Raw genomic sequence first — 111,560 nt, 5'->3', positions numbered from 1 at the left:
ACGAGACGCGACTGGGGGACGTGGAGAAGGCGCGCGTGGACGCCTACGCGCAGCTGCGCATCCAGCTCTCGGGCGTCGCGGACATCTCGGAGGGCCTGCGCGAGCAGACCGGGCGGCTCCTGGGCGCGCTCAGGTCCCCGCAGGTGCGGGGCCAGTGGGGCGAGGTGCAGCTGCGGCGGATCGTGGAGGCCGCGGGGATGGTCGAGCACTGCGACTTCTCCGAGCAGCACACCGGTTCGGTGGACGGGCGCGGCGTGCGCCCCGACCTGGTGGTGCGGCTGTCGGGCGGGCGGACGCTCGTGGTCGACGCGAAGGCCCCGCTCCAGGCGTACCTCCAGGCCCTCGAAGTCGAGGACGAGGCGGCGAGGGACCAGCTGCTGAAGGCGCACGCGAAGCACCTGCGGCGGCACGCGGAGGCGTTGGCGGGCAAGGAGTACTGGCGGGCGTTCGACGACACGCCGGAGCTGGTGGTGCTGTTCGTGCCCGCGGACGCGTTCCTCGACGCGGCCCTGCGCGGGGACCCGCTGCTGCTGGAGGACGCGTTCGCGCGCGGCGTGGTCATCGCGTCCCCGGCGACGCTCATGGCGCTGCTGCGGACGGTGGCGCACACGTGGCGCCAGGAGGCTCTGGCGAGGCACGCGAAGGAGGTCCACAAGCTGGGCCGCGAGCTCCACGAGCGCCTCGGCGCGGTCGCGGGCCACTTCGCGCGGCTCGGCTCGTCCCTGGAGGCCGCGGTCGGGTCGTACAACGCGGCGGTCGCCAGCGTCGAGTCGCGGCTCCTGGTGACGGCGCGGCGCTTCAGCGAACTGGAGGTCGCGGGCGACCCGCCGGAGTCCCCGGCCCCGGTGGTGACGCCGGCCCGGCGCCCGTCCTGGGACGAGTTAGGCGCGCCCGGCGGCGCGGAGGTCGGTGACGAGTTCGCGCGGGAGCTGGAAGGTGATCTTCTCGGTGACCGGCTCGAACTCCTCGACGCTGGTGAACCCGCGCTGGGCGAGGTGCGCGAGGACGTCCTGCACGAGGTTGTCGGGCACCGACGCGCCCGAGGAGAGCCCCACGGTGGAGGCGCCGTCGAGCCAGTCCTCCTGGATCTCGTGCGCGAAGTCGATGAGGTGGCCGGAGCGCGCGCCGTGCTGGACGGCGACCTCGACGAGCCGCACCGAGTTCGAGGAGTTCTTGGAGCCGACGACGAGCATGACGTCGCATTCGGCGGCGATGTCCTTGACGACCTGCTGGCGGTTCTGCGTCGCGTAGCAGATGTCGTCGCTCGGCGGGCTCTGGAGCATCGGCAGGCGCTTCTTCAGCCGGTCGACGGTCTCCATGGTCTCGTCCACCGACAGCGTGGTCTGCGAGAGCCACACCACTTTCTCCGGGTCACGAATCTGGACGCCGTCGACCCCGTCGGGCCCGTCGACGAGCTGGATGTGCTCGGGGGCCTCCCCGGAGGTGCCCACGACCTCCTCGTGGCCCTCGTGGCCGATGAGCAGGATGTCGTAGTCCTCCTCGGCGTACCGGCGGGCCTCCTTGTGGACCTTGGTCACCAGGGGGCAGGTCGCGTCGATCGCCTTGAGGCCGCGCTCGGCGGCCTGGTCGTGGACCTCGGGCGCCACGCCGTGCGCGGAGAACACGACGACGGACCCGTGCGGGACCTCCTCGTTCTCCTCCACGAACACCGCGCCCTTCGCGGCGAGGGTGTCCACGACGTGCCGGTTGTGCACGATCTCCTTGCGCACGTAGACGGGAGCGCCGTAGAGCTCCAGCGCCTTCTCGACGGTCACCACGGCCCGGTCCACGCCCGCGCAGTACCCGCGCGGCTTGGCCAACAACACTCGCTTCGGGTCTGCCACGCCTCGATGGTAACCGGACGCCCGGTTTCGTCACACCCCCCAGTTACTCTGGCCACGTGACCGCCGCAGAGCAGAGCAGCGCAGCCCAGGGCCGGGAGGCACCGGCCGTCGGACCGGGCGCGCCGATGAGCGCCGAGAACCCGTGGCCGCTGCGGGTCGTGTCGAAGAAGATCGGCGACTGGCTGGCGCGGCTCGGGGAGGTGTGGACCGAGGGGCAGATCACCGAGATCAGCCACCGGGGCCGCACGGTGTACCTGACGCTGCGCGACCCGTCCGCCGAGGTCTCGATGCGGGTCGTCGACTTCACCGGCGCGGTCGCCGCGTGCGACCCGCCGCTGCGCGACGGCGCGCAGGTCGTCATCCGGGCGCAGGCGCAGTGGTGGGACAAGAACGGATCGCTGTCGCTGCACGTGCGCGAGATCCGGCAGGTCGGGCTCGGGGAGCTGCTCGCGCGGCTGGAGCGGCTCAAGAAGCTCCTGGCCGCGGAGGGCCTGTTCGCGGCCGACCGGAAGAAGCCGCTGCCGTTCCTGCCGTACCGGATCGGGCTCATCACCGGCCGCGCCTCCGACGCGATGCGCGACGTGCTGAAGAACGCGAAGGCCCGCCTCCCGTCCGCGGACTTCGAAGTCCGCGAGGTCGCCGTGCAGGGGCCGCGCGCGGTCACCGAGGTGTGCGCGGCGCTCGCCGAGCTCGACCGCGATCCCGACGTCGAGGTCATCGTCATCGCCCGCGGCGGCGGCTCGATGGAGGACCTGCTGCCGTTCTCCGACGAGACGCTGTGCCGGGCCGTCGCCGAGGCCGTCACGCCGGTGGTGTCGGCGATCGGGCACGAGCCGGACACGCCGATCCTCGACTACGTCGCCGACTGGCGCGCCTCCACGCCCACCGAGGCCGGGAAGAAAGTGGTCCCGGACCTCGCCGAGGAGCAGCGCGGCCTCAACATCAGCCGCACCCGGCTGCGCCAGGCCCTGAACGCGATGCTCGTGCGCGAATCCGACGCGCTCGCGGCGATGCGCGCGCGGCCGGTGCTCGCAAGGCCCGAGTCGATGCTGGAGGCCCGCTCGGAGGCGGTCGCGAACCTGGTGCACCGCATGCGGTCCCGCGTGGATTCGCGCCTGGAGCGGTCGGCGGACGAGCTGGAGCACCTGCGGGCGCGGCTGCGCACCCTCTCACCGCAGTCCACACTGGACCGCGGTTATGCGATCGTCACGGACACGGCGTCGGGGGCGGTCCTGCGGGACGCGGCCGACGCCGGGGAGGCCGTGGAGGTGCGCCTCGCGGCGGGCTCGCTGCGCGCGGCGGTCGTGGCGACGACGACGGAGACGGCAACGGACACGAGGGAGGACGACGCGTGAGCGACGAGCGGTTGACGTACGAGGAGGCCCGCGCCGAGCTGGTGGCGACGGTGGAGCGGCTGGAGGCGGGCGGGGCGACCCTGGAGGAGTCCCTGAAGCTCTGGGAGCGCGGCGAGGCCCTCGCCGACCGCTGCCAGTCCCACCTGGAAGGCGCCCGCGAGCGCCTCAAGGCCCGCACGGAACCCGAAGCGGGAGAAGACGAGGACTGATCGCGGGCGCTCGCCCGTCCGGGCGACATCCCGGCCCCGGGAGGCCGTTCTTGTCGGACCCGCCCGGCAGGATGGGCGCTACCCGTTCCCCGGGTGGGTGGGGGTTAGGGATGGCAGTACTCCCAGCCCACCCGCCCACGCCCTTCGGGCGGCGCGCGTCTAGGACGCGGCGGCGACGCCCGCCGCGAGGTCGTCGAGGTCGGCCGTGCCGTCGGTCTCGGCCGACAGCACGACCGTGGCGCCGTCGATGACCGCGACCCACGCCTCGCCGGAGTCGAGCTCGTAGGAGGCCCATTCGATCCCGGCGGACTCGACGGGCGTCCCGGCGCCGGTGAGGCCCTCGTCGACCTCGGTCGCGTCGCCGGAGGTCTCGGACATCTGGAGGCCGTTGCCGTCCGGCGAGTACCAGCCGGTGCGCAGCGTCGTCACGGTCCCGTCCGCGGCGAGGTGCGTGGAGATCGGCTTCCAGTCCTCCCCCAGCTCCGGCTCGATCGCGGGCAGGCCCAGGCTCGCGGCCGTCGCGTAGTTCTCGGCGGTGTCGACCACGCTCACCTGCCGGTCCTCGGCGAGCCAGCTCCACGCCCAGTAGAACAGGCCGAGCGGCACCAGCAGGACCGCCATCGACAGCGCCATGTCGCGCATCCGCCGCGGCTTGGGCCGCTTGGCCTTCGCGGACTCGGCGTTCGCCTCCGCGGCCGCCAGGGCCTCGATGTCGACCTCTGCGGCGCCCTTGACCTCTTCGCTGGACATGCCCCCATCCTGGACGACCCCGCCGCGGCGCCGCGAGCCGCCCCGCCGCGGCGTGGCCCACGAGGCTCGACCCCGGCACCGGCCCGGCTCCGCCACGGGCCCGATGCGGCCGAACCGGGACGCACGCCGCCAACGAGGCGCGAATCCGACTTCCGGGCCCGCCAGGCACTGCAATAACCTTTCGGGCAGCGGCATCGCGCCCGACCGGAAGGAGCCCCCGTTGATCCTCGTGGCAGGCGAGAACGTCATCGACCTCGTGCCCGCGCCCGGCGGCGAGCTCCGCCCCACCTGCGGCGGCGGCCCCGCGAACACCGCCGTCGCCCTCGCCAGGCGCGGCATCCCCACCGCACTCGTCGGCTCCGTCGGCGGCGACCACTTCGGCCGCCGCGTGTGGCGCCGCCACATCTCCGCGGGCGTGCGCCGCGACTGGCTCCAGCGCACCGACCTGCCCTCGACGCTCGGCCTCGCCGTCGTCAACGGCGACGGCACCGCCCACTACGACTACTGGACGACCGGCACCGCCGACTTCGCATGGGAGGGCCGGGCCCTGCCCAAGCCCGACCCGGGCGCGGTCGACCTCGTCCACTTCGGGTCCCTCGCCGCGTACCTGGAGCCCTCCGCGCGCGCCATCGAGCACTGGGTCAACCGCGCCCGCGGCGCCGTGCCGATCACCTTCGACCCGAACATCCGCCTCAGCGCCATGGGCGAGGCCGCGAAGGTCCGCGAGCGCACCGAGCGGCTCGTGGGCCTCTCCACGCTCGTACGCGTCTCCGAACGCGACCTCGCCCAGATCTACCCGGGCGCCCCCGTCGACCGGGTCGCCCGCGAATGGCTCGAACTCGGGCCCGTCCTCGTCGTCGTCACCCTCGGCGACGCCGGGTCGGTCGCGTTCCACCGCAACCACACCACCGAGGCCACCGCCCCGCCCGTCGACCTCGTCGACGCGATCGGCGCGGGCGACGCCTACACCTCGGGCCTCATCGGCTGGCTCACCTCCGCGGGCTGGATGCGCCTCGACCGCCTCGCGTCCTGGGGCAACAGCACGGTGGTCGCCGCGGCCCTGCGGTACGCGAGCCAGATCGCCGCCCACGCGTGCACCGTCCCCGGCGCGCCCTGAGCCGCGCCGTCCACACGCCGGAAACCCGGACACGAGCGGCATAAACTGGACTCGTGTCACACCAGGAACTGCGGATCTGCATCGCCGAGGACGACCTCGACGCCGCGCTGCGCCTCGACGTCGGGCACGGCCTGACCTCGCGGCCCAAGCACCTCCCGATGCGCCTGCACTACGACGGCCGCGGCTCCCGCCTCTTCGGCGAGCTGACGCGGCAGCCGGAGTACTACCAGACCCGCAGCGAGCGCGCCGTCCTGCGCGACAACGCCGCCGGCATCGCCGCCTTCGGCACCGGACCGGTCTCCGTCATCGAGCTGGGCGCGGGCCGCGCCGAGAAGATCCGCCCCGTCCTCGACGCGCTCGCCGCGGCCGGGCGCCTGGAGGCGTTCTGGCCCTTCGACGTCGCCGAAGGCGAGGTCCGGGACGTGCTCGCGGAGCTGTCGGCGGCCTACCCCGGCGTGCGGCTCGGCGGGATCGTCGGCGACTTCACCCGCCACCTCTCCCAGCTGCCCGACACCGGGGCCGCGCGCCTCGTCGCGTTCCTCGGCGGCACCTTCGGGAACTTCACCGGCCCCGAGCGCGGCCGGTTCCTCCAGGACCTGCGCGAGGCCCTGCGCCCCGGGGACCGGTTCCTCGTCGGCGCCGACCTGGTCAAGGACCCGGAGGTGATCCTCGCGGCCTACAACGACGCCGCGGGCGTCACCGCCGAGTTCAACCGGAACGTCCTCGACGTCGTCAACCACCGCCTCGGCGCCGACTTCGAGCCCGCGCACTTCGAGCACGTCGCCCTGTGGGACGGCGGGACCGACACGGTCGACATGCGGCTGCGCGCCATGAAGCCGATGCGCGTCGCCGTCGCGGACCTGGACCTGGAGGTGTCGCTCGACGTCGGCGAGGAGATCCGCACCGGCATCTCCGTGAAGTTCCACCGCGGCGAACTGGAGTCGCAGCTGCGCGCCGCCGGGTTCGCGCCCGAGGCGTGCTGGACCGACGAGCGCGGCTGCATGGGCGTGTTCCTCGCCGAGGCGGCCTGAACGCGCATGGCGGCCGCGCCCGGCGGCTAGGGTGGCGGGCATGGGAGAGATCGTGCTCATCCGCCACGGCGAGACGACCTGGTCGGCCTCCGGCCAGCACACGTCCGTGACCGACCTCGACCTCACCGAACGCGGTGCGGCCCAGGCGAAGGCGCTCGCGCCGCTCCTCGCGGGCCGCCGCTTCGCCGCGGTCTGGTCGAGCCCGCGCAAACGCGCCCTGGTCACCGCCGACCTCGCCGGGCTCGACGTCGACGCCGTCATCCCCGACCTCGCCGAATGGGCGTACGGCGACTACGAGGGCCGCACCAGCGACGAGATCGCCGCCGCCGACCCCGACTGGTCGCTGTGGACCGACGGCGGCAAGGGGCCGGAAGGGGAGAGCCCCGCGCAGGTCGCCGAGCGCCTCGACCGGGCGCTCGCCGAAGCCGAACCGCTCCTCGTCCAAGGCGACGTCGCGTTCGTCGCCCACGGCCACAGCCTCCGCGTCGCCGCCGCCCGCTGGCTCGGCCGCCCGCCCCGCGACGGCCGCGACTTCACCATCGACACCGCCTCGATCGGCGCCCTCGGCTACGAGCACGGCGGCCACGCCGTGACCCTCTGGAACCTCACCGCCGAGGCCGTTGCCGCACAGGAATAAGCTGGGCGGTGCACTCGACGAAGGGGCACGCTCATGGATCCGGTTCTCGTCTCGATCGCCACCGCCGCAGCCGGGAAGCTCGCCGAAGAGGCGGCCCGCGGCATCGTCGCCGCCGGACGCTTCGTCAAGGAGCGGTTCGGCAAGGACGACGAGCGGGAAGCGGTCCTCATGCGCGCCGAGACCGGCCGCGTCCCCGTCGAGGACCTCGCCGCCGCCATCGAGGAGACCGCCGCCGCCGACCCCGCCTTCCTCGCGCAGCTCGAATCCCTCGCGGGCCGCAAGATCGAAGTGACGCAGGTGAACCAGGCCGGGCAGCAGGTCACGTTCCAGAACAACTTCTACAACGGCGCCCCGAGCAACGTCGTCCAGGGCGAGACGATCAACATCCAGAACCTCGGCTGACCCGCGGCATCAGGTAGCGTCCCGGTCCATGACCGAACCCCTCGCCCGCATCCCCGCCCGCACCTGGCTCCGGGCCTTCGCCGCAGTCCTCGCCGTGGAGCTCCTCGCCGTCGCCTTCGGCTGGGACGCCGTCAGGTGGGTCAGCAAGAGCGCCTTGACGCTCCTGCTCCTCGGCCACCTGCTCACCGCCGTCGCCCCGGGCCAGACCGCCGCCCGCCTGTTCGCGGCGGGCCTGCTGTTCGCCTGCGCCGCCGACATCGCGCTCCTGGTCGACGGCACGCCCGCGTTCCTCACCGGCATGGGCCTCTTCGCGGTCATGCAGGTCCTCTACATCGCCGCGTTCATCAAGCTCGGCGCCGTCCGCGCGTTCGCCGACCGCCGCGTCGTCCTCATCTGCTACTTCGCGTTCTGGGCCGGGCTCATCACCGCGCTGTGGACGGACCTCGGCCCCCTCGCCGCCCCCGTCGCGGTCTACAGCCTGCTCCTCGTCGGCATGGCCGCCCTCGCCGGAGTGCTCGGATTCTGGAACACCCTGAAGCACCCCCTCGGCTGGGGCGGCCTCCTCTTCGTCGTCTCCGACACCGTCCTCGGCCTCGGCGTCGCGGGCTACGACATCCCCGCCTCCGGCCTCGCCGTCATGTCCACCTACGCCGCGGCCCAGCTCCTCCTGACCCTCGGCGTCATCAGGTTCCTCAAGCGCCGGCGGCCGGCGCAGGCCTAGAGCGGGTCGATCCGCTTGAGGCGCTGCGTGGCCCGGGTGAGGACCACGTAGGCGACGCCCGCGCCGTGGGCGGCGGCGACCGCGTCGAGGTCGACGGCGATCACGGCGTCCCATTCGAGGCCCTTGGACTCCAAGGGGCCCACCAGCGTCACGCGGTCGTCGGTGACGACGGCGGCGAGCTCCGCGTGGCGGGCGTACGGGGCGATGACGCCGACGGTGCCTTCGACGGCGCCGAGGGCTTCGGCGACGGCGCTGGCGAGCTCGGGGAGGAGCGCGTCGGCGTCGACGGACTTGGACTCGACGGGGATGCCGGTCTCGCGCACGGCCTCGGGGAGGTCGATGTTGCGCAGGCGGGGCTTGGCCCACTCGGCGGCGTACTCGAAGACCTCCATGGAGTTCCGGTAGTTCTTCGTGAGGTGGAACTCGTGGATCTTGCCGCGCGGGACGGCGCGGCGGCGGGCGTCGGCCGACTCCTTGGGGCGCGGCCAGCTCGACTGGGCCTCGTCGCCGACGATGGTCCATCCGGCGGCGCGGCCGCGGCGCGACAGCATCCGCCACTGCATCGGCGAGAGGTCCTGGGCCTCGTCGACGATGACGTGCGCGTAGTCCTCGTAGAACGCGTCGCGGGCCTGGCGCTCGGGCCGGTCGTAGAAGCGGTCCTGAGCGGTCGAGACCTCCTGGATGCCGTCCCAGGAGCGGATGCGGTCCCTTCCGCGCGGCTGGGGCTTGACGCCGAGGAGGATGCGCAGCTCGTCGAGGAGCGCCACATCCGGGATGGAGAAGTCGGTCTCGCGCAGCGACGCGGCGACGGCCTCCACGGACTCGTGCTTGAGGTGCCCTTCGGCGGCGGACGCGAGGCGGCGCGGGTCGCCGGCCCAGCCGAGGACCTCGGCGGGGTCGAGGTCGGGCCACCAGTGGTCGAGGAACGTGAGGAACTCGCCGCGCGAGCCCACGTCGCGCGAGAACTTCGCGGGCTCGGCGTCGGGGATCCCCGGCTTGATCTTGCGCCACAGGGCGATGAGGAGCGCCCGGCCCGCCTCGGTCTTGGCGAGGTTGGGGCGCGGCTCCTTCTCGAAGACGCGGGCGCGGGCGGCGGCGAGCTCGGCGGCGTCGAGGCGGAACACGTCGCCGCGGTAGACCATGCGCAGCTCGTCGGGCGCGTCGGGCGGGGTCTGGCGGACCAGGCGGCGCAGGATCGGCAGCATGACGGTGCCGCCCTTGACGGCCGCGACCTGCGGCAGGTCCTGGCGGGTGGCCTCGACCCCGGCGTACAGCTCGCCGAGGGAGTACAGGGCGGCGGTCTCCTCGCCGAGGCTGGGGAGGACGCGGCCGATGTACTTCATGAACACCGCGGAAGGGCCGACGACGAGGATGCCCGCGGCCTCGTAGCGGCTGCGGTCCTGGTACAGCAGGTACGCGGCGCGGTGCAGGGCCACGACGGTCTTGCCGGTGCCGGGCCCGCCGGTGATGATCGTGGCGCCGCGCCCGGGCGCGCGGATCGCGGCGTCCTGCTCGGCCTGGATGGTCGCGACGATGTCGCGCATCCGCCCGGTCCGCTTGCGGCCCAAGGCGGCCATGAGCGCGCCGTCGCCGATCACGGGCAGGCGGTCGGCGGCGTCCTCGTTGAGCAGGTCGTCGCTGATCTCCTCGACCGAGCGGCCGAACGAGCGGATGACGCGCCGCCGGGCCACCTCCTGGCGGTCGACGGCGGTCGCGCGGTAGAACGGGGCGGCGGCGGGGGCGCGCCAGTCGACCAGGAGCGTGCGGTACTCCTCGTCGCGCACGCCGAGGCGTCCGATGTGGCGGACCTTCCCGTCGTCGAAGTCGAGCCGCCCGAACACGAGTCCTTCGTGCTGCGAGTCGAGGTCGGCGATGCGGCGGGCGGCCTGGTACACGAAGACGTCGCGCTCATAGCGCGCGCCGGGCACGGTGGCGGCGAGGTGGGCGTAGCCGGACTCGCGGTTGCCTTCGGCTTCGCCGCGGAGCACGTCGACCCGGCCGTAGACGCGGTCGACGAACGCCTGCTCGATCGCGATCTCCTGCTCGGGCGTGCTGGAAGGGTCGGGATCGGGCACGGCGTGGGACGTGTCGACGTCCTCCGCCGGGCGGGCGTCGGCGGGGCCTGGTTCCTGGGACACGGCGCTCCTCGCTCGAATTCGGGACGCACCAGCCTAGCGCGCCCGTGCGACGCCCGTCCGCCGATCATGGACCGGCGAGTGCTCGGACACCCTGCGAAGGCGTTAAGGCCGCGCGTCCCAGACCCGGTACATCCACGAGTAGTCGTCGCCGATGTCGTCGAACCCGAACTGCCGGTACAGGCCCTGCGCGTCGCCGGTGGCGAGGAGGATCCGCTTGAGGCCCATCTCCTCGGCGTCGGCGACGATCCGCGTCATGAGCAGCTTGCTGATCCCCTGCCCGCGCACGGAGCGGTCCACGAACACGTCGCTGAGCCACGCGAAGTAGGTCCGGTCGGTCACGAGCCGCCCGAACGCGACCTGCCCGCCGGGCCCGTAGACGCCGTACGGGAGCGAGTGGTCGATCGCGCGGTCCATGTCCTCGCGGGTGCGGCCCTTCGCCCAGTACGTGTCCGTGGAGATGACCTGGTGGACCCAGTCGCGGTCGAGCCGGTCGGGGTCGGTGGAGATCTCGTACGCTTCGCTGCCCATGCTGCTCCCTCGTGGTCAGGCCTCGGCGGTGCTCACGACGACGTTGCTCCGGTTCCGCTTGCGCCGCAAGTAGATTTCCATGAATACCACGTTGAGCACGATCGAGGAGACGACCGCCGAGGTGTAGGCGGTGTCGAACAGCGGCTCGAAGTCCCCGCCGTAGTACCCGTCGAGCAGCGGCAGCTGGAGCGCGATGAACAGGCCCAGGTAGACCCGCAAGTTGACCGCGGCGAAGGTCGCCGCGAAGTTCCGCAGCATCCACTCCTGGTGCGACGCGAAGTCCCGCGCGCGCACGGCGCGGTAGGCGCGCAGCGCCGAGTAGAACCACCACACGTCGAGCAGCACGAAGGTCGCCATGGGGATCGGCCCGGCGGTGGTGAGGAGCGCGACGACGATCCCGCTCAGGCTGGCGGGCAGGACCCCCGCGAGGAGGTAGGTGCGGCCGAGGATCCGGTGGACCTTCGGGTGGTTGCCGCGGATCGACGCGAAGAACTGGAACGGGCCGACGAGCAGCGCGATCCCGGCGGTGGCGGCGTGGACGACGAGGAACGGGAGGTGGAACGGCACGTCCTCGCGGATGCCGACGCGGGAGTCGACGTCGGGCACGAGGTAGGCGGGCACGGCGTACAGGACGATCGCGACGCTGAGGATCGCGACGACGAGCACGGCGGCCCGGCCTTTGCGGGCGGCGGGCGGACGCCCGAGGGTGGCGGTCATGGGGGTGTCTCCTGGTGTGAGTTTCACTATCGATAGTGAAACTATCACTTGAGACGAGCCGGAGTCAACGCCGCTTCGGGTAAGAAAGACCCATGCGAATCGGAGAGCTCAGCGCCAGGACCGGGGTCCCTGCGGCCACCATCAAGTACTACGTGCGCGAGGGCCTGCTCTCCGGCGGCGAGCGCCGCGGCCACAACCAGGTCGAGTACGGCGAGGAGCACGTGCGGCGGCTGCGGCTGGTGCGGGCGATGGTCGAGGTCGGGTCGGTCCCGATCGCGAAGGTCCGCGAGGTGCTCACCGAGATCGAGGACCCGCGCCGGGACCTGGACTCCACCCTCGGCGTCGCCAGCCGGGCCCTCTCGCAGCACAAGGTCCCGGCCGAGGAGCCCGCGGCGGTCGACGTCGAGACCGCGAAGGCGATCGTCCGCGGCCGCGGCTGGAACGCGGTTCCACTGGAGCACGGCTACGTCTGGACGCTCGCGGACGCGATCGGACGGCTGCGGGAGCTCGGGCTCGGGGACATGGTCGACATGACCGGCGAGTACGCGCGGGCGGCCGAGATCGTCGCAGAGTTCGACCTCGCGCTGCTCCAGATGCGGAGCGACCGCGACGAGATTCTGGAGGCGATGGTCGTGGGGACCGTGCTCGGAGACGCGATCTTCGAGGCGCTGCGGCGGATAGCGCAGGTCGAGGTGTCGTCACGGGTATACCCACCGGCACAACGGGAATCAGTGCAAGACGAAGAAGATTCGTCCACTGGGGAGTGACTCCGGGACCGCACTCCCCTCTCCACCACCCCGTTCCATGCACGAATGACAATGTCTGCACTTGTCGGGTTTTTGACTTCGCAAGTCGATTGGGTGGTTCTAGGCTTATTCCAACGCCCGGTAATGGCGCGGCGGCGAGCTTCCAAGCCTGCTCGACAAGCGACTTCGCCGCCATCACCAGGAGGCCGTCCGCCGAAGTGGGGTAGACGGGCGGCCCGCGGCGGGGCTCCGATCACCTGGCCCGGAGCCCCGCCGCCTTTTCGTTTTGCGACGGTTGAGCCAGGGCACTCCAATCTCTACGATGGAACCCACCACCTAGCTCTGGAGTGCGATTTCCCGTGGCCCTCAACTCGTCCATGGTCCCGCTCGGCACGGCCGCGCCGGACTTCTCCCTTCCGGACCTCGACGGCGAGGTGCGGTCGCTCGAAGGCTTCGAGGCGCCCGCGCTGCTGATCGCCTTCGTCTGCAACCACTGCCCGTACGTGCGCCACATCGAGCAGGCCTTTGGCGCGTTCACCGCGGGCCAGGCCGACCTCGACACGGTCGCCATCTGCTCCAACGACACCGCCTCGCATTCCGAGGACGGCCCGGCCGGGCTCGCCGAGCAGGTCGCGCGCGCCCAGTGGGCGTTCCCGTACCTGATCGACGAGTCACAGGAGGTCGCCCGCGCCTACCAGGCGGTCTGCACCCCCGACTTCTTCCTGTACGGCCCGGACCGCAAACTCGCCTACCGCGGCGCGTTCGACGGCTCGACCCCCGGCAACGGCGTGCCCGTCACCGGGGAGTACCTGGCGTCGGCAATCGAGCGGGTCCGCAAGGGCGAGCCGGTGCCCGAGCCGCACTACCCGTCGATGGGCTGCGGCATCAAGTGGCGCTAGGGGAAGCGCTAGACGAGTGAACCGTTCCGGGCGACCACGCGGCCGTTCTTGACCACGAGCGTGCGCGGGCGGTGCTCCAGGACCGCCTCGGAAGGCGTGCGGCCGGGCACGGCGACGAGGTCGGCGGTGTCGCCGACCGCGAGGCCGTAGCCGTCGATCTTGAGCAGGCGCGCGCCGCCGAAGGTGGCGGCCTCAAGGGCCAGTTCGATGTCGGAGTCGCGGCTGAACCCGGCGTTGCGGGCGAACCACTGGGTGCGCTGGAGCATGTCGCCGGTGCCGTACGGGCTCCACAGGTCGCGCACGCCGTCGTTGCCGATGCCCATGGTGACGCCCGCGGCGTCGAGCTCGCGCAGCGGCAGGATCTTCTTGGGCGCCACGGAGGTCAGGCCGATCCTGAGTTCGGCGAGGTCGGCGATGAGGCGCTCGCGGGTGGCGTCGTCGGCGTCGCAGAGGGCGAAGGCGTGGCTGATGACCACTTTGCCCGCGTAGCCGAGGGCGCGGGTGCGCTCGATGATGAGGTCGAATTCGCGGATGCCGAGGTCGCCGCCGTCGTGGAGGTGGATGTCGATCTCGGCGCCGTACTGCGCGGCCAGCGCGAACACGAGGTCGAGGTGGGTCTCGGCGTCGAGGTCGAACCCGGCGGGGTCGATGCCGCCGATGGACTTGACGCCGGCTTTGAGGGCCTCTTCGAGGAGTTCGGCGGTGCCGGGGCTGACGAGGATGCCGGTCTGGGGGAAGGCGACGAGTTCGACGTCGATGCGGCCTTCGAGGCGCAGCACGCCTTCGAGGACGGCGTCGACGGCGCCGATGCCGATGCCGGGGTCGATGTCGACGTGCGAGCGCGCGTGGGTGGTGCCGGAGGCGACCATGTTGGTGAGGAGGGCGGTGATGAAGTCGGGGTTGGGGACGCCGAACTCGGCGCGGCGGTCGCGGCCGTACGCGATGGCGGCGGCGAGGCCGGGGCCCGCGGTGCGGGGGACCCAGGGGCCGCCCCAGAGGGTCTTGTCGACGTGGGCGTGGGAGTCGACGAGGCCGGGGACGACGACGGCGCCGTCGAGGTCCTCCACCTGGGCGCCTTCGGCTTCGAGCGAGTCGCCGAGTGCGGCGATGCGGCCGTCCTTGACGAGCACGTCGGTGCGTCCGTCGCGGCCCCAGAGCCGGGCGTCGCGCAGCAGAAGGTCGGTCATGGTGTCGGTCCTTTCCTCACGGTCCCCGCCGTTAACGGTATACCACTATCTTGGACCGTATACCGTTGACGGGCCTCCGTCCACCTCCGAGGAGCACCATGAGCCGAGCCGATCAGGTCTACCAGGCGCTGCGCGAGCGCATCGTCACCGTGGGGCTGCGCCCGGGCGCGCGCCTGATCGAGCGGGACCTCGCCGCCGAGTTCGAGGTCTCCCGCATCCCGCTGCGCGAGGCGCTCCAGCGGCTGGCCGCCGACGGCCTGGTCACGGCCGTGCCGGGCCAGGGCAGCATCGTCACGGTGCCGACGCCGAAGGACATCGCGGACCTGTTCGACGTGCGCGCGGGGCTCGAACCGGTCGCCGCGCGCCTCGCCGCCGCGAACGCGGCGCCCGAGGACCTGCTGAAGCTCCAGGCGTGCGTGCTCCCCCGCGACCGGGCCGACTCGCGCACCGAGGCGAACGCCGCGTTCCACCGCGAACTGGTGGCCGCCGCGCGCAATCCGCTGCTCGCGCAGATCATGGAGCCCCTCGAAGCGCGGATGCGCTGGGTCTTCCACCTCACCGTCGAGCGCGACCCCGAGCGCCAGCGCCAGGAGCACGCCGAGCTGCTGGAAGCACTGGTCGCGCCGGACCCGGACCGGGCCGCTGCGGTCGCTCACGCGCACGTGGAGGACGGCCGGGCGTTCACCCTCGAAGCAGCCCGCAGGTGGCAGCTGGAGGCCGTCGACGCCTACGAGGCGACCCGCACCAGGCGCCGCCGAGTCGACGTGGAGTTACCGCCAGAGCTGGTGGAGCGCGATCTCCAGTTCACCGAGCATGCTGCGCAGCAGCGGCATCGAGAGGCCGATCACGGTACCCGGGTCGCCGTCGATGCGGTCGATGAACGCGGAGCCGTAGCCGTCGAGGGTGAAGGACCCGGCGACGTGCAGCGGTTCGCCCGTGGCGACGTACGCGGCGATCTCCTCGTCGGAGACTTCGGCGAAGTGGACGGCGGTGCCGGAGGCGCGCACGATCTGGCGGTCGGCGGCGGTGTCGATGAGGCAGTGGCCGGTGTAGAGCGTCCCGTTGTTGCCGCGCATGCGCTTCCAGCGCGAGGCGGCCTCTTCGGGGCCGTCGGGCTTGCCGAGGATCTCGTGCCCGAAGTGGAGCACCGAGTCGCAGCCGAGGACGAGTGAGCCGGGGCTGACCTGGTCGAGGACGGCCTGGGCTTTGAGTTCGGCGAGCGCGTTGGCGAGGTCGGCGGGGTCGTGGCCCATGACACGGGACTCGTCGACGCCGGAGACGATGACGAGCGGGTCGATCCCGGCGGCCTCCAGCAGCGCCCGTCGCGCAGGCGACTGGGAGGCCAGGACGAACGGCCGGGTCAACGCTCGGTCCCCCGGCGGGCCGGGACGGCGGTGTCGCGCCAGGAGCGGCGCACGCGCAGCTTCAGGCCGGGGTCGGACCAGGCGGCGCGGCGGGCCGGCGCCTCGGACTCCTCGGCGGGCCGCGGGAGCGCGGTGATGAGGCCGACCAGGGCGGCCAGCTCTTCATCCGTGGGGTTGCCTCGGAGGACCTTGAGCTCCAGTCCCATCGTGCTACTCCTCGTCGTAGTCGAACTCGCGGTGCACCCGCTCCCAGAACCCGTCGCGGACCCAGATCCGCGCTTCGGGGTGGTCGCGTAGAGAGTAGCCGAGTTCCTTCTCGGCTTCCACCAGCAGCTCCTTGTCGATGACGGTGGGGAGCTGCGGGCCCGGCAGGAGATCCGCTATGTTGTCGGCGCCCCTGGTCAGGAGCCACTTGTGGCCCACGTACTCGCCGATGGACCGGACGGTCTCGGGGTCGAGCTTCTCGCCGGTCTGCGTGGTGCGCACGAATTTGGGCCGCGCCGACTCCGCTTGCGCGAGCGCGTCGGCGGCCGTCATCGTCACGGCCACGGACTGGCGGGTGCCGAAGACCATCGCCGGGTTGGGGACGGTGGGCGCGGGCTGCGCCATGGGGGCGCCGACCATGCCGTGGGTGGCCGCGGCGGCGGTGCCGCTCTTGGTGAAGTAGGCCTTCAGCTCCTCGGCCTCGATGGTCTCGACGGTGTCGGACTCCCAGACGAGGCGCTCGGCCTGGTTGGTCCCGTAGGGCGGCTCGACGCCCCAGAGGTGGACGCGCACGCCGTAGGCCTGCGCGACCTCGACGGCCGGGACCATGTCCTCGTCGCCCGCGAGGAGGATCGCCTCGTGGATGGCGCGGTGGCGGGCGAGCAGTTCCAGGTCGGAGCGGATCTGCGCGTCGACGCCCTTCTGCTGGCCGCGCGAGTTGAGGTTCCCGAGGCGGACCTTGACGTAGTCCATGTTGGCGATCACGCGCTGGTCCACGGTGGGGACCCGGTCGCGGGCGGCGTCGAACCAGTAGAGGCGCAGCAGCTCGCCGTCGGAGAGGCGGATCGCGGCGCGCTCGATGAGGGACTTGATGAGCTTCTCGGCGTCGACCCGGTAGTCGCGCCTGGAGGTGGCGTCGAGCAGGAGCTCCGCCGCGGCCGCGTAGAGGTAGCCGACGTCGATGAGGATCGCGTACCGCCGGGACGGCAGTCCTGGAAGCATTCCTCCGATTGGTGTCATCGCCCACACTCCCGATATCCGGCGGGACGTTTCGTCCCGCTTTCCCCAGCTGTATAGACGGTACCCGGATCGGACCCCTGGGTTGGGAGTGGTGCACGCCGCTTCGGCGGGAAATGCGGTTTCCCCCGGTAGCCGGGGTGGGCGCAGGGCGGGACGCGCGGGTCCCTCACCGGATTGAGTGATCCGAGGACGTGAGGGTCCCGCGCGTCCCGCATGGGTCCTAGAGCGGGATGTTCCCGTGCTTCTTCGCGGGGAGCTCGTCGCGCTTGGAGGCGTTCATGCGCAGGCCGCGCACGAGCTGCGCGCGGGTCTCGCGCGGCTGGATGACCGCGTCGATGAGGCCCAGCTCGGCCGCGACGTACGGGTTGTTCAGCTTCTCCTCGTACTCCGACATGAGCTCGGCGCGCTTGGCCTGCTCGTCGTCGGCCTTCGCCAGCTCGCGGCGGTACAGGATGTTGACCGCGCCCTGCGAGCCCATGACCGCGATCTCCGCGGTCGGCCACGCCAGGCACAGGTCGGCGCCCACGCCCTTGGAGCCCATGACGCAGTACGCGCCGCCGTAGTCCTTGCGGCACACGACGGTGAGCTTCGGGACGGTGGCCTCGGCGTACGCGTAGATGAGCTTCGCGCCGCGGCGGATGATCCCGTCGTGCTCCTGCGAGGTGCCCGGGAGGAACCCGGGGACGTCGACGAACGAGATGATCGGGATGTTGAACGCGTCGCAGAACCGGATGAACCGGGCGGCCTTCTCGGAGGCGTCGATGTCGAGGCAGCCCGCGAAGTGCATGGGCTGGTTCGCGACGACGCCGACGGGCTTGCCGTCGAGGCGCCCGAAGCCGGTGAGGATGTTCTTCGCGAACAGCGCCTGCGTCTCCAGGAACTCGCCGTCGTCGAGGACGGACTCGACGACCTTGTGCATGTCGTACGGCTGGTTCGCCGAGTTCGGGATGACCGTGTCGAGGGCCAGGTCGTCGGCGGTGATGTCGAGCTCGAAGTCCTTCGACTCGTACGCCGGGGGCTCGTCGAGGTTGTTCGACGGCAGGTACGACAGGAGGTGCTTGACGTATTCGAGCGCGTCGTCCTCGTCGGAGGCGAGGTAGTGCGCGTTCCCGGCGACCGCGTTGTGGGTGCGGGCCCCGCCCAGCTCCTCCATGCCGACGTCCTCGCCGGTCACCGCGCGGACCACGTCCGGGCCGGTGATGAACATGTGGCTGGTCTGGTCGACCATCACGGTGAAGTCGGTGATCGCGGGCGAGTAGACCGCGCCGCCCGCGCACGGGCCCATGATGAGCGAGATCTGCGGGATGACCCCGGAGGCGCGCACGTTGCGGAAGAAGATGTCGGCGTACCCGCCGAGCGAGGCGACGCCCTCCTGGATGCGGGCCCCGCCGGAGTCGGAGATGCCGATGATCGGGCGGCCGGTGCGCAGCGCCAGCTCCTGGATCTTCGTGATCTTCTCGCCCGAGACCTGCCCGAGGGACCCGCCGAGGACGGTGAAGTCCTGCGCGTACACGCACACCTCGCGGCCCTCGATGGTGCCGTACCCGGTCACCACGCCGTCGCCGTAGGGCCGGTTGGCCTCCATGCCGAAGCTCGTGGAGTGGTGGCGCCGCAGGCTGTCGAGTTCGACGAACGACCCCTCGTCGAGCAGTTGCTCCAACCGCTCGCGCGCGGTGCGCTTGCCCTTCTCGTGCTGCTTCTCGATCGCCCGGGGGTTCCCGGTGGCCGATTCGGAGAGGCGCTCGGCCAGGTCGGCGAGCCGCCCGGCGGTCGTGTGGAAGTCGATGTCGGTCACGCTTCGGATCGTATCGACTTCCCGAGTGGCTACGCTATGCGCGTGGACACACCGACGAGAAAGCCACTGGACCGCGACGCGCTGTGGTCGCTGTTGTCGGAGAAGTCCGACTTCTGGACCCGGCTTGATGTGGTCCCGGTCACCGGGTCGACGAACGCGGACCTCGCCGCCGCCGCGAAGCGCGGGGCGGAGCAGGGCCGCGTGCTCATCGCCGAGGAGCAGTCCAGCGGGCGCGGGCGCCTCGACCGGCGCTGGGAGAGCCCCGCGCGCGCCGGGCTCGCGATCTCGTTCCTGCTGCGCCCGAAAGCGCCGCGCGAGCAGTGGGGGACGCTCGGCCTCGCGACCGCCGTCGCGCTCGAAGAGGCCCTGCGCGCCGTGTGCGGGGTCCACGCGAAGCTCAAGTGGCCCAACGACGTCCTCATCGGCGGTCGCAAGGTCTGCGGCATCCTCGCGCAGGCCGAAGGCGACGCCGTCGTCGTCGGCGCCGGACTCAACGTGTCCCTCACCGAGGAGGAGCTGCCCGTCGAGCAGGCGACCTCGCTGCTCCTCGCGGGCGCCGCGACCCTCGACCGGGAGCTCATCGCCGCGACGTTCCTCGCGCACGTCGCGGCCGTCTACCGCACCTGGGAGGACCAGGGCCCCGGCCACGTGGTCGCGCGCTGGGAGGAAAACTCCGACACGCTGGGGAGACGAGTCGCGGTATCGTTCCCGAACGGCCGCAACCTCACCGGCCGCGCCGTCGCCATCGACGCCGACGGCCGCCTACAGGTCGACCCGGGCGACGGGCCGGTGGAGACGGTCGCCGCGGGCGACGTCGTCCACCTGCGGCCGCGGGCGTGAACCCGAGGGAGTGGCGCATTGACCGACCCGGAGCATCCGAACGCCCCGCATCCAGGCACCCGGCCGGCCCGGCAGCCGCCGGGCGCGACCGGGCTCGACCCTGAGTCCGAGGCGCTCTACCGCCTCCTGCTGACCCGGTCCGAGGCCACGGTGGCGCAGCTCGCCGCCGACGCCGCACGCTCGGTCGACCACGTCCGCGACGTCCTCGCGCACCTCGTCGACGAAGGATTCGCGACCATGGTCGCCGACTCGCGGTTCCGCGCCGTCGGCCCCGACGCCGTCCTCGGCGGCCGCATCGCCTCCCAGCTCGGCGAGGTCCTCGGCGAGTACGAGGCCCTGCGCGAACTCCTCGGCATCCACCGCGCCGGCCCCGCCGACGCGGGCGGCGCCCAGTGGGAGGTCGTCACCGGCGCCACCGCGATCCGCTCGCGCATCCGCCAGCTCAAGGCCGCCGCCGAGCGGACCCTCTGCACGTTCGTGCGCCCGCCGATGGTGCTGCCCGTCCCCGAGGACGAACTGCACCAGGACCTCCAGGCCCGCGGGGTCGTCCACCGCATCCTCTTCGACCGCGCCGTCCTCGACATCGACCCGTACGCCGACTACGTGCGCCACGCCCTCGAATCCGGCGACGAGGTCCGCTTCGCCAAGCGCCTGCCGCTCAAGGTCCTCATCGTCGACGACCGCACCGTGTTCATGGAGGAGCCCGGCGGCGAGCGGCCCCGCGCGATCGTCACCGGCAACCGGTCCATCGCCGGGCTCGCCGCGACCCTCTTCGAGCAGCTGTGGACCGCGGGCGTCCCCGCGACCACCGCCGCCGAAGGCGGCGTGCGCATCGACGAGGACGACGCGGTGCTCCTCGGCCTGCTCATCGCGGGCCTGACGGACCAGTCCATCGCGTCCAAACTGGGCATCGGGCTGCGCACCGTGCAGCGGCGCGTCCGCGAGCTCATGGACCTGGCCGATGTGGACACCCGCATCCAGCTCGGCTGGCACGCCGCGAAGAACGGCTGGGTCCCTTAGCCCCCCGGGCGGGGTCGCGCAATCGTGGTCACGGGGCCGGTGACGAAGTGTTGTACTGTGCTTTTGAACATTCGTACCGCCCCCGGCCCGTATTTCTCACTCCTGGAGGTCCGCAGTGGGATATCCCGACGACCAGCTCGCCCGTGACGAGGTTGTCAAGCTCCACACCCACCCGCACTGGAAGGAAGGCGTCGGCCCGGTCCTCTGGTTCGTGGTCTTCCTCGCGATCGGCGCCATCGCCGTCACCTACACCGCGAAGCTCGACTGGGACGGGAAGATCTGGCTGATCCTCGCCGAGGTCGTCCTCACCCTGATCCTGCTGATCTGGCTGTCGGTGATCCCCTGGATCCGCTGGCGCTCCACCCACTACGTCATCACCGACCAGCGCGTCATGTGGCGCGAGGGCCTCGTGACCCGCGAGAGCCGCCACATCCCGCTCGCCCGCGTCAACACCGTGTCCTACACCCAGAACGTCTGGGAGCGGATCTTCGGCTTCGGCGACATGAACATCGACTCGGCCTCCGACGAGGGCGAGATCAACCTCATCGACGTCCCGAGCGTCGACAAGACCAAGGCGCTGCTCTACCAGCTCGCCGAGGACGACCGCTCGCGCCGCGCCAGCCAGGGCGACGGCTCATAAGCCCGCAAGACGCAAAAACAAGGCCCGCACGGCAGGTGCGGGCCTTCTGCTTTGCCGCTCAGGCGGTCTCCGGGGCCTCCTGGAGCTGCGGCAGGCGCCGGAACACCCAGGTGCGGTAGGCGAAGAACCGGAAGACCGAGGCGATGCCGACGCCGAAGAGCAGGGCGGCGACGTTGACCGCGATCTTCGTGTCGAAGATGTGCGGCCAGACCTCGGCGAGGCGGCTGTTGATCCACAGGCAGCCCATGCTGATGAGCAGGCCGATGCCGTTGAAGAAGAAGTACAGCGCGTACTGGCGGTGCGCGGCGGCCGAGCCGCGGCGCTCGCGCCAGGTCCAGTGCCGGTTGCCGAAGAACGCGAGGGTCATCGAGACGACCGCGGAGAGGATCTTCGCGTACCAGTAGGACCAGTCGTAGCCGATGTACAGCAGATTGAACAGTCCCGCGTCGACGATGAAGGCGGCGCCGCCGATGCTGAGGAACCCGCTGAGCTCGCGGGAGTGTCGCTTGATCAGCCCCAGGGCCCGTGCGAAGAGGCCCGTACGCGCCGGGGTGTCGGTGGTGGTCATCAAGCGCCAGGATACCCGCCGCAGGCCCCTCGCGGGAGGGCCGAACGGGTTACACGTGCGGCTGCGCGACGGCGACCACGCCGACGATGAACGGGTCGTCGCCGCGCTCGAAGCGGATCACCCCGGCCTGGCCGGTGTGCGCGGTGTAGACCTGCACGTCGACGCCGAACGCGTACCAGTTCGGGTTGTCCACCGCGCCGTTCGCGTAGCACGAGGCCGCCTGGCCCAGGTGCTGGTCGCCCGCGGAGACGCTGTCGCCGCGGCGGTTCGCCGAGCCGCCCCACAGGGTCGCGGCGATGTCGACTTCCCCGCCGTTCTCGATCTCGATCTCCGTGTCCGCCGCGTCCGCGCCGTCGTAGACCGCGACCTCCTTCGCGTCCGCGCCCGGCTCCGCGTAGACCACCGTGAGGGACCAGCCCGCCCAGTGCTGCTCCGCGATGCAGTGCGCGTCCGCGCCGATCGGCCAGGTGCCGCAGTCGGAGGTCGGCAGCTGGTGGTTGTCGGTGGAGACCCAGTACTCGCCGCCGCCGCTCACCAGGCCCGTGACGTCGGCGAACGCCTGCACGCCCGGCGTCGTGTCGGTGATCGAGTCGGCGGACAGCGAGGTCCAGGACCCGCCCGGCCCGTGCAGCGACACCTCGGTCGGCAGGTCCTCGTGGGCGCCCGCCCAGTACAGGCCCGCCCATGTCACGGTGGCGCCGCCGGGGACGTCGAGGACCGCGCCGGAGGCGGCCTCGCCCTCGCGCCCGGCGGGCGCGGTCTGCGGCTTGTACGCCTTCATCGGCCAGCGGTCGCCCGCGCCGAGCAGCGTGGCCTCCCGGCAGCCGGGGATCGAGCAGGTCATCCAGGTGTTCCCGGAGGCCGTGACGCCGGTGGCGTCGAGGCTCGCGTACCCGACGGTGGACCCGGCCGGGGCGATCGGCACCTGGAGCCGGGTGGTCCCGGAGATCCCCGGGCCGTCCACGGTGACCTCGAAAGTCTGGTAGCCGGAGACGTCGTCGGCGATATTGATCCGCAGGTTCGCCTCCGCGGGCGACGGCATCTCGGGGATGGTGCAGTGCACGGCGTCCCCTTCGATGCAGGTCCAGCCGGGGTCGGCGGTCTCGGAGGCGAGCGTGATCCCCGCGGGGAAGACGATGTCGAGCGTGACGCGGTCGGTCGAGGCCGCCTGGCCGTGGCCGACGACCGCGGACTCGGCGGTCCGCTCGGTGCGCGGCGCGTAGGCGCCGCCGGCGTTCTCTGGCGCTTCGAGGCGGATCGGCAGCACCGCTTCGCCCCCGGCGACGAGGCCGCTCGTGCCGAGGCCGTGCGCGATGGCGTACGCCGTCGGGTCCTCCTCGTCGGGCGCGGGCTCCTCCGCCGGGTCGTCGGGGTCCGGTTCGGGCTCGGGGTCGTCCGGGTCCTCCTCCGCGGGGTCGTCGGGGTCGGGGACCGGGTCGTCCTCGGCCTCGGGGCCGGGGTCGGCGGGCTCGGTGACCGCGGGCTCGTCGGGCGCGGCCTGCGGCGGCTCCTCCTCCTCGCCGGAGGTGAGCGCGAAGACCGCGACGGCGGCGACCACCGCCACGGCGGTCCCGGTGGCGACGGTGCCCTTCGTGCCGAGCTGCTGCACGATCCGGCGCATCCAGTTGAACACCCTGATGAACGGCGCGGCGAAGAACGCGAGCACCCCGCCGACGGCGAGCCCCGCGGCCGAGACGGCGCCCGCCGCGAGGTACGGGCTGGCGGTCTGTCCGAGGAACACCCAGGCGATGACGACGCGCAGGCCGGAGTTCAGCTCCGTCAGCTCCGCGAACAGGAGGTTGCAGGTGACGCACGAGTCGAGGTGGTCGTCGACCTTCTGCATGTCGCGCTCGCCGAGCTTGCCGCGCACGCGCGCACCCAGGCGGTCGACGGTCCAGCGGCACTCCTCGCGCGGGGAGTCGGCGGCGTGCTCGGTCAGGTAGTTCTGGCGGAGCTTCTCGCGGGCCCGGTACGCGAGCGCGGACACCCCGTTCGGGGTCATGCCGAGCATCGTGGCGATCTTGGCCGGGGAGTCCTCCTCGACCTCGGTGTGCCACAGGACCATCCGCCACCGCTCGGGGAGCTTCCCGAAGGCGAGGGCGGCGTAGCGGCGCTCCTGGCCCTCGACAGCGGGGTCGACGTAGATCTCGCCGGAGTCGTGGGGCGAGAGGTCGTCGGTGAACTCGACCTTCTTGTCGCGGCGCACGCGGTCGTAGAAGGTGTTGCGGAGGGTCTGGAGCATGTAGGGCCGGAAGGCGAGGTCGGGGCCGCCGCCTTCGCGGAAGGTGTGGAGGAGCTTCGCGAACGTCTCGGAGACGAGGTCGTCGGCGCCCGCGGGGTCGCGGCTGAGGATGCGCGAGAGGCGGCGGGCGGCGTGGACGTGGCGCTCGTAGAGGACCGCGTAGGCGGTGGTGTCGCCGCGGCGGGTGGCCGCGATGAGCTCGGGGTCGGAGAGCGCGTCTGGGGTGTCGCCGGGGGCGTCGGGTCCGGGGCCGCGCGGATCGCCGGCGGGGACGGTCTCGGGCATCGTGCGCCGGTGCTCCTTCCTGGTTGCGCCGAGCTCGTACGATCAGGGGGCTCGGAGGCGTCTTGCGTGCGAGGCGTTCGGGTCGACTTGATTGGAGGAGTTCTCGCTGTCTCCCTTGGGTTAACGATCGAGTCGGCCTCCGGTTGCGCCCCGCGCGGCCGACGTTCGGGCAGGCAGCGAACAGGACATTTCTCGGAGTTTAGGGCAAAAACCCGTCATAGTCGTGAATTGTGATGCGATTGTGACCAGGTGTGATGGTATTGGGACTTCCCGCCCGGGTTCCAGGCAACTGTCGGAAATACGTCAGGCCATTGCGTACCGTGGGACGACGCATGGTGTGATGCAGACGACGCGAAGGAGGTGAGCGATGCCCGCATCGGTACTGCTGGCGCTTCTGGTCGGAACCGCCCTGCTGGCCCTGACCCCGGCCCTGGTGCGCCGGTACGACCCCGACGAGCGGATGATCGCCGACCGCGCCTCCTCGGACGCCCGCGTCCTCGACCGCGACGGGCACAGGCCGCCTCGTCCCGCCTCGCACCGGACCGTCCCGCTGGACGATGCCGCCGCGCCTTCAGAACCGGGCGAAACGGACGACCCGTACTCAGATCCCGTTGACTCCCAACGATCTCACGGCGTTTCGGGCGCCCGCGGGTGGGAGCGGCGCGGCGCTCGCAGCGGCGGGTCGGTACGGTTGGTGTCCGACCAGTCGTTGACCGGCGAGGACCCCGAGATGCACGAGCAGGCCAGGCTCCGGCAGATGCGCGCCGAGTGGTGGCGGCGGCGACACCGCCGCATCCTCTACGTGCTCATAGCCCTTGCGCTGCTGGAGCTCGCGGGCGTCGCCATCGCGGGGCCCGGGTTCTGGATCGGCGCGGGCCTGTCGCTCGCGGCGCTGGGCGCTTACGTGTGGTTCCTGCGCGAGCGCGCGAAGCGCCTGCGGCCCAGGCGACCCAAGGCGATGATCACCGCTGAGCCCGAGCACGAGGAGGTCGGCCCGCCGACGTACGTGCCCGAGCAGCCCGACGGCGACTACGCGGGCGACGGCGGGTACGTCGAGGAGGACACGCGCGAGTCGTTCCTGTTCGCCGAGGACGATGACGACGAGCCCGCTCCCCCGCCGCGGCCGGACCCGCGTCGCCCCGACGGGCCCGCGGGCGTGCGCGGCCGCTCCTACGAGGCCCCGGCGAAGCTCGAACGCTGAAGCGGGTCGTTCGGGGGCAGGTCACAGCGGTCGCACCGCTAGACTTGCGCGGTTATGCCTGACGAGGAATCCCAGCACCGCCACATCCTGACGTTCAACTTCCGCCAGGGCCGCAACAAGCCCCGCCACGACGAGGCGTTCGCGCGCCTGTGGCCGCGCTACGGCCTGGAGTGGACGCCCGAGGACGGCCGCATCGACACCGCGGCCCTGTTCGGCCGCACCGCGCCCCTGGTGCTGGAGATCGGCTCGGGGAACGGCGAGGCCGCCGCCGCGATGGCCGACGCCGACCGCGGCCGGGACCTCCTCGCCGTCGAGGTGTACCCGCAGGGGATCGCCGACCTCATGGACCGGGCCGAGGAGCGCGGGCTCGACAACCTGCGGATCTACCAGGGGGACGCGCTGCCGCTGCTGTGGCGCGGGCTCGCCCCGGAGTCCCTCGACGAGGTCCGCGTGTACTTCCCGGACCCGTGGCCGAAGAAGCGCCACCACAAGCGCCGGATCATCCAGGCCGAGCACGTGGCGACCCTCGCGGGCCTGCTGCATTCGGACGGGCTGTTCCACTGCGCCACCGACATCGCCGACTACGCGGAGCAGATGCTCGACGTGCTCACGGCGGAGCCGACGCTGGAGAACACCGAGGACGGCTTCGCGGCCCGCCCGGACCGGCGGCCCGTCACCAAGTTCGAGCGGCGCGGCGTCAAGGCCGGGCGCGACATCTTCGACCTGGTGTTCCGCAAGAAATAAGGTCAGGCCGCGGTGAGGCGGCGGTGCCAGGACTGGGCCGAGGCGTCGGTCAGCGACGCGACCTGGTCGATGACAGCTCTGAGTCTCGCGGCGTCGTCGGCGGCCCGCTGCCACAGCTCTGCGAACATCGGCTCCATCGCCTCGGGCCCGCGGTCGCACAGCAGCGCCACGAGGTCGTGGAGGATCTCCCGCTGGCGCGTGTACCAGGACTCGTCGGTGCGCGGGCGCATCACGTACCGCCAGGCGATCCCCTTGAGGAGCGCGCACTGGATGCGCTCGCGCTCGGGCACGACCAGGTCGGCGTCGTAGCGGCGCAGCGGCCCCTCGCCGAACCGGTCGCGGGTGGCGCGGACCGCGCCGTTCACGAAGCGGCCCACCATGTTCGAGGTGAAGTCCTTGAGGACGACCATCGCGGCGAACGAGCCGTCGTAGTCGTGGAGGCCCTCGGTGACGGGGTCGCGCAGCAGGTCGCGCAGGGCCTCGCCGAGGGCCGCAGTGGACTCGTCGGAGTAGCGCCCGGCGACGTCGGCGCAGACCGCGGCCTGCTCGTCGGCGTCGTCCATGAGCTTCGCGAGGTTGATGTAGCCGCCGTGGAGGCCGTCCTCGACGTCGTGCACGGAGTAGGCGACGTCGTCGGACCAGTCCATGACCTGCGCTTCGAGGCAGGTGACGCCTTCGGGGACGCCGCCGCGGACCCAGTCGAACACGGGCCGGTCGTCCTCGTAGACGCCGAACTTGCGCACCCCGGGCCGGGCGGGCCACGGGTACTTGCAGGTCGCGTCGAGGGAGGCGCGGGTGAGGTTGAGGCCCGCCGACCCGCCGTCGGGGCCGACCACCTTCGCTTCGAGGCGGGTGAGGACGCGGAGGGTCTGGGCGTTGCCCTCGTAGCCGCCGCAGGGCCCGGCCACCTCGTGGAGGGCGTCCTCCCCGTTGTGGCCGAACGGCGGGTGGCCCAGGTCGTGGGCGAGGCCGGCGACGTCGACGACGTCGGCGTCGCAGCCGAGCGCGGACCCGAGCTCACGGGAGATCTGGGCGACTTCGAGGGAGTGGGTGAGGCGGGTCCGCAGGAAGTCGTCGGTGCCCGCGGTGTGCACCTGGGTCTTGTCGGCGAGGCGCCGGAACCCGGCCGAGTGGAGGAGCCGCGCGCGGTCGCGCTGGAACGGCGAGCGCGTCGAGCCGGGCTCGGGCACGAGCCGCGCCGCGGACGGCCAGCGCTTGGCCAGCGGGTGCAGAGCGGGATCGGTCACGCTGTCGAGCCTAGCGCGACCGATCCCTTGTGCTCGGGTCTAATCCGTCAGGTACAGGCGCAGGACGCCGGTGCCGTCGCCCCCGTCGGAGCCGTGGGCCCACGCGAAGGCCGAGAGCGCTTGGGCGCCTTCGAACTCGTCGGGGAAGGTCTCGGCGGCCGCGGCGAGGTCGACCCAGACCGCGACGGCGGACTGCTCGGGTGCGGCGGCGGCGAAGTCGCTGAACCGGGAGTCCTCGCTGAGGGTCCCGGACGCGGTCTCGCTGCCGGTGTAGGAGATCTCGGAGCCGTCGGCGGTGACGCCCTCGGGGAGTTCGGCCCCTTCCTCGGTGAGCGACTCGTCGATGAGCGCCTGGAGGTCGGCGGCGCGGTCCTCGGCGAGGTGCGCGGAGGCGAGCACGGAGTCGGGGTTCATGCCCTCCTCGGCGTCGAAGTCGCCCGCGAAGGAGAGGTCGGCCCCGGCGAGGAGGTCGGTGAACTCGGTGACCATGGCTTCGATCTCCTCGGCGGAGGGGCCGTAGTCGTAGTCGTCGGAGTCGTCGACCCACGGGTCCTCGACGGTGCCCGCGGTCCAGTAGCGGGTGTCGAGTTCGAGGTAGCGGGTCTCCTCTTCGGCGGTGAGGGTGCCGTTGTAGTAGCCGTCCTGGAGTTCGAGGTACTCGGTGTACTCCTCGGCGGTGAGCGGGTCTCCGGCGGGCTCGGCCGGTTCGGCCGCGTAGTCGTCGACGCCGTAGAGGCCCTCGTAGGCTTCGAGCCATTCACTGGTGAGGTCGCCGATGTTCTCGGGGATGTGCGCGGTGGCGGCGACGTCGGCGGCGGGCAGCTCGCCCATGTTCGCGAGGAGGTCCTCGGAGCCGGTCCACGGGTCGTCCTCGCCGCCGAAGAGGCGGTAGGTCAGCTCGAAGCCGTCGTCGAACGCGGAGAAGCCCGCGATGAGCTGGCCGGAGTAGAACTCGGAGAACATGTCGGCGTCCTCGCCGGTGAGCTCGGCGAGCTCGGCGACGGAGTCCATGTCGACCCAGTAGACGGCGAGCTGGTCGCCGTCGAGCCAGGCGCGGGCCTCCTCGTAGGAGGCGGAGGCGGAGAGCGGCTCGGATCCGGCCTCGGACTTCGCGGCGTCGAGCGCGGCGGCCGCGCCCGTCTCGCCGACGACCATGAGGACGTGGTCGTCCTCGACGGTGTAGGCCATCTGGTCCTCGTCGACGCCCGCGGCGGCGCGGAGGTTCGCGAGGCCGTCCTCGGCGGCGCCCGCGTCGGTGCTGGCGAGGCTCACGACCGCGTACGGCTGGCCGTCGTACTCCCACATGGCGGCGCCGTGGCGGCCGCCGAGCCAGGAGCTGAGGTCCTTCTCGGCGTCGACGCCTTCGAGGCCGGACTCCTCGATGAGGTCGGCGAGGAGGTCGTCGGTGGAGTCGTAGTCGAGGTCCTCGAACTTGGAGAGGTGCTCCAGGAGCTTCGGGGTCTGGTCGAACGACGGGTCGAGGTTGAGCTCCATGTACATGCTCGCGGAGGCGGGGAAGCTCTCGGCCGGGTCGGGTCCGCCCTTGAGGACGAACTTGAAGAGGACCACGGCGCCGACGGCGGCGAGGAGGACCACGGAGAGGATCGTCGCGATGGCGACCTTCGCGCCGCGCCCGCCGCGGGGCGGGGGCGGCGGCGCGGGCGTGTACGCGCCCGGCGGGAGGTACGGGGGCTGCCCGGGCGCGCCGGGCGCACCGGCTTCCACGTACGGGACCGGCTGGGCGGGGCCCGGCTGGTAGTACTGCTGCGGCGCGGGAGGCTGCTGGTACGGGGGGCCGCTGGGCGGTCCCTGGTACGGCGGGGGGCTGGGTTGACTCGACATCCTTCGACGCTACGGCGCGCGTGCAACAGCCGTATCCCGGGAACGTGCCAAACCGGCCTCAGCGGACGGTGGTGCGCCGCTTCAGGACCTGGTCGCCTCGGAGGGCTTGGACTCCCGGTCGCTTCAGAACTCGAAGACCTGGCCGGGGCGGACGACGTCCACGGGCCCGGTGTAGGCGGCCTTGGCCTCGGCGAGGGTCGCCTCGCGGGAGTTCCACGGCTCCACCAGGTGGGTGAGCAGGAGGCGTCCGGCGCCGGTCTTCGTGGCGTACTCCCCCGCCTCCTTCCCGGTGAGGTGCACGTCCTTCGGGTTCTCGCGGCCCTCGATGTAGGACGCCTCGGCGAGGAGCACGTCGCAGTGCGCGGCGAGGGTCTCCAGGGCCTGGCAGGGCCCGGAGTCGGAGGTGTACGCCAGGGACGACCCGGCGTGCTCGACGCGGATGCCGTAGGTCTCCACCGGGTGCGCGACCCGGTCGACGGTGATGCTCAGCGGGCCCAGATCGAAGCTGCCCGGCGCGAGCTCGCGGAAGTCGTAGACGTCGCGCAGCGACGGGTGGCACAGCTCGCCCTGGCCGCCGTAGGCGGCGACGATGCGCTCGCCGACCCCGGCGGGCCCGTACATGGGCAGCGGCTCCTTCGGGGCCTCGGGCGCGTAGCGGCGCATGACGGCGTAGGCGCACGCGTCGAAGAAGTGGTCGGCGTGCAGGTGGGTCACGATGACCGCGTCCACCAGGTGCGGATCGAGGTGCTTCTGGAGCTCACCGAGCGATCCGGTGCCGAAGTCGATCAGCAGCCGGTAGCCGCCCGCCTCGACCAGGTAGGCCGAGCAGGGCGTGTCGGGCGCCGGGAAGGAGCCGGCGCAGCCGATGACCGTCAGTTTCATGGCAGATCCACCTTGTCCAGTACGGCTGCGGCCGCGCTCGGGAACAGGTTCCCCAGGAACCGCCTTGAGGTCCTGGTGAACGCCTCCGGGTCCCCCGTGGCGAGGAACCGGTGCACGGGCGGGACATCGCTGGCGGTCAGCAGTTCGCGCTCGGTGAGCACGCGGTAGAGTTCGCGGGCGCACTCGCTCGCGGAGTTCACCAGTGTCACGTCCTCTCCCATCACCAGTCCTATGAGTCCCGACAGCAGCGGATAGTGGGTGCAGCCCAACACGACCGTGTCGACGTCGGATTGCTGTAGCGGCTCAAGGTACCCCTGGGCGAGCCCTAGGAGCTGTCGGCCGGTTGTCACACCGCGTTCCACGAAATCCACGAACGCCGGGCAGGCGACGGCGGTCACCTCGACGTCCGGGACGGCGTTGAAGGCGTCCAGGTACGCGCCCGACGAGATCGTGGAGACCGTCCCGATCACCCCGACCCGGCCGGTCCGCGTCGTGGCGACGGCGCGGCGGACGGCGGGCCGGATGACCTCCACGACGGGTATGTCGTAGCGGTCGCGGATGTCGGCCAGGCTTGCCGCAGAAGCTGAGTTGCAGGCGATCACGAGCGCCTTGACCTCCTGTTCGACCAGGTGGTCGCAGACGTCGAGGGACAGCTTGCGGACCTCGGCGATGGGCCTGGGACCGTACGGGACATGGGCGGTGTCGCCGACGTAGACGAGTCGCTCGGCCGGCAGCAGTTCGCTGATCGCCCGGGCGACGGTCAAACCTCCGACACCGGAGTCGAAGATCCCGATGGGCGCGTCGTTCATGGGCTCCGAGAGTACGTCCAAACCGCCGTTCAGCGCCCCTGCTCGCCACGGGAATGTCGCCAAAATGACAACGTGGCGCTCGCCACATTTTCGCTGGACGCAAGCGGTTTTCGTCGCCCCCGGGGCGGACGATCGAGGGGCGGTCCCACCCGAGGGAGGGTTCCCCACCCTGGGCGGGAGCGTGCGCGCGCCCCGCCTCCGCCGGGCGCCCGGCCGCTCTGCGCCGGGCCTCTCCTGCCGGTCGGGCCTCTAGGCCCGGAGCATCGCGAACGCGGCCAGGAGCGTCACCGTCGAGGCCGCCATGAAGATCCACGGCACGCCCTTGAAGCGCACCGTCGCGAACGCCATCATCGCCAGCAGCATCCCCACGACGCCGACGGAGATGAACGCGGGCGTGAACCAGTCCGGGCCGTCCCCGAACACCTTGAACAGGCCCACGATCGCGGAGGCGACCCCCGCGAGGACGAGCACGAGGGCCCACGCCGCGACGCCCGCGAGGCGGCGCAGCCGCACCTCCGGGGAGTCGGCGCGGACCTTCGGCGGCGCCGGGGCGACCGGGATCGACAGGCCCTGCCGTGGAGCCGACTCCGGTTGCGGTGCAGCGCCTTGGCGCGGGAGCCCGCTGGCCGCGCCGTTCGCCGCGCCGATGGTCAGGGTTCGCTGGTCGCCGGTGGTCATCCGCCCAGGCTAGCAACCCACTGAGGACTGCTCAGGAGTGGACTGGAGCGGTGCGGCGCGCTGCGCACGGCGAGCGGCCGCGGTACGCGCGACGGGCAGACGCGGTACGCACGACGGGAAGCCGGGCCGGGTGCCGTCGCAGCCCTGTGTCGCACCCCCCGGGGCATCGTTGAAACCGGGGGCGACTCCGCGCCGACACTCCCGACCGCGTCGGCCGTAGCAGTCCGTGGCCGCTGTGACGGATGAGCACGGTGCGCCGTGAGCGAATGGACACGCATCGATGTGGACTAGGCTCCGCCGAATGCCGATCTCCTTCGACACCACCGGTCTCCAGCAGACCGGGCCCACCGCTTGGGCCAACCCGGGCAGCGACGACAAGATCGAGGTCAAGACCGTCGAGGGCCAGGCCTTCGAGCCCTCCTGGATGCACGACCTCGGGGCGCTGCGGCGCGGATTCGCCGGCATGTACGGCGAGGCCGGGTGCCTCATCGAGCTGGAGCGCTACGAGATCGTCGGCGTCCCGGTCATCTACCAGGTCGTCAAGGTCCCCCACCCCGCCCTGCCCGCCGGGCAGGTCTTCATGGCGATCTACACCCTCCCGAAGACCCCGGTCTACGCCCAGTTGATCTACGCCGCCGCTGAATCCGGCATGACCGGCATCCGCGAAGCCACCCTCATGGCCCAGCTCGGCATGCCCGCCGACTGGACCCGGCCGCACCCCTTCGACCCGTCCCTGCGCACCCGCCTCCCCTACCACCGCGGCGACGATCCGGCCTTCGACCGCCAGTTCCCCGACCACCCGCTCTCACGGGCCCGGGCCTGGGCCGGCCACATCGGCCGCACCATGCGCATCGACCCGGCCTTCGCCGCGCAGGCGAATCTGGGATAGCAGCGGGCCGGGCCCGCGCTGAGCGCGGGCCCGGCCCATGGAATCGATGTGTTAAGCCCACACCTGGCCGTCGAGCGCGTCCACCGCGTCGTCCAGGACGTCGGAGTAGGCGCCGGTCGACAAGTACTTCCAGCCGCCGTCGGCCACCAGCAGCGCGATGTCCGCCTCGCGCCCCGCCTTCGCGGCCTCGCGCGCCAGCGACAGGCCCGCGTGCAGCACCGCACCGGTCGAGAGGCCCACGAACAGCCCCTCCTCCGACAGCACTTCGCGCGTGCGCCGCAGCGCGTCCTCGGTCCCCACCGACAGCCGCCGGTCGAGCACCGCCTCGTCGTACAGCTCCGGCACGAACCCCTCGTCGAGGTTCCGCAGTCCGTACACCAGCTCGCCGTACCGCGGCTCGGCCGCCACGATCTGGACGCCCGGCGCGTGCTCGCGCAGGTAGCGCCCCACGCCCATGAGCGTCGCGGTCGTGCCGAGCCCCGCCACGAAGTGCGTGATCTCGGGCAGGTCCGCGAGGAGCTCGGGCCCGGTGCCCTCGTAGTGCGCGGCGGCGTTCGCCGGGTTCGCGTACTGGTTGAGCATCACCCAGTCGGGCCGCTCGGCGGCCATCGCGCGCGCCTTCGCGACCGCGGCGTTCGAGCCGCCCGCGGCCGGGGAGAACACGATCTCGGCGCCGAACGCCCCGAGCAGCTGGCGCCGCTCCAGGGACGTGTTCTCGGGCATGACCGCGACGAGCTTGTAGCCCTTGCGGCGCGCGATCATCGCGACCGCGATGCCGGTGTTGCCCGAGGTCGGCTCCAGGATGGTGGCGCCCGGGTGGAGGAGGCCGTCGCGTTCGGCGGCCTCGATCATCTTGGCGGCCACGCGGTCCTTGACCGAGCCGGTCGGGTTGGCGCCCTCCAGCTTGGCCCACAGCCGGACCCCGGGGGCGGGCGACAGCCGCGGCAGACCGACCAGGGGCGTGCCGCCCGTGGTCGCGGTGATGTCGTCGAAGCGTGCCACGGCGTTCCCTCCGGCTTACATGCCGCCCGCGACGGCGGGCAGGATGGTCACGGAGTCGCCGTCGGCCAGCTTCGCTTCGAGGCCGCCGATGAAGCGCACGTCCTCGTCGTTGATGTAGACGTTCACGAAGCGGTGGAGCGCGCCCTCGTCGGTGACCACGCGCGCGCGCAGCCCGGTGTAGCGGGAGTCGAGGTCGGTGAACAGCTCGCCGATGGTCTCGCCCTCGCCGGTGACGAGCTTCTCGCCCTTGGTCTGGGGGCGGAGGATGGTCGGGATGCGGACTTCGATGGACATGCGGGTTTCCTTTGTTCCGTGAGCAGCCTCGTGGACGCTCGAATTGTCTGGCGCGCAGCCGAACGCTGCATGGACCTGGTCCGCCCGGGGGCGGGCGCTCAGTGACAGTCGTAGACCGTGGAGTCGGGGGTGTGCGCGAACTTGTAGCTCTGGACCGCCTCGGGCGCGCCGGTGACCTCGATGGGCTCCTCGGTGATGACGCCGTCGGCGATGCGGAAGGACCGGACCTCGGCGGTCTCGGGGTCCTTCGTGGTGACGAGCACGTAGTGGGCGCCGGGCAGCCCCAGCTCGGAGGCGATCTTCGCGTCGGAGCGCGACGGGTAGGCCTCGGTGTGGGTGTGGGAGTGGTAGGCGACGACCACTTCCTCGTCGTTGTCCCACATGCGGTCGTACTCGCGCTTCCACTCTTCGGAGTCGAACTCGTAGAAGGTGGTGGAGCGGGCAGCGTTCGTCATCGGGACGTGCCTCTCCGGCGCTCCCGTGCCCTCGGGGCCGGCGATGATGCCGCACGCCTCGTCGGGGTGGTCCGCGCGGGCGTGCGCGACCATCGCTTCGACCAGCTCATGCGCGATCCGCAACACGTCAGCAAGCGTACACGCGGCGGCACGTGCGCTCCAGCCTCCGTTCAGAGCGTGAGACGAACCTCCCGACCTGCGGCGGGAGGGAATAATCCGGGGTCCGCGAGGGCCGCTCGCGCACCGGGCCCGGACCGGGCCGGGGTGCATTACGCTCACCTCTATGTCCGTCACGCTCCCCCGCACGCCCCTGTACACCGACCACTACGAGTACACGATGCTGGAGGCCGCGCTCCGCGACGGGACCGCCTCGCTGCCGTGCGTGTTCGAGGTGTTCGGGCGCCGCCTGCCCACCGGCCGCCGCTACGGCGTCGTCGCCGGGATCGGCCGCCTCGGCGAGGCCATCGAGCGCTTCCGCTTCGAGGACAGCGACCTGGAGGACCTCACCTCCCGCGGCGTCGTCAAGCAGTCGACCGCCGAATGGCTCGCCGACTACCGCTTCAAGGGCGACATCGACGTCTACCCCGAGGGCGAGCTGTACTTCCCCGGCTCCCCGATCGTCACGGTGACCGGGACGTTCGCCGAGTGCGTGCTGCTGGAGACGCTGACGCTCTCGATCCTCAACCACGACAGCGCGGTCGCGAGCGCGGCGGCGCGCATGGTCACGGCCGCGCGCGGGCGCCCGATCCTGGAGATGGGGTCGCGGCGCACGCACGAGGCCGCGGCCATCGCCTCGTCGCGGGCGGCGTACCTCGCGGGGTTCGCGGCGACGTCGAACCTGGAGGCGGGCCGCCGGTACGGGGTGCCGACCTCGGGGACGAGCGCGCACGCGTTCACGCTGCTGCACAAGTCGGAGGTGGCGGCGTTCCAGGCGCAGATCGACGCGTTCGGCACGGACACGACCCTCCTGGTGGACACGTACGACATCACGCAGGGCATCCGCAACGCCGTGGCGGTGGCGGGCCCGCGGCTGCGGGCGATCCGCATCGACTCCGGCGACCTCGACGTGATGGCCACGAGCGCAAGGGAACTGCTCGACGAGCTGGGCGCGAAGGACACGAAGATCGTGGTCTCGGGCGACCTGGACGAGTACTCCATCGCGGCGCTCGCGGCAGCGCCGGTGGACATCTACGGCGCGGGCACGGCGGTCGTGGTCGGGTCGGGCGCGCCGACGGCGCAGCTGGTCTACAAGCTCGTCGAAGTGGAGGGCCGGGCGGTCGCGAAGCGCTCGGAGCACAAGGGCACCAACGGGGGCCGCAAGATCGCGGTGCGCCGCCACAAGCCGACCGGGACCGCGGTCGAGGAAGTCGTGGTGTCCCAGGGGGAACCGGACGCGCAGCCGGGCGACAAGCCGCTCCAGACCCCGCTGTTCCGCGGCGGCGAGCTCGTGAACCAGCCGACGCTCGACGAGTCGCGGGAGCTGCTGCGCCAGCGCCTCATCTCGATCCCTTGGGAGGGACTGAAACTGTCGCCCGGCGATCCGGCGATCCCGGTCGTGCAGCGGCACGGGGGCGAATAGTTCCTTTTGCGGCCCATGTAAGTTGACGCTGGATCAGGTGGCTGTCACACGGTGGCCTGCGCTTCCGGGATACGATGCGGTTGCCCCCTGTCCGTGTTCCCCCGCGACGTTCCCGCGATCCTCCGAAAGGAACCGCCCCAATGGTCTTCAGCAAGCTCAAAGCCATCCTCGGTAGTGGCATCCAAGTCGACACGCTCCTGCACGAGAAGCACGTCGTCCCCGGCGGGACCCTCAAGGGCGAGGTTCGCATCTCCGGCGCCGAAGTGGACGCCTCCGTCGAGAGCGTCGAGATCGAGTTCACCGCCCTGGTCGAGGACGACTCGAAGGGCGAGGACGAGCCCGGCGCCGTCCACGACTACTTCAAGGCCGAGGTGTCGGGCAAGTTCGACCTCGCGAAGGGCACGGCGCACCCGATCCCGTTCGAGGTGCAGGTCCCTTGGGAGACCCCGTTCAACAACGTGGACGTGCGCCCGCTGGTGGGCGGCATGAAGCTCGGCGTCTCGACGCACCTGGCGCTGGACCAGGCCCTGGACAAGGGCGACCTGGACTGGCTGACGGTGGAGGCGCTGCCGGTCCACAAGGCGGTGTGGGAGGCGCTGGAGTCGCTCGGGTTCGCGTTCCAGGAGACGGACCTCGAACTCGGCACGATCCAGGGCGCGACGGTGCCGTTCTACCAGGAGGTCGAGTTCTGGGCGACCGAGGGCGAGTTCCACGAGCGCATCCGCGAGTTGGAGGTCGTGTTCGTGGTCGGCGAGGCGAGCACGGACGTGGTGTTCGCGGCCGACAACTCCGCGGAGCTGCTGGCCCCGGACCTGAACTCGACGATCCGCTTCTCGGTGCCCACCGACTCGGCGGACGTGGTCGAGACCGTGAAGGCGCAGCTGACGCAGCTGGCGGCGCAGAAGGGCGTCTGATCCCGGCCCTGGAATCGTGCATCCTATAGGATATAGGATGTAGGATTTCCGCAGATCAAGGCGGTTCCGCGACAGTTCGCGGGGCCGCCTTTCCGCGTGCCCGCGGAAGGGCCGGCGTGAAACTCCGGACCGGGGCTTGCGCATCTCTACGTATACGTATAGTCTATGCGTATACCGAGGGCGACCCCTGGAAGGAGGTTAAGATGCCGCTATGCCCAACAAGACGATCTACGTCTCCGACAGCGACCTGCCGATCTACAACCGGGCGCAGGAGCTCGCCGGAGGCAACCTGTCCAAGGCCATCTCGACCGCGCTGCGGCGCTACGTCGACGCCGAGGAGGGGCGCCAGGAGGGCTACGAGGAGATCACCGTCCGCGTCGGCCCGGGCACCGGCCGCAACCGGCCGCGGCAGCGCTTCACCGGGGTCAAGCTCGGCGAGTGGGTCAGCTCGAACAACCAGAAGGCCGAGATCCTCCGCGTCTACCGCTCGAAGTCCGGCAAGTTCGTGCTCCACACCGAGAAGACCCCCGACTACACGCACCTGACCGAGGAGACCGGCTGGCGCAAGCTCCTGGGCCTCGGCGAGCAGACCTTCGCGATGAACACCGGCGACTCGACCCTCGAAGTGGTCGAGACGCTCCAGGAGCTCAAGGCGAAGATCCCGGCCGAGCTGTACGAGATGGTCGCGGCCAGCGCCGAGGCGCCGCCCGTCCAGGACCTCGACATCTAGCGACCGCTCCGTCAGGGCAGCAACGGCTCTCGACTCGATCCGCACCTGAGTCCACTGGGGCGGAGCCCTGCCCTGCGAACGTCCACATTGGACTCTAATTCAGGAGGCGGACCCGTGCTCGACCTCGGCCTGATCCTCACCCTCTACCCGCCGCCGCGGCCCCTGACAGCGCCCGGCCCGACTCGTCAGAGCCGTGTCAGCCCCGTGTCAGCGCCCGCCGCCAAAGTACTCACATGCCCGGCGAGGGACACCGAACCGGAAACCGAAGACCACCGCGAATACCCCCGAAAGAAGGAATCATGACCACCACCAAGACCCTGGCGATCGAAGCCGCGAACCTCACCAAGTCGTACGGCGAGAACGAGGTCCTCAAGGGCATCGACATCGCCGTCCCCGAGGGCACGATCTTCTCGCTCCTGGGCCCCAACGGCGCCGGCAAGACCACCACCGTGAACATCCTGTCGACCCTCATCCCCGCCTCCGGCGGCCAGGCGCGCGTCGGCGGGTTCGACGTGGCCGGCCAGGCCGACTCGGTCCGCGGCGCCATCGGCGTCACCGGCCAGTTCGCGGCCGTCGACGGCCTGCTGACCGGCCGCGAGAACCTCCGGCTCATGGGCCGCCTCAACCACCTGCCCAAGCAGGAGATCCGCCGCCGCACCGAGGACCTCCTGGAGCGGTTCGACCTGGTCGACGCCGCCAAGCGCCCGCCGGCCACCTACTCCGGCGGCATGAAGCGCCGCCTCGACATCGCGATGTGCCTCATGGGCGACCCGAAGATCATCTTCCTCGACGAGCCCACCACCGGCCTGGACCCGCGCAGCCGCCGCACCATGTGGCAGATCATCCGCGACCTCGTCAAGGCCGGCACCACGATCTTCCTGACCACCCAGTACCTCGAAGAGGCCGACGAGCTCGCCGACCGCATCGCGGTCCTCGACGGCGGCAGGATCGTCGCCGAGGGCACGCCCGAGCAGCTCAAGCGGCTCATCCCCGGCGGCCACGTGGGCCTGCGCCTCCACCGCGCCGACCAGGTCGAGCACGCCGCCCGCGTCCTCGACGCCGGCTCGTTCGACGCCGACCAGCTCACCGTGCAGGTCCCCACCGACGCGTCCGTCGACTCGCTGCGCAAGATCCTCGACACCCTCGACCGGGAGGGCATCGAAGTGGACGAGTTCACCGTCCACACCCCCGACCTCGACGACGTCTTCCTGTCCCTCACCGGCCAGGCCAAGGCCGACGCGTAACCCCTTCCGCCCCAGACCGAAACTCCGAGAAAGAGAACTCAGATGAGCACGCTCGCGCACACCGTCTCCGACACTTCCACCATGCTGAACCGCCAGCTCAAGCACATGCTGCGCTACCCGTCCCTGACGGTCATGCTCGTGGGCATGCCGGTGGTCTTCCTCCTGCTGTTCGTGTACGTCTTCGGCGGCACGATCGGCGACGGCCTCGGCGGCCCCACCGGCGGCCGCGAGGCGTACCTGACCTATCTGACACCCGGCATGCTGCTGATGGCGATCGTCGCCGCGGTGCAGGGCACCGCGATCAGCGTCGCCATGGACATGACCGAAGGCATCGTCGACCGCTTCCGCACCATGAAGATCGCCCGGGTCTCCGTCCTCACCGGACACGTCATCGCCTCGGTGCTCCAGTCCTTCCTGTGCATGGCGGTGCTCCTGGCCGTCGCCGTCGCGATCGGGTTCCGGCCCGAGGCGACCCCGCTCGGCTGGCTCGGCCTGGTCGGCGTCCTGGCCCTGATCTCCTTCGGCCTCACCTGGCTGACCGTCGGCATGGGCATGAGCGCCAAGTCGGTCGAAGAGGCGTCGAACACCCCGATGATCCTGATGCTCCTGCCGTTCCTCGGCTCCGCGTTCGTGCCCACCGAGTCGATGCCCACGGTCATCCAGTACTTCGCCGACTACCAGCCCTTCACCCCGTTCATCGAGGTCGTCCGCGCCCTCCTGTTCGACAACCCGGTCGAGGGCGCCGACCTGATCCTCACGGCCGCATGGTCGATCGGCCTGGCGCTCCTGGGCTACACCATCTCGAAGAAGAAGTTCAACAAGCGCTAGGCGCACCGGAAACCGCACTCCCAACACCCCGAAGGCGGGCCGCTCCGGCGGCCCGCCTTCGTCCGCGCGCCAGGGGTCCGGAAGCGGTCCGGCCTCAGAGGGACCGCGGGCGCGGGAGGCGCGCCACGTCCGGGTCCTTCGACGACCAGGCCGGGAACTCCCCCAAGTACTTCTCGGCCTTGAACTTCAGGTACGGCCACGCCGCCGGGTCGAGGTCCGTGGCGGAGGCCGTCCAGCGCAGGAACGGGATGAACAGCTCCCGCACCGCCTCCACCACCGGGTCGTCGGGCTCGAACTTCGCGGGCATCCAGCGCTCCAGGAACACGTACGCCCGCGTCGGACTCACCTTGGGCCCGTTGACCGCATGGAACCAGCACAGCTCCTTGATCGCCTCGAAATGCGCCGCCTCCAGCATCAGCTTCCCGAGCATGTGGCTCAGGAACCCCGAGGCGAACAGCGACAGCTCGTCGTCCGTCGGCTGCCGCACCTCCTCCGGCTCCACCTGCGGGAACGCGCGCAGGCGCGAGCGCCACAGCTCCCGCAGCATCAGGAACCGCGGCGCGAGCCGCCGCGCGTCGCCCTCGACGCAGAACAGGTCCCAGTCGTCGAGCGCCCGCCGCGTCCCCGCGAACACCTCCGCCGGACCGGCCTCCACCGGCTGGAACAGCCGGTCCGGCGACTTCCCGTTCCGCTCGCGGTGCAGCGCCAGCAGCCGCTCCACGTCGTCGGTCGCATCGCAGTCCACGACCATGTCGAAGTGGTACTCCGAGTAGTCCACCGTGAACGACAGCGCCTGGTCCCCGCTCGGCGCGCGGAACGCGCAGAAGAACGTCAACTGGTCGCCGTACACGTCGCCGGCCTTCCAGCACTCCGCGAGCTTCATGTCCTCGCCGTACCACGACGGCGGCGACACCCCGAGCGCCTCCAGCCGCTCCAGGGCCTTCACCGCCGCGCGCCGCCCGCCCGGGGCGTCCGCCAGCTCCGTCATCGCCGCGAGCATCGCCGCCGAGAACGGGTCCGGGCGCCCCAGGTAGAACTGGATGAACACGAGCTCCAGCTCCGCCAGGGACACCCCCTGGACCTCGGGCATCGTCGCGCGCGTCCACATGTTGCCGAGGAACCCCGAGCACGACGTCTCGACCGCCAGCCGGTCCTCCGGGTCGGGCTTCTGGTCGTCGGGGTAGCCGTCGAGGATCCTGAACCACTCCTCGCGGTGTTCCTCATTGAGCGCCATGGGCATCGCCTCGTTTCTGCCGGAGGTCCGGAAGCTGCCGAGTATCGCAGCAGGGACGCTCGGTAGTCAACCGCCAACCGGGCCCCGCCCCCCTCAAGCGACCAGGCCCGACCGGAACGCCCGCGCCACGGCCTGCGCCCGGTCCCGCGCCCCGAGCTTCCCGTACATGCGCTTCGCATGGGTCTTCACGGTGTCCTCCGAGACGTGCAGGCGCGCACCGATCTCCGCGTTGGTCATCCCCTCGCACATCGCCCAGAGGACCTCCAGCTCGCGGTTGCTCAGCAGCGAGCCCCCGCGACCCGCGCGCTGGCGCGGCATCACCTCCTTCGCCTCCGCGGCTGCGCGACAGGCGAACTGGTACGCCTGCGCGAAGGCGACCAGCAGCGCGTCGCCGCCCGGCGAGGGCGCCCGCAGCACCCCCTTCGCGCCCGCGGCGACGACCATCGCCGCGATCCGCGGCTCGGCGTCGCCGCACATGACCAGGGACGTCTGCGGGAACCGGGAGCGCAGGTTCTGCGCGAAGATGACGGGGTTCGGCGCGGCCAGGCGGAAGTCGATGATCGCGGTCTCGACGAACTTGCGCCGCAGCTCGACGAGCAGCGACGCGGCGCAGTCGACGGTCCTGACGGACAGCGCCTGGCCCATGCGGGAGGCGCTTGCGGATATGGCCCTGGCCGCTTGCACGGTCGGGACGCAGACAACCATGGTGCTCATGGTCCTTCTCGCTTTCGATGAGTTGAGCGCGCCGCCGGTGGGGACGGCGCGACCGGTGGGAATCGGTGGGAATGGATGTGAATGGGTGGATCGGAAAGGGATGTCGTGATTAACGAGCCTCGGGCGCGCGAGTTACGCCATTCGAGGGACATCCCATGGCAAATAGTGAACAACCCGTTACTGGACCGGGTGACACCGGAAAGCGGCGCCGCCGATTACTCGGCGACGCCGCTGCAGCGGTCGGACGGTCTGGGAGGGTCTTACCAACGCCACCACAGGAAGCGGCGTTCCCGGCGCACGACGACCTTGCTCCACGCGTTCTTTCCGGAGATGTGGAACCGGGGGCCGCCGGAGGCCGAGTGGCAGCGGTTGACCACCGCGCCGCCGTGGAGCTCGACGCCCTCGTCGATCGCGGAGGCGTTCGGCGGGAGGATGAGCGTGATCTTGGAGTGCCGGAGGTCGACGTCGAGGTCGATGTCCGCGGCGGTGAACACGGCAGTGCGGCAGTCGAGCGTGATCGCGCTGTGGGCCGCCTTGGCCTTGATGCGCGCCGGGACCCGCCATTCGCCCTGCCGCTTGACGTGCGAGTGGGAGGGGTTCAGTTCCAGGTCGGGCGCGTTGCCGCCGACCTTGGCGCGGCCCGGGACCGCGAGGGCGCGGTCCTCGGCGGGGAGGTCGGTGAGGAGGCGCTCGACCTCGGCGTAGGTCTTCGCTTCGTAGACCTCGCGGGAGCGCTCGGCGAACTCGTCCAGGTCGAGGCGGCCCTCTTCGGTGGCGGCCTGGAGCCGGGCGATGAGGGCCTCGCGTTCGGCGTTGGAGAGGCGGACGTTCGGGTCTGGTTCGGGCATCGCGGTTCACCTTCTACTGGTTCCGCGAACGAATTTACCGCCCGGTCGGGTCGGCGCGATAGGCCGCTCAGCCCGTGGTCGCGAGCCCGCGGGCGACGTCGGCGGCGGCCTCGCGGCCGCCGCCGGTGCTCAGGCGTGGCAGCAGAACTCGTTGCCTTCGGGGTCGGCCATGAGGATCCACTTGGCGCCGTCCTCGTCGTAGGCGCCCAGGCGGGTCGCGCCGAGGCTTTCGAGGCGGTCGGCTTCGGCCTCGTAATTGTCGGGACCGTAGTGGAGGTCCAGGTGGAGGCGGTTCTTGACGGTCTTCGGCTCGGGCACGACCTGGAACAGCAGCCGCATGCCCTTGCCCGTTCCGCGCACCGGGTCGAAGGGCGCTTCGGGGTCGCGGACCGCGGCGGCGGTCTTCCATCCCTTGCGGCCGTGGACCTCCACGGTGTGCTCCTCGGTGACGACCCCCTGTTCGAGGAGCATCGCGATGAGCGCCGAGTGGTCCTCGACGACGTAGTCCATCGCGGCGGCCCAGAAGTCGGCCAAGCGGTGCGGGTCGGTGCAGTCGATGCAGATCTTGAACGGTACGGCCATGCCCCCGATCGTAGATCGGGGGACCGACAGCCGTTCCCCTTTCGCCCCTCCGGCCGCTTCCGCTACTCCCCCTCGATGTAGGACTGGGCGTTCGCCAAGTGGTCCTTGACCTGCTGCTCCTGGGCGTAGATCTCGGTCTGGTTCGGCATGAGCTTCTCCACGTACAGGCGCGCGTAGAGCTCCTCGGAGCCGTCCCGGAGGCCCGAGTCCTCGGCGCACTGCGCGAAGTCGAGGGCGATCGCGAACTCGGCGGCCACGGGGTCGGTGGTGTCGAGGCCGTCGGGGAGTTCGGGGACTTCGACGCGCTCGTCGCCTTCGTAGGCGATCGTGGTGTCGCCGTACAGGTTCACCGTGATGTACTGGTCGGTCGCCAGCCAGCCCAGCTCGCTGAACTCCCATTCGCCGTAGCCGCGGTCGGCGAGGCAGCCGAGGAACGAGTCCTCCTCGTCGGCGTACTCGCCGAGCATCTCCCCGTAGATCTCGCCGTCGCCGATCTGCGTCAGCGGGCTCTCGTCGTTGCCGGGCTTGAGCCAGTATGTCGAGCCGTCGTCGTACTCGCGCTGCTCGGGCTCGCCGTAGACCGTCTCGATGGTCTCCAGCTCGCAGCCGCCGAACGGCGGCTGTTCGAGATCGATCTCCGCGGGGTCCCCGGCGGACTCCATCGCCTCCTCGAACGCCTGGTCGTACTCGTAGCGCTCGGGGCCCTTCCACGCCTTCTCCCAAGCGACCGTGTACTCCTCGCCCTGGGCCTCGAACTCCTCGTGCTCGGCGTCCCAGGCGGGCTCCCAGTAGCCCTGGTCCTCGGCGTGGGCGGCCAGGTAGTCGGGGTCCTCGCGCATCTCAAGGGCCGCATCGGTGTCGGTCCAGGTGACCCAGTCGCCGAAGGCGAACTTCTCGGCCTGCTCGACCGTGGGGATGCGGGCGTACGGGGAGGCGAAGCCGGTGAAGCGGTTCGGGACGGCGTTCCCGAAGAGGGCGAGCGGGTCGTGGACCGTGTAGCCCTCGTCCTGCATGCACATGGAGCCGACGCGGTACTCCGCCTGGACCAGTTCCCAACTGAAGGTGGAGATGTTGACGATGCTCTGCTCGATCGCCTCGATGTCTTCATCGGTGACCTCGACGGGCTCCTCACCGCCGCAGGCGGTCAGGAGGAGCGGGAGCGACAGGAGCGCGAGTGCGGGTCGGCGCATGGAGTGGCCCTTCGACGGGGAGGCGGACATCAGAGTAGATGCGCCGAAACCGCCCGAAGGTTGCACGAGCGGCCGGGATCAGCGGCAGGCGGCGAGGCGGTCGAGGAGGGCGGTGGTCTTCTCGAACTCGTCGGCGAGCTTGTCGGTGAGCAGGGACAGGGCCTCGTAGATGCGGCCGGCGGCGAGGAGCGTGTTCACGATGTCCAAGGCGAGCCGGGTGAGCTTGCTGCGGGTGGACAGCAGCACGTCGATCACGGACGAGGGGTTCCCGAGGATCATGGAGATCAGGCTGACGGCATCCATGATGGACTCCACGTAGAGGGTCTTCGCGCGGTTGTTGAGGGCCTGCGCGAATTCGGCGGTGCGCTCCATGAGCTCTTGCAGGAGAGCGGCGACGAGGCGCGCGGTGAACACGGCGTCCTGGTACTCGGCAAGACGCTGGACGGCGGCGTCCCTTGCGGCGCCTTGCCATTGGACATCGAGCATGTCGGCGACCGCGCCGCTGAGATGCTGCGACAACGTGTTCAGAGCGGCCTCGGTCTCGCGCCACATGGTCGCGGAGAGGCCGAGCCGCTCGGGGTTGCACAGCGCCAGGCCGACCGCGTCCTGGAGCGGCTGGGCGGCGGCGAGCAGGATGTCGAGGCCCATGCTCACGACCTCGCCCGCGATGGAGGCGGGGTCGGGACCGTCGTAGTTGGCGTAGGCGAGGTCCACGATCTCCGACATCTGCAGATACAGCGCGACCAGCGACTGGGCGAGGACGAGCAGGTCGTCGTGGCTGGCGTCGCCGTCGAAGAGCCGGTCGAGGGGTTCATCCCCAGCGTCGAGCTGGTCGCGGATGTTCTTGATCCGCTTGTAGTACGGGTCGCCGTCGCGGCGGGCGCGCACGAGGTCGTCGATGCCGTAGTCGGTGTCGCCCTCGGCGCTCGTCTGGCTGCCCCAGCCGGTGTGGCGGGGCTTGTCGGACATGTCGATCGGGTCGGTCACGGCGCGGTCCTCGGGTAGGCGCCGTCGCTGCCTTGCGGGTCGCCGCCGGTGCCGGGACCCGGTTGCGTGGTCGGGCCCGGTCCGGGGTGGGAGCCGGTGCCGGGGCCGGGCTGCGTGGCCGGGCCGGGGCCCGGATGGCTGCCGGTGCCGGGGCCCGGGCCGGGGCGGAACAGGTCGACGATCGCGCCGAAGTCGATGCCGGCCTTGCCGTCCGCGTGTTCGTAGTCGCCGCAGGAGCCGTCGATGCCGGAGGCGAGGCCGTCGAGGGCCGGGCCGAGCCTGCCGAGGACGGCGACCGTCCGAGCGGCCGCGTCCCCGTACGATCCGGCGAAGAGCAACCCCGCGGGTCCCCACGCCCATCCGGGCGGGTCCGCTTCGGCCGCATAGGAGGCGACCTCGTCGAACTCGGGGGCGAGGGCGCGCAGCCGCGCGGCGGTCTCGCGGACGGCGGAGGTATTGACTTGGAAGCCGTTGTGTCCCATGGACGGTCTCCCCGGGTGCGCGACGGGCCCGAGGGGCGGGCCCTATCGCCCACTATATGGAGGTACGGCCACCTGCAGGGGGCGGCTCAGACGTGGTCGCGCCAGGTGTGGTTCGGGTCGTAGCCGAGGAGCCTGCGGGCCTTGTCGATCGAGAGGAGCGTCTCGTGGCCGGAGACGGGCCGCTTGAGTTCGAGGTCCGGGTAGTGGGCGGCGACGAGGTCGGCGGTCGGAGTAGTCATGACCGTGTCGGGGGAGGCGATCACGAAGACCTCCTTGCCGGTGCCCTCGCGTTCGAGGCCGAGGCGCACGGCCAGCGCGCCGTCGCGGGCGTCGATGTAGGACCAGAGGTTCCACTGGCGCAGTGCGGGATCGTCGTTGAAGGACGGGAACTTCGCGTAGTCCTCGGGGTACATGACGTTGGAGAACCGCAGGCCGGTGGCCTTCAGGTCCGGGTTCCAGCGGCAGAACTGGTCGACCATGGTCTCCTCCATGGTCTTGACGAGGGAGTAGGTGGATTCGGGGCGCGGGGCGTACTCCTCGTCGACGGGGAGGTACGGGGGCGGGGTCTCGAAGGGGAGGCCGAGGACAGTTTCGCTTGAGGCCCAGACGATGTTGTCGATCCCGGCGAGGCGGGCGGCGGCGAACACGTTGTAGCTCGCGAGCATGTTGTTGCGGAAGACCGCGGAGTTCGGCTGGAGGCCGGGGGCGGGGATCGCGGCGAGGTGGACGAGGGCGTCGACGCCGTCGTAGCGGTCGTCGATGCGGGTGAGCGCCTCGACCGCCTGACCGTAGTCGGTGAGGTCGATCTGGGAGTAGGGGTCGTGGCCGTCGGGCGAGGGGCGCCGGTCGAGGTTGACGACGTCCCAGCCGTGCTCGACAAGGTGGCGGACGACCGCCCTGCCGAGCTTGCCGCTGCCTCCGGTGACCGCTGCGCGCGCCATCGCGCCTCCCCTTGATCGTGGCCTGTGCGACACCAGTGTGGCAGGATCATGCGAATGACGGCAACGCTGGACCTCGGGTCGCATCAGATCATCGCTTTGACCGACGGGGTGGGGCCGTTCCTCTCCTCGCGGGCGGAGGCGTTCCCGGACGCGACGCCGGAGCAGTGGGCGGACGCGGACGCGCTCGATCCCGATGCGGTGGACGCGAACGGCGAGTGGGTGCTCCAGTTCCGGGCCTTCGCGATCCGCTCGGACCGGGGCGTCACGCTGGTGGACACCGGGATCGGTCCGGCCGGGGCCCCGGCGGCCTCGTGGACGCCGGTGCCGGGGCGGCTCCCGGAGGAGCTGGCGGCGGCCGGGATCGACCCGGCCGAGGTCGACCGGGTCGTGCTGACCCATCTGCACTCGGACCACATCGGCTGGGCCGTGGTGGGCGACGATAAGCACCCTTACTTCCCGAACGCCGAGTACCTGTTGCAGCGCAAGGAGTTCGAAGCGATCGAGGCGATCAACCCGAAGCTGGAGGGCCAGATCATCGCGCCGCTGCTCGGCGCCGAGCGCCTGCGCCTCCTCGACGGCGACACGCGGCTGCCCACCGGCGAGCGCGTCGTGGCGACCCCGGGGCACACCCCCGGCCACCAAAGCGTCCTCGTCGAATCGGGCCGCGACCTCGCCGTCGTCACCGGCGACCTGCTGGTCCACGCCATCCAGCTCGCCCACCCCGCCCTCGAATACGCCCACGAGATGGACCGCCCCGCCGCCAAGCGCTCCCGCGAGGCGATCCTCGCCACCGACGCCGCGATCCACCTGGCTACACCGCACTTGACCAGGCCGTTCGTCAGGGTCTGACACGGGCGCGTGCGGGGGTGACACGCGCGTGCACCGCCGATGACATGCGGGCCGCGAACCATGGGTTCCGTCAACCGACAAGGTTCGAAGGGAAACCCGCATGTCCACCGCATTCGAGACCGAAGGGCTCGTCAAGCGCTTCGGCGACTTCACCGCCCTCGCCGGGGTCGACCTGGCCGCCGAGGAGGGCACCGTCCTCGGCGTGCTCGGGCCCAACGGCGCGGGCAAGACCACCATGGTGCGCGTCCTCGCGACGCTCCTGCGCCCCGACGGCGGCGCCGCGCGGGTCGACGGCATCGACGTCACGCGCCGCCCCGACGAGGTGCGGCGCCGGATCGGGCTCACCGGGCAGTTCGCGTCCGTCGACGACGACCTGACCGGGATGGAGAACCTCCAGCTCATCGGCAGGCTCCTCGACCTGCGCGGCAGCGAGATCCGGTCCCGCACGAAGCAGCTCCTGGCCGATTTCGACCTCGCCGACGCCGCGAAGCGCACCGTCAAGACCTACTCCGGCGGGATGCGCCGCCGCCTCGACCTCGCCGCGAGCCTCATGGGCCGCCCGCGCACCGTCTTCCTCGACGAGCCGACGACGGGGCTCGACCCGGTCAAGCGCGAGGAGCTGTGGGGCGTCGTGCGCAGGCTCGTCGCCGACGGCACCACGGTCCTGCTCACCACGCAGTACCTCGAAGAGGCCGACGCGCTCGCCGACGAGATCAGCGTGTTCGACCACGGCCGCGTCATCGCGCACGGCACGCCCGCCGAGCTGAAGCGGATCGTCGGCGGGCAGTCGATCGTGGTGCGGCCCAGCGAGGCCGGCTCCATCGACGCCGTCGCCGGCCTGCTGCGGAAGTTCACCGGGCACGAGCCCGAGTCGCCGCAGCGCGGCGTGCTCGCCGTGCCCGCGGAGAACGAGCTCGTGTTCACCGCGATCGTCGCCGAGCTCGCGCTCGCCGGGATCGGCGTCACCGAGCTGGCGCTCCGCCTCCCCGACCTCGACGACGTGTTCTTCAAGCTCACCGGGCACGTCACCAGCAGCAACGACCAGAAAACGGAGGTGCCGGCATGACCGCCGTCCTCACCGCGCCCGCCGCGCCCGGCCTCGACGCCGCGGCCGTCAAGCGCCCGTTCGCGCTCGCGCGGCACTCGCTCGCGCTCGCCTGGCGCAACCTCGTCAAGACCATGCGGAACCCCGAGCAGCTGCTCGACGTGACGCTCCAGCCGATCATCTTCACCGCGATGTTCGGGTTCCTCCTCGGCGGCGCGCTCGCGGGCGACACCGCCGCGTACCTCCAGACGCTCGTGCCCGCGCTGATGGTGATGCTGACGCTGTTCGCGTCGATCCAGTCGGGCACGAACTTCTCCACGGACCTGAAGAGCGGCCTGTTCGACCGGTTCCGGTCGATGCCGATCGGGCGGTCCGCACCGCTCATCGGCGCGGTGCTCGGGGACGCGATCCGGTACGTGGTCACCATCGTCGTGCTGCTCGGGTTCTCGTACCTGCTGGGGTTCCGGATCGAGACCGACCCGGCGCGGGCGCTCGCGGCGTGCCTGCTCGCGATCGGGCTCGGGTTCGCGCTGAGCTGGGTGTTCCTGCTGCTCGGTGCGGTCATGAAGGAGCCGGGGTCGGTGCAGGGCATCGCGTTCATCGTGACGTTCCCGCTGACGTTCGGCACGAACATGCTCACCCCGACCGCGTCGATGCCCGGCTGGCTCCAGGCGTGGATGGACGTGAACCCGTCGGTGTACGCGATGGACGCGGCGCGCGGGCTCATGGTCGGCGGGCCGGTCGCCACGCCGGTCGCGGTGACCCTCGCGTGGATCGCCGGGATCATCGCGGTGTTCGCGCCGCTCGCGGTCGCGGCCTACCGGCGGCGCACCTGATCCCTGCGCCTGGCAAGGGGCGCAGAGGGATCGGGACTAATCCAACTGGGAAGCACCGCGCGAGCGCCGGGCCTCCGGGTCCGGCTCTCGCGCTTTGCACGCCCGCTCCAGACGGGCGAGGGCCGCGTCCCGGTCGAGGGCGCGGCCGTGCCGCGCCGCCGCCTCGAAGGGCTCGGCGCCGAGGCGTTTGCGAAGGGCGCGTTCGAGGATCGCGGCGTCGACGTCGAACCGGTCGGGGGCGCCGCGGAGCTCGTCGGCGACGCCGAGGAGCTCGGCCGCGGCGGCGTCGTCGCCTCCGGCCGCCGCGAAGGACCCGGCGGCGATGGCGACCTTCGCGAGGACCGGCATGTCGAGCGCCGAGTGCGCGGCGTCGAAGGACTCGGCGAGGAGGCGGCGGGCGCCCTCCTGGTCGTCGCGGGCGAGGGCGGTGAAGATCCGGGCCCGCGACATCAGCGCAGTCCACTGGGGAGGCACGATGACCCACTGGTCCTCGCGCAGCCCGTCGGCGACGGTGTAGTGGCGCTCGGCGTCCTCAAGGCGCCCTTCGAGGCGGGCGAGGTCGCCGAGTCCCAGGTGGGCGAACAGGGCCTCGCGGCCCGCCGAGGGGTGGTCCCGGTCGGCCTCGGCCTCGGCGATGACCGCTTCGAGGGCCTCGCGGGCCTCGTCATTGCGTCCCTCGCGGATCAGGGCGCTCGCGAGGATGGTGCGGGTCTGGATCGCGGCGGCGCCCGGGCTCAGTTCGCGTTGCAGCGCAATGGACTCCTCCAGGGCGGCGACGGCCGGTTCGAGGTCGCCGAACATGAGGCCGATCTGGGCGAGCCAGTTGAGCGCGTGGTAGAGGCCGAACCGGTCGCCGGTGTCGCGGAAGCCGGAGGCGGCTCGGCCGAGGTCCACGCGCATCTCGGTCATCTCGCCGCGGTCTTCGAGCAGGAGCGCGCGCAGCATCCAGAGCACGGAGCGGACCCACGGGTCGGGGTGGGCCATGCGCCGCTCGATGCAGGCGAAGCCGCCGTCGTGCTCGTCGATGAACATGAGCAGCAGGGGTTCGGCGAGGACGAGCAGCGGGTGGTCGGGGTAGGGCGCGGCGGCGCGGACGACGGCGTCGAACTCCTCGATGATGCCGTCGGTCTGGAAGGTGCCGCACATCATCCGGTTGATCACGGCCATGCCCTGCACCACGACGCGGGATTCGTCGGGGGCGGGGCCGGGGACGGCCAGCGCCGCGTCGAGCCAGCCGGTGACCTCGGGGCGGGCGCCCGCGTAGAGCCAGTGGATGCACATGGCGGCGGCGAGGCGCACGGCCGTGTCGGCGTCGCCGCCGCCGACGGCGAAGTGGAAGGCGGCCAGGAGGTTCCCGCGTTCGGCGTCGAGGCGGCGCATCCACTCGATCTGGTCGGGGCCGCGCAGGTGCGGCTCGGCGGCCTCGGCGAGTTCGAGGGCGTAGGCGGCGTGCGCTTCGTGGGCCTTGACGAGGCGGCCGGTCTCGGCGAGGCGCTCCTGGCCGTACTCGCGGATGGTCTCCAGCATGTGGAAGCGGCCCGATCCGGTGGACTGGAGGATCGACTTGTCCGCCAAGGAGGTCAGGGTGTCGAGGGAGGCGCCGAGCCATTCGGCGGCGTCGATGGACAGGCCCCCGGCGAAGACGGAGGCGGATTCGGCGAGGTCCCGTTCGGACGGTTCGAGGAGGTCCCAGCTCCAGGCGACCACGGCGCGGAGGGTCTGGTGGCGCGGGAGGGCGGTGCGGGAGCCGCCGGTGAGGAGCAGGAAGCGGTCGCCGAGGCGGTCGGCGACCTGCGGGAGGTCGAGGGTCCGGAGCTTCGCGGCGGCGAGCTCGATGGCGAGGGGGAGGCGGTCGAGCCGGTCGCAGAGGGCCGCGACGTCAGCCGCGTTCGATGCGTCCACGGTGAACCCGGGGCGGACGGCGGCGGCGCGGTCGGCGAAGAGCCGTTGGGCCGCTTGGGAGCCGAGGGGGCCGATGTGGCAGACGGTCTCGCCGGTGATGGCGAGCGGTTCGCGGCTGGTGGCGAGGATGCGCAGGTCGGGGCAGGCGCCTAGGAGGCGGTCGGCGAAGTCGGCGGCGGCGTCGATGAGGTGCTCGCAGTTGTCGAGCACGAGGAGCGCGGGCCGGCCCGCGAGGGCCTCGACGAGGAGTTCGAGGGTGGCGGCTGGGGCGCGGCGCTCGGCGGGGTCGGTGTCGAAGGCGCCCACGGCTTCCGCGGCGGCGCGGGCGACGCCCTCGGGGTCGGTGACGGGCGCGAGTTCGGCGATCCAGGCGCCGCCGGGCGGGGCGGTGGAGGCGGCGGCGGAGGTGGCGAGGCGGGTCTTGCCGACGCCGCCGGGGCCGCAGAGGGTGACGAGGCGGGCGTTGCCGAGGGCGGCGGCGATCTGTGCGCGTTCGGGTTCGCGGCCGACGAAGCTGGTGAGCGGGGCGCGGAGGTTGCCGCGGGTGCGGGCGGGCTTCGGCGGCGCCGGTTCGAGGAGTCGCATGTGGACGGCCTGGAGGTCGGGGCCGGGGTCGGCGCCGAGCTCGTCGGCGAGGCGGCGGCGCAGCGCGTCGTAGCGGGCGAGCGCCTCGGCGCCTTGGCCCGCGGCGAGGAGGGCGCGGAAGTACAAGGCGTGCAGGCGTTCCCGGAGGGGGTGCGCGGCGGCGGCCTCGGCGAGCGCGGGGAGCGGCGCGGCTGCGGCCGCGCCGGAGGCGAGTTCGGCCTCGGCCCAGTCCTCGACGGCGGCGAGGCGGGTCTCTTCGAGCGCGGCGATCGCGCTGAGCGCGTCGGGGGTGTCGGCGAGCGCGGGGCCGCGCCACAGGCCCAGCGCCTCGGCGAGGAGGCCGCGGGCGGCGGGGTCCCCGGCCCGGAGCGCGCGGCGGCCCGCGGCGGCGAGGCGTTCGAAGCGGAGCAGGTCGACGGCCTCGGGGTCGGCTTCGAGGCGGTACCCGCCGGGGACGGACGCGACGGCGCCGGGCGGCAGGAGGCGGCGCAGGCGCGCGACCAGGGATCGGACCGCGGAGGCGGGGTCGGCGGGGCCGTCCTCGGGCCACACGGCCGCGGCGAGCGATTCGGCGGCGACGGGCCGCCCCGCGCTCTGCGCGAGGCGGGTCAGCAGGGCGCGGAGCCGGGCCCCGGCGACCTCGACGGGCCCGTCTGCGGTCCCGACCGCGAGCGGCCCCAGCACCCCGACCGTGAACGTAGAGGCGTCGAGTGGCGGCATGAGATGAATATACGTCGCCGGGCGCAGCGGCTTTCGCTTCGCGAGTCCGCGCGGGCGGGGACAGTGCCCCCGCTGCGAGGCCGCGCGGCCGGCACCCGTTCGGGTGACACATCGCCCGCGGTGGCCGGTTGCTGTCGGACCCCTCGGCAAGTCTTGGCGCTACGGTCCCCCGGGTGGGTGGGGGTTAGGGACGGCTCGAACCTCTGCCTATCGCGAGCGCCTCGAAATCGACCAGCAGGTCGGCGCGGTCGCGGACGAGGCGGATCCGCTCGGCGTTGCGCTCGTCGACCTCGGCGACCCAGGACCGGGCCCGCTCGGGGGTCTTGCCGAAGCGCTCGTGGCGGGCGATGAGGCGCTCCAGGCGCAGCGGCTCGGGGGTCTCGCAGTACCAGACCTCGGTGAGCGCGGCGCGCACCGCGGGCCACGGGCCCGACTCGTCGAGCAGGTAGTTCCCCTCGGTCACGACCACCGCGGCCTCGGGCGGGACCGCGATCGACCCGGCCACGGGCTCCCCCACCGTGCGGTCGAACTCCGGCGCGTACACGGTGCCGCGCTCGACGGCGATCCGCTCCAGGAGCGAGCGGTAGCCGCCGCCGTCGAACGTGTCGATCGCGCCCTTGCGCCCGCGCCGCCCCAGCCGCACCAGCTCGGCGTTCGCCAGGTGGAAGCCGTCCATGGGCACCTGCACCGCGCGCGTGCCGCCCGCGTCGAGCGTGCGCGCCAGCCACTCGGCGAGGGTCGTCTTGCCCGCGCCGGGGCATCCGGCGATGCCGATGAGCACCCGGCCGCCCGCGTCCAGGGCCTTGACGCGCTCCAGCAGCGCCTGGGGGTCGTTCGCGAAGTCCACGCGCCGAACCTAGCCCACGGGCTCCGCGGCCCCGCAGAGGCTGCTCAAAACCGGACGCGGCCACGGTGATCGGGGTTACGGTGACCGGGTCAGAGGCCCTGCGGACCGCGGAGTCGCGGGCCTGGCGAAACCGCACGGAGGCGACATGAAAGCCCTGCAATACCGCGAGATCGGCGCGGCCCCCGAGGTCGTCGAGATCCCCACGCCCGAGCCGGGACCAGGCGAGGTCCTCCTCAAGGTCACCGCCGCCGGGGTGTGCCATTCCGACATCGCCGTCATGGAGTGGCCCGCCGAGGGCTTCCCGTACGCGCTGCCGCTCACGCTCGGCCACGAGGGCGCGGGCACCGTCGAGGCGCTCGGCGACGGCGTCACGGGCGTCGAGGTCGGCGAGTCCGTCGCCGTGTACGGCCCGTGGGGCTGCGGGCGGTGCATCAAGTGCGCCGCGGGCGAGGAGAACTACTGCCAGCGCGCCCAGGAGCTGGGCATCAACCCGCCGGGTCTCGGTTCGCCCGGCGCGATCGCCGAGTACCTGATCGTCGACGACGCCCGGCACCTCGTCCCGCTCGGGGACCTCGACCCGGTGCAGACCGTGCCGCTCACCGACGCGGGGCTCACCCCGTACCACGCGATCAAGCGGTCGCTGCCGAAGCTGACGCCGGGTTCGACGGCGGTCGTCATCGGCACCGGCGGGCTCGGGCACGTCGCGGTGCAGGTGCTGCGGGCGGTCTCGGCCGCGCGGGTCGTGGCGCTCGACGTCTCGGAGGACAAGCTGGAGCTGGCGCGGAAAGTCGGTGCGCACGAGGCGTTCCTGTCGAACGAGGAGGCAGCGGGCAAGGTGAAGGAGCTGACCGGCGGGGTCGGCGCGCAGGCGGTGTTCGACTTCGTGGGCGTGGGCCCGACCGTGGCGACCGCGGGCGCGTGCGCGGCCGTTGAGTCGGACGTGACGATCGTGGGGATCGGCGGCGGCACGCTGCCGGTCGGGTTCGGGGCGCTGCCGTTCGAGGTGTCGGCGAAGGCGCCGTACTGGGGCACGCGCGACGAGCTGATCGAGGTGCTCGACCTGGCGCGCGGCGGCCACGTGGACGTGCACGTGGAGACGTTCTCCCTGGACGAGGCGCCAGAGGCGTACGAGCGGCTGCACGCGGGCCGGATCAACGGGCGCGCGGTGATCCTGCCGAACGGCTGAGCGTGTGCGCAGGGGCGGCCCGGCCGGGGTTCCGGCCGGGCCGTTTGACATTTCCGGAACCCTAGATCTACGATGCATAGAACAGCAAGGCATAGAAGTTCTAGGTACGAAGGAGGCGCCCCCTCATGCACATCGCGAAAGACCTCGTGGCGGCCTCGGCCACCCCGCTCGTGCTCGGCATCCTCGCCGAGGAGGAGAGCTACGGCTACGCGATCCTCAAGGAGATCGCCGAGCGGTCCGGCGGGCGGCTGGAGTGGACCGAGGGCCTGCTCTACCCGCTGCTGCACCGGCTCGAACGGCTCGGACACGTCGAGTCCACCTGGCGCACGCCCGAAGGCGGGCGGCGCCGCAAGTACTACGCCATCACCGAGGACGGGCGCCGGGAGCTCGCCGAGCAGCGGCGCCAGTGGGCGGCCGTCACCGATGCGCTCCAGGACATCTGGGAGACCACCCGCACCCTCGGACCGGCCGCGCCCAGGGCGATGGAGGCCTGACATGACCGACACCGACATCGAGGCGCAGGTGACCGAGTGGCGCGCTTATATGCTGCGCCGCAAGGCGATCAGCGAAGCCGACGTGGACGAGCTGGAGGACCACCTGCGCGAGCGGGTCGGCGACCTGACCGCGGCGGGCCTCAAGCCCGACGAGGCGTTCCTCATCGCCGTCAAGCGCATGGGCCGCATGGACGAGCTGTCCCGCGAGTTCGCCCGCGAGCACTCCGACCGGCTGTGGAAGCAGCTCGTGCTCGACCCCGACCGGGACGCCGCCGCCGACGCGGAGCGGCGCCGCGGCCTGCTCGTCATGATCGTGTGCGCCGCATTGGGAGTGGTCGCGATCAAGGCCCCCGCGCTGTTCGGACTCGGATTCGACGACTCCGGGGACTTCTACGCCCGCAACATGGGCCTGCTCGTGCTCGCGCCGCTCGCGGTCTACTTCGCGTGGCGCCGCAGGCTCGGCACGGGTTCGATCGCGGCGGTGGCGGTCCTGTTCGCCGTCGGCGCGGTCGCCAACAACGCCTACCCGCTCGACGCCGACTCGCAGTCGGTGGTGCTCAGCGCGATCCACCTGCCGCTCATGCTGTGGTTCGTCGTCGGCATCGCCTACGCGGGCGGCGAATGGCGGTCGGGGCGCAGGCGCATGGACTTCATCCGGTTCTCCGGCGAGTGGTTCATCTACCTGGTCCTCATCGGACTCGGCGGCGGGGTGCTCACCGGGTTCACCGCAGGCGTGTTCGGCGCGATCGGCGTCGACGCCGAGGTGTTCGTCTCCGAATGGCTCGTGCCGTGCGGGCTCGCCGCCGCGGTCGTGGTGGCCGCGTGGCTGGTCGAGGCCAAGCAGTCGGTCATCGAGAACATGGCCCCGGTGCTCACCCGCGTGTTCACGCCGCTGTTCGCCGTCACGCTCGTCGCGGTGCTCGTCGCGATCGGCGTGACCACCAATGCGATCGACGTCGAACGCGACATGCTCATCCTGTTCGACCTGCTCCTGGCGGTCGTCCTCGGCCTGGTGCTCTACTCCATCTCGGCGCGCGACGCCGAGGCGAAGCCCGGGGTGTTCGACTGGATGCAGCTCGCGCTCGTCGTGAGCGCCCTGCTCATCGACGTCCTCGTGCTCGTCGCGATCCTCGGCCGCATCACCGAATGGGGGTTCACGCCGAACAAGAGCGCCGCGCTCGGCGAGAACCTCGTGCTCTTCGCGAACCTCGCGTGGACCGCATGGCTCTATGTCTCGATCATCAGGCGCCGCAAGCGGTTCGCGCAGCTCGAAGACTGGCAGACGAACTACATGCCCGTCTACGCGGCGTGGGCGGCCGTCGTGGTCCTGCTCTTCCCGCCCCTGTTCTCGTTCGCCTGAGAGGAAACCGCCGCGGGCCGCCCTGGGAGGAGGGCGGCCCGCGGTCACCTGTGCGGTCCCGAAGGTGCGGTCGGGCCCGGAGGTCTAATCCGAGCCGAAGGCGGAGTCGAAGGACGCCTCCGGGGGCTCGAAGTTCAGGTTCCGCACGAACTCCACCGCTTCGGCGGCGCCGCGCAGGCGGTCCATCCCGGCGTCCTCCCACTCCACGGAGATCGGACCGGAGTAGCCGATGCGGCCCAGCACGCGGAAGCAGTCCTCCCACGGCACGTCGCCGTGGCCGGTCGAGACGAAGTCCCAGCCGCGCCGCGGGTCGCCCCACGGCAGGTGCGAGCCGAGGCGGCCGTTGCGGCCGTCGAAGCGCTTGCGCGCGTCCTTGCAGTCCACGTGGTAGATCCGGTCCCGGAAGTCCCACAGGAACGCGGCCGGGTCGATGTCCTGCCACACCATGTGGCTCGGGTCCCAGTTGAGCCCGAACGCGGTCCGGTGCCCGACCGCTTCGAGCGCGCGGTGCGTCGACCAGTAGTCGTAGGCGATCTCCGAGGGGTGCACCTCGTGCGCGAACCGCACGCCCGCCTCGTCGAACACGTCGAGGATCGGGTTCCAGCGGGCCGCGAAGTCGTCGTATCCCGCCTCGATCACCGCCTCCGACACGGGCGGGAACATCGCCACGTACTTCCACACGGCCGAGCCGGTGAAGCCGATGACGGTGTCCACGCCGAGCTTCGCGGCGGCCCGCGCCGTCGCCTTCATCTCCTCGGCGGCGCGCTGCCGGACCCCTTCGGGGTCGCCGTCGCCCCACACGCGGGAGGGCACGATCGCCTTGTGGCGGTCGTCGATCGGGTCGTCGCAGACCGCTTGGCCCACGAGATGGTTCGAGACGGCCCACAGGCCCAGGCCGTGCGATTCGAGAATGGCCCTGCGGTCGGCGACGTAGTCGTCGTCCTCGGCGGCGCGCACCACGTCGAGGTGGTCGCCCCAGCAGGCCACTTCGAGCCCGTCGTAGCCCCACGAGGCCGCGAGGCGGCACACCTCTTCGAACGGCAGGTCCGCCCACTGGCCGGTGAACAGCGTGATCGGTCTAGGCATGCAGACTCCTCAGGTAGGTCAGGCCGTCGACGGCGATGGCGTCCTGGGTCGGCGCCAGGGGCCGCCAGATCGACGCGGCGGTGGCGATGGTCGCATTGTGCGCCGTGAACGACTCGATGACAAGCGGTCCGCGATATCCGGCACCGTCGAGCGCCGCCGTGATCGCGGGCCAGTCGAGGTGGTCGCGGCCCGGCGCGCCCCGGTCGTTCGCCGAGACCTGCACGTGCGCGATCCTCCCTGCGGCCCTTGCGATCGCCGCGGGGATGTCGGTCTCCTCGATGTTCATGTGGTAGACGTCCAGGGCGAGCCCGGTCCCGGGCAGGCCGTCGAGCGCTTCGAGTGCCTGGTCCACAGTGTTCACGACGCTGGTCTCGTAGCGGTTCAGCGGCTCCACCGCGACGGTGATCCCCCGCGCGGCGGCGTACTCGGCGACGGGCCGGAGGTTCGCCCGCAGCTGTGCATAGGCCGCCGCGCGGTCGCCGATGCGCCAGGTCCGGCCGACCGACGCGTACGCGGGCCCGGCGATCACCGGCGACCCGACCGCGGCGGCGGCGTCCACGACGCCGCGCAGGTACTCCTGCGTCGCGGCGACGGTTTCCTCCGGGGCGTCGAGGAGCTCGCGTCCCGGGCCCATGACGAGGACCACCGTGGCGTCGAGGCCGAGTTCCGCGAGCAGCTCGGCGGCCTTCGCGGGTTCCCAGTCCCCTATGGACTCCACCGGCAGCTCGATCGCGTCGAACCCCCAGTCGCGGATCCGCGGCGCGAGCCGGGCCAGGGCCTCGTCGTCGAGCGGCGAGGCCCAGACCCAGGTGTTGACGCCGATGCGGCTCAACGGTCCTGCCACGCTTCGGGGAAGCCCGGCAGGTCCTCGCCGCCGAACTTGGCGTAGTGCAGTGAAGGCATGTCGGCGTTCACCTCCAGGTACTGGTCGCGCTCGGCCTCGGTGATCGGGTCCTGCGGGAGCACCCACTCCGACGGGACCTGCTCCCCCGCGAGGATCATCGTCGCGGCGATCACCGGCGTGCGCCACTGGAAGTTCGAGTACACGGGCGCGAGCGCGGTCATGCCGGTCTCCTGCCACTTGCGCATGAACGACAGCTCGTCCTCGCCGGTCATCACCGGGTAGGGCTTGCCGGCGTCCTCGAACGCCTCGATGGCCGCGACGGCGCCGTCCCCGGCGTCCATCCAGATGCCGTCCACGTCGCCGCGCTGGAGGTACTGCGTGACGATGTTCTTGATCTCCGCGGCGTCGCCGCCGGTGAACTCGTTCCCGAGGATCTCCAGCTCGGAGTCCGCGAAGATCTCCTGGGCCGCGGCCCAGCGGTTCTCCAGGACGTCCACGCCCGGGAGGATGCGCAGCGCCAGGACCTTGTCGCCCGGCTCCAGGTTGTCGACGAGGAACTCGGCGGCGTCGGCGCCGAACGCGTAGCCGCCGATCGGGTGGATGAACGTGACCGCGCAGTCGGTGTTGACGCCGCGGTCGAACACGATCACCGGGACGCCCGACTCGCAGGCCGCTTCCACTGCGGGCGTGAGGGTCGCGGTGGTCGACGGGGAGATGATGAGCGCGTCGCAGTCGCCGGAGTCGACGAACGCCTGGATGTCGCTGATCTGCTGGTCGTCGTCGTCCCCGGCGTCGGAGTGCCGGAACTCGCCGATCTTGCCTTCGGCCTGGAGGACCTCGACCTGCTGCTGCATGGTGATCCAGCCGGTCACGCGCCACGGGTTCGACACCGACGCGTTCGAGAAGCACACGGTGGCGTCGCCGCCCTCCTGCGCGAACTCGGTCGTGTCGATCCACTCGGGCTCGATGGCCTGGAGCCACGGGGCCGCCGGGTCCCCTTCGGGTTCGATGTCGCGCTGGGCGAGCTGCTCGTCGTAGTCGGCCTGGACGAACCACTCGTCGCCCGATTCGGCTGCGGTGGTGGCGTCGTCCGCTTCGTCGGTCGGGGCGTCGGTGGTGCACGCGGTGGCGAGCAGGATGCCCAGGGACGCCGCGGCGGCCGCGGCTATGCGTGTGGTCCGCATGGTGTGTGACCTTCTTTTCATGAGGGAGTAGGAGTTGCGGTGGCGGTCGGAACGGGTCGTGCGCGCGCCCGCGCCGCGTAGGCGACGGCGGCGATGATGATGGCGCCCTGCACGGCGGGCCGGAGCGTCGCGGGGAGCGCCATCTGGTTGAACAGGGTGAACAGGCCCTCGATGACCAGGGCCCCGGCCATCGCGGCGAGCACGGAGCCGCGGCCGCCGCCGAGGACGACGCCGCCGAGGACCACCGCGGTGATCACGGTGAACTCCAGGCCGTCGCCGACCTGCGCGGAGACGCCCGCGAAGCCGCCGATGAGGACCCCGGCGACGGTGGCCGACAGTCCTGAGAGGACGAACGCGAGCGTGCGGGCGGTGTCGACGCGGGCGCCCGAGAGGGCCGCGGCGCGCTCGTTGTCCCCCGCGGCCAAGAGGATGCGGCCGAAGCGGGTGCGCATCAGCAGCACCGCGCCCGCGCCGAGGGCGACCATGATGAGCAGGGCCCACGGGATCTGGCCGAGGACCGGCACGTCCTCGATGCCCATGCGGCCGGGGACGCGGAACGCTTCGGAGAGGCTGCCGGTCGGGGCGCCGCCCGTCCACAGCCTGATGGCGCCGTAGAGGACCAGGAGCATCCCGAGGGTCGTGATGAACGACTGGACCTTCAGCGCGGTGGTGATGAGCCCGTTGACGAGGCCCACCGCGATCCCGAAGAGCGCCATGACGATGAGCACCGGAACCGTGCGGGACTCCTCGCCGTCGATGAGGCGCGCGGCGATCACGACCTGGGCGCCGACGAGCGCGCCCACGGACAGGTCGAAGTTCCCCGAGACGATCACGAAGTACTGGCCCGCGGCCAGGATCACCAGGGGCGCGGCCTGCTTGAGGAACGCCATGAGCGAGGGGCCCGCGAAGAACCCGGGGTTCATCGCGAACACGGCCGCGAAGACGAGGACGAGCAGGATGAAGACGGTCGCGGTCGGGTTCGTCGCCCGCGCGAGCAGCTCCCGGGCGCGGGTCATGACGCCCTCCCTTCGGCGAAGCGGGGCCGCCGCGCGTGGCGGTCGAGCTGGCGGCGGGCGTAGATGGCGACGGCCGCGATGATGACCACCCCGCGCAGCACGTCCTTCGCGAACGGATCGATCTGGAGGACGTTGAACACGGTGTCGAGGACGGCGAGGATCGCCACGCCCGCAACCGTTCCGGCGACGCCGCCCTTGCCGCCGAGGAGCAGCGTCCCGCCCAGGACCACCGCGGCGATGGCGTCGAGCTCGTAGAGGTTCGTGTACGCCTCGGCCGAGCCGGTGCCGAAGCGCGCCGCCAGCAGGAGCCCGGCGGCCCCGGCCGTCATGCCGCAGAGGATGTGGGCGACGAGGAGGGTGCGGCCGGTGCGGATGCCGGACATGCGGGCCACGTCGGCATCGCCGCCCACGGCGTACATGTGGTGGCCGATGCGCGTGGAGCGCAGGAACCAGATCGCGGCCGCGGCGACGAGGAGCATCACCAGGGCGGACACCGGGACGGGCCCGATGCGGGTGTACCCGAACTGCTGGAACACGGCGGGGACGTCCCCGGCCGGGCCCTTGTACTGGGTGTCCAGGTAGCCCTTGATGATCAGGCCCGTGCCGAGGGTCGTGATGAACGGGTTGACGCCGAGGTAGGCGGTGACCGCGCCGTTGAAGGCGCCCACGAACCCCGAGACGAGGAGCACCGCGGCGACGGCGAGCGGCACGTTCCCCGCCTGGCCGTCCATCGTGGTCGCGGCGACGAGGCTGGAGAGCGCCGCGGTGTACCCGACGGACAGGTCCAGGGACCGGCACAGGATCACCAGGGTCATGCCGATGGCGAGGAACCCGGTGAGGCTGGTGCGGGTGAGCATGTCCACGAGATTGGCGGTGGCGAACAGGTTCCCGCCGTCCATGGCGACGGCGGCGCCGCCGACGACGAGGACGCCCGCGAGCGCGAGGTAGATGAGGGCGGTGGTGCCGAGGCGGGGCCCGGCGAGGCGCTGGGTCATTCCGGGCCCCTTCCGGTCGCGTAGGCCATGACCTGCTGCTCCGTTGCGCCGCCGGGGAGTTCGGCGGCGATGCGGCCGTCGTGGAGGACGGCGATCCGGTCGGCGAGGCCGATGACCTCGATGAGCTCGGAGGCGATGAGGAGCACCGCGAGCCCTTCGGCGGCGAGTTCGCGGATCACCGAGTACAGCTTGTGCTTGGCGCCCACGTCGATCCCGCGGGTGGGCTCGTCGAGGACGATGATCCCGGGCTCGGCGGCGAGCCATTTCGCGACGACGACCTTCTGCTGATTGCCGCCGGAGAGGAACCGCACCTCCTGGTCCTCGCCGCGGGCGACGAGGTCGAGGCTGGAGAGGAGCCCCGAGACGCGGGCGAGGCGGGCGCGGGAGTGGACGCGGGCGTTGGCGTCGAGGACCATGCGGGCGTTAGCGCGCACGGACTGCCGCAGGGCCAGGCCCTGGGCCTTGCGGTCCTCGGTGACGAGCGCGATCCCGGCGTTGATGGCCTTGCGGGGCTTGGTGATGCGGATGGGCGCGCCGTCGACTTCGATCGAGCCGCGGGTGAACGGGGCGATCCCGAAGACGGCCTCGGCGATCTCGGTGCGGCCCGAGCCCTGGAGCCCGGCGAGGCCCACGATCTCTCCGGCGCGGACTTCGAGGTCGATCGCGTCGACACGGTCGTTCCCGCCGCCGGTGATCCTAAGTCTGACCTCGCCGGTCTCGGTGCCGGGCAGGCGGTCGGGGAACTGGGCCTCGATGCGGCGGCCGACCATCTTGGCGACCAGGTCGTCGGGGGTGATGTCGGCGGCGGCGGTGGTGTCGACGAGGCGGCCGTCCTTGAGGACGGTGATGCGGTCGCAGAGGTCGAAGATCTCCTTCAGCCGGTGGGAGACGTAGAGGACGGCGGTGCCGCGCTCGCGCAGGCGGCCGATGAGGCGGTAGAGGAGTTCGACCTCGGCGTCGGCGAGGGCGGCGGTGGGCTCGTCCATGCAGATGAGGTCGGCACCTTGGGAGAGGGCCTTCGCGATCTCGGTGATCTGCTGGTGCGCGACGGAGAGGGTGCCGACTTTCGCGGCGGGCGAGAGGTCCTCGACGCCGAGGTCGGCGAGCACGGCCGCGGTCGATTCGGTCATGGCGCGGCGGTCGATGAGCATGCGGCGCTTGGGTTCGCGCCCGAGGTGCACGTTCTCGGCCACCGTCAGCTCCGGGAGGAGGTTGAACTCCTGGAAGACCGAGGCGACCCCGGCCTGCTGGGCCTGGAGGGGGTGGGTGAAGGAGACGGCGCGGCCGTCCAGCTCGATGGTGCCGGCGTCCGCGGTGTGGACGCCCGCGAGGATCTTCATGAGCGTGGACTTGCCGGCGCCGTTCTCCCCCACCAGGGCGTGGACCTCTCCCGGCTCCATGGTGAGGTCCACAGCGGAGAGCACGGGGACGCCGAGGAAGGCTTTGTCGATGCCGCGCATGGCGAGCAGGGGGCCGGTCACCGCGGCACCTCCGCCCAGTCCCTGGTGCGGGCCGACTCGGCGACGGCCTCGGCGATGCGGGCGGCGCGCAGACCGTCGGCGAACACCGGCAGCCCGTCGGGGGCGCTCCCGGCGATCGCCGCGGCGGTGTCGGCCACGAACGCGTTGAAGCAGTCCTGGTAGCCCTGGGCGTGGCCGCCGGGGACGCGGGCGAGGCGCGCGGCGTCGGGGCTGAGGTGCTCGGGGTCGCGCATGAGCTCGCCGTTGACCTCGCGGCCGCCGATCCACAGCGTCTCGGGGCGCTCCTGGTCGAACGCGAGCGTGGCCTCGGAGCCCGAGATCTCCAGCAGGAGGCGGTTCTTGCGGCCCGCGGAGACCTGGCTGACCACGGTGGAGCCGATCATGCCGCCCGCGGTGGCGAACTGGAGCGTCACGATGTCCTCGGTGGCGACGTCCCGTCCGCCGCGGCGGCGGTTCGCGGTCGACAGCTGCGCCGAGACGGCGGTGATGCGGTCGCCCGAGACGAATTCGAGCAGGTCGCACCAGTGGGACCCGATGTCGCCGAACGCTCTCAGCGCCCCGCCGCGGTCGGCGTCCACGCGCCAGTTGTCGTCCTCGGGGCGCAGCAGCCAGTCCTGGAGGTAGGAGCCGTGGGCGAGGGTGAGGCGGCCGATGCCGCCCGCATTGACGCGGGCGCGGGCCTCGCGGACCATCGGGTGGAAGCGGTAGACGAACGGGACGGTGGCGACGACGCCCGCGGCCTCCGCGGCCTCGGTCATCTCGCGGGCGGCGCCGAGGTCGGTGGCGAGGGGCTTCTCGCACACTACGTGCTTCCCGGATTCGATGGCGGCCATGGCGATCGGATGGTGCAGGTCGTTCGGCACGCAGACGTGGACGACGTCGACCGCGTCGATGAGGTCCTTGACGTCGTCGAACACCGCCTCGGCCCGCAGCGACGGCGCGGCGCGGCGGGCCCGCTCGGGGGTCGAACCGGCGATCCCGGCGACGGCGCCGCCCGCGACGGCGATGGCGTGGGAGTGGACCCGCCCCATGAAGCCGGTGCCGATGACGGCGGCGCGGTAGGTCGCCTGCCGGTTGATCGTGACGTGAGCCATATGACGACCGTATGACAGACTTATGACGGAGCACAAGCAAAAGTTGTTCGCGTTATGAAACAGTTATGACGGCGGCCCGGCCGAACCGGTGTGGTTCACTAGTCGCGTGACTGATGGTTCGACCGAGCGGCACCGGACGGCCCCCGCGGCCGCCGCCGGTGCGGGCACCCTGCTCCAGCTGCTGCGGGACGGCGTGCCCCGCACCAGGTCCGAGCTCGCCGCGCTCACCGGCCTCGCGCGCTCCACCGTCACCGGCCGCATCGACGCCCTCCTCGCCGCCGGCCTCATCGCGCCCAGCGGCGAGACCGCCTCCACCGGCGGGCGGCCTCCCGCCACGTTCGCGTTCAACCCCGCCGCGCGGATCGTCCTCGGCGCCGACCTGGGCGCCACGCACGCGCGGCTCGCGGTGATCGACATGGCCGGGACGGTGCTCGCGGCCGTCAACGCCGACCTGGAGATCGCCTTGGGCCCCAAGGCGGTCCTGGACTGGGTGGTCGAGCACGGGCGGAAGCTCCTGAACGAGGTGGGTCGGCCGGTGGGCGACCTCCTCGGCATCGGCATCGGCCTCCCCGGCCCCGTGGAGCACTCCACCGGCCGCGCCGTCAACCCGCCGATCATGCCCGGCTGGGACGGCTTCGACGTGCCCTCCTATGTGCGCGAACGCATCCCGGTGCCGGTCCTGGTCGACAACGACGTCAACATCATGGCGCTCGGCGAGCACTTCGCCGCCTGGCCCGAATACGAGCACCTGCTCTTCATCAAGGCCGCCACCGGCATCGGCTGCGGCATCATCGTCGGCGGCCAGGTCTACCGCGGCGCCCAGGGCGCGGCCGGGGACATGGGGCACATCCGCGTCGCGGGCGCGGACGAAGCCCACTGCCGGTGCGGCAACACGGGATGCCTGGAAGCGGTGGCCTCGGGCGCGGCCATCGCCAGCGCCCTGACGGCCGAGGGCATCCAGGCGGGCGGCTCGCTCGACGTCGTGGAACTGGCCCGCTCCGGCTCCATCCCCGCGCTGCAACGAGTCCGCCAGGCCGGGCGCGACATCGGCGAGGTGCTCGCCGGGGCCGTCAACTTCTTCAACCCCTCGATCATCGTCATCGGCGGGTCCCTCGCCCTCGCGGGCGACCACCTCATCGCGGGCGTGCGCGAAGTGATCTACCAGCGCTCGCTCCCCTTGGCCACCAGGCACCTCCGCATCGCCGCCGCCCGCACGGGCGAGTCGAGCGGCGCCATCGGCGCCGGGGTGATGGTCATCGAGCACGCCCTCGACCCCGCGCGCCTCGACGCGGGCACGGATTCTCTGAAGAACGGATGATCATGCAGCGCACCACACTCGGCAAGACCGGCATCAGCGTCACGCCGCTGTGCTTCGGCACCAGCACCATCGCCGGGTTCACCGGGATCTACGGGTACGAAGTGGACGACGAACGCGCGGTCGAGACGATCCTCGCGGTCTTCGACAGCGACATCAACTACCTCGACACCGGCAACAACTACGGCAAGGACGGCCTCGCGGAACGCCGTATCGGCGAGGCGATCCGCCGCCGCGGAGGCCTCCCCGTCGGCTTCGTCCTCCAGACCAAAGTAGACGCCGACCCCGAGACCGGCGACTACTCCGGCGCCCGCGTCCGCCGCTCCCTTGAGGAGAGTCTTGAACGCCTCGGCCTGGACCGCGTCCCGATCCTCGCCCTCCACGACCCGGAGTTCATGAGCCAGGACGGCTTCGCCCCCGGCGGCGCGCTGGAGGCGCTGGTCGCGATCCGCGACGAGGGTCTGGTCGACCACCTCGCGGTGGCCGCCGGGGACATCGCGATCACCCAGCGGTACCTGGACACCGGCGAGTTCGCCGTGGTCCTCAACCACAACCGCTACACCCTCCTCAACCGCGAGGCCCACGACCTCTTCGAGGGCGCGCGGGCGAACGGCCTGGGCGTGCTCAACGCCGCGCCGTACGGCGGCGGGATGCTCTCGAAGGGCCCGGCGGCCCAGCCGAAGTACTGCTACGGCGAACGGGACGAGGCGTTCGCGGCGAGCGCGACTGCGATGGCCGAGGCCTGCGAGGCGGCGGGCGTCCCGCTCGCGGCGGCGGCCCTCCAGTTCTCGACCCGCTCCCCGCTCATCGATGCGACGGTCGTCGGCATCTCCCGCCCGGAGCGCATCGCCGAGACCATCGCCCTCTACGAGACGGCGATCCCCGACACCCTCTGGCCCCAGCTCGAATCCCTCAAGCCGAACGCGACCATCTGAGCGGCCGGGCGGACGGGTCGCCCCGTCCGCCCGACTGCACTACCTGGTCGCCCGCGCGATGCGCGCGGCGACTGTCAGCGTCTCCGACATGCGGACCGCGTCGACCTCGCCGTCCTCCGGCAGCGCGACGACGACCTTCTCCAGCACCTGCTCGTTGTCGTCGTACCCGCCGTAGCCCGGGTGCACGCCCGGCGACGGCTCCAGCAGCAGGAACCCGCCTTCGGGGAACTCGTAGAAGATCCCGCGCCCGTAGCTGCGCTCCCGCGGGTCGCCGTACTTCCAGCCGCGCTTCAGCAGCCCGATCAGCGGCCCCGCGCCGGTCTTCGCGCCCTCGAAGCGCGCCACGCGCCCGCTCGCGCGCTCCTCGTCCGTCAACGCCAGCACCAGCCGCGTGAGCTGCTCGAACGGTTGCAGGATCTCATAGTCCGCGAACACCTCCGCCCACGCAGAGACCTCCGCGCCGAGCGTCACCGGGTGCGCGATCCGCACCGAGCCGCCCTCCGGCAGGTCGAACGGCTCGTCCTCGGCGTCCGCGGGCGTGCGGTCCTCGGCGAGCCGGAACGACCGCCATCCGTCCCCAGTGGAGCACTGCCAGACGAGGCGGCTCGTGAGCTGCCACGCCACCGGGTGCTCCACGAGGTACTGCCGGAACTCCGGCACGGTCCACTCCCGCTGCGCGATCATCGCCGCCTCCAGCCGCTTCACCTGCTCGGTCGCGGCGGCCTTCAACTCCTTGCGCAGCAGCGCGAACCGCTCGAACGCGGCCTGCGCCGGCTCCGCGTCGTCGGCCGCGGCGGGCTTCGGGGCGCTCGCGCGGCGCTTGCCCTTGTCGTCCACCACGAACGGCTTCAGGCTCTCGTCGAACTTCACGGTGAACGATCGCGGCCCGTAGTCCAGGACCAGCGGCTCGTCCGAGGACAGGCCGAAGTCGGGCAGGAGCCGGTCGGCGAGCTGGTCGAGGCTCAGGTCCAGGCGCTCGGCGATGACCTCGATCTGCGCAGCCGCGGTCTTCTTGAGCGCCTTGAACTTCGCGTTCGACGCGATCGCCTGCACCGACCGCAGCGCGGCCTCCGAGCCGATGTGGCCGAGGATCTCCAGGCCGCGCACCGCTTTGCGGTTCTGGCTCTGGCCCGGCCATTCGCGGATGAGGTCCGTGAGGCGCCGCACGGCGACGTCGTCGGCGAAGCGCCGCAGCTGGTCCATCGCCCAGCCGTCCTTCGACGGCGCGCCCGCGGAGAGCCACAGCTCGAACAGGCCCCACGAGAACGCCGTCAGCGACGCCGGGTCGCATTCGGCCACAAGGGGATCGACGCCCGGGTAGAGCCGGTCCGGGTCGTCGAGGGCGAGCGCGGCCATGAGGGTCCGCACCCCCTCGGCGGGCAGCGCGGCCTCGCGGCCTCTGAGCAGGACCGGCGGGAGCATCGCGGGGTCGGCCCAGGCCGGGGCCTTGGGGACGCGGCGCTGCGGGTCCAGCGGGTCGGCGTCGACGATCGCGGCGACCGCCTCGGCCGCGGCCAGGCCGTACGCGGCGGCGCGCTCGTCGAGCAGCGCCCGGTCCGCATCGGCCAGGTGCTTGAGCGCGTCGACGGCGCTGAGGCGCTGCTTCCCGGCCTTGCCGAGCGCGTCGGGGATGAGCAGCGACGCGGCGTCGGCGGCGTGCCGGTCGAGCCACGCCCGCCCGAGCGCCCGGTCCCCGCGGGGCCGCGACACCAGGTCGGCGGCCATGCGCGCGACTTCCAGACTCACCAAGGGCAGCATGGCGTTCCGGTGCGAGGGCCGCTTCTTGATCAGCTCCTGGACGCGCCCCGCGGCCTCCTCGCCGAAGCGGGCGAGGATCGCGCAGAGCGTCTCGGTCGAGGCCCACTCGAACTTCCCGGTCCACAGCGGCAGCGCCGCGCGGGCGCGGTCGTCAGGGCCCCACGCGAGCAACCCGGGGAAGTAGTAGTGGTCGGGATCAGGCCCGTCGGGCATCATCCGCTCCCACATCGCGGGGGTCGAGCGGATGTAGTCGTACTCGTAGCCGTGCTCGGGCATCGTGCCCCACGCGTCGCGTTCCTCCGGCGCCCACCGCAGCTCGTCGATCTCGGGCGGCACGAGCCCGGCGACGGCGGTCGTCCCGGCGGCCTTGAACGGCGTCCACGGCGGCACTGCGAACACCGCGGGAAGCTCGGCCGTCTCGTACCGCGACGTCGCGGCCAGCAGCTCCTCGACGCGTCCGCGCGACTCCTCGTCCAATGCGGACAGGTGCTGCTCGATGCCGAACTCGCGCACCAGTCCCGCGATGCGGCTGCGCGCGTGCGACGCCGTACCCGGGGCGACCGCGGCCACGGCTCGGAGCGTGCGCACCGGGAACCGCGCGGCGGCCTGGCGCAGGGCGGCCAGCGCCTGCGGGCGGACCGTGCGCTCCAGGAGGAAGGCGATGCCGGCCTCGGAGGGGATGCGGCCGATCGCCTCGTACATGAGGTCGCGGGTCTCGGCGCTCGGTTTGGCGTCGTCTTCGAGGGTCGCGGTGAGCAGCGGCAGGAGGTCGGCGCCGAGGACGTGGAGGGCGCGGGCGACGGCCCCGGCGTCGAACTGGGGGTGGTCGAAGTACTCGACGCCGCAGAGGGAGAGGTGCTCGGCGGTGGATACGAAGGTCCAGAGGATGTCGGCGCCGTGGCGGGCATGGCCGCGGTCGGCGTAGGCGGCGCAGGCGTCGAGGGCCCACTGCTCCTGCTCGGGCATGAGGACGGCGCTGACGAACTTGTGGGCGTCGCCGGTGCGGCGGGCCTCGACGAGGGCGCGGATGTGCTCGTACTCGTCGTCGGGCAGTGCGGCGAGGAGGGACCGGACGTCGGCGAGGGCGTCCATGGAGACGATCGCGTACCTGGTGATGCTGTACATCGAGTGGGGCGTGAAGGACAGGTGCGAGTCGGCGGGGTGGTTGTGGGCGCAGTACCAGGTGAGGCTGTTGGCGTACAGCTCGGTGAGGGCCTCGACGGCGAACGGGAGGCCGTGGCGGGCGGTCCAGGCGTGCACGGCGAGGCGCTCGAACTCCTTGCGGCGCTGGTGGTGCGTGCGGCCCAGGAGGGCGACGGCGAACGCGGCGGCCTCGGCGTCGGGTGCGAGCGCGGTCCCGGCCCGGATCGCGGCTTCGTACGGGCCGCCTTGCGCCACTTCGAGGGGCTTCTCGAAGAAGTCGCGCTTCTGGTCGAACAGGTCCTGGAGCCGTTGGGGCGCTTCGGGGTCGATGACGACGGCCCTGGGCCCGCCGCGCCCGCGCCGGTCGAGCGTGTGGGCGGCCCAGGCGTCGGGGAGCACGACGGCGTCTTCGCCGGGGACGGATGAGGAGTCGTTGAGGTTCACGCCAGGAAGCATAGGAACCCGGTACGACACCGCGATCCGCCGGCGGCTCGCGGCCTACCTGGCGCGGTAGGTCTGGAGGGACATGCCCGACTCGAAGGAGAGGTTCTCGACGAGGTCGAGGCGCAGGGGCGCGTAGGGGCCGTCGAACAGCGGGAGGCCGCCGCCGAGGACCACGGGGTAGCGCTTGAGGACGATCTCGTCGATCTCCTCGACGAGCGCGGCGGCGAGCTTGCCGCCGCCGCAGAGCCAGATGCCTTGGCCCTCTTGCTGCTTGAGTTCCCGCACGGTCTTGAGGGCGTCGTCGGCGACGAAGGTGACGTCGGGTGCGAGCGCGGGATCGAGGGTCGAGGAGAAGACGTACTGCTTCAGGTGCGAGTAGGGGCTGGGGCTGCCGGATTCGAGGCCCGGCAGGTAGGTGCCCTTGCCCATGAGGACGGTGTCGTACAGCTTGTTTGGCGCGTCGGCGAGGCCGAGCGGCTCCCGGAACGCGGTCGGGATCGTCTCGGGCCGAATGGCGTTGATGTGGGCGGACAGGTCGGGTTCGATCGGCAGCCGGTCGAACTCGCCGCCGGGGCCGGCGATGTAGCCGTCGATGGTGGCGCCGATGTAGTAGGTCAGCTCGCGCATATACACTCCGTTTGAAGTACTATGAATGAAGTGGTTTGAAGTTACCACTACGCCCGCAGTGGTGTCAACCGAGGATCGAGGAACCCCATGCGCCAGAACCCCGAACGCCGCACCGCCCTGGTCGACGCCGCCATCGAGGTCCTCGCCGACCAGGGCGCGCGCGGGCTCACGTTCCGCGCCGTCGACCAGCGCGCGGGCGTTCCCACCGGCACCGCCTCGAACTACTTCCCCAACCGCGACGCGCTCCTCGTCCAGGCCGGCCGCCGCGTCTTCGAACGCCTCGACCCCGGCCCCGAGGTCATCGGCGAGTCCCTCGCCCTGCCCCGCACCCGCGCCTCCGTCGACCGCCTCATGCACGAGATGGTCGGCCGCATCACCGCCTACCCTTCAGGCCAGCTCGCCATGCTCGAACTCCGCCTCGAATCCACCCGCCGCCCCGAGCTCCGCGCGATCCTCACCGAGCAGATCCGCGCCAACCTCCAGGACAACATCGACTTCCACCTCGACACCGCCATGCCCGGCGACGCCGACACCGTCGTCCACCTCTACCTCGCCCTGAACTGGCTCATCCTCGAACGCCTCACCCTCCCCGACCTCTTCGACCAGGCCCGCACGGACGCGCTCATCACCAGCCTCGTCACCCAACTGGTCCCGGAATAGCGGGCACCTCGGCATCGTCCCGAGTCCACGCATCGAGACGTTCGACCCCCAGGCGGGAAAGCCGCCCGAGGGCGTTCTCCAGCAACGTTCTCGCGATCCCCTCGGACCGCCGGTCTGGATGCGCCAACCCGGGCTCCGGCATAACAGGCTTCCGCCGTTCCACCGAATCGAAATAGGAAGTCCCCAAGAATGCGAGCACCCGGCACCGAAGCCATTCGGCCTCATCGCCGGCCGCATGATCCCGAACTACGAAACCCACGCGCCAATGCTCCTGAATGAGCGCACCGCCGCATAGCGCATTTCGTTGAGCCGCTTACATCTCCGGATCGTCCATGAGCGCCCTGACCTCCTGCGCGCACCGGCACGCCACCGCCCATTTCGCGGCCCACCTTTGCGCCTCCTCCAGCGATCCCACGTCCACGATCACGAACCCTCCGACCACGGCCTTCGCCTCCGGCAACGGCACCTCGACAACCGCCCCGTCGACTCCGACGACCGTCGCCCCCTGAACGACTCCGCCCCCGGTGACGAACACCCCGGCCCGCTTCGCCTCCGCGACGACGGCATGAGCAGCAGCCCCGACCGCACCCCACTCCCCGTCCGGAACCACCATCGCCCCGTCATCGAACGAGATCAGATACCGAGTCATCGCACTTCCTCACTTGGCCCGCCAAGACCGGCGCGGCCTCAATTCCAGATCCGGCACGGCCGGCGGGTACGGCGGATACTGCTCGACCAGGCCCTCCCAGACCTCGTGCGGAATCGCCAACCCCGCATCGATCATCGCGGCCCCATGCCACAGCCCGATCCCCTTCAACGCCTCCCCAGTGGCCCGGCAGATCTCCTCGCTGAGCTCCGCGAACCGCTCCCCTACCGCTTCGCGCTCCTCGACCTCAGCAGGATCGGTCGCGTCCACCAGCCGATCCAGCACCTCCCCCAACCGCTGAAACTCCTCCATCAACCCGAACACCGGCCGAAACCCCGCAGCGATTTCCCCGTCGCTCAACATGTCAACCCCCTGTCAGTCACCGCTGTTGCCCCAGAATGCAACCCATTGGCGGCCCTGCTCGTCATTCAAGGCTATGAAGCGGCCGCTGTCGCAGTCGACCATGTCCCAGAGTTCCCGGTCCTTTTCCAAAGCCCGGGTCCAGTCCGCGACAGAAGGGGCCTTGGTACCGAAGACCGCATTGGCCTCCGGTTCTGTCAGCTCCAGCATCTGGCCTTGGTCGATCTCGTGAAACTCGATGTCGCGAACGATTTCGCGCATGTCGACGATCGAGTGAGCACCGGGGTAGTCGTTCCCGTAGATCGACTGCTCCCACTCATGGAGACTGCGCGGCTTCGGCCCCTTTTCCGGCTCGTCCTCCGGGCGCCAATACCAGTCGCCGGTGTCGAAGGCGCGTTCACGCAGCCCGGCGAAGGTCGCCTCTATCGACCCGTCGAATTCCACAAGGTAGCTCCAGCTGGAAGCACCCATGACCGCACCACCGATACTCTCGATCCAAGGGATTGCCGCACACCTCGCGGGCACCGGGGCAACCTATCGCAGGGGTCCGACACCAGGGGACTCCTCAGAGCGGCCTTTGAGCGTGGAATCGGCTCCCTTGCGCCCCAGCATCGGCCGGGACGTCGCTCAGGGTGCTTCCAAGACGAGGAACAGGAAGCACAGGAATGCCGAGTCGGGGGTCTTGACGTCGTCGGGGAACCGCTCGTGGGCGCCAGATGCGGGGGGCGGCTCGCTGATGACCGCGATCCGGAACCCGGCGTCGATGAATGCGCCGGTGACCGCCTGCAAGGGCCGGTGCCATTGCGACAGCAGGACGTTCTGGCCGTTGAAATTGCATTCCAGGCCGTACTCGTGGGTCGAGAAGTAGCTGCCGCCCTCGGGGTTGGTGTGCTTGTAGACCCAGGGGTGGTTGACGGCCACGATGAGGCGGCCGCCCGGTGCCAGGACGCGCCGCAGCTCGGCGAGCGGCGCCGTCCAGTCCTCCAGGTAGTGCAGGACCAGGCACGCGACGGCGTCGTCGAACGCGCCGTCGGGGAACGGCAAGGGGTCGTTGAGGTCCGCCTGCCGGAGCGCCGCGCCCTCGCCGAGCCGCCGCCTGGCCAGCTCCAGCATCTTGGCGCTGGGGTCGATGCCGGTGACGACGGCGCCCCGGTCGCGGAGCGCCTCGAAGAGGGGCCCCGCACCGCAGCCGACGTCGAGGATCCGCCGCCCGGCCACGTCTCCGGCGAGATCGACGATCGCGGGCCGCGCGTAGTAGGCGTTGAGGAGGCTGGACTCGGTCTCGGCGGCGTACGCCTCGGCGAACCCGTCGTAGTCCGCGGTCGGCGTCCGGCCGATGAGCCCGGAAGAACGCTCGTGATCAGGAGACATACGGTCCATCCTGACACGACTCACCCACCCGAAATCTGACGGCGCCAATAGACCAGCGGAGCAGCGGCTTCCCGGCACAGCACCGAGGCCGGCCCCGCAGCATGAGCGCACGACGCCCGGCCACGGCGTCTCGGGAGAGGGTCTGGGTGCTTGCCATGCGTTTGGTTGTGGCTCGTTGTTCAGTCGATTACACGGGGCGGCTGTCCGCTCACCTGCCCATGGCTCCGCGGCTCATCATGCTGAAGGCCGACGGGTCCGCCGCCGACACGAGCGCCTGAGATGAACCGTCTCGGCGAGGTCTGGACCCTTCGGCACTCTCTACACCCAGATCCGGACCGAGTTCAAACTCCACACCCTCCAACTGAGCAATCAACCGCCATGAAAGGTGGAGGGCGGGGACACGGATCTCAATTCCAGTCCCGAGCCGGCTGCCGGGGACCTTCCACACCCGCCCTCCATTGCCGCGAGTCCCTAACGATCTCCGACCGGCCCAACCTCGCGACCGTACCCGGCCCCACCGACAACGCAGCGGTGCAGGATCAGGCTGATCACCACAGTCGTCCGTGAACTCTGCGCGGGAACGGATTCGGAACCGTGTGCTCTCGGTACTCGGCATCCATACCGGCGAGCTCGCGACGCAACTCGGAGCGGGCACGGCCCTGCACCACCTGTATGGCATGTTCAAGCACCTCACGGGCTAGCGACACATCGTCGAAGGCACAGCCCCGACAATCGCAGACGTTGAACTCCTGCGACAGCGGTCGGCTTCTCGGCACGTCCAGGAACCCGCGGTACCGTTCCAACGCACGCGCTGTCGCACCCGGATACAGGTAGTAGTCCTTGTCGGCGATCTCCACCAGATGCACTGCGAACGCGGTCTGGTCGGAGAGCCCGCGAATCGTCAGCGGGGGAACCTGTCGACGGCGGTCGTACAACGCCGCCTCAGCGCGCAACGCGCCCGGCCTCCTACGCGGCATCGGCCTTTCGAACATCGTGCATGGAGAGATCATCCCACGGTCTCATTCACCGCAGTTCGCGCCTGGTGAGCACAGACCGGAAACGAAGTCACCGAGACTGGTCGCGATCGTTCTCGGCACACGATCTTCGTCGATGTAGGCCACGGTCGGCTCGCCGCCTCCGGCGGGCCGGGAGTAGTCGAGCATGACCGTGTCGTGCCCTCCCGAGGGCCGTACGGCGAACACCACCCCGATATCCGGATAGCCCCGCTCCTCGATCAAGTACCGGCTACCGCCCACCGCGGCATCAGCACCGTTGGCCCCGCCGATCCCCGGCAAGGCTCAACCTCGAACCAAGCCCCGCTTCGACCGCAGCCTCGCGTGGTCCTGTTCGCGATACTCGGTTGCAGCGGCCGTCGGCGGCGCCGAGACTGTGCTCATGCAGTTCATCGACCTCGACACCGAGCTCGACCGGCTCGAAGCCGACCGTGACTTCTCCGGTTCGGTCCTCATCACGCAGGCCGGGCGAACGGTCTACGAGGCGCACCGCGGCCTCGCCGACCGCGCCTGGGGCGCCCCGATCGGCCCCGGCACGCGGTTCGCGCTCGGTTCGGTCACGAAGATCTTCACCGCCGCCGTGATCCTCGACCTCGTCGATGAAGGGCGCCTGGGGCTCGACACAGCGGTGGCCTCGGTCCTGCCGCCTGAACGGCGGCCGAGCACGCTGCGGGACGACGTCACCGTCAGGCACCTGCTGACGCACACCTCGGGGATCGCCGACTACTTCGAGGAGGAGACCGCGACCGACGACTGGGCCGAGGAGTTCGCGGCCCTGTGGCGCGACCGGCCGGTCTACCGGGTGCTCACGCCGGCCGACTACCTGCCGCTGTTCGCCGACCTCCCGCCCTACCGGGCGCCCGGCGGGCGGTTCCAGTATTCCAACGCCGGGTTCATCCTCCTGGGCCTGGTCATCGAAGACGTCGCGGGCACTGACTACTTCACCGCGGTCGACGAGCGGGTCTTCTCCCGCGCAGGCATGGACGAGAGCGGATTCTTCCGCACCGACGAGGTCCGGCCCGACGTCGCGGCCGGCTACCTGCGGCCGACCGCACCAGGCCTGCCGTGGCGCACCAACGTGTTCTCCACGCCCGCGATCGGCGCCCCGGACGGCGGCGCGTTCTCCTCGGCGCCCGACCTTGACCGCTTCCTCACCGCTTACGCCGCAGGGGAACTGGTGAAACCCGACCTGCTGGAGCAGGCGCTCAGCCCGCACATCCACATCGGGAAGATCACCTCGATGGGACTGGGCGTCTACCTGTTCGGCGACGACGACAAGCGCGCCTTCGGCGCCGACGGCGGCGACCCCGGCGCCGAAGCGCTCATCCGCCGCTACCCTGTGCTCGACGTCAACACCGTGGTCCTCAGCAACGTCAACGACTCGGCGTGGACCGTGGACGAGGCCGTCAGGAAGGCCGTCAAACGCTAGTCGCGGCCGTTGTGCACGCGATATCCCACGCCGGTGCCGCCACTATGCGAGACGACGCGTCCCCTGCCTCATGAGCATGAGCACATATGGGCCGCGTGCCAGGGCGGCGGTAGGGTGCTTGCCATGCGTTTGTTGGTGGCACGGTGCCAGGTTGATTACACAGGTCGGCTTTCTGCCCATTTGCCGATGGCTGTCCGTTTGATAATCTGGAAGGCTGACGGAAGTGTGCTGGTGCATGCGGACGGGGGGTCGTACAAGCCGTTGAACTGGATGACGCCGCCGTGCGCGGTGGTCGAGGGGGCGACGGAGTGGACGGTCACCTCGAAGAAGACCGGGGACCAGCTGAAGATCACGATCGAGGAAGTGCTGCACGACTCCAGTCATGAGCTGGGGGTGGACCCGGGGTTGCAGAAGGACGGGGTCGAGGCGCACCTTCAGGAGCTGCTGGCGGCCGACACGGCGCCGCTGGGGAAGGGGTGGAGCCTGGTGCGGCGGGAGTACCCGACCGCGATCGGGCCCGTGGACCTCATGTGCCGCAACGCGGACGGGAAGCACGTGGCCGTGGAGATCAAGCGGCGCGGGGAGATCGACGGCGTCGAGCAGTTGACGAGGTACCTGGAGCTGCTCAACCGCGACCCGCTGCTGGCCCCCGTCGACGGCGTCTTCGCCGCCCAGGCCATCAAACCGCAGGCGCGGGTGCTCGCCGAGGACCGCGGGATCCGCTGCGTCGTCCTCGACTACGACGATCTGCGGGGGGCCGTGGACGAGAGCCAGCCCCGGCTGTTCTAGACGAAGCAGCAAGGGCCGCAACGCATTCGCGTTGCGGCCCTTGGGCGTTCAGCGGGACTACTCGCCGTAGACGGAGTCTTCGGCGTCCTGCCAGATCTGCTCGCACTCTTCGCGGGTGCCCGCACCCGAGTCGACGCAGTCCTGGATGGTGTCCTCCTTGATCTCGTCCGCGGCGTCGCCGACGGCGTTGAAGACCAGGACGTTCATGGCGATCGCGGCGCCGATGGCGAGGATGCCGAGCACGAGGCCCGTGCCGCCGGTGCCCTTGCCCTTGCCGCCGCGCTTGCCGGCGGCGACCAAGGCGACGATGCCGAAGATGATGGCGAGGATGCCGAGGGGGATGGCCGTGAAGACGTTCACGACGGGGATGACGGCGAAGACCAGGCCGATGATGCCCAGCACAAGGGCGGTCACGCCGAAACCGTTGCCCTGCTTCACGGGGACGGGCTGAGGGACGGGCGCCGGGGCAGGCGGGTAAGCCACGAGGGAACTCCAATTGTTCAGGTACTTGAGTTGGGCGGAACTGCGGTGAGTCTATGGGGTCGATGCAAGTCGAGTCGATTCGGGAACCGGGGTAAATCCAGAGATACTACTCACTTCGACCATGCACACCAGGGCGATCACTGTCCGTGATCGTCCTGTGTGTATTCAGCAACGGGATCGCCTATTGCACTCTCCGCAGTCTCATGATAGCGGAATCCCAGTCCGCCGGGGTCCACCGCATCGGCAGCCCCAGCGCATTGAGCGCAGCGCCCCAATGGGTCTCGCCCGTGTCCTCGTCGACCCACCGCGAATCGGACGGAATCCCCGCGGGCCGCAGCGGCGCCAGCGGGCGGTTGCAGTGCCATGGGGTCTTGAACGCCAGCACCGCGATCCGGTCGCCGAGGACGTACTGGACGCCCGTCAACGCGTCCGCCTCCGGGTCGCCGAGCCGGTACTGCGCGCCGTGCTGCACGACCGGCCGCAGCTGCTTGTAGAGCGCGATGTGCGCCGCGGCCTCTTCCAGCTCGGCCTCCGACCACTCCGAGAGGTCGCCGCCGACGGCGAGCACCCCGGCGCTGGCGACCTGGAAGCGGAAGCGCAGCGAGGTGGTGCGGTGGTTGAAGCCGCTGGGCTCGTCGGTGATCCACGCGCCCATGGCCCGCGCCGGGTACGCCTGGCTGAAGCCGTACTGGATGTTGACGCGGTCTCCGGCGTCGGTGTTGTCCGAGGTCCACACCTGGTCGACGTAGCGCAGGATGCCGGGGTCGACGCGGGCCGCGCCCCCGGCGCAGCCCTCGATGCGCACGCCCGGGTGGGCGCGGCGCAGGCGGTCCTTGAGGGCGTAGACGGCCTGCACGTGCTCGAAGTAGGCGCGGTCGGGGTCGTCGGAGCCGGGGCGGCCGACCTCGGTGAGGGGCCGGTTGTGGTCCCACTTGACGTAGTCGATCGGGTTGTCGCCCAAGAGCTTGTCGAGCCAGCCGAAGGCCCATTCGGCGACCTCGGGGCGGCCGTAGTCGAGGACCATCTGCTGCCGCAGCTCGGTCCGCTCGCGGCCCTCCTGGTGCAGGACCCAGTCCGGGTGGGCGCGGTACAGGTCGGAGTCCGCGTTGACCATCTCCGGTTCGACCCAGATGCCGAACCGCATGCCCGCCTTGTGGACGGCGTCGGCGAGCGGCGTCAGGCCGTCGGGGAACCGCTCGGGGTTGTGCCACCAGTCGCCGAGCCCGGCGTTGTCGGTGGTGCGCCGCCCGAACCAGCCGTCGTCGACGACGAACTGCTCGCAGCCGATGCGCGCGGCCAGCTCCACCAGCGGCAGCTGCTTCTCCTCGGAGACCTCGAAGAACACCGCCTCCCAGGAGTTGAACAGCACCGGCGCGTCCTCGTCGGCCGTGGGCATCACGTGGCGGCGCAGGTGCTCGTGCCAGGCCCGCGAGGCCCCGCCGAAGCCCTCGGTGCTGAGCAGCCCGGAGTACACCGGGGTCGTCCAGGTCTCGCCCTCGCGCAGCGTCCAGCGCAGCCCCTCCTGCCCGGCGCCGCCGGTGACCGAGACGCGGCCCTGCGCGGAGCGGCGCAGCTGGACCCGCCAGGACCCCGACCACGCGAGGTTCGCCGAGTACACGGTCCCCGCGGTCTCGGTGGCGGTGCCGTCGTCGAGGGCGATCCACGGGTTGGCCTGGTGGCTGGTGTTGCCGCGCCGCGAGCCGAGGACGGTCTCGCCGACGGGCAGCTCGGTGCGCCGCAGCTGCCACTCGCCGGCCCACTCGCCCGAGAGGTGCGAGAGCCGGTAGCCGCCCCAGTGCGGGAGCGTCCAGGCCGCGGAGTCGAAGCGCGAGACCTCGACCGGCGCGCCCGCCTCGATCGCGGCCCACCGGTCGAGGACCCCGGTGTCCCACAGGCGGTAGTGCAGCGTCAGGACCAGGTCGCGGTCGGTGAAGCTGATCGCCAGCGCGTCGCCGTCCACCGAGAAGTCGCGGTAGTTCCACGCGAAGCCCTTGGCGCCGTCCGGGTGCCGCAGCTGGAGGGACGGGGTGGCGAACTGCGGCCCGAGCTCGCCGAGGAGCTCGGCGCCGGTGTGGAGGCGGTCGTCGAACGAGTAGGCCTCGCGCCACTCCCGCACCAGGGACGGGACGGCCCCGTCGGGGATCTCGGGCCCCCAGTACAGCTGGCGGGGCAGTCCGTCGCCGAGGCCGACGACGTAGGACAGGCCGGCCCCCGACAGGTGCCAGGTGCGGGCGGCTTCGTCGAAGCGGATGGGCATGCGGGCTCCTCTGCGATCGGTGCGGGGACCAGTCTGCACGGCGCCCGCACCACCGGCAAACGATATCCCCGCCCGTGGACGGGGGACGTTGCCCGATCCTTCACCCGGCCGCAACGCCCGCGTCACCCCGCGGCGGGCGCCGCGGGGGTGAACGGGCACGTGGGAGGGGCGTGCAAGACTATTGGCATGCTTCACGCGGTGGTCCCCGCAGGGGGTTCCGGAACCCGGCTCTGGCCCCTGTCTCGCGCGCAACGACCCAAGTTCCTGCTGCCGCTGACCGGCACGGACTCGTCGCTGCTCCAATCGACCGTGGAGCGGGTGCGGCTGCTGTCGCGGCCCGACCACGTCTACGTCGTCACCGGGGCCGCGCACGCGGTCGACGTGGCCCGCCAGCTCCCCGACGTGCCCGGGGACAACATCCTCGTCGAGCCCTCCCCCAGGGACTCGGCCGCCGCGATCAGCCTCGCCGCGGCCGTCATCGCCGAGCGCGAGCCGACCGCGGTCATGGGCGCGTTCGCCGCCGACCATCTCGTGCCCGACGGCGAGGCGTTCGCCAAGACGGTCGAGCGGGCCATGGAGCTGGCCGGGACCGGCCTGCTCATGACCATCGGCATCAACCCGACGGGCCCGGACACCGGCATGGGCTACCTGCGCATCGGCGCGCCCGTCGGGCCCGGGTACCAGCTCGAAGCGTTCGTGGAGAAGCCCGACCAGGTCTCCGCGGTCGAGTACGTCTCCTCGGGGAACTACCTGTGGAACGCCGGGATGTTCGTGTGGCGCGTCGACGTGTTCCTCGCCGAGCTGGCCCGCCACCGCCCGGCCCTGCACGAGGCCGTGCGGACCCTCGCGAAGGCCTGGGACTCCACCGGCCGCGAGGCCCTGTTCTCGCAGCTGTGGCCGACGCTGGAGAAGATCTCGATCGACTACGCCGTCATGGAGCCCGCCGCGGCGGCCGGTCGCGTCGGCGTCGTCCCCGGCGACTTCGACTGGCACGACGTGGGCGACTACAACACGCTCGGCCAGGTCCTCAAGGCCGCCGACAAGGTCGGCAACGTCGTCGTGGAGCCGCGCGGCTCCGGCCGGGCGCTGCTGACCGAGTCGAAGCGGAACGTCGTCGTCCCGGCTTCGGGGCGCCTCGTCGCCACGGTCGGCGTCGACGACCTCATCATCGTGGACACGCCGGACGCGCTCCTGGTGTGCCCCAGGGACCGCGCGCAGGAAGTGAAGGGACTCGTGGAGGAGTTGAAGCAGTCGCAGCGGAACGACCTCGTCTGATGGGGCCCTTGCAGCTCGCGCCGCGCACGCGCACCGCCCTCGCCGCCGTCCTCCTCGCCTGCGCCGTCGTCGTCATCCTCGTCGCGTTGTCGCAGTGGCTGTTCGGCGCCGGGGTCGACCCGCGGGACGACACCATGAGCCGCGCCGCCGGGATCGGCTTCACCGACGAGGCCCGCGGCACGCTCTTCTCGATCCTGCCCGTCGCGCTGCCGCTGCTGGCGGCGCTCGTCGCGCCGCCGACGAGACCCGGACGGGTGATCGCACGGTCGACCCGTCTCGTCTACGCCGCCTACATCGTTATCGGAGTGCTGCTGGCGTTGACAGCGGCACGGTACGGATTCGACGAGGCCGGGCAACTGGCGAAGGAAGGACAGGTCTTCATCGACACCCGCGCGGCGGTCGAACGGCTGCTGCTGGACGTCGTGTGGCTCGTGCTGGCCGCCATCGGCCTCGCATTCGCACAGAAGGCCGGAAAAGGCGAGCGAACCTCCACTGCGGAGGCTGTCAAGTAAGGTCCCCCGCAAGCGTGAGTCTGAGGGGTCCTTCCATCGTTCGGATCACTGTGCGCTATCGTCTGATATCGAACCGTTATCGAATAGCGATGAGCACTCATCGTCCATAGAGATGAGTCAGGCGGCGCGGCCCCATCTTCAGGCCGCCCGCGGGGCATCGGACTTAATGCAGGACTTGACCACCAGCGGGCGACCGGCGCGCCCGCCGCAGGGCCGTACGCGTTTCAGGGGAGGGGACGCGTGCACGCCTCAAGTCCGCATTCCGGTGCCGTGCAAGTGATTGCAAGGGGGGAGCACCGAATTTCCGGTGCGCGAACGAGGAGGCGGACGTATATGGACGGCCGTGACTACTTGGCCGACCTGTTGGGTAACGTTCCGGAGTGGCAGGTTCGCGCGCTGTGCGCGCAGACCGACCCGGAGGCGTTCTTCCCCGAAAAGGGGGGCTCCACGCGGGATGCGAAACGCATCTGCGCGCGGTGCGAGGTCAAAGAGAACTGTCTGCAGTACGCACTCGACCACGACGAGCGGTTCGGCATCTGGGGCGGGCTCTCGGAGCGGGAGCGCCGCAAGATCAAACGCCAGGCCCGGGAGGCGGCGCGGCGCCGCCACGAGCGGCTGCCGGTGGTGGTGTGCCTGCCGACCCCGATGATCAACCCCGCGCTCGCCGCGGAGTTCGCCTTCACGGCCGAGGCTCCGCACGCGGAGCCGGTCCTGATGGGCGGCTGCCGCAGCGAGGCGCTGATGGACGAACTGGTCGGACCTCGCCGAGGCGAGCCGGCCGCACCGCGGGCAACGGAGCCCGCGCCCGAACCCCGCGTGCCGGTGGCGGCGTAAGGGACATCCCGACGAGCGGATGAGGGGACGGAGTCGAACGATTCCGTCCCTTCGCCGTTCCCGGCGAACCGTGAAACGGGACATTCCCGATTTGTCCGTCCGGGGGACCCCTTGTTTTCAGTCTATGCCGCAGGTCCGACATTCCCGTTCGAACAAGGCGCGAGCACCGCTCAGAACTCCAGGTCCTCCGGCGGGAGGTTCAGCAGGGACGCGAGCTGCTCCACCAGGACCGAGCGCACCAGCGACTCCATGTCGGCCTTGCTCTCGCCGCGCAGCTCGATCGGCCTGCGGTAGAGGACGATCCGCGGCGAGGCCGCCGCGGTGCCGGGCTGCGACGGGTAGAGCTTCGAGAGCGGCACGCCGCGGTCCTCGACGATGTCGGCGTCGTACGACTGCGGCTCCGGCGGCACCTCGTCCACCGCGAACTCGATGTGGCGCAGGTCGGTGAACTTGCCGCCCAGCGTCTCCGCGAGCCGCCGCTCGATCGCGACCACCGACTCCATGACCAGCGCGTCGAACTCCTCCACCGGGGTGCGCCGCAGCGGCAGGGCCCCGGGCGCCAGCGGGCCCCGCATCCCCCGTCCGTGTCGATCTCTGCGCATGGGGCCACCTTAGCGTCCGGGTCGGACGAAACGGGCCCCCGAGAGACCCCGCGCCGCGAATCGATCCGCGGCCACTGGTCAGCAACACCGACTTCGACACCGCGAGTGGTAGTTTCGTGGGGTGAGGTCGGATCGGCGTTGCTCCCGGAACGGCTGCCGCCAGCCTGCGGTGGCCACTTTGACATATATCTACTCGGATTCGACGGCTGTGGTCGGCCCGCTCTCGACGGCGCGGGAGCCCCACAGCTACGACCTGTGTGATGCGCACGCCCGGCGCCTCACCGTGCCCCACGGCTGGGAGCTCGTCAGGCACCAGGGCGACTACGCCGTGCCCATGCCCACCGACGACGACCTGGTCGCCCTGGCCAACGCCGTGCGCGAGGCCGCGGTCGGCGAGCGCCACGAGGACCCGGGCGAGCCCGACGACGCCGCGACGCTCGCGAGCCGCCGCCTCGCCGAGGCCGATCCGGCTCCGCGCCAGGGCTTCCGGTCCGCGACTCCGCAGTTCGGTGCCCGGCGTCACCTCCGGGTGGTGTCCGGCGACGAGGACATGCAGGGTTAGTCTCGTGTGCGGGGGCGGCCCCTCCGCAGCGGCGCGGCGGGTCCGCGGAGGCTCCCTCCCCTGATCGGCCCCGCATGCACACCCGAAAGGCGGCAGCAGCCCGTGGCTCCCAAGCTCAGTGAATTCGTGAAGGCCTACGACGTCCGCGGACTCGTCGGATCGCAGCTCACGCCCGCTGTCTTCGAGGCGATCGGCGCGGCCGCCGTCGCCGTCACCGGCGAGAAGACCTGGGCCGTCGGCCACGACATGCGCGACTCGGGCCCCGGGTTCGCCGAGGCCTTCGCGCGCGGCGCCGCCCGCGCCGGCGCCGACGTCATCGACGCCGGGCTGTGCTCCACCGACATGCTGTACTTCATCGCGGGGCTGCGGAACGTCGCGGGCGCGATGTTCACCGCCAGCCACAACCCCGCCGAGTACAACGGCCTCAAGATGTGCCTGCCCGCCGCGCGGCCCATCGGCCTCGACACCGGCCTGGCCGACATCCGCGACAAGGCCCAGGCCATCCTCGACGGGGAGCCGGCCTCCGAGGCCGAGAAGCCCGGGACGGCCACCAGCGAGGACTTCCTCGCCGCCTACGCCCAGTACATGCGCGACCTCGTCGACCTCTCCGGCATCCGCCCGCTCAAGGTGGTCGTGGACGCGGGCAACGGGATGGGCGGCCACACCGTCCCCGCCGTCCTCGGCGACCAGCTCCTCGCCGCGCTCCCCCTCGACATCGATCCGCTCTACTTCGAGCTCGACGGGACCTTCCCCAACCACGAGGCCAACCCCCTCGAACCGAAGAACATCGTGGACCTCCAGGCCCGCGTCAAGGAGGCCGGCGCCGACCTCGGCCTCGCCTTCGACGGCGACGCCGACCGCTGCTTCGTCGTGGACGCCGACGGCGAGCCCGTCACCCCCTCCGCGATCACCGCGCTCATCGCCGCCCGCGAGCTCGCCAAGCACCCCGGCTCCGCGGTGTGCCACAACCTCATCACCTCCAAGGCCGTCCCCGAGATCATCGCCGAGCACGGCGGCCGCCCCCTGCGCACCCGCGTCGGCCACTCCTACATCAAGGCCGTCATGGCCGAGGAGGACGCCGTCTTCGGCGGCGAGCACTCCGGGCACTACTACTTCAAGGACTTCTGGTTCGCCGACACCGGCATGCTCGCGGCCATGCACGTGCTCGCCGCCGTCGGCGGCTCGGACCAGACGCTCGCCGAGCTGGCCGCGGACTACGTGCGCTACACCGCCTCCGGCGAGATCAACTCGAAAGTGGACGACCCGCACGCGAAGATCGAAGAGGTCGCCGCGCACTTCGACGCCCAGGAGGGCGTCGCGACCGACCGCCTCGACGGCCTCACCGTCTCGTTCCCGGACGGCTCCTGGGCCAACCTGCGCCCCTCCAACACCGAACCGCTGCTGCGGCTGAACGCCGAAGGCCCCGACACGGCCTCGATGGAACGGCTGCGCGACGACATCCTCCGCATCGTAAGGAACTAGGCCATGCCCGCCACCGCGCCCAAACCAGTGCTCCTCGAACTGCTGCGCTGCCCCGAACCGCACCACGCCCCGCTCGCGTACGACCGCGAGGAGAACGCCCTGACGTGCTCCGAGTGCGCGAAGGTCTTCCGCGTCGAGGACGGCATCCCCGTGATGCTCCTCGATGGTGCGACCGAATAGCGCCGCCGCCGAGCAGCACTGCGGCGCAGCGGCTCCCGAGCGGCGCCGAGCGCGCGGCGGGCGCCCCCGAGCGATCCCACCCGGCAACCGAACCGCGACGGCCGAGGCAGGCCAAGGAGGAACAGCATGGGTCTTGAGGACGACGGCTTCGCCGGCATCACCGGCGACCGGCTCCCGGACGAACGGCGCATCGAAGGCGACCTGAGCGAGTCGATCCGCCCCGGCGGGGCGCTGTGGGCGCTCGCGTCGGCCGGGCCGCAGCTGCGCGAGTCGGCGGCGCTCGCCGCCGACGCCGGACTGGGCGCGCTCGCCGAGGAGGGCCGCCCCCGCGCGGTCGTCGTCGCGGGCGTCGGCACCGCGGCGCGCACCGGCGACATCCTCGCCACGGTCGCCGGGCCCCGCTGCCCGGTCCCGATCCTCGGGCACCGCTCCGCGGGCGTCCCCGGCTGGGTCGGCGCCGCCGACGTCGTCATCGCCGTCTCCGCGTCCGGCCGCAGCCCCGAGGCGCTCGCGGCCGCCGAGGCCGCCGCCAGGCGCGGCGCCCGCCTCGTCGCCATCGGCGCCCCCGACTCCGAGCTCCAGGCGCTCGCCGAGCGCGCCCGCGCCTCGTTCGTCGCGGTCCCGCGCCGCGCCCCCGCGCGCCTGAGCCTGTGGGCCCTCACCGTGCCGGTCCTCATGGCGGCCAGGGAACTCGGGCTCGTGAACCTGGTCGAGGCCGACATCGCCGAGACCGCGCGGCGCCTCGACGAGGACGCCGAGCGCTGCCGCCCCGACGCCGACGCGTACGTCAACCCGGCGAAGGAGCTGGCGATGAACCTCGCCGGGTCCATCCCAGTCGTATGGGGCTCCAGCCCGCTCGCGGGCGTCGCGGCCCGCCGCTTCGGCGACATGCTCGCCGCGAACTCCCGCTACCCCGTCGTCTCCGGCGAGCTGGGCGAGGTCGGCCGCGGCCGCGTCGGCCTCCTCGACGGCGTGTTCGGGTCGCTCGCCGAAGGCCAGAAGGACATCTTCGCCGACCCCGACGACGGCGACGAGCTGACCCGGCTGCGGATCGTGCTCATGCGCGACGACGGCCTCGACGGCGACGACGCCAACCCGAAACCCGACACGCGGCGCGCCGACGCCGTCGCCGACCTGGCCGGGCGCCGCGGCGTCCGCTGCGACGTGCTCCCCGCCGAGGGCGGCTGCGCCCTGGAGCGGCTCGCGTCGCTCATCGCCGTCCCCGACTTCGCGTCGGTGTACCTCGCGCTCGCGCACGGCCTCGACCCGATGCGCGTCCCCGCGGTCTCCGAGATGAAGGACTACACACTCGGCAGCGAGTGAGCGACAAGGCGTGAGGGCCGCGGACGGCGCGCCGTCCGCGGTCCATGCCGTGCAGGTGCCCCGCGTCATCCATCTGAGGACGCGGGCTACGGTACGCGTGGGCCCGACGGATAGAGTTGTGGTCTCCGGAACGAGATGAGTGAGGAGCGGCGGTGCAGGGGCTCTACGGCGTCATCCGCAACTACGCGTGGGGATCGCAAATCGACATCGCCAGGCTCCAGGACCGCGAGGTCCCGGCCGACCTGCCCGAGGCCGAGGAGTGGTTCGGCGCCCACCACAGCGCGCCCTCGACCCTCCACGACGGGCGCCCCCTCGACGCCGCGATCGCCTCCGACCCGGCCGGGATGCTCGGCGAGCGCGCCCACGAGCGCTTCGGCCCGAAGCTCCCGTTCCTGCTCAAGCTCCTCGCCGCCGCGAAGCCGCTGTCGCTCCAGGCGCACCCGAACGCCCGCCAGGCCCACTCGGGCCACCAGCGGGAGATGCGCATCGGCATCGACATGGCCTACCGCAACTACGTGGACGACAACCACAAGCCCGAGATGCTGGTGGCGCTCACCGAGTTCCGCGCGATGTGCGGCTTCCGCGACCCGCTCGACGCCGCCGCCGACATCGAGGCGCTCGGCGTCCCCGAGCTCGAAGGGCTCGCGGCCACGCTGCGCGACAAGAAGGCCGGGCTCCGCAAGGCCGTCCCCGACCTCCTCGGGCTCGCCCGCGACGAGTGCCGCTCGATCATCGACGCCGCCGCGAAGGCCGCCTCCGAGCTCGCGACCGACGACGGCGCCGACCTGGTGTCGCTCGCCCGGTCCTACCCCGACGACCCGGGCGTCCTGGTCAGCCTGCTGCTCAACCACATCACGCTCCAGCCCGGCGAAGCGGTGTACATGCCCGCGGGGAACCTCCACGCATACCTGCACGGCTTCGGCGTCGAGATCATGGCCGCCAGCGACAACGTGCTGCGCGGCGGCCTCACCAACAAGCGCGTCGACGTGCCCGAGCTGCTGCGCGTCCTCGACTTCCAGGCCATGGCCGACCCGCGCACCGCCGCCGAGGACGACGGCCCGGTCCGCACCTGGCCGGTCCCCATCGACGACTTCCGGCTCCGCCGCGTCAAACTCACCGGCGCGCCGCTCTCCATCGACGTCGACGGCCCCCGCATCTGCCTGTCCACCGGCGGCGAGGTCACCGTCGCCGACGACCAGGGCGCCACGGCCCTCGCGCCCGGCCGCGCCGCGTTCTCCGCGGGCACCTCCGGACCGGTCGTCGCCAGCGGCGAGGGCGAACTGTTCATCGCCAGCGCCTAAGGCCCGCAACGAAAGACCGGCCCTGCCACGATGTGGCAGGGCCGGTTCCCATCTGCAACGCGGGAATCTGCGTTCTAGAGCTTCTTCTGGACGTCGAGGTCCCTGCACAGGGCCCGATAGCCGACGGCCTCGTTGATCGCGATCATGTGATCGTTGGACTCGGCGTTCCAGGTGTGCACGTACCGGAGCTTGGGCCGGTACTGGCGCAGCGCCCGCTGGTTGGCGATCTTGAGGATCGTGCCGAGGCGGTGGCCGCGGTGCGCGGGGTCGACGGTCGTGTCGTTCTGCCCGGCGTGCTCCTCGTCGCCGGGGAACACGAGGATGTCGGTGAGCCCGGCGATCTCGCCGCTCTCGACGTGCCGGACCGCGGCGGCGAGCTGGAGCTGGCCGCGGGCGGTGAAGGTGCGCTCCTCGTCGCGGACGCGCTCGGCGTCGTAGACGGAGGGGCGCATGTCGAGCTCCTCGCCCATGGGCGGGTCGGTGGACATGCGCTGGCGCATGGCGGCGACGCCTTCGACGACGTCGTCGGGGGCGTGGTTGATCCACTGCACGAGCTCGTAGCCCGCGGCGTGCTCCCAGGCGCTGACGTAGAGCTTGGCGAGTTCGTCGTCGTCGACGGCGAAGAGGTCGTTGCGGCGGTGGATCTCCTGGTCGACGGTCTTGTAGCCGCGGGCGGCGGCGAAGTGCTGCCCGGCGTGGTCCTGCTTGGGGGCGCCGTCGAGGGAGTCGGTGACTGCGGACAGGAGCGTGTCTCGGCCGAGTTCGGCGGCGCGGCGCTCGGCGTGTTCGAGGAGCGCGGTGCCGACGCCGCGGCGGCGATGGTCGGGGTGGACGAGCAGCTCAAGCGCGGCGAGGTGCTGGTTGTCGGTGAGGAAGGTGACGAGCTCGACGTAGCCGACGACGGTGCCGCCGGAGACGGCCGCGTACCGCTCGGGCCGGATCGCCGCGGGGTACAGGAGCAGGCGGAGGCGCTGGAGGGCGGGCCTGCTCTGGGGCGTGCCGGGGTTGTCGTGCTCGTACACGGCGCGCTCGACTTCGATCCAGCCGTCGACCAGGTCGCGGTCGAGAGGATCGATCGGGACGATCTCGATGTCAGGGTTGCTCACGCCCTGACCCTCCCCCATGTGGAGGGCGGCGCGCAAACGAATTTGATGACAGCGCTTGCCAATCGGGGCAAAAATGTGCCGGGCGGCCACCCCAGACCGCCCGGCACTCCCCCCGGTTTGGTTTCCCCGTGGCGCCTGCGGAAATGGTCTGGAACCCGGTGGATTCCCGCATCTCCGTGACGCTGCGTATCTGCAATATTACCCACCGCCTCAGCAGTGTCAAGCAGAAACAGCGGTTGCGGCAAATTTTTTTCCGTGTCGCCTGCCACGGGCGCCCCAGGAGCCCCGCGCCCGGCGTGTCGCGTGCGCGGCGCCACGGTCCCGTTCAGCTGGGGCCCAGGGGCCGGCGCGTAGCATTTCAGGCATGACGAACACGCTGCGAGCCGAGGACTACAAGGTCGCCGATCTCAAGCTGGCCGACTTCGGCCGCCACGAGATCCGCCTGGCCGAACACGAGATGCCCGGGCTGATGGCCCTGCGCGAGCGCTACGGCGCCGACCGCCCGCTGGAGGGCGCGCGCATCACCGGGTCGCTGCACATGACGATCCAGACCGCGGTGCTCATCGAGACGCTCACCGCGCTCGGGGCGCGGGTGCGCTGGGCGTCGTGCAACATCTTCTCGACGCAGGACCACGCCGCCGCGGCGATCGCCGTCGGGCAGGGCACGCCGGAGGCCCCGCAGGGCGTCCCGGTGTTCGCGTGGAAGGGCGAGACGCTCGAAGAGTACTGGTGGTGCACCGAGCGCGCCCTCGACTGGGGCTCGGAGGAGCCGAACCTGATCCTCGACGACGGCGGGGACGCGACGATGCTCGTCGTCAACGGCGCGAAGTTCGAGGCGGCCGGGGCCGTCCCGGAGGCGTCGACGGCCGACAGCGAGGAGGAGGCCGTGGTGCTCGCGCTGCTGGCCCGCTCGCTCAAGGAGGACCCGGCCCGCTTCTCGCGCAAGGCGGCCGCGGTCAAGGGCGTCACCGAGGAGACCACCACGGGCGTGCACCGCCTGTACGAGCTGGAGCGCGAGGGGCGCCTGCCGTTCCCGGCGATCAACGTGAACGACTCGGTCACGAAGTCGAAGTTCGACAACAAGTACGGCGTGCGGCACTCGCTCGTGGACGGGATCAACCGGGCCACCGACGTGCTCATCGGCGGCAAGGTCGCGGTGGTGTGCGGCTACGGCGACGTCGGCAAGGGCTCGGCCGAGTCGCTGCGGGGCCAGGGCGCGCGCGTCATCGTCACCGAGGTCGACCCGATCTGCGCGCTCCAGGCCGCCATGGACGGCTACCAGGTGCTGACGCTTGAGGACGCCGTCGAGTACGCGGACATCTTCGTGACGACCACCGGCAACCGCGACATCATCTCGATCGAGCACATGCGCCGGATGAAGCACCAGGCGATCGTCGGGAACATCGGCCACTTCGACAACGAGATCGACATGGCCGGCCTCGCCGCCGAGCCGGGCGTCAAGAAGCTCGAAGTGAAGCCGCAGGTGCACGAGTGGCAGTTCGCCGACGGGCACTCGATCATCGTGCTGTCGGAGGGCCGCCTGCTCAACCTGGGCAACGCGACCGGGCACCCGAGCTTCGTGATGAGCAACAGCTTCACGAACCAGGTGCTCGCGCAGATGGAGCTGCACACCAAACTGGAGGCGTACCCGGTCGGCGTGTACACGCTGCCGAAGCACCTCGACGAGGAAGTGGCGCGCCTGCACCTCGACTCGCTCGGCGTCAAGCTGACGACGCTGACGAAGAGCCAGGCCGACTACATCGGCGTGCCCGTGGAGGGGCCGTACAAGCCCGACCACTACCGCTACTAGCCCTATATCCTATATCCTATATCCTATAGGATATAGGATATAGGATATAGGGAACGGCCCGGTCCACTGCGGACCGGGCCGTTCTGCTCGTCAGACGACGGCCTTCATGATGACCGAGCGGGTGATCCGAGCGACCTCTTCGACGATCTGGACGCCCTTGGAGTAATTGGGCGCCTTGCTCGTCATGATCGCCATGCGGATGTCGTGCTTGTTCGGGATGGAGATGTAGCCGACGGAGTGGACGACCCACAGCCCGCCGAGGGAGGAGCGGGTGTCCCAGCCGTTCTTGAGCCACACGGTGTCCGTGGCGCTCGCTGCGGCGGTGACGCCCCAGTCCTGCGAGTCGACGACGTTCCCCATGAGCGACCGCGCGTAGTCGATCTTCTCCTGGTTGAGCAGGCCCGGGAGCATCAGGTGGTTCAGCACCCGGAGCTGGTCGGTCGCGGTGGTCGTGGTCAGGCCCCAGCGGCAGTCCGAGGACGCCTTGGTGTTCTTGAGGCCGTAGCGCACATGCGCCGCCGAGAGGGCGGAGCAGCCGCCGAGGAAGTTGTACAGGCTGGTCGCCGAGTCGTTGTGCGACTCGGTGATCATCTTCCGCGCCCACTCCTTCTTCTCGGCCGGGATGGAGGAGACCTTGCTGTACTTCTCCAGCAGCATCAGCAGGATCTCCATCTTCACGAGGGAGGCGGTGTCCTGGACGCGGCGCCAGTTCGCGGTGATGGTGCGGTTGCTGCGGGAGGCGGCGACCGAGGCCGTGATGTCGAGTCCGGTGGAGCCGATGTAGGTCTTGATCCGGTCGGTCAGCTCCAGGGCCAGTTCGCTGTCGGTGGGTCCGTCGGCCCATGCGGCCGTGCCGATCCAGGCCCCGCCGCCCGCGAGGGCGACGGCGGCCGGGATGCCAGCGCGCAGCGCGGTCCGGCGGGTGAGGCGGCGGGACCGGGGGGCCGGTTCCGCCTGGGGTGCTTCGAGAGTCATGCGGTTCCTGTTTATTCGTACTGGATGACGTCGCGGGAGATCCGGGAGATCTCCTCGACGATCGGGATCCCCTCGACGTCGTCGACCGCGCCGCTGGTGAGGACCGCCAGCTTGACGGGGTCGCCGTCGCCGTCGAGGACGCCGATGGAGTTGACCACCCACAGGCCGCCGAGCTGGGACTCGACGTCCCAGCCGTTCTTGAGCCAGACGGTCTCGCCGTCCTTCGCGGCGGCGGAGATCCCCCAGGCCTGCTCCTCGATCACCGAGGCCATGAGCTCGCGCCCGAGGTCGACCTGCTCGGCGTCGAGGATGCCCTCAAAGAGGTTGAGGCCCACGAGGATGAGCTGATCGGAGGCGGAGGACCAGCCGACGCCCCAGCGGCCCTGGGGATCGGGGGTGGTGTCCTGGAGACCGTACCTCGCGTGCGCGGCGACGAGTGCGTCGACGCCGCCCAAGTAGTTGTACAGCGTGGACGTGGAGGCGTTGTGCGACTCGCGGATCATGCGGTTCAGCAGCGCGAGGTGGTCCTCGGGGATCGCGTCGACCGAGCCCCAGTACTCCTGGACCATCGAGAGGATCTCGACCTTGACGATGGAGGCGGTGATGTGCGTCTGGTCGGGGTTGTAGTCCAGGCGCATGTCGCCGCGCTCGATCGCGACCGACGCCTCGACCTGCGTGCCGGTGGAGGCGAGGTAGGCGTCGATCCGGGTCTTGAGGTCCGCTTCGAGCTCTTCGCGGGACGGCCCGAAGATGGCGTCGAGGCCGTTCTCGGAGGCGTTCGCGGCGACCGTTGCCACGGCCCCGGCCCCGACCAGGGCGGCCGCTGCGGGGACGCCGAACCGCAGGAGGTTGCGGCGGGAGGGGCGGAGCAGACGGGAGGAAGGTTCGCTTCTGCGGATCATGGCCCCAAGGCTAGGGAACCGGTCGAACCGGAGTCAACGTGCCCTCAACGGAATCCCCCGAGCAAGGGTGTCTGAAATGTCATACCGGAGCGAAGCAACCCAAAGCACGCCGAAGGGCGTCCGGCAAGCGCCGGACGCCCTTCGGACGGCCTGTCTAGTACGCGGGCAGGCTCGGGTCGACCTGGTTGATCCAGCCGAGCACGCCGCCCTGGACGTGGACCGCGTTCTTGAGCCCGGCGGCCTTCGCGGCGGCCAGGGCCTCGGCCGAGCGCACGCCGGCCTTGCAGTAGAACACCGCCTGCCTCTCCGTCGGCAGATCCGCCAGCGCGGCACCGGACACGATGTCGCCCTTGGGGATCAGCCGGGAGCCCGGGATGCGCACGATCTCGTACTCGGCGGGCTCGCGCACGTCGATGAGGTCGATGTCGCGCCCCTCCTTGATCCACTCGGCCAGCTCGCGGGCCGTGATGGTGGAGCCGACGACGGCCTCGGCGGCCTCGTCGGTGACCGAGCCGCAGAAGTCCTCGTAGTCGATGAGCTCCTTGACCGTGGCGTTCGGGCCGCACACCGCGCAGTTCGGGTCCTTGCGGACCTTGATCTTGCGGTAGGTCATCTCCAGCGCGTCGTAGACCATGAGCGAGCCCACGAGCGGGTCGCCGATCCCGGTGAGCAGCTTGATGGCCTCGGTGACCTGGATCGAGCCGATCGAGGCGCACAGGACGCCCAGGACGCCGCCCTCGGCGCAGCTCGGGACCATGCCCGGAGGCGGGGGCTCGGGGTAGAGGCAGCGGTAGCACGGGCCCTGGTCGGCCCAGAAGACGCTGGCCTGGCCGTCGAAGCGGTAGATCGAGCCCCACACGTACGGCTTGCCCGAGAGGACCGCGGCGTCGTTGACCATGTAGCGCGTCGCGAAGTTGTCGGTGCCGTCGATGATGAGGTCGTACGGCTCGAAGATCTCGAAGACGTTGTCGTTGTCGAGCACCGTGTTGTGGATGACCACGTTCACGTACGGGTTGATCTCGCGGATCGACTCGGCCGCGGACTCGGCCTTGGTGCGGCCGATGTCGGACTGGCCGTGGATGATCTGGCGCTGGAGGTTCGACTCGTCGACGGTGTCGAACTCGACGATGCCGATGGTGCCGACCCCGGCCGCGGCCAGGTACATCAGCGCGGGGGACCCGAGGCCGCCCGCGCCCACGCAGAGCACCTTGGCGTTCTTGAGTCGTTTCTGACCGTCCATGGCGACGTCGGGGATGATGAGGTGGCGCGAATAGCGGCGCACCTCGTCGACCGACAGCTCGGAGGCTGGTTCGACCAGCGGCGGCAAACTCATATAACCAATAATGCATGTCCACGGGGTGGATATTCCACCCCCCGGCCCGGTGTGCCGCGCTTCACCCCGTGAGATTCCTTGTCCCGCATGGCGGGACGAGGTTCGTGGAACCGGCCGCGGCTACCGGTCGATGAAGTCGTCCGGCGGCAGGTCGGGGCCGTTGTAGTCCCCCGCCGGGCCCGACAGGTACGTCTCGCCGTCCGGGAACGGCCACGCGTTCCCCGTGCAGCCCGCGAGCTGGTACGTCTGCTGCGCCATCACCGGCGACAGCTCTCCCTCGGCGGGGCACACCTCGTGCCCGTGCCCGAGCCGGTGCCCCACCTCGTGGTTCACCGCGTACTGGCGGTACGTCTCCAGCGTGCCGTCCCAGTGCTCGACCCCGGTGAGCCACCGCGCCGAGTTGATGACCACCGCGTCGCCGTTGCGGCACGAGACCGTCGTGTTCTGCGAGCCGCACAGGTACGAGCGCTGCTCGGGGCTCGCCAGGTAGACCGTGAAGTCCGCGTCGCCGCCGCCGACCTGCTGGAACCGCCACGCCCCGCCCGCGGTCCACGAGCGCGGATCGGCGAGCGTCGCGTGCACGAAGTCGCTGAACTCGTCGGCGTTCAGCTCGATGCCGTTCTCCACGGCCACGTTGTACGTCAGGAGGGTCCCCGCGTCGCCGAACACCGCAGTGTCGGACGGCTGCGCGTACGTCCAGGTCCCCGTGCCCGAGAAGTACAGCGGGATGTTCGCGACCTCCGGAGAGGCGGACGGCGACGGCGGCACGGCCTCGTCGGGGACCGCCTCCGCGCTGGTCGGGACGACCTGCTCGTCCTCGTCGAGGGCCTGCGGCTTCTCCGAATCCGCGGCGCCGAGCGCGAAGTACAGCCCCGCGCCGGCCATGACGACCAGGACCGCGAGCAGCACGAAGCGCCGTCGTCTGCGGAGCCTGCGGTTGCGATCCAGCCGTCCCTCAGTCACACCCGGGAGTCTAGGCCAGACGGCCGCCCCAGGGGCTCAGCCCGCAGCATTGTGTGAACCGGTTCCGGTTCACAATATGGACAAAGCGTTCTCGGGGTCGGCGACCTCGTCGTTGCGGACTTCGTCGAACATGGCGACCATTGCGCGCGCGACCGCCTGGGGCCGCTCCATCATCGCGACGTGGCCGGTCTTGTCGAGGATGAGGAGGCGGGAGTCGGGGATCGCCAGGGCCGTGGGCGGCGCTTGGCGGACGTCGATGACGTGGTCCTGCTTGCCCCAGACGACGAGGGTCGGGCACTGGATCTCGCGGGCGAGGCGCCACAGGGAGTGCGTGCCGGGCACGAGGGCCTGCACGAAGGAGGCCATGAGGCCCCGGTAGGTCTGGAAGTACGCCTGGTTGTTCCAGGGCACGGCGAGGCGGTGGCGGGCCTCGGCGATCGCCTCGCGGCGGCGCTGCGGGTGGATCGAGGACGGGTCGGCCCAGGTGCCGCGGATGATGTCGTCGACGACCTGCTGCGGGGTGCGCCCGCGCATGGCCCGGTCGGCGAGCCACGCGATGTTCGGGACGGCGAGCATCGGCAGGTAGCGCGACTGGTGCGAGCGGCGCGGGTTCCCGAAGGGCATCGCGGGCGAGATGAGGGTGAGCGTGCGGACCAGGTTCGGGCGGGTCGCGGCGAGGTACACCGCGACCGCGCCGCCGAGCGAGTGGCCGACGAGGTGGACCGGGCCGCGCCCGGACTCGGAGATCCACGCCGCCACGTCCTGCGCCAGGAGCGGGATCGTGGTCCGCGGCGCGGGCGCCGAGTGGCCGAAACCGGGCAGGTCCACCGCGTCGGTGCGGAGCCGGTCGGAGAGCGCGTCGGCGAGGTCGGTCCAGTTCTGCGCCGAGCCGCCGAGCCCGTGGACGAACACGGCGGGCTCGGCCCCCGGCGCGGTCGCCGGGGTGTGGCGGATGAACAGCCGGCGGCGGCTCACCTGGTGCTCGATGCCGGGCCACGGCGCGTGCGGCCGTCGGGGAGTGCGGACCTCCCCGGCGTCGACCAGCCGCGCCCGTTTCATGGAAGCTAGTGTGCCACTTCGGCTGCGAGCGCGCCCAAAGTAGCCGAAACCACCGCGCGGGCGCGCTCGGCGGTCACGACCGAGGCCCCGGAGAGGCGCCGCACGGACCGGCCGTCGAGCCACAGGATGACCACGACCGCGGTCTTCACCGGCCCGGTGGGGACGATCGAGGCGTGCTCGACTTCGACGCGCACGTCCCCGGCGCCGAGGCGCGGCCGCAGGGCCTCCACAGTGGCGGCCGCGGCGGCGTGCTGGATGTGCCAGTCGATCGGCGGGACCGCCACTTTGCCCGTGGACTCGGTGTCGCCGAGGGCGAGCGTGACGCTCACTTCGGCTTCGAGACCGGCGGACTCGATCTCGACGCGGCGCAGCTCGACCGGGCCGACCGAGGCGACCTCGACGTCGGTCGAGGCGGGCTCGACGTGGCCGCGGATCTCGGCCTCGTCGCCGGACTGCGGGCCGGGCTCGACGGCGCGCTGCTCGTTGACGACGGCGGAGACCACGGCGTGGACCTCGTCGGGGTCGACGCCCTCTTCGAGTTCGAGGCGGAGGCTGGAGGCGCCGTCGGGGGCCGTCACGTGGAAGGCGTCGCGGACGCCGGGGACCTGGCGGACGGCGTCGACGAGGCGGGCGGATTCGGTGTCCTGCACTTGGGTGCCGGCGGATCCGGGCATGGGTCCTGTGTTCTCCACGGTGGCGGGCGGTGTCGGCTCGGCGATGGGCGGGCGGGGCGGCGTGCGCAGCAGTGGGGCCTGCTCGGTGACGGGCGGGCTGGGGACCGCCGCGGGCGAGACCTCAGTGAGCGGCGGCTGCACGATCGGGAACTGGTCGGTGCGCTGCTCCACGACCGGGACGGACGGGGCCGGGGGCGGCGGGGTCGCGGGCGCGGGCGGCGCGCTCGGCTGCGGCGGGGCCTCGGCGGCGGGCGCGGGCGTGGCGGGAGCCGGGGCCGCGGGTGCGGCGGGGACCGCCGGGTGCTCCTGGGTCGCCTCCTCGGGGGCGTGGACCGCGGGGCGGACCGGGCTCGGCGGCGCGGGCGGCGGCGGGGTCTGCACGGTCGCGGGCGGGGCGCTCTGGGCCTGCGGGACCTCGATGGGGCCGGTGTGCTGCGGCGCGGGCGCGCTGTAGTGCTGCTGCGCTTGGGGTTCGGGTGCCGGGGGTTGGACGAACTCCTGGTTGGGGCCGGGCGGCGCGGGGACCGGCTGCTGCGGGGCCGCGGGGCTGGGCGCGTAGTCGCCGGGCAGCGGCGGGGCGCTGTAGCCGGGGTGCTGCTGGGGGACGCCGAAGTCCTGGGCGGGGGCGCTGTAGAACTGCTGGGCGGGCTGGCTCTGCTGCGGCGGCGCGGGGGCCGCGGGCGGCGGCGGGGTGTGGTGCTGCGGCGGAGCGGGCGCCTCGTGGTGCGGGGCGGGCGCGTACTCCTGGGTGGCGCCCGGCAGCGGGGCCGCGGGCGGCGGGGCGTACTCCTGGGCCGGCGGCGCGGGCGGCGCCGGAGGGGCGCTCTGCGGCGGCGCGAACGGGTTCACCGGGACCTGCTCGGCCTGGAAGCCCTGGGGGCCTTGGGGGGTCTGCGGGACGGCGGGGATCGGCTCGAACTGCTCGCCCGGTGCGGGGCGGCGGGTCGCGGGGACCATCGGCCCGGTCTCGGTCATCTCGACCGGCACGTTCGGGACCTGTCCGGTGGGGTCCTCGCTGTAGCGGTGGCGTCTGCCGCGGTCCGGGTCGAACCGGTACTGCTCGGGCGCCTGCCCCATCCCCTGACGGGCCGCGTCGGCGGTCTCGGCGCCCTCCTCGGACGGCGGGCCCCAGGACCTGCCGATCCGCCTGCGGGCTGCCCGTTCCTCCCCGGTCGGACGCTGCTCATCCGGTCGGTTCTGGTCATACACCACTAGACAACTCCTTCATATTCCCGCCCTCAAGGTACCGTGGCGCGCCCAGTGACTCGAACCCGCGTTTGTCGCCCCCGTACGCTGGGAGACTGTATTCAAGGTTTCCGTAAACTCCGTTCGGGCCGCAAGCGACCGCGGCTGACGGATGGGCGACATGAGCCGGGAAGAGGTGGCGGCGTGAACAGCGCTGGTGAGGGGCGGGTCCGACTGCCCAGGAGCGAACGCCGCGTGCAGCTGCTGCGTGCCGCTCAGGACGTCTTCGTCTCCAAGGGCTACCACAGCACCTCCATGGACGACATCGCCGAGAACGCCGGGGTGTCGAAACCCGTGCTGTACCAGCACTTCACGTCGAAGCTGGAACTGTATCTGGCACTGCTGGACGGCCGGGCGGCCGAGCTGGTGGGCCAGGTGCGCGACGCCTTGCAGTCCACTGAGGACAACAAGGAGCGGGTGAACCGCGCCATGCGCGCGTACTTCGAGTTCGTGGACGCGCAGGGCGAGGCGTTCCGGCTCGTGTTCGAGTCCGACCAGCGCAACGACCCCGAGGTCGCCGAGCGGGTCATGCGCATGGAGGCCGACTGCGTCGCGGCGATGGCCGAGACGATCATGGCCGACACCCACGTCGACAAGGCCCGGGCCGAACTCCTGGCGACGGGCCTGCTCGGGACCGCCGAGGTCTCGGCCCGCAAGTGGATCGCCTCCGGCCGCGCCATCCCGAAGGACGAGGCGGTGCAGCTCATGAGCACGCTCGCTTGGCGGGGCATCTCGCACTTCCCCCGCGAGGAAGAAGTCTGAGCGTCCCTTCCTTCCGGAAGGTGCATGCTCGGGGCGGCGCCGTTCGCTCTCGGCGCAGCGCTCCGTGCAGTGGACCGGGGGTCGCCGCGAGTAGTCTTGCTTCGGACCGAAGGTCAGAGTATTTCGATTGAGGAGGGCCCGTGGAGGTCAAGATCGGTGTCCAGTACGCCCCACGCGAACTGGTGTTGGAGAGCAAGCTGTCGCCGAAGGACCTGTCCGACACGATCGAGCAGGCCGTGAAGGACGGCGGGGTCCTGCGCCTGGAGGACGACAAGGGGCGTCAGGTGATCGTCCCTGTCGAGAAGATCGCCTACGTCGAGATCGCCGCCACCAACGTGCGGTCCGTCGGCTTCACGGTCGACGCATAGCAGACGGAAGTGACTTCAGGCCCGGGGCTGCTGCTCCGGGCCTTGTCCGTTCCCTGAAGAAGCCGCTACTGGAGGACCGTGAACGGCGCGGTGCCGCCGACCGCGTGGCTGCCGTTGCGCACGCCCTCCGGGCCGCTCGTGTGGACCCGGTACAGCGTGTCGTTCGCGACCACCAGCACCGGGTCGCCGCGGTTGAGGTTCGACTCGACCGGGTCGGCCGGGTTCGCGGCGACCTCCGAGAACACCAGCCCGGCCGTGCCGGCCTGGACGTCGGTGCGGGAGTTGTCGATCGCGACCCGGAACAGCGTGTCGTCGTCGCGCTTGCCCGTGACCCACAGGTAGTTCTCCGAGCTCCACGCGATGTCGGTGACGTCCTCGATGTCGGTGCCGATGCGCCGCGGCTCCCCCGCCTGGAGGTTCCCGTCGGCGTCCACGTTCAGCGGCGCCACCCACGCGTGGCCGCCTTCGACGTACGCCAGGCGCCGCCCGTCCGCCGCGAGCGCCATGGCCGTCACCGACTCCCCCACCGTGAGCGGCTGGACCACCGCCCGCGAGTTCGGGTTCACGACGGTGGGCACGCCGTCGGAGACGACGAGGATCGCGCTCGCCGGGTGCCACTGCGGGTCGGCCAGCACGGAGCCCAGGCCGCCGACGGCGCCCATCGCGGAGTCCGTGGGCCCCACGGTGAGCACGTCGCCGGAGGTCCCGGCGGCGATCGCGGCGATCTGGTCGGCGGGGCCGATCGCGACCTGCCGGAGGCCGTCCGCGTGGAAGCCGACCCATGAATGTTCAGCGGACTCGGTGGTGACCTCGTCGGCCGCGTACTCCCAGACCGTCTCCTCGAACAGGAAGTACGCGGTCGGCGGCAGGTCCGCGGGGATCGCGTTCCAGTTGCGCCAGTCCGCGAGCGTGCCCTCGCCGATGACGTCGCCGTCGGCGGTGAGCACGAATCCGTCGGACAGGCCCAGGGTCCAGGCGACCTGCGCGGTCATGGCGTCCTGCACGGACCGGTCGTCGACCGGTTCGCCGAGGGTGAGCTCCACTTCGGGGACGCCGTTGCGCGAGGTGATCTTCGCGGTGGTCGAGGAGGGGATCGCGCTGCGCGACGACTGGAGGGCGAACTCGGAGGGGCCGCGCAGGAGCCAGTCGAGCCGGAGGCGCCTGTCGGTCTCGGCGTCGAGGTCGGCGTAGATCCAGCGCAGGTCGGGGACGAGGAGCTCCGGCGCGTCGGCCTGGAAGTACAGCGGCGAGGCCCGGTAGGAGTCGAGGAACTGCCGGTAGTCCAGGGACACCTGGGACGGCTGGCTCTGGATCGACCACACGTCCTGGAGGCCGCCGTCGCGCCCGAGCATGAACGTCTCCTCGTAGGCGCTCGGCGAGGAGCTCATGCGGACCGAGCCGTCTTCGAGGTAGACGCCGACGACCGAGGCGGTGACGGTGACGTTCGCCGACTCGATCGGATTGCCGCCGCCCACGGTCACCTCGATGTCGGCGAGGAGGCGGATGCCGGAGGCGGCGTCGGAGAACTGCTCGTTCCCGGAGGCGGTGAACTTGTTGAGGCGGTCGTCGCGGCTCGCGGGGTCACCGGCGGCAGCCTTGAGAAAGTTCTGGACCGTGACGTCGGCATCGACGGTCGGCTCGAACGTCTCGGCGGTCGTCCCGGAGGACTCCCCGAAGTTCGTGGGCGCGTCGTCGACGACCTCCGGGTCGCTGCCGGTGGGGATGCCGCAGGCGGATGCGGCCCAAGCGGTGCCGAGGGCGAGCGCGGCGGCGAGGCTAGTCCTGCGTCGCACGGGTGGCCTCCTTCCCCGCGCCGGGGCGCGGGCCGTCGAGCCGCAGGGGGATCGGCGAGGTGATGACGCGGTTCCCGGCCTGGAGCGGCAGGGTGAGCACGAACAGGGTGCCCTTACCGGGCTCGCCCACGGCCTGGAGCGTCCCGGAGTGCAGCTTCGCGTCCTCCAGGCTGATCGCCAGGCCCAGGCCCGTGCCGCCGGTCCTGCGGTTGCGGGACGGGTCGGCGCGCCAGAACCGGTCGAAGACGCGGTCGGCGTGGCCGGGCTTGAGGCCCACGCCGTGGTCGCGGACCGCGACGGCCACCGCCGTCTCGGACTCGGCGACGGTGACGCGCACGGGGCGGCCCTCGGCGTGCTCGATCGCGTTCGAGACGAGGTTGCGCAGGATGCGCTGGACGCGGCGCGGGTCGACCTCGGCGATGACGCGGCGCTTCGGCTTCTCGACGGTGACCTCCACCCCGCACTCGCCCGCGAGGTGCGAGAGGCCCTCGGCGACGTCGTCGGCGATGCGGCCGACGTCGACGGCGTCCACTTCCAGGGACGCGAACCCGGAGTCGAAGCGGGAGATCTCCAGCAGCTCCTGGAGCAGCTCCTCGAAGCGGTCGATCTCGTGCTGGAGCAGCTCGGTGGAGCGCTTGGTGACCGGGTCGAAGTCGTCGCGGTTGTCGTAGAGCAGGTCGGCGGCCATGCGGATCGTCGCGAGCGGCGTGCGCAGCTCGTGCGAGACGTCGGAGGTGAAGCGCCGCTGCATCATCGACATCTCCTCCAGGCGCCGGATCTGGCTCTGGAGGTTCTCGGCCATGAGGTTGAACGAGCCCGCGAGCCGCGCGAGGTCGTCGGAGCCGCGGACCTCCATGCGCTCGTGGAGCAGCCCGGCGGCGAGCCGCTGGGAGGTGCGGGCGGCCTCGCGCACGGGCGTGACGACCAGGCGGGTGACGAGCGCGGCGATGACGCCGAGGAGGAGGACCAGCGCGACCCCGGCGAGCGCGAGGTTGGTGCGCAGCAGGCTGATCGCGTCCTGCTGCGATTCGAGCGGGTAGAACGCGTACAGCTCGAAGTCCACGGTCAGGTCGATGAAGGAGCCGACGACGAGGTACGGCATGGGGCCCTGGTCGTCGAGCGTGAAGTTGTCGTACTGGATCGCGGTCTTGCGGTCGGCGACGTCCTCTTGCAGCTCCTCGGACGGCGCGGCCTCGGCCGACGCGGGGTGCGAGCGGGTCACCTCGCCGTCATCGGTGCGCAGGACGATGACCGGCGCGTACACGGGGTCCTCGGCGAGCTCGTTGACGATGCGCTGCATGGTCGTGGCGAGCGCGGAGTCGGAGGAGGAGGCGTAGGTGCCGAGCTGCTCGGCGGCCCGCTCGACGGCGTTGAGGGTCTCCTCGACGGCGGTCTCCTGGCGCTCGGTGAGGAGCCCGGAGGTGACCGACCCGGCGACGACGAAGGAGAAGATGAGGACGAGGACCGTGGAGGCGATGAGGGTCGAGGAGACGACCCGCAGCTGGAGGGAGGCGCGGAAGCGGTCGATGAGCGGGCGCGAGGCCCGGTCCGCCCAGCGGGCGGCGCTCCCCCATGCCCGTCGCAGCCACACCGGGCGCTGGCGCGCCCGGTCCTCCCCCGCGGTCATGGTCTAGCCGAGTCCGGCTTTGTACCCGACGCCGCGGACGGTCTGGATGAGCTGGGGGCGCTCGGGGTCGGGCTCGATCTTGGCGCGCAGGCGCTGCACGTGGACGTTCACCAGGCGCGTGTCGGCGGAGTGGCGGTAGCCCCACACCTGCTCCAGCAGGACCTGCCGGGTGAAGACCTGGCGGGGCTTGCGGGCGAGGGCCACGAGCAGGTCGAACTCCAGGGGCGTCAGCTTCACTTCGGCGCCGTTGAGGGTGACCTGGTGGGCGGGCACGTCGATCTGGACCTGGAGGCCGGGCTTGCCGATCTCCAGGCGCTCGGGCGTGACGTCGTCGCCGCGGCGCAGGCGGGCGCGGATGCGGGCCACCAGCTCCTTGGGCTTGAACGGCTTCACGATGTAGTCGTCGGCGCCCGATTCGAGGCCCAGCACGATGTCCACGGTGTCCGATTTGGCGGTGAGCATCACGATCGGCACGCCGGACTCGCCGCGGATCGCCTTCGCGACGTCGATCCCGCTCATGCCCGGGAGCATGAGGTCGAGGAGGACGATGTCGGGGCGGTGCTCCTTGAACGCGGCGAGCGCCTTCTCGCCGTCGACGACGAACGTGGGGGTGAAGCCTTCGGTCCGGAGGATGATGCCGAGCATCTCCGCCAGGGCCGGGTCGTCGTCGACGACGAGTACACGTGCTCTCATGGACACCAGTTTTCCACCTCGCTAAAGGCCGGAGCACCACGGGTGTCTCCCCGTGGTGCTCCAACTGTAACGACTATCCGACGGACTTGGCGGCCCGTGCGGGGTCGGTGCCTGCGGCGATGGCCTCGAACGGCTCGCGTCCGGCCTGGATCTCGCCGAGCTGGACCATCTCGCGCTTCGTGAAGAAGCCGACGATCCAGTCCGCGAGGACGCGGCCCTTGCGGCCGGTCCCGGGCACGCGCGACAGGTGGTAGCCGCGGTGCATGAGCCAGGCGAGGAGGCCCTTGGCCTTGAAGCCGTAGGTGTTGGCGACGCCCTTGTACAGGCCGAGGCCGGCGACCGAGCCGATGTACTTGTGCTCGTACGGGGTCAGCTCGCGGCCGACGTGGCTGCGGTAGACGTTGTCCGCGAGGGTCTTGGCCTGGCGGACGGCGTGCTGCGCGGACGGGGTGCACCAGTCCATCGGGAAGTCCGAGGTGTCGGGGACCTGGGCGGAGTCGCCCGCGCCCCAGGCGCCTTCGACGACCTCGCCGACGGTGTGCTTCCCGGCTTCGACGCCGGTGGCGACCTGGAGGCGCGTGTTGCACTCCAGGTGGCCGCGCGGGCCGATCGGCAGGTCGGTCTGCTTGAGCAGCGGGTGGGGCATGACGCCGGCGGTCCAGATGATGGTGTCGGAGTCGAACTCCTCGCCGTCGGTGAGGACGACGTGGCCGCCCTCGCAGGACTTCAGGGTGGTGCCCAGGCGGATGTCGACGCCGCGCTTGGTGAGCTCGCGGGCGGCGTACGCGCCCATCTCGGGGCCGACCTCGGGGAGGATCTTGTTGGCGTACTCGACGAGGTACCACTTGATCTCGGAGGCGTCGAGCATCGGGTAGTTCTTCACGATGTTCGCGGTGAGGTCTTCGAGCTCGCCGAGGGTCTCGGCGCCGGCGAAGCCGCCGCCGACGGTGAGGAACGTGAGGGCCTTGCGGCGCACGTCGGGGTCCTCGGTGGTGGCGGCGATGTCGAAGCGCTGGAGCACGTGGTTGCGCAGCCAGATCGCCTCGCCCATCGACTTGATGCCGATGGCGGTGTCCGCCAGGCCGGGGATGGGGAGCGGGCGGGAGACGGAGCCGGGGGCGACGATGACCTCGTCGTACTCGACCTCGCGGGCGGGGCCGACATAGGGCTGCACCATGAGCTTGCGCTCGGAGTGCTTGATCTCGGTGACCGCACCGGTGAGGATGGTGCAGTGCTTGAGGGCCTGTCGGAGCGGCACAACGCCGTGTCGCGGGGAGATGGAACCAGCGGCCGCCTCGGGCAGGAACGGCTGGTAGGTCATGTGCTGGTTGGGGTCGATGACCATCAGTTCAACTTGACCGCGCTTGATGTCGCCCTTCAGCAGCTTGCTCAAGCGTTCGGCAACGTAAAAACCGACGTGACCGGCACCTATCACGACTATACGTTTCACGTGTTCAATTCTGGCCCTGTTCAGGGGGTCTTGTGTAGTGAACGCGCGAGGACGTAGATCACGGTGACAGCGGCCACGATGCCCGCGCCGACCGCGAGACCTGCGGTGAGACCGGTGAAATACGCGGTGAACAGCGCCAGGGTGAGCGCTATGCCCACAGTCGACGCCAGCACCAGCCCGAGGTGCTTCGCCCAGGTGAGGATGATCTCACCGTCCATTGCGGTAGTCGTTCGGAAACGCTGCGCGACGGCCGCCGCGGAATGGCCGGTGTACAGCAGGCAGGCGAGCCCGGCAGCCGTCCACAATGTGGGAGAGCGGTCGCCGTCGAGGGCGTCCGAGACGAGCCAGGCGGCGATCGTGAAGCCGATTGCCACGAACACCGCCGGTCCCGCGGGGGCGAGGGCCGCGGCGAGTGCGAGCAGCGCCGCGAGCGCCGCGTAGAACCCGGTCCCGGCCCATTCGGGCGGCACGGCCAGCTCGGAGGCGGTGAACAGCGTCAGGGCCGTCAGGAGGCGCAGCAGGACCGGCGCGGGGGCGATGCGGCGGGCCCACGAGACGCCACCGGCGCGCCCGGCCTTGGCGCGCTCGCGGGCGCCGTCACGGAGCGCTTGGAGCAGCGGGCGCTGGACGTCAGTCATCGGTAGCGCCTCCGGGTGAGTTGAGCGAGGACGTTGTCGAGGGAGGCCGCGCCCTGCCAGGGCTCGACGGCGACGCCGAGGTCGCGCAGCTCCATGAGGGTGTTGTCGCGCGAGAGGCGCCACAGCCGCTCCGCGTACGGCGTCCAATGTGTACGACGGGGCGGGGCGACGTGCGGCGGGAGGGTGTCGACGCACAGGACGGGCCGCCCGGCGCGGGCGAGGGACGCGATGAGCGCGATCGACCGGTCGGTGAGCAGCGGCGTGAACACGACGTTGAGACTGCGCTGGCCGGCGAGCTGGCGGCGCAGCAGGTCCGGCGAAGGCGGGACGGGGTCCGGCGGGATCTCGACGGCGGCGAGCCAGCGCAGGGTGGCGGCAGCGTGGCGGCGCCCGGCCCCGGCCCGCATGCGGCGCCCGCGGGCGCCGAACTCGACGCACGCGGTGCGGTCGCCCTGGAGCGCGTAGTGGGAGGCCACGGCCCCCGCGGCGCGCACGGTGAGGTCGGCGATCGACGCGGCGCCGTCGAGGCCCCCGGACACGCCCGCCTCGACCTGGAGGTCGAGCACGAGGGTGACATCGGTGTCGCGTTCGGAGAGCGTGGCGTTGACGTACAGGTCCCTGGTGCGCATGGAGGTGCGCCAGTCGATGCGGCGCAGCCGGTCCCCGGGCTGGTAGAGGCGGACCTCGGCGAGCTCGCCGGAGTCGCCGCCGCGGCGGGACCGGTGGACGCCGGTGACGCCGTCGGCGAACGGCAGGGACTCGGCCGAGTCGAACCAGTCGGGCACGGGCAGGACCCACGCGGACAGGCCGGGGAGGCGCTGCACGGTGGTCTCCAGCAGGCCCCCGCAGGCGACGGAGCGGACGTGGACCGGGCCGAGGTGGTGCTCGCCCCAGCGGCGGGCCGTCCCGGCGACGACGAGGTCGCGCCCGGACCGCGGCGCCAGCGCGGACGCGAAGTCGCCCTTGCCGGTGTGGAGTTCGATCCAGGGGTCGGCGACGGCGGTGACGATCGCGGTGACGGCGACAGGCTCGGGGTTGGCGACGATGACGCGCGCGGCGGCGGTGCCGCCCTCGGCGCAGGAGAGGTCGGTGCCGGTGCCTTCGAGGGGCGCGATGCGGACCTCGGGCGGGCGGTGCGGGCGGCGCTGGAGGAGCACGGCGGTGCCGATCGCGAAGGGCGCGGCGATGAGCACGAGGTCGATGCGGCCCAAGGCGACCGCCGCGAGCAGGCACACCGCGGCGAGGGCGACGGCCCTGGTGAGGGCCTTCGTCCGCCGCCACGTCACGGGCGGTTCGACCCGAGCCGGGCGCACCTCGCGGGGGTTGTCGGTGCGCAGGCTCAGGACCGGGTCGATCGTCATCGCTGCTGCGCCGGGCCCGCGGTGTAGGCCGGGGCCTGGGCGGTCTGCGGGGCCGGGACGCCGCGGCAGATGTCGGCGACGACCGCGGCGGGGTCGATGCGGCGCATCCACAGCTCGGGCTTGAGGGTGATCCGGTGGGCGAGCGCGGCGCCCGCGACGCCCTTGACGTCGTCGGGGGTGACGAAGTCGCGCCCGGCGAGGACGGCGAGCGCGCGGGAGGCGAGCAGCAGCGCGAGGGACCCGCGCGGGGAGGCGCCGACCTGGACCTGCGCGTGGCCGCGGGTGGCGGTGGTGACGGCGACGATATAGCGGCCCACGGAGTCCTCGACGGTGACGTCTTCGAGGGCGCGCTGCATGGCGACGAGGGTGGCGGCGTCGATGACGGGGTCGAGGTCGACGGCCTCCTGGCGGCGGCCGATGCGCCGCTGGAGGACCTCCCACTCCTCGTCGGGGGTGGGGTAGCCGAAGGAGACGCGCAGCAGGAACCGGTCGAGCTGGGCCTCGGGGAGCTGGTAGGTGCCTTCGAACTCGACGGGGTTGGAGGTGGCGAGGACCGTGAACGGCTCGGGGAGGAGGTGGGTCTCGCCCTCGACGGAGACCTGGCGCTCCTGCATGGCTTCGAGGAGCGCGGACTGCGTCTTCGGGGGCGTCCGGTTGATCTCGTCGGCGAGGAGGAGGTTGGTGTGGACCGGGCCCTTGCGGTAGACGAACTCGCCGGTCTTCTGGTTGTAGAGGAGGGACCCGGTGACGTCGGCGGGCAGCAGGTCGGGCGTGAACTGGAGGCGGCGGAAGTCGAGGCCGAGGCTCTGCGCGAAGCAGCGGGCGGTGAGGGTCTTGCCGAGGCCGGGGAGGTCTTCGAGGAGGATGTGCCCGCCCGCGAGGATCCCGGCGAGGACCAGGCGCAGCGGCTCGTCCTTGCCGACGATGACCGACCGGACCGACTTGAGGACCGCTTCGGCGTGGTGCGCGACCTGGTCGAGGCTGATGCGCGGCGTCTCGGTCATTTAGATCTCCTCGATGGCTGTCAGGTGGGCGCCGAGCTGCTGCGGCGAGGGGCAGTCCGGCACGGGGCCGGTCAGGAACAGGTAGGTGCGCTCGCCGAGGACGGCCCGGCACTCCTCGGGCTGGCCGTCGAGCGAGAGGCCGCGGCGCAGCCGCAGGCGCTCGGCGGCGAGCTCGGTGAGCTGCTGCTTCGCGTTCGTGGTGGCGAACCGGCCGGGCTTGGCCTCGGCGAAGATGAACCGGTCCTCCCAGCGGTTGACGTCGGCGAACGGGCGCCAGGACGGCTCGTTGACGGTGTGGACGCGCAGTTCGGGCGCGGGCTCGGTGTCGGCGCGCATCCCGGAGACCACGGAGTAGGCCAGGAGCGCGGCGACGGCGAGGAGCACGAGCTGCCACAGCGCGAAGTCGACGCCGCCGACGTACGCGAACGCCCACGCGAACACGGCGAGCGCGACGGCCCCGACCGCGGGCCACAGCCGCACGCGCCCGAACGGCGAGAGGAGTTCCCTCACCGAGATGCCTTGCGGCGCTTCTCTTCTCACTGCGCCTCCCTGACGCCGAGCTGGGCCCGGAGCGCGACGAGGGCGTCGCGGGCGCGGTCGCGGTCGGCCTCGCCGACCTCGTGCGGCGAGTACCTCGCCCGCAGGTACGCCTCGGTGAGCCGGTTCAGGGCCGCGCCGTCGAGGTCGTGGCTCGACAGGAGCTTGCGGACGAGGTCGGCGGGCGTGTCGGAGGCGTCGCGCTCGATGCCGACGCCTTCGGCGGCGCGCTCGAAGTGGATCCAGCAGGCCATGATCGCCGACCTGGCGTCGGTGCCGAGGTCCATCTCCTGGAGCGCGGAGGCGATGGCGTCCTCGACGAGCGCGAAGTCGCGGACCAGGTGCGCCGGTTCGGGTTCGGGCACGCCGGTCGACTCGGGCGCCTCCACGATCCACCTGATGAGGCGCCGGATGACGAGCAGCAGGATGAGCAGCAGCGGGATGCCGGCGAGGACGCCGAGGATGAGCCAGCTGATCCACGAGGGGAACGTGCTCCCCTCGACGGGTTCGCCGGTCGGCGGCATCGACAGCTCTTCCTGGGTCATCAGCGGCGGCGGGCTCTCGGCGCCCTCGCCCCCGGAGTACGGCATCCGCGCCTCGTCCCACTGGAGCCCCGTCCCCTGCGCGGCGATCCCGACGACCAGCAGCGCGGCGACCACGGCGAGGACCGGCAGCCACCGCCGCAGCGTCGAGCGCTCGTGCGGTGCGGGTGGCGTCATGTGCGGCCTCTTGGGGTTCGGTGGGGGTGATGCGCGTCCCCCACCTTATGCCAGGGGCGCTGCAAACGCCTACCCGTCTCAGGACTCGAAACGGGAGGCGAAGCGGCGCTGCCAGGGGGTCTCGACGGCTTTCGGGGAGTATCCGGCGCGGACGAAGGCGACGGCTTCGGCTGCGGGGACGCCGTCGAGGACGGCGAGGCAGGCGAGGGCGGTGCCGGTGCGGCCGTGGCCGCCGTGGCAGGCGATCTCGACGCGCTCGGTCTCGGCGCGGGTCCAGGCGTCGCGCAGGGCCGCGGCGAAGGCGGGCTTGTCGGCGGGCAGGCGGAAGTCGGGCCAGCGGACCCACACGGCGTCCCAAGCGGTCGCGGGCGGCTCCTTGCCGAGGAGGTACAGCGCGAACTGCGGCTGCGGCCCTTCGGGAAGGGGCCGGGCGAGGCCGCGGCCGCGCACGAGGCGGCCGGACGGGAGGCGCAGCACGCCGGTGGCGTCGGGGTCCCAGGTCATCGCCCGATGCTACTGCGGCGCAGCGCTAGCGGACCTCTCTGAGGCCCGAGCCCTCCTCGGGGAGCTCCTTGAGGGTGCGGATCGGGGTCTTGAGGAGCACGAGGCATCCGGCGAAGAGCATCCCGGCGGCGATGAGGAGCACCGACTTCGCGCCGACCGCCTCGCCGACGAACCCGCCCGCGATCGAGCCGACCGCCATCGAGCCCCAGGTGATGACGCGCTGGGTGGCGTTCACGCGGCCCTGGATCGAGTCGGGGGTGACCGCCTGGCGGTAGCTGACGACGTTCACGTTGAACACCACGATCGCGCCCACGAACAGCGCCTGCCCGAGGAACGCGACCACCGCGCCCCACCCGGGCCCCGAGAACGCCACGACCGCCATGCCGGGCCCGGAGAGCGCCAGCGCCACGAGCGCGGTGCGCCCCATCCCGGCCTTCGCGGAGATCTTCCCGACGAGCATCGCCCCGAGGACCCCGCCGACCCCGGACCCGGCGAGGACCAGGCCGACGACCGCGCTCGACTGGCCGGCGTCGCGGATGAGGAACACCACGAGCATGGCCTGGAACGCGCCCACGGAGAGGTTGCACCAGGCGCTGGAGAACGCGACGGTGCGGATGATCGGGTCCTTGAGGATGAACCTGATCCCCTGGGCGATCTCGGCCCGCAGGTGCGGCTTCTCGCGGCGCACCGGATCGGTCTCCTGGAACCTGATGCGCCACATACTGAACGCCGACACCGCGAACCCGGCGACCGCGACGGCGACCGCCACGGGCGCGGTCAGCAGCGTCACGAGCGGCCCGGCGACGAGCGGCCCGCCCGTGTCGGAGGCCGACCGGAGCCCCTGGATGCGCGAGTTCGCCCCGGCGAGGCGGTCGTTGTCGATGAGCATCGGCACGTAGCTGCCTTGCGCCACGTCGAAGAACACCGAGACGAGTCCGAGCCCGAACATGACGGCGTACATCTGCCACATCGCGAGCGCGTCGAGCATCCACGCGAGCGGCACGGTCAGCATCACGGCCGCCCGCAGCACCTCGCTCACGACGATGATCGGCTTGCGCCGCATCCGGTCCACCCACGCGCCGACCAGCAGGCCGAACATGACCAGGGCGATCTGGTCCATGGCGTTGAGGACGCCGATCTGCGCTTCGCTCAGGTCGAGCACGACCACGGCGATGATCGAGACGGAGAAGTACGCGATCTGGAGGCCGACTTGGCTCGCGGCCACGGAGACGAGCAGGAGGCGGTGGTCGGGGTTGCGGAACATCGGTACGGGCTGCGCCTTTCGCGGGGGTATGGGGGCAGCCTACGCGCCGAACGCGACGAACGGGTGCCACGGACGCTGCTCCCCCACAGCCGCAAGGGCTTCGGCAGGGCTCGCACCTGCGGCGCAGCGGCGGTGGTAGTCGACCATCATCTCGGCGGCCATCAAGTCGGGGACCTTCGCGAGACTGGAGACCACAGTGGAGGTTCCGGCGTGCAGGAGCGCGGCGGTGAACCCGAGCGTCTCGTTCCCGACCTCGACGGTCGACCGCCCCAGGTCGCACGCGGACAGCACCACGTGCTGCGGGGGCTGGTCGAGCCCGAGCAGCTCGTACGCGTTGAGCGGTCCGAGCCCGAAGTCCAAGCGGGAGAACAGGACGTTGTCCGGCTCGTGGTGCCCGTGCGCGGCGAGGTGCGCGACGGCGGCGCCGTCGAGGGCCTTGAGCACGGCTTCGGGGTCGGACTCGTCGGCGTGGATGAGGACGGGATCGCGGTAGAGCTTCGCGATGTCCTCGATCTCCTCTCGGGCCCGCCCCAGGCCCGGACCGGCGGCGGCGAGCGCGGGCCCAGTCGCGGCGGGCTTCCGCACTGCGCGCCACCAGGCTTCGGCCGACGGCGACACGGTGAGCGGCCGCCCGCGCAGCAGCGGCAGCATCGGCCAGGGGACCCAGGCGAGCTTGCTGTGCGGGACGAGCACGACCTGCCGGTCCCCCACGTAGTCGGCGATCGGGTCGAGCAGCCCCGCCGAAAGCGCAGAAGCGTTGCGCCGCATGGAGCCTTCGACGCTCTGCCGCAGGCGCTCGGGGTGGTGGAAGGTCCGTCGCAGCGCGTCGAGGTCGGCGCCGAGGCGGCTGCCGAGCTCCGCGGCGTCGTCGAGCGGCATCAGTTCGACGTGCCGGATGTCGGTGCCGCCGACGAGGACGGCCCGGGCGTTCCCGCCGGCCTCGAAGAGGCTGACCACTACGGTCTCCCGCGATTCGGCGAGTTCGTGGATCGCCTCGGGGGCGATCCGCTCGGCCTGCTCGCCGGGGCCGGGCTTGGCGCGGTCGTAGTCGCGGATCTGCGCTTCGAGCTCCCCGACGCGCGCCAGCGCCTCGGCGGCGTCCTTGCCTTCGACTTGGAGGTCCCAGAGTTCCTGGCGCGCTTGGCGAAGGCGCCCGAGCGCCTCCCTGGCGGCCGGGGTCCCGGAGGTCTTCACCGGCGGCACCCGCATCGCCTGCGCCCGGCTGCGCTCGGCCCAGCGGAGCATGTCGGACGGCGTGCCGTGCCTCGTGGTGTGCCCTAGGTCGTGTTTACGAAGTCGGTTTCCAGTCGAGGATGATCGCGACTTGGATGGTGGCCTGGTATCGGACGGCGAGTTTGTCGAACCTTGTCGAG

108 protein-coding genes and 4 pseudogenes (1 of these 112 running past the window's edge) are annotated in these 111,560 nt (G+C 71.5%); 45 read left to right on the top strand and 67 right to left on the bottom strand.

The genetic code is table 11. The features are described from left to right. Positions 1-893 (top strand): annotated as a pseudogene (locus B0I28_RS28555) (DNA recombination protein RmuC); its annotated part reaches 238 nt to the left of the window's first position; the annotation flags it as partial. Here B0I28_RS28555 and B0I28_RS22625 read toward each other — a convergent pair. Further along, the gene (locus B0I28_RS22625; protein WP_219926932.1) at positions 882-1,844 is read right to left on the bottom strand and encodes a 4-hydroxy-3-methylbut-2-enyl diphosphate reductase; all 963 of its coding nucleotides are present in this window, start codon (positions 1,842-1,844) and stop codon (positions 882-884) included. The pseudogene B0I28_RS28555 and the gene B0I28_RS22625 overlap by 12 nt on opposite strands. Positions 1,845-1,969: 125 nt before the next feature. On the opposite strand from B0I28_RS22625, the gene xseA reads away from it, so the two are divergent. Together xseA and B0I28_RS22615 are read left to right on the top strand one after the other, a co-directional pair. Further along, on the top strand, positions 1,970-3,199 hold the full coding sequence (xseA, locus tag B0I28_RS22620) for an exodeoxyribonuclease VII large subunit (protein ID WP_106366124.1): 1,230 nt from the start codon (positions 1,970-1,972) through the stop codon (positions 3,197-3,199). Then, positions 3,196-3,408, top strand: a complete 213-nt coding sequence (locus B0I28_RS22615) for an exodeoxyribonuclease VII small subunit (RefSeq protein WP_106366123.1) — start codon at positions 3,196-3,198, stop codon at positions 3,406-3,408. The genes xseA and B0I28_RS22615 overlap by 4 nt, the downstream gene beginning before the upstream one ends. A gap of 159 nt (positions 3,409-3,567) precedes the next feature. On the opposite strand, the gene B0I28_RS27455 is transcribed toward B0I28_RS22615, so the two are convergent. Beyond that, positions 3,568-4,158, bottom strand: coding sequence for a DUF4245 family protein (locus B0I28_RS27455; RefSeq protein WP_181245911.1), 591 nt, complete (start codon positions 4,156-4,158; stop codon positions 3,568-3,570). A 229-nt stretch (positions 4,159-4,387) separates the two neighbouring features. Here B0I28_RS27455 and B0I28_RS22605 point away from each other — a divergent pair, with 229 nt between their 5' ends. From B0I28_RS22605 to B0I28_RS22585, 5 genes are read left to right on the top strand one after another with little or no spacing between them, the layout of a single operon-like run. Continuing rightward, positions 4,388-5,275, top strand: a complete 888-nt coding sequence (locus tag B0I28_RS22605) for a carbohydrate kinase family protein (RefSeq protein WP_245889079.1) — start codon at positions 4,388-4,390, stop codon at positions 5,273-5,275. A gap of 53 nt (positions 5,276-5,328) precedes the next feature. After that, positions 5,329-6,306 (top strand): L-histidine N(alpha)-methyltransferase, encoded by a 978-nt coding sequence (egtD, locus tag B0I28_RS22600; protein ID WP_106366121.1) that lies wholly within the window; start codon positions 5,329-5,331, stop codon positions 6,304-6,306. A 40-nt stretch (positions 6,307-6,346) separates the two neighbouring features. Further along, entirely contained in the window at positions 6,347-6,943 is a 597-nt protein-coding gene (locus B0I28_RS22595) for a histidine phosphatase family protein (protein WP_106366120.1), read from the top strand. A gap of 33 nt (positions 6,944-6,976) precedes the next feature. Continuing rightward, positions 6,977-7,345, top strand: coding sequence for a hypothetical protein (locus B0I28_RS22590; protein ID WP_106366119.1), 369 nt, complete (start codon positions 6,977-6,979; stop codon positions 7,343-7,345). Positions 7,346-7,373: 28 nt separating this feature from the next. Next, positions 7,374-8,066 carry a lysoplasmalogenase gene (locus tag B0I28_RS22585; RefSeq protein ID WP_106366118.1) on the top strand — a complete coding sequence of 231 codons (693 nt, stop codon included), beginning with the start codon at positions 7,374-7,376 and terminating at the stop codon, positions 8,064-8,066. Here the strand turns inward: B0I28_RS22585 and B0I28_RS22580 are convergent. The 3 genes from B0I28_RS22580 to B0I28_RS22570 form a co-directional block, all read right to left on the bottom strand. Further along, positions 8,063-10,204 (bottom strand): HelD family protein, encoded by a 2,142-nt coding sequence (locus tag B0I28_RS22580; RefSeq protein ID WP_219926931.1) that lies wholly within the window; start codon positions 10,202-10,204, stop codon positions 8,063-8,065. The two genes, B0I28_RS22585 and B0I28_RS22580, sit on opposite strands and share 4 nt — an antisense overlap. Before the next feature lie 102 nt (positions 10,205-10,306). Further along, positions 10,307-10,732 (bottom strand): GNAT family N-acetyltransferase, encoded by a 426-nt coding sequence (locus B0I28_RS22575; protein ID WP_106366117.1) that lies wholly within the window; start codon positions 10,730-10,732, stop codon positions 10,307-10,309. A gap of 15 nt (positions 10,733-10,747) precedes the next feature. After that, a complete protein-coding gene (locus tag B0I28_RS22570; RefSeq protein ID WP_106366116.1) occupies positions 10,748-11,449 on the bottom strand; it encodes a DUF2306 domain-containing protein in 702 nt (233 codons plus the stop codon). Between the two features lie 92 nt (positions 11,450-11,541). On the opposite strand from B0I28_RS22570, the gene B0I28_RS22565 reads away from it, so the two are divergent. Both B0I28_RS22565 and B0I28_RS22560 read left to right on the top strand, forming a co-directional pair. After that, positions 11,542-12,216, top strand: coding sequence for a MerR family transcriptional regulator (locus B0I28_RS22565; RefSeq protein ID WP_106366115.1), 675 nt, complete (start codon positions 11,542-11,544; stop codon positions 12,214-12,216). A gap of 338 nt (positions 12,217-12,554) precedes the next feature. Next, positions 12,555-13,094, top strand: a complete 540-nt coding sequence (locus tag B0I28_RS22560; protein WP_106366114.1) for a thioredoxin family protein — start codon at positions 12,555-12,557, stop codon at positions 13,092-13,094. Between the two features lie 8 nt (positions 13,095-13,102). Here the strand turns inward: B0I28_RS22560 and B0I28_RS22555 are convergent, their stop codons facing one another. Then, entirely contained in the window at positions 13,103-14,281 is a 1,179-nt protein-coding gene (locus tag B0I28_RS22555; RefSeq protein ID WP_106366113.1) for an amidohydrolase, read from the bottom strand. A gap of 98 nt (positions 14,282-14,379) precedes the next feature. On the opposite strand from B0I28_RS22555, the pseudogene B0I28_RS28550 reads away from it, so the two are divergent. Beyond that, positions 14,380-14,889 (top strand): annotated as a pseudogene (locus B0I28_RS28550) (GntR family transcriptional regulator); the annotation flags it as partial. Between the two features lie 162 nt (positions 14,890-15,051). Here the strand turns inward: B0I28_RS28550 and B0I28_RS28095 are convergent. The 4 genes from B0I28_RS28095 to B0I28_RS22530 form a co-directional block, all read right to left on the bottom strand. Continuing rightward, on the bottom strand, positions 15,052-15,645 hold the full coding sequence (locus B0I28_RS28095) for a Maf family protein (RefSeq protein WP_106366112.1): 594 nt from the start codon (positions 15,643-15,645) through the stop codon (positions 15,052-15,054). Beyond that, positions 15,642-15,851 (bottom strand): acyl-CoA carboxylase subunit epsilon, encoded by a 210-nt coding sequence (locus tag B0I28_RS22540; RefSeq protein WP_219926929.1) that lies wholly within the window; start codon positions 15,849-15,851, stop codon positions 15,642-15,644. Before B0I28_RS22540 ends, B0I28_RS28095 begins: the two co-directional genes overlap by 4 nt. Before the next feature lie 4 nt (positions 15,852-15,855). Next, positions 15,856-16,851, bottom strand: coding sequence for an NYN domain-containing protein (locus B0I28_RS22535; protein ID WP_106366111.1), 996 nt, complete (start codon positions 16,849-16,851; stop codon positions 15,856-15,858). Positions 16,852-17,089: 238 nt separating this feature from the next. Next, the gene (locus tag B0I28_RS22530; RefSeq protein WP_106366183.1) at positions 17,090-18,673 is read right to left on the bottom strand and encodes a carboxyl transferase domain-containing protein; all 1,584 of its coding nucleotides are present in this window, start codon (positions 18,671-18,673) and stop codon (positions 17,090-17,092) included. 27 nt (positions 18,674-18,700) lie between these two features. On the opposite strand from B0I28_RS22530, the gene B0I28_RS22525 reads away from it, so the two are divergent. The 3 genes from B0I28_RS22525 (at position 18,701) to B0I28_RS22515 (ending at position 21,164) form a co-directional block, all read left to right on the top strand. Beyond that, positions 18,701-19,504, top strand: a complete 804-nt coding sequence (locus B0I28_RS22525; protein ID WP_106366182.1) for a biotin--[acetyl-CoA-carboxylase] ligase — start codon at positions 18,701-18,703, stop codon at positions 19,502-19,504. Between the two features lie 18 nt (positions 19,505-19,522). Continuing rightward, on the top strand, positions 19,523-20,524 hold the full coding sequence (locus tag B0I28_RS22520) for a hypothetical protein (RefSeq protein ID WP_106366110.1): 1,002 nt from the start codon (positions 19,523-19,525) through the stop codon (positions 20,522-20,524). Positions 20,525-20,639: 115 nt separating this feature from the next. Continuing rightward, entirely contained in the window at positions 20,640-21,164 is a 525-nt protein-coding gene (locus tag B0I28_RS22515; RefSeq protein ID WP_106366109.1) for a PH domain-containing protein, read from the top strand. A 58-nt stretch (positions 21,165-21,222) separates the two neighbouring features. On the opposite strand, the gene B0I28_RS22510 is transcribed toward B0I28_RS22515, so the two are convergent. Together B0I28_RS22510 and B0I28_RS22505 are read right to left on the bottom strand one after the other, a co-directional pair. Then, positions 21,223-21,732, bottom strand: a complete 510-nt coding sequence (locus B0I28_RS22510) for a GtrA family protein (protein WP_106366108.1) — start codon at positions 21,730-21,732, stop codon at positions 21,223-21,225. A 49-nt stretch (positions 21,733-21,781) separates the two neighbouring features. Continuing rightward, positions 21,782-24,259: a sigma-70 family RNA polymerase sigma factor gene (locus B0I28_RS22505; protein WP_106366107.1), complete on the bottom strand. Its 2,478-nt coding sequence runs from the start codon at positions 24,257-24,259 to the stop codon at positions 21,782-21,784. A 367-nt stretch (positions 24,260-24,626) separates the two neighbouring features. On the opposite strand from B0I28_RS22505, the gene B0I28_RS22500 reads away from it, so the two are divergent. Together B0I28_RS22500 and trmB are read left to right on the top strand one after the other, a co-directional pair. After that, the gene (locus B0I28_RS22500; protein WP_106366106.1) at positions 24,627-25,460 is read left to right on the top strand and encodes a hypothetical protein; all 834 of its coding nucleotides are present in this window, start codon (positions 24,627-24,629) and stop codon (positions 25,458-25,460) included. A 54-nt stretch (positions 25,461-25,514) separates the two neighbouring features. After that, positions 25,515-26,204, top strand: coding sequence for a tRNA (guanosine(46)-N7)-methyltransferase TrmB (gene trmB / locus B0I28_RS22495; RefSeq protein WP_106366105.1), 690 nt, complete (start codon positions 25,515-25,517; stop codon positions 26,202-26,204). A 2-nt stretch (positions 26,205-26,206) separates the two neighbouring features. Here the strand turns inward: trmB and B0I28_RS22490 are convergent, their stop codons facing one another. The 5 genes from B0I28_RS22490 to B0I28_RS22470 form a co-directional block, all read right to left on the bottom strand. Further along, positions 26,207-27,436: a deoxyguanosinetriphosphate triphosphohydrolase gene (locus tag B0I28_RS22490; RefSeq protein WP_181245916.1), complete on the bottom strand. Its 1,230-nt coding sequence runs from the start codon at positions 27,434-27,436 to the stop codon at positions 26,207-26,209. A gap of 54 nt (positions 27,437-27,490) precedes the next feature. Continuing rightward, a complete protein-coding gene (locus tag B0I28_RS22485; RefSeq protein ID WP_146148202.1) occupies positions 27,491-29,293 on the bottom strand; it encodes a hypothetical protein in 1,803 nt (600 codons plus the stop codon). A gap of 123 nt (positions 29,294-29,416) precedes the next feature. Further along, positions 29,417-30,175, bottom strand: a complete 759-nt coding sequence (locus B0I28_RS22480) for an MBL fold metallo-hydrolase (protein ID WP_106366103.1) — start codon at positions 30,173-30,175, stop codon at positions 29,417-29,419. Next, a complete protein-coding gene (murI, locus tag B0I28_RS22475; protein ID WP_106366180.1) occupies positions 30,172-30,984 on the bottom strand; it encodes a glutamate racemase in 813 nt (270 codons plus the stop codon). Before murI ends, B0I28_RS22480 begins: the two co-directional genes overlap by 4 nt. Positions 30,985-31,233: 249 nt before the next feature. Then, on the bottom strand, positions 31,234-31,662 hold the full coding sequence (locus tag B0I28_RS22470) for a hypothetical protein (RefSeq protein ID WP_106366102.1): 429 nt from the start codon (positions 31,660-31,662) through the stop codon (positions 31,234-31,236). A 301-nt stretch (positions 31,663-31,963) separates the two neighbouring features. Here B0I28_RS22470 and B0I28_RS22465 point away from each other — a divergent pair, with 301 nt between their 5' ends. Continuing rightward, positions 31,964-32,551 (top strand): hypothetical protein, encoded by a 588-nt coding sequence (locus B0I28_RS22465; RefSeq protein ID WP_106366101.1) that lies wholly within the window; start codon positions 31,964-31,966, stop codon positions 32,549-32,551. Positions 32,552-32,602: 51 nt separating this feature from the next. Here the strand turns inward: B0I28_RS22465 and B0I28_RS22460 are convergent, their stop codons facing one another. The 3 genes from B0I28_RS22460 to B0I28_RS22450 form a co-directional block, all read right to left on the bottom strand. Beyond that, on the bottom strand, positions 32,603-33,553 hold the full coding sequence (locus B0I28_RS22460) for a PLP-dependent cysteine synthase family protein (RefSeq protein ID WP_106366100.1): 951 nt from the start codon (positions 33,551-33,553) through the stop codon (positions 32,603-32,605). A 15-nt stretch (positions 33,554-33,568) separates the two neighbouring features. Continuing rightward, entirely contained in the window at positions 33,569-33,847 is a 279-nt protein-coding gene (locus B0I28_RS22455) for a MoaD family protein (RefSeq protein WP_106366099.1), read from the bottom strand. A 98-nt stretch (positions 33,848-33,945) separates the two neighbouring features. Continuing rightward, positions 33,946-34,428, bottom strand: a complete 483-nt coding sequence (locus B0I28_RS22450; protein WP_281260950.1) for a M67 family metallopeptidase — start codon at positions 34,426-34,428, stop codon at positions 33,946-33,948. Between the two features lie 157 nt (positions 34,429-34,585). Between B0I28_RS22450 and B0I28_RS22445 the strand changes: the two genes are divergently transcribed. The 5 genes from B0I28_RS22445 to B0I28_RS22425 all read left to right on the top strand — a co-directional run bounded on the left by B0I28_RS22445 (position 34,586) and on the right by B0I28_RS22425 (position 39,597). Continuing rightward, positions 34,586-35,881, top strand: a complete 1,296-nt coding sequence (locus tag B0I28_RS22445) for a nicotinate phosphoribosyltransferase (protein WP_106366098.1) — start codon at positions 34,586-34,588, stop codon at positions 35,879-35,881. 140 nt (positions 35,882-36,021) lie between these two features. Then, positions 36,022-36,795 (top strand): sporulation protein, encoded by a 774-nt coding sequence (locus B0I28_RS22440; RefSeq protein WP_181245908.1) that lies wholly within the window; start codon positions 36,022-36,024, stop codon positions 36,793-36,795. A 211-nt stretch (positions 36,796-37,006) separates the two neighbouring features. Then, a complete protein-coding gene (locus B0I28_RS22435; RefSeq protein ID WP_106366096.1) occupies positions 37,007-37,525 on the top strand; it encodes an EXLDI protein in 519 nt (172 codons plus the stop codon). 299 nt (positions 37,526-37,824) lie between these two features. Next, positions 37,825-38,769 carry an ATP-binding cassette domain-containing protein gene (locus tag B0I28_RS22430; RefSeq protein ID WP_106366095.1) on the top strand — a complete coding sequence of 315 codons (945 nt, stop codon included), beginning with the start codon at positions 37,825-37,827 and terminating at the stop codon, positions 38,767-38,769. Positions 38,770-38,811: 42 nt separating this feature from the next. After that, entirely contained in the window at positions 38,812-39,597 is a 786-nt protein-coding gene (locus B0I28_RS22425) for an ABC transporter permease (RefSeq protein ID WP_106366094.1), read from the top strand. 94 nt (positions 39,598-39,691) lie between these two features. On the opposite strand, the gene B0I28_RS22420 is transcribed toward B0I28_RS22425, so the two are convergent. From B0I28_RS22420 to B0I28_RS22390, 8 genes are all read right to left on the bottom strand, one after another. Further along, positions 39,692-40,831, bottom strand: a complete 1,140-nt coding sequence (locus tag B0I28_RS22420; RefSeq protein WP_106366093.1) for a hypothetical protein — start codon at positions 40,829-40,831, stop codon at positions 39,692-39,694. 93 nt (positions 40,832-40,924) lie between these two features. Further along, complete coding sequence (locus B0I28_RS28680) at positions 40,925-41,545, bottom strand: helix-turn-helix transcriptional regulator (RefSeq protein WP_181245907.1); 621 nt, start codon at positions 41,543-41,545, stop codon at positions 40,925-40,927. A 260-nt stretch (positions 41,546-41,805) separates the two neighbouring features. Then, positions 41,806-42,393 carry a DUF1707 SHOCT-like domain-containing protein gene (locus B0I28_RS22410; protein ID WP_106366092.1) on the bottom strand — a complete coding sequence of 196 codons (588 nt, stop codon included), beginning with the start codon at positions 42,391-42,393 and terminating at the stop codon, positions 41,806-41,808. Positions 42,394-42,522: 129 nt separating this feature from the next. Continuing rightward, on the bottom strand, positions 42,523-42,975 hold the full coding sequence (locus B0I28_RS22405) for a VOC family protein (RefSeq protein ID WP_106366091.1): 453 nt from the start codon (positions 42,973-42,975) through the stop codon (positions 42,523-42,525). Between the two features lie 62 nt (positions 42,976-43,037). Then, entirely contained in the window at positions 43,038-44,165 is a 1,128-nt protein-coding gene (locus B0I28_RS22400) for a hypothetical protein (RefSeq protein WP_106366090.1), read from the bottom strand. Between the two features lie 78 nt (positions 44,166-44,243). Next, entirely contained in the window at positions 44,244-45,152 is a 909-nt protein-coding gene (locus tag B0I28_RS22395) for a hypothetical protein (RefSeq protein WP_106366089.1), read from the bottom strand. Next, entirely contained in the window at positions 45,149-45,634 is a 486-nt protein-coding gene (locus B0I28_RS26985; protein WP_146148201.1) for a hypothetical protein, read from the bottom strand. The genes B0I28_RS22395 and B0I28_RS26985 overlap by 4 nt, the downstream gene beginning before the upstream one ends. Positions 45,635-45,720: 86 nt before the next feature. Next, on the bottom strand, positions 45,721-46,575 hold the full coding sequence (locus B0I28_RS22390; RefSeq protein ID WP_106366088.1) for an NAD-dependent epimerase/dehydratase family protein: 855 nt from the start codon (positions 46,573-46,575) through the stop codon (positions 45,721-45,723). 54 nt (positions 46,576-46,629) lie between these two features. Here B0I28_RS22390 and B0I28_RS22385 point away from each other — a divergent pair, with 54 nt between their 5' ends. The 3 genes from B0I28_RS22385 (at position 46,630) to B0I28_RS22375 (ending at position 49,305) form a co-directional block, all read left to right on the top strand. Beyond that, positions 46,630-47,424 carry an MBL fold metallo-hydrolase gene (locus B0I28_RS22385; protein ID WP_106366087.1) on the top strand — a complete coding sequence of 265 codons (795 nt, stop codon included), beginning with the start codon at positions 46,630-46,632 and terminating at the stop codon, positions 47,422-47,424. Positions 47,425-47,524: 100 nt separating this feature from the next. Further along, the gene (locus tag B0I28_RS22380; protein ID WP_106366086.1) at positions 47,525-48,490 is read left to right on the top strand and encodes an ATP-binding cassette domain-containing protein; all 966 of its coding nucleotides are present in this window, start codon (positions 47,525-47,527) and stop codon (positions 48,488-48,490) included. Continuing rightward, the gene (locus B0I28_RS22375) at positions 48,487-49,305 is read left to right on the top strand and encodes an ABC transporter permease (RefSeq protein WP_106366085.1); all 819 of its coding nucleotides are present in this window, start codon (positions 48,487-48,489) and stop codon (positions 49,303-49,305) included. Before B0I28_RS22380 ends, B0I28_RS22375 begins: the two co-directional genes overlap by 4 nt. A 36-nt stretch (positions 49,306-49,341) precedes the next feature. Here B0I28_RS22375 and B0I28_RS22370 read toward each other — a convergent pair whose 3' ends face one another. Together B0I28_RS22370 and B0I28_RS22365 are read right to left on the bottom strand one after the other, a co-directional pair. After that, positions 49,342-52,512: an ATP-binding protein gene (locus tag B0I28_RS22370; protein ID WP_106366084.1), complete on the bottom strand. Its 3,171-nt coding sequence runs from the start codon at positions 52,510-52,512 to the stop codon at positions 49,342-49,344. A gap of 184 nt (positions 52,513-52,696) precedes the next feature. After that, a complete protein-coding gene (locus B0I28_RS22365; RefSeq protein ID WP_106366083.1) occupies positions 52,697-53,359 on the bottom strand; it encodes a nucleoside/nucleotide kinase family protein in 663 nt (220 codons plus the stop codon). Positions 53,360-53,504: 145 nt separating this feature from the next. Here B0I28_RS22365 and B0I28_RS22360 point away from each other — a divergent pair, with 145 nt between their 5' ends. The 3 genes from B0I28_RS22360 to B0I28_RS22350 all read left to right on the top strand — a co-directional run bounded on the left by B0I28_RS22360 (position 53,505) and on the right by B0I28_RS22350 (position 56,399). Further along, entirely contained in the window at positions 53,505-54,545 is a 1,041-nt protein-coding gene (locus B0I28_RS22360) for an NAD(P)-dependent alcohol dehydrogenase (RefSeq protein ID WP_106366082.1), read from the top strand. Positions 54,546-54,670: 125 nt separating this feature from the next. Next, positions 54,671-55,039 (top strand): PadR family transcriptional regulator, encoded by a 369-nt coding sequence (locus B0I28_RS22355; protein ID WP_106366081.1) that lies wholly within the window; start codon positions 54,671-54,673, stop codon positions 55,037-55,039. 1 nt (position 55,040) lies between these two features. Beyond that, positions 55,041-56,399, top strand: a complete 1,359-nt coding sequence (locus tag B0I28_RS22350; protein ID WP_106366080.1) for a permease prefix domain 1-containing protein — start codon at positions 55,041-55,043, stop codon at positions 56,397-56,399. 84 nt (positions 56,400-56,483) lie between these two features. On the opposite strand, the gene B0I28_RS22345 is transcribed toward B0I28_RS22350, so the two are convergent. From B0I28_RS22345 to B0I28_RS22315, 7 genes are read right to left on the bottom strand one after another with little or no spacing between them, the layout of a single operon-like run. Then, positions 56,484-57,485 (bottom strand): sugar phosphate isomerase/epimerase family protein, encoded by a 1,002-nt coding sequence (locus B0I28_RS22345; RefSeq protein WP_106366079.1) that lies wholly within the window; start codon positions 57,483-57,485, stop codon positions 56,484-56,486. Continuing rightward, entirely contained in the window at positions 57,478-58,317 is an 840-nt protein-coding gene (locus B0I28_RS22340; protein WP_106366078.1) for a sugar phosphate isomerase/epimerase family protein, read from the bottom strand. Before B0I28_RS22340 ends, B0I28_RS22345 begins: the two co-directional genes overlap by 8 nt. Next, positions 58,314-59,513 (bottom strand): substrate-binding domain-containing protein, encoded by a 1,200-nt coding sequence (locus B0I28_RS22335; protein WP_106366077.1) that lies wholly within the window; start codon positions 59,511-59,513, stop codon positions 58,314-58,316. The genes B0I28_RS22340 and B0I28_RS22335 overlap by 4 nt, the downstream gene beginning before the upstream one ends. A gap of 17 nt (positions 59,514-59,530) precedes the next feature. After that, on the bottom strand, positions 59,531-60,529 hold the full coding sequence (locus B0I28_RS22330; RefSeq protein ID WP_106366076.1) for an ABC transporter permease: 999 nt from the start codon (positions 60,527-60,529) through the stop codon (positions 59,531-59,533). Further along, complete coding sequence (locus tag B0I28_RS22325) at positions 60,526-61,524, bottom strand: ABC transporter permease (protein WP_106366075.1); 999 nt, start codon at positions 61,522-61,524, stop codon at positions 60,526-60,528. The genes B0I28_RS22330 and B0I28_RS22325 overlap by 4 nt, the downstream gene beginning before the upstream one ends. After that, positions 61,521-63,005 carry a sugar ABC transporter ATP-binding protein gene (locus B0I28_RS22320; protein WP_245889074.1) on the bottom strand — a complete coding sequence of 495 codons (1,485 nt, stop codon included), beginning with the start codon at positions 63,003-63,005 and terminating at the stop codon, positions 61,521-61,523. The genes B0I28_RS22325 and B0I28_RS22320 overlap by 4 nt, the downstream gene beginning before the upstream one ends. Beyond that, positions 63,002-64,099, bottom strand: a complete 1,098-nt coding sequence (locus B0I28_RS22315; RefSeq protein WP_106366074.1) for a Gfo/Idh/MocA family protein — start codon at positions 64,097-64,099, stop codon at positions 63,002-63,004. The genes B0I28_RS22320 and B0I28_RS22315 overlap by 4 nt, the downstream gene beginning before the upstream one ends. Before the next feature lie 106 nt (positions 64,100-64,205). Between B0I28_RS22315 and B0I28_RS22310 the strand changes: the two genes are divergently transcribed. Together B0I28_RS22310 and B0I28_RS22305 are read left to right on the top strand one after the other, a co-directional pair. Further along, a complete protein-coding gene (locus tag B0I28_RS22310) occupies positions 64,206-65,417 on the top strand; it encodes an ROK family transcriptional regulator (protein WP_245889073.1) in 1,212 nt (403 codons plus the stop codon). A gap of 2 nt (positions 65,418-65,419) precedes the next feature. Further along, positions 65,420-66,349: an aldo/keto reductase gene (locus B0I28_RS22305; RefSeq protein ID WP_106366176.1), complete on the top strand. Its 930-nt coding sequence runs from the start codon at positions 65,420-65,422 to the stop codon at positions 66,347-66,349. 39 nt (positions 66,350-66,388) lie between these two features. Here B0I28_RS22305 and B0I28_RS22300 read toward each other — a convergent pair whose 3' ends face one another. Together B0I28_RS22300 and B0I28_RS22295 are read right to left on the bottom strand one after the other, a co-directional pair. Continuing rightward, complete coding sequence (locus B0I28_RS22300; RefSeq protein ID WP_106366072.1) at positions 66,389-69,694, bottom strand: DUF4132 domain-containing protein; 3,306 nt, start codon at positions 69,692-69,694, stop codon at positions 66,389-66,391. A 54-nt stretch (positions 69,695-69,748) separates the two neighbouring features. Further along, on the bottom strand, positions 69,749-70,321 hold the full coding sequence (locus B0I28_RS22295; protein ID WP_106366071.1) for a dihydrofolate reductase family protein: 573 nt from the start codon (positions 70,319-70,321) through the stop codon (positions 69,749-69,751). An 87-nt stretch (positions 70,322-70,408) separates the two neighbouring features. On the opposite strand from B0I28_RS22295, the gene B0I28_RS22290 reads away from it, so the two are divergent. After that, positions 70,409-70,981, top strand: coding sequence for a TetR/AcrR family transcriptional regulator (locus tag B0I28_RS22290; protein WP_106366070.1), 573 nt, complete (start codon positions 70,409-70,411; stop codon positions 70,979-70,981). A gap of 313 nt (positions 70,982-71,294) precedes the next feature. Here B0I28_RS22290 and B0I28_RS22285 read toward each other — a convergent pair whose 3' ends face one another. The 4 genes from B0I28_RS22285 to B0I28_RS22270 form a co-directional block, all read right to left on the bottom strand. Continuing rightward, the gene (locus tag B0I28_RS22285) at positions 71,295-71,630 is read right to left on the bottom strand and encodes a YciI family protein (RefSeq protein WP_106366069.1); all 336 of its coding nucleotides are present in this window, start codon (positions 71,628-71,630) and stop codon (positions 71,295-71,297) included. Positions 71,631-71,639: 9 nt separating this feature from the next. Next, the gene (locus tag B0I28_RS22280; protein WP_106366068.1) at positions 71,640-71,990 is read right to left on the bottom strand and encodes a hypothetical protein; all 351 of its coding nucleotides are present in this window, start codon (positions 71,988-71,990) and stop codon (positions 71,640-71,642) included. Positions 71,991-72,002: 12 nt separating this feature from the next. After that, complete coding sequence (locus tag B0I28_RS22275) at positions 72,003-72,458, bottom strand: hypothetical protein (protein ID WP_106366067.1); 456 nt, start codon at positions 72,456-72,458, stop codon at positions 72,003-72,005. Positions 72,459-72,614: 156 nt separating this feature from the next. Beyond that, positions 72,615-73,358 carry a class I SAM-dependent methyltransferase gene (locus B0I28_RS22270; RefSeq protein WP_106366066.1) on the bottom strand — a complete coding sequence of 248 codons (744 nt, stop codon included), beginning with the start codon at positions 73,356-73,358 and terminating at the stop codon, positions 72,615-72,617. Positions 73,359-73,513: 155 nt separating this feature from the next. Between B0I28_RS22270 and B0I28_RS28365 the strand changes: the two are divergent. Continuing rightward, positions 73,514-73,621: pseudogene (locus B0I28_RS28365) on the top strand (endonuclease NucS); the annotation flags it as partial. 285 nt (positions 73,622-73,906) lie between these two features. On the opposite strand, the gene B0I28_RS22260 reads toward B0I28_RS28365, so the two are convergent. Continuing rightward, a complete protein-coding gene (locus tag B0I28_RS22260) occupies positions 73,907-74,311 on the bottom strand; it encodes a hypothetical protein (RefSeq protein WP_146148200.1) in 405 nt (134 codons plus the stop codon). A gap of 66 nt (positions 74,312-74,377) precedes the next feature. Next, positions 74,378-74,653 (bottom strand): hypothetical protein, encoded by a 276-nt coding sequence (locus B0I28_RS22255; RefSeq protein WP_106366064.1) that lies wholly within the window; start codon positions 74,651-74,653, stop codon positions 74,378-74,380. A 100-nt stretch (positions 74,654-74,753) separates the two neighbouring features. Between B0I28_RS22255 and B0I28_RS22250 the strand changes: the two genes are divergently transcribed. Beyond that, positions 74,754-75,800: a serine hydrolase domain-containing protein gene (locus tag B0I28_RS22250; RefSeq protein WP_146148199.1), complete on the top strand. Its 1,047-nt coding sequence runs from the start codon at positions 74,754-74,756 to the stop codon at positions 75,798-75,800. 123 nt (positions 75,801-75,923) lie between these two features. Further along, the gene (gene nucS / locus B0I28_RS22245) at positions 75,924-76,589 is read left to right on the top strand and encodes an endonuclease NucS (RefSeq protein ID WP_106366175.1); all 666 of its coding nucleotides are present in this window, start codon (positions 75,924-75,926) and stop codon (positions 76,587-76,589) included. Positions 76,590-76,646: 57 nt separating this feature from the next. Here nucS and B0I28_RS22240 read toward each other — a convergent pair whose 3' ends face one another. Both B0I28_RS22240 and B0I28_RS22235 read right to left on the bottom strand, forming a co-directional pair. Continuing rightward, positions 76,647-77,003 (bottom strand): hypothetical protein, encoded by a 357-nt coding sequence (locus B0I28_RS22240; RefSeq protein ID WP_106366062.1) that lies wholly within the window; start codon positions 77,001-77,003, stop codon positions 76,647-76,649. A gap of 250 nt (positions 77,004-77,253) precedes the next feature. Then, positions 77,254-79,329, bottom strand: a complete 2,076-nt coding sequence (locus B0I28_RS22235; RefSeq protein ID WP_106366061.1) for an alpha-galactosidase — start codon at positions 79,327-79,329, stop codon at positions 77,254-77,256. Between the two features lie 186 nt (positions 79,330-79,515). Between B0I28_RS22235 and B0I28_RS22230 the strand changes: the two genes are divergently transcribed. From B0I28_RS22230 to B0I28_RS28540, 3 genes and pseudogenes are all read left to right on the top strand, one after another. Next, on the top strand, positions 79,516-80,604 hold the full coding sequence (locus tag B0I28_RS22230) for a mannose-1-phosphate guanylyltransferase (RefSeq protein ID WP_106366060.1): 1,089 nt from the start codon (positions 79,516-79,518) through the stop codon (positions 80,602-80,604). Further along, positions 80,604-81,116 (top strand): hypothetical protein, encoded by a 513-nt coding sequence (locus B0I28_RS22225; protein WP_106366059.1) that lies wholly within the window; start codon positions 80,604-80,606, stop codon positions 81,114-81,116. The genes B0I28_RS22230 and B0I28_RS22225 overlap by 1 nt, the downstream gene beginning before the upstream one ends. A 333-nt stretch (positions 81,117-81,449) precedes the next feature. After that, positions 81,450-81,701, top strand: a pseudogene (locus B0I28_RS28540) (WhiB family transcriptional regulator); the annotation flags it as partial. A 419-nt stretch (positions 81,702-82,120) separates the two neighbouring features. Here B0I28_RS28540 and B0I28_RS22215 read toward each other — a convergent pair. Continuing rightward, complete coding sequence (locus B0I28_RS22215) at positions 82,121-82,552, bottom strand: metallopeptidase family protein (protein WP_106366058.1); 432 nt, start codon at positions 82,550-82,552, stop codon at positions 82,121-82,123. 121 nt (positions 82,553-82,673) lie between these two features. Here B0I28_RS22215 and B0I28_RS22210 point away from each other — a divergent pair, with 121 nt between their 5' ends. From B0I28_RS22210 to manA, 5 genes are all read left to right on the top strand, one after another. Then, positions 82,674-83,114, top strand: a complete 441-nt coding sequence (locus B0I28_RS22210) for a DUF3499 family protein (RefSeq protein WP_106366057.1) — start codon at positions 82,674-82,676, stop codon at positions 83,112-83,114. Between the two features lie 102 nt (positions 83,115-83,216). Continuing rightward, on the top strand, positions 83,217-84,596 hold the full coding sequence (locus tag B0I28_RS22205; protein ID WP_106366056.1) for a phosphomannomutase/phosphoglucomutase: 1,380 nt from the start codon (positions 83,217-83,219) through the stop codon (positions 84,594-84,596). 3 nt (positions 84,597-84,599) lie between these two features. Further along, positions 84,600-84,776, top strand: coding sequence for a Trm112 family protein (locus tag B0I28_RS22200; RefSeq protein WP_106366055.1), 177 nt, complete (start codon positions 84,600-84,602; stop codon positions 84,774-84,776). A 126-nt stretch (positions 84,777-84,902) separates the two neighbouring features. Further along, positions 84,903-86,099, top strand: a complete 1,197-nt coding sequence (locus B0I28_RS22195; RefSeq protein ID WP_106366054.1) for an SIS domain-containing protein — start codon at positions 84,903-84,905, stop codon at positions 86,097-86,099. A 152-nt stretch (positions 86,100-86,251) separates the two neighbouring features. Beyond that, positions 86,252-87,400 carry a mannose-6-phosphate isomerase, class I gene (gene manA, locus B0I28_RS22190; RefSeq protein WP_106366053.1) on the top strand — a complete coding sequence of 383 codons (1,149 nt, stop codon included), beginning with the start codon at positions 86,252-86,254 and terminating at the stop codon, positions 87,398-87,400. A gap of 74 nt (positions 87,401-87,474) precedes the next feature. On the opposite strand, the gene B0I28_RS22185 is transcribed toward manA, so the two are convergent. Then, positions 87,475-88,506 (bottom strand): GNAT family N-acetyltransferase, encoded by a 1,032-nt coding sequence (locus B0I28_RS22185; protein ID WP_181245906.1) that lies wholly within the window; start codon positions 88,504-88,506, stop codon positions 87,475-87,477. A 364-nt stretch (positions 88,507-88,870) separates the two neighbouring features. Between B0I28_RS22185 and ahcY the strand changes: the two genes are divergently transcribed. Continuing rightward, positions 88,871-90,316 carry an adenosylhomocysteinase gene (gene ahcY, locus B0I28_RS22180; protein ID WP_106366051.1) on the top strand — a complete coding sequence of 482 codons (1,446 nt, stop codon included), beginning with the start codon at positions 88,871-88,873 and terminating at the stop codon, positions 90,314-90,316. Between the two features lie 90 nt (positions 90,317-90,406). Here the strand turns inward: ahcY and B0I28_RS22175 are convergent, their stop codons facing one another. From B0I28_RS22175 to B0I28_RS28355, 6 genes are all read right to left on the bottom strand, one after another. Further along, the gene (locus B0I28_RS22175) at positions 90,407-91,291 is read right to left on the bottom strand and encodes a serine hydrolase (RefSeq protein WP_106366050.1); all 885 of its coding nucleotides are present in this window, start codon (positions 91,289-91,291) and stop codon (positions 90,407-90,409) included. Between the two features lie 11 nt (positions 91,292-91,302). Beyond that, positions 91,303-92,193, bottom strand: a complete 891-nt coding sequence (locus tag B0I28_RS22170; protein ID WP_106366049.1) for a serine hydrolase — start codon at positions 92,191-92,193, stop codon at positions 91,303-91,305. A gap of 154 nt (positions 92,194-92,347) precedes the next feature. Then, on the bottom strand, positions 92,348-93,526 hold the full coding sequence (gene moeZ / locus B0I28_RS22165; protein WP_106366048.1) for an adenylyltransferase/sulfurtransferase MoeZ: 1,179 nt from the start codon (positions 93,524-93,526) through the stop codon (positions 92,348-92,350). Positions 93,527-93,646: 120 nt separating this feature from the next. After that, complete coding sequence (locus tag B0I28_RS22160; RefSeq protein ID WP_219926924.1) at positions 93,647-94,489, bottom strand: DUF3152 domain-containing protein; 843 nt, start codon at positions 94,487-94,489, stop codon at positions 93,647-93,649. Between the two features lie 69 nt (positions 94,490-94,558). Next, positions 94,559-95,548, bottom strand: a complete 990-nt coding sequence (locus B0I28_RS22155; RefSeq protein ID WP_106366047.1) for an alpha/beta fold hydrolase — start codon at positions 95,546-95,548, stop codon at positions 94,559-94,561. A 5-nt stretch (positions 95,549-95,553) separates the two neighbouring features. Then, the gene (locus B0I28_RS28355) at positions 95,554-97,434 is read right to left on the bottom strand and encodes a hypothetical protein (RefSeq protein ID WP_181245917.1); all 1,881 of its coding nucleotides are present in this window, start codon (positions 97,432-97,434) and stop codon (positions 95,554-95,556) included. Between the two features lie 138 nt (positions 97,435-97,572). Here B0I28_RS28355 and B0I28_RS22145 point away from each other — a divergent pair, with 138 nt between their 5' ends. Continuing rightward, positions 97,573-98,229, top strand: coding sequence for a TetR/AcrR family transcriptional regulator (locus tag B0I28_RS22145; protein ID WP_106366173.1), 657 nt, complete (start codon positions 97,573-97,575; stop codon positions 98,227-98,229). A gap of 140 nt (positions 98,230-98,369) precedes the next feature. Next, positions 98,370-98,597 (top strand): DUF3107 domain-containing protein, encoded by a 228-nt coding sequence (locus B0I28_RS22140; protein ID WP_106366046.1) that lies wholly within the window; start codon positions 98,370-98,372, stop codon positions 98,595-98,597. Positions 98,598-98,662: 65 nt separating this feature from the next. Here B0I28_RS22140 and B0I28_RS22135 read toward each other — a convergent pair whose 3' ends face one another. From B0I28_RS22135 to B0I28_RS22080, 12 genes are all read right to left on the bottom strand, one after another. Continuing rightward, complete coding sequence (locus B0I28_RS22135; RefSeq protein ID WP_106366045.1) at positions 98,663-100,390, bottom strand: LpqB family beta-propeller domain-containing protein; 1,728 nt, start codon at positions 100,388-100,390, stop codon at positions 98,663-98,665. Continuing rightward, positions 100,374-102,017 (bottom strand): MtrAB system histidine kinase MtrB, encoded by a 1,644-nt coding sequence (gene mtrB, locus B0I28_RS22130; protein ID WP_219926922.1) that lies wholly within the window; start codon positions 102,015-102,017, stop codon positions 100,374-100,376. Before mtrB ends, B0I28_RS22135 begins: the two co-directional genes overlap by 17 nt. Before the next feature lie 3 nt (positions 102,018-102,020). Next, positions 102,021-102,710 (bottom strand): MtrAB system response regulator MtrA, encoded by a 690-nt coding sequence (gene mtrA / locus B0I28_RS22125; RefSeq protein WP_091048055.1) that lies wholly within the window; start codon positions 102,708-102,710, stop codon positions 102,021-102,023. A gap of 73 nt (positions 102,711-102,783) precedes the next feature. Next, positions 102,784-104,160, bottom strand: coding sequence for an NAD(P)/FAD-dependent oxidoreductase (locus B0I28_RS22120; protein WP_106366044.1), 1,377 nt, complete (start codon positions 104,158-104,160; stop codon positions 102,784-102,786). A 20-nt stretch (positions 104,161-104,180) separates the two neighbouring features. After that, a complete protein-coding gene (locus B0I28_RS22115) occupies positions 104,181-104,798 on the bottom strand; it encodes a hypothetical protein (protein WP_106366043.1) in 618 nt (205 codons plus the stop codon). Further along, positions 104,795-106,159 carry a DUF58 domain-containing protein gene (locus tag B0I28_RS22110; RefSeq protein ID WP_106366042.1) on the bottom strand — a complete coding sequence of 455 codons (1,365 nt, stop codon included), beginning with the start codon at positions 106,157-106,159 and terminating at the stop codon, positions 104,795-104,797. Before B0I28_RS22110 ends, B0I28_RS22115 begins: the two co-directional genes overlap by 4 nt. Beyond that, the gene (locus tag B0I28_RS22105) at positions 106,156-107,163 is read right to left on the bottom strand and encodes an AAA family ATPase (RefSeq protein WP_106366041.1); all 1,008 of its coding nucleotides are present in this window, start codon (positions 107,161-107,163) and stop codon (positions 106,156-106,158) included. Before B0I28_RS22105 ends, B0I28_RS22110 begins: the two co-directional genes overlap by 4 nt. Further along, positions 107,164-107,703 carry a hypothetical protein gene (locus B0I28_RS22100; protein WP_146148198.1) on the bottom strand — a complete coding sequence of 180 codons (540 nt, stop codon included), beginning with the start codon at positions 107,701-107,703 and terminating at the stop codon, positions 107,164-107,166. It abuts the gene before it with no gap. Further along, positions 107,700-108,419 carry a DUF4129 domain-containing protein gene (locus B0I28_RS22095; protein WP_106366039.1) on the bottom strand — a complete coding sequence of 240 codons (720 nt, stop codon included), beginning with the start codon at positions 108,417-108,419 and terminating at the stop codon, positions 107,700-107,702. The genes B0I28_RS22100 and B0I28_RS22095 overlap by 4 nt, the downstream gene beginning before the upstream one ends. Before the next feature lie 78 nt (positions 108,420-108,497). After that, positions 108,498-108,923, bottom strand: a complete 426-nt coding sequence (locus B0I28_RS22090) for a protein-tyrosine phosphatase family protein (protein WP_106366038.1) — start codon at positions 108,921-108,923, stop codon at positions 108,498-108,500. 25 nt (positions 108,924-108,948) lie between these two features. Beyond that, positions 108,949-110,187, bottom strand: coding sequence for an MFS transporter (locus tag B0I28_RS22085; RefSeq protein WP_106366037.1), 1,239 nt, complete (start codon positions 110,185-110,187; stop codon positions 108,949-108,951). A 39-nt stretch (positions 110,188-110,226) separates the two neighbouring features. Beyond that, positions 110,227-111,432 (bottom strand): CHAT domain-containing protein, encoded by a 1,206-nt coding sequence (locus B0I28_RS22080; protein WP_106366036.1) that lies wholly within the window; start codon positions 111,430-111,432, stop codon positions 110,227-110,229. Positions 111,433-111,560 lie beyond the last annotated feature (128 nt).

Source organism: Glycomyces artemisiae (assembly GCF_003002955.1).
In the GTDB taxonomy this organism is placed as follows: Bacteria; Actinomycetota; Actinomycetes; order Mycobacteriales; family Micromonosporaceae; genus Glycomyces; species Glycomyces artemisiae.
The sequence above is the reverse complement of the archived record's forward strand: the minus strand, read 5'-3'. Positions and strand labels throughout refer to the sequence as shown.

Coding starts and splice junctions, on each gene's coding strand:
- xseA (WP_106366124.1), top strand. CDS start 1,970: ATGAGCGCCGAGAACCCGTGGCCGCTGCGGGTCGTGTCGAAGAAGATC.
- B0I28_RS27455 (WP_181245911.1), bottom strand. CDS start 4,158: ATGTCCAGCGAAGAGGTCAAGGGCGCCGCAGAGGTCGACATCGAGGCC.
- B0I28_RS22595 (WP_106366120.1), top strand. CDS start 6,347: ATGGGAGAGATCGTGCTCATCCGCCACGGCGAGACGACCTGGTCGGCC.
- B0I28_RS22590 (WP_106366119.1), top strand. CDS start 6,977: ATGGATCCGGTTCTCGTCTCGATCGCCACCGCCGCAGCCGGGAAGCTC.
- B0I28_RS22585 (WP_106366118.1), top strand. CDS start 7,374: ATGACCGAACCCCTCGCCCGCATCCCCGCCCGCACCTGGCTCCGGGCC.
- B0I28_RS22575 (WP_106366117.1), bottom strand. CDS start 10,732: ATGGGCAGCGAAGCGTACGAGATCTCCACCGACCCCGACCGGCTCGAC.
- B0I28_RS22570 (WP_106366116.1), bottom strand. CDS start 11,449: ATGACCGCCACCCTCGGGCGTCCGCCCGCCGCCCGCAAAGGCCGGGCC.
- B0I28_RS22565 (WP_106366115.1), top strand. CDS start 11,542: ATGCGAATCGGAGAGCTCAGCGCCAGGACCGGGGTCCCTGCGGCCACC.
- B0I28_RS22555 (WP_106366113.1), bottom strand. CDS start 14,281: ATGACCGACCTTCTGCTGCGCGACGCCCGGCTCTGGGGCCGCGACGGA.
- B0I28_RS22540 (WP_219926929.1), bottom strand. CDS start 15,851: ATGGGACTGGAGCTCAAGGTCCTCCGAGGCAACCCCACGGATGAAGAG.
- B0I28_RS22535 (WP_106366111.1), bottom strand. CDS start 16,851: ATGCTTCCAGGACTGCCGTCCCGGCGGTACGCGATCCTCATCGACGTC.
- B0I28_RS22525 (WP_106366182.1), top strand. CDS start 18,701: ATGCGCGTGGACACACCGACGAGAAAGCCACTGGACCGCGACGCGCTG.
- B0I28_RS22510 (WP_106366108.1), bottom strand. CDS start 21,732: ATGACCACCACCGACACCCCGGCGCGTACGGGCCTCTTCGCACGGGCC.
- B0I28_RS22505 (WP_106366107.1), bottom strand. CDS start 24,259: ATGCCCGAGACCGTCCCCGCCGGCGATCCGCGCGGCCCCGGACCCGAC.
- B0I28_RS22500 (WP_106366106.1), top strand. CDS start 24,627: ATGCCCGCATCGGTACTGCTGGCGCTTCTGGTCGGAACCGCCCTGCTG.
- trmB (WP_106366105.1), top strand. CDS start 25,515: ATGCCTGACGAGGAATCCCAGCACCGCCACATCCTGACGTTCAACTTC.
- B0I28_RS22485 (WP_146148202.1), bottom strand. CDS start 29,293: ATGTCGAGTCAACCCAGCCCCCCGCCGTACCAGGGACCGCCCAGCGGC.
- B0I28_RS22480 (WP_106366103.1), bottom strand. CDS start 30,175: ATGAAACTGACGGTCATCGGCTGCGCCGGCTCCTTCCCGGCGCCCGAC.
- murI (WP_106366180.1), bottom strand. CDS start 30,984: ATGAACGACGCGCCCATCGGGATCTTCGACTCCGGTGTCGGAGGTTTG.
- B0I28_RS22470 (WP_106366102.1), bottom strand. CDS start 31,662: ATGACCACCGGCGACCAGCGAACCCTGACCATCGGCGCGGCGAACGGC.
- B0I28_RS22465 (WP_106366101.1), top strand. CDS start 31,964: ATGCCGATCTCCTTCGACACCACCGGTCTCCAGCAGACCGGGCCCACC.
- B0I28_RS22455 (WP_106366099.1), bottom strand. CDS start 33,847: ATGTCCATCGAAGTCCGCATCCCGACCATCCTCCGCCCCCAGACCAAG.
- B0I28_RS22445 (WP_106366098.1), top strand. CDS start 34,586: ATGTCCGTCACGCTCCCCCGCACGCCCCTGTACACCGACCACTACGAG.
- B0I28_RS22440 (WP_181245908.1), top strand. CDS start 36,022: ATGGTCTTCAGCAAGCTCAAAGCCATCCTCGGTAGTGGCATCCAAGTC.
- B0I28_RS22435 (WP_106366096.1), top strand. CDS start 37,007: ATGCCCAACAAGACGATCTACGTCTCCGACAGCGACCTGCCGATCTAC.
- B0I28_RS22430 (WP_106366095.1), top strand. CDS start 37,825: ATGACCACCACCAAGACCCTGGCGATCGAAGCCGCGAACCTCACCAAG.
- B0I28_RS22425 (WP_106366094.1), top strand. CDS start 38,812: ATGAGCACGCTCGCGCACACCGTCTCCGACACTTCCACCATGCTGAAC.
- B0I28_RS22420 (WP_106366093.1), bottom strand. CDS start 40,831: ATGGCGCTCAATGAGGAACACCGCGAGGAGTGGTTCAGGATCCTCGAC.
- B0I28_RS28680 (WP_181245907.1), bottom strand. CDS start 41,545: ATGAGCACCATGGTTGTCTGCGTCCCGACCGTGCAAGCGGCCAGGGCC.
- B0I28_RS22410 (WP_106366092.1), bottom strand. CDS start 42,393: ATGCCCGAACCAGACCCGAACGTCCGCCTCTCCAACGCCGAACGCGAG.
- B0I28_RS22405 (WP_106366091.1), bottom strand. CDS start 42,975: ATGGCCGTACCGTTCAAGATCTGCATCGACTGCACCGACCCGCACCGC.
- B0I28_RS22400 (WP_106366090.1), bottom strand. CDS start 44,165: ATGCGCCGACCCGCACTCGCGCTCCTGTCGCTCCCGCTCCTCCTGACC.
- B0I28_RS26985 (WP_146148201.1), bottom strand. CDS start 45,634: ATGGGACACAACGGCTTCCAAGTCAATACCTCCGCCGTCCGCGAGACC.
- B0I28_RS22390 (WP_106366088.1), bottom strand. CDS start 46,575: ATGGCGCGCGCAGCGGTCACCGGAGGCAGCGGCAAGCTCGGCAGGGCG.
- B0I28_RS22385 (WP_106366087.1), top strand. CDS start 46,630: ATGACGGCAACGCTGGACCTCGGGTCGCATCAGATCATCGCTTTGACC.
- B0I28_RS22380 (WP_106366086.1), top strand. CDS start 47,525: ATGTCCACCGCATTCGAGACCGAAGGGCTCGTCAAGCGCTTCGGCGAC.
- B0I28_RS22375 (WP_106366085.1), top strand. CDS start 48,487: ATGACCGCCGTCCTCACCGCGCCCGCCGCGCCCGGCCTCGACGCCGCG.
- B0I28_RS22370 (WP_106366084.1), bottom strand. CDS start 52,512: ATGCCGCCACTCGACGCCTCTACGTTCACGGTCGGGGTGCTGGGGCCG.
- B0I28_RS22360 (WP_106366082.1), top strand. CDS start 53,505: ATGAAAGCCCTGCAATACCGCGAGATCGGCGCGGCCCCCGAGGTCGTC.
- B0I28_RS22355 (WP_106366081.1), top strand. CDS start 54,671: ATGCACATCGCGAAAGACCTCGTGGCGGCCTCGGCCACCCCGCTCGTG.
- B0I28_RS22350 (WP_106366080.1), top strand. CDS start 55,041: ATGACCGACACCGACATCGAGGCGCAGGTGACCGAGTGGCGCGCTTAT.
- B0I28_RS22345 (WP_106366079.1), bottom strand. CDS start 57,485: ATGCCTAGACCGATCACGCTGTTCACCGGCCAGTGGGCGGACCTGCCG.
- B0I28_RS22335 (WP_106366077.1), bottom strand. CDS start 59,513: ATGCGGACCACACGCATAGCCGCGGCCGCCGCGGCGTCCCTGGGCATC.
- B0I28_RS22330 (WP_106366076.1), bottom strand. CDS start 60,529: ATGACCCGCGCCCGGGAGCTGCTCGCGCGGGCGACGAACCCGACCGCG.
- B0I28_RS22325 (WP_106366075.1), bottom strand. CDS start 61,524: ATGACCCAGCGCCTCGCCGGGCCCCGCCTCGGCACCACCGCCCTCATC.
- B0I28_RS22315 (WP_106366074.1), bottom strand. CDS start 64,099: ATGGCTCACGTCACGATCAACCGGCAGGCGACCTACCGCGCCGCCGTC.
- B0I28_RS22305 (WP_106366176.1), top strand. CDS start 65,420: ATGCAGCGCACCACACTCGGCAAGACCGGCATCAGCGTCACGCCGCTG.
- B0I28_RS22295 (WP_106366071.1), bottom strand. CDS start 70,321: ATGCGCGAGCTGACCTACTACATCGGCGCCACCATCGACGGCTACATC.
- B0I28_RS22290 (WP_106366070.1), top strand. CDS start 70,409: ATGCGCCAGAACCCCGAACGCCGCACCGCCCTGGTCGACGCCGCCATC.
- B0I28_RS22285 (WP_106366069.1), bottom strand. CDS start 71,630: ATGACTCGGTATCTGATCTCGTTCGATGACGGGGCGATGGTGGTTCCG.
- B0I28_RS22280 (WP_106366068.1), bottom strand. CDS start 71,990: ATGTTGAGCGACGGGGAAATCGCTGCGGGGTTTCGGCCGGTGTTCGGG.
- B0I28_RS22275 (WP_106366067.1), bottom strand. CDS start 72,458: ATGGGTGCTTCCAGCTGGAGCTACCTTGTGGAATTCGACGGGTCGATA.
- B0I28_RS22270 (WP_106366066.1), bottom strand. CDS start 73,358: ATGTCTCCTGATCACGAGCGTTCTTCCGGGCTCATCGGCCGGACGCCG.
- B0I28_RS22250 (WP_146148199.1), top strand. CDS start 74,754: ATGCAGTTCATCGACCTCGACACCGAGCTCGACCGGCTCGAAGCCGAC.
- nucS (WP_106366175.1), top strand. CDS start 75,924: ATGCGTTTGTTGGTGGCACGGTGCCAGGTTGATTACACAGGTCGGCTT.
- B0I28_RS22235 (WP_106366061.1), bottom strand. CDS start 79,329: ATGCCCATCCGCTTCGACGAAGCCGCCCGCACCTGGCACCTGTCGGGG.
- B0I28_RS22230 (WP_106366060.1), top strand. CDS start 79,516: ATGCTTCACGCGGTGGTCCCCGCAGGGGGTTCCGGAACCCGGCTCTGG.
- B0I28_RS22225 (WP_106366059.1), top strand. CDS start 80,604: ATGGGGCCCTTGCAGCTCGCGCCGCGCACGCGCACCGCCCTCGCCGCC.
- B0I28_RS22215 (WP_106366058.1), bottom strand. CDS start 82,552: ATGCGCAGAGATCGACACGGACGGGGGATGCGGGGCCCGCTGGCGCCC.
- B0I28_RS22200 (WP_106366055.1), top strand. CDS start 84,600: ATGCCCGCCACCGCGCCCAAACCAGTGCTCCTCGAACTGCTGCGCTGC.
- B0I28_RS22195 (WP_106366054.1), top strand. CDS start 84,903: ATGGGTCTTGAGGACGACGGCTTCGCCGGCATCACCGGCGACCGGCTC.
- ahcY (WP_106366051.1), top strand. CDS start 88,871: ATGACGAACACGCTGCGAGCCGAGGACTACAAGGTCGCCGATCTCAAG.
- B0I28_RS22175 (WP_106366050.1), bottom strand. CDS start 91,291: ATGACTCTCGAAGCACCCCAGGCGGAACCGGCCCCCCGGTCCCGCCGC.
- B0I28_RS22170 (WP_106366049.1), bottom strand. CDS start 92,193: ATGATCCGCAGAAGCGAACCTTCCTCCCGTCTGCTCCGCCCCTCCCGC.
- moeZ (WP_106366048.1), bottom strand. CDS start 93,526: ATGAGTTTGCCGCCGCTGGTCGAACCAGCCTCCGAGCTGTCGGTCGAC.
- B0I28_RS22155 (WP_106366047.1), bottom strand. CDS start 95,548: ATGAAACGGGCGCGGCTGGTCGACGCCGGGGAGGTCCGCACTCCCCGA.
- mtrB (WP_219926922.1), bottom strand. CDS start 102,017: ATGACCGCGGGGGAGGACCGGGCGCGCCAGCGCCCGGTGTGGCTGCGA.
- mtrA (WP_091048055.1), bottom strand. CDS start 102,710: ATGAGAGCACGTGTACTCGTCGTCGACGACGACCCGGCCCTGGCGGAG.
- B0I28_RS22115 (WP_106366043.1), bottom strand. CDS start 104,798: ATGACTGACGTCCAGCGCCCGCTGCTCCAAGCGCTCCGTGACGGCGCC.
- B0I28_RS22110 (WP_106366042.1), bottom strand. CDS start 106,159: ATGACGATCGACCCGGTCCTGAGCCTGCGCACCGACAACCCCCGCGAG.
- B0I28_RS22105 (WP_106366041.1), bottom strand. CDS start 107,163: ATGACCGAGACGCCGCGCATCAGCCTCGACCAGGTCGCGCACCACGCC.
- B0I28_RS22095 (WP_106366039.1), bottom strand. CDS start 108,419: ATGACGCCACCCGCACCGCACGAGCGCTCGACGCTGCGGCGGTGGCTG.
- B0I28_RS22090 (WP_106366038.1), bottom strand. CDS start 108,923: ATGACCTGGGACCCCGACGCCACCGGCGTGCTGCGCCTCCCGTCCGGC.
- B0I28_RS22085 (WP_106366037.1), bottom strand. CDS start 110,187: ATGTTCCGCAACCCCGACCACCGCCTCCTGCTCGTCTCCGTGGCCGCG.
- B0I28_RS22080 (WP_106366036.1), bottom strand. CDS start 111,432: ATGCTCCGCTGGGCCGAGCGCAGCCGGGCGCAGGCGATGCGGGTGCCG.